Below are 109,704 nucleotides of genomic sequence, written 5' to 3' on the forward strand. Positions count from 1 at the left end.
GGCGCGCCCACCGGCACGCACGTGCACCGCCGGCGGACCGTGGCTGACCTGCGGCCCGGGGTCGTCGTACGACGTGCCGCTGCAGCGCGCACCGAGCCCGACCCCCGGCTCCTCGGAGACGACCGTGACCTCGACCTGGCCGTCGAGGTCGCTGGTGCCGACCGTGGTGGTGACGGTCGCGCGGACCCGGTCGTCGCCCACGCGGCCGAAGTCGGCGATCGACCACCCGGGGCTCATCGGCCACGGCAGGTAGATCGGCATGTCGTCGATGCGGGCGACCAGCTCGGCGAAGGACTCGTAGTCGGCGTGGTCGGGGCGCCACAGCGGGTCGGTGCGCCCGTGCAGGCTGCAGGCGAAGGCCCGGCCCTCACCCGTCACCGGCGAGGTGCACCTGGGGCAGGACGCCGCGAGCGACACGAGCGAAGGCTAGTGGCCCGGCGCCGCGAGGGCCATCACTCCCGGGCCGGAGGCCGAGGTCTAGGCGTTCCAGCGCGACACGGCCGGCGACTCCCGCTCCCACGCGAGCACCGAGACGGTCGCCGTGCCCAGCAGGAAGTGCTGGCCCGACTCCGGCGGCAGCCCCAGCCAGCGGGCCGCGAGCACGCGCGAGGCGTGACCGTGGCTGAAGACGAGGGTGCGGCCGTCGTGCGAGCGGGCGCGCTCGACGACGCGGTCGAGCCGGAGGGCCACCTCCGCGGCGCTCTCGCCCCCGGGGCACGGGTGCGACCAGACCGTCCAGCCGGGCACGGTCTCGCGGATCTCGGGCGTGGTCACGCCCTCGTAGTCGCCGTAGGCCCACTCCGCGAGGTCCTCGGTCGGCTCGGGGTCCTCGAAGCCCGCGAGCTGCGCCGTGCGCCGCGCGCGCAGCCGGGGACTGCTGAGCACGAGGTCGAAGCCCGCGGGATCGAGCCGCTCGGCCAGCGTGCGGGCGACGCGCTCGCCCTCCGCGGTGAGGTCGAGCTCGGTGGTCGAGGTGTGCCGCCCGTCGCGGCTCCACTCGGTCTCGCCGTGCCGCACCACCCAGAGCTCGCTGGTGGGGCCGTCGCCGGAGGAGCTCACGAGTCGGCGCGCCCGGGCCAGTTCTTGTCCGGCTGCGGCACCGGCCGGCCGGGCTGCTCCCCACCGCGCGCCTCGAGGTAGGACTGCTTGGGCACCATCACCTTGCGGCGGAAGATGCACACGACCTTGCCGTCCTGGTTGTAGCCGATGGTCTCGACGTGCACCACGCCCCGGTCGTCCTTGCTCCGGCTCTCCCACTTGTCGAGCACGGTGGTCTCGCCGTAGAGCGTGTCGCCGTGGAAGGTCGGCGCCACGTGGCGCAGCGACTCGATCTCCAGGTTGGCGATGGCCTTGCCGGAGATGTCGGGGACGCTCATGCCGAGCAGGATCGAGTAGACGTAGTTGCCCACCACGACGTTCTTGCCGAACTGCGTGGCCTCCCCCGCGTAGTGCGCGTCGAGGTGCAGCGGGTGGTGGTTCATCGTGAGCAGGCAGAACAGGTGGTCGTCGTACTCCGTCACCGTCTTGCCGGGCCAGTGCCGGTAGGTCGCGCCGACCTCGAACTCCTCGTAGCTGCGTCCGAACTGCATGTCCGCACCCTAGGGGCCGACGGGCTCACGCGGGCAGGCTCGTGGCCTTCCTCACGGGTACGCCGGTCACGACCCCCCGCCACCGGCCTTGCGACGGTGCATCTTCGGCGCGCCGCCCACCACCTCGGAGCCGTGCGCCTTCGAGCGCGAGTCCGCCTGGTCGTCGGGGTGCTTCGCGCCCGCCTTGCGGTCGAGCGCCTCGCGCATCTTCGCCTTCAGGTCGTCGTTGGCGTGCTGGTCGGCCATGGTGGTCCCTCTCGCTCGACGGTGAACCCCTCCACCCTCGCAGGGTGGGGCGCTCAGGGCGAGGGACTTTCGCGCTCCCACACCACCGGGACGCCGTGGGGAGCGGCGACGCCGAGCACCTGCTCGGCGCCGTCGCCGGGCCAGCACCGCAGCGTCACGAGCATCTCCCGAGGAGCGTCGGGGTGGCGCCGGCGCGGCTCCATGGCGACGTGGGCGACCGGGGCCGAGGCGCTCGCCCGCGCGGCGAGGTCGTCGATCCGGGCGGTGACGTCGCGGCGCTCCGCCTCGTCGAGGTACTGCCACACCACGCTGTGCCACACCACCGTGACGGCGCCCTCGCGCGGCTCCACCTCGGCCAGCAGCTCGCGCGCGCTGCTGCGGCGTACGTCGACCGGGTGGCGCTGGGCCAGGTCGAGGGCGTGGCGCAGCCGCTCCAGCCGGTCGGTCTGGTCGGCCCAGACGTACGCCGTGAGGGTCAGCCGGCCCTGCGTCGTGCGCACGTCGACCGGGTGCGGGTCGCAGCCCACCGGGTCGACGAGGCGCAGCCCCGGCCACGGCGCGGGCGTCGGCCCCCGCCAGGCGCCCTCGGGGAGCGGCAGCCGGTCGGCCAGCAGGTTCAGCCCGCCCGACGAGCCGAGCTCGACCAGCCGCACCGGGAGCCGCGCGGCCACGGGCAGGTGGCGCAGCGCCCCGACGAGGGCGGCGGCGCGACCGACCTCGTTGGTCTGCGGCGGCCGGTCGAGCCACTCGGCCACCAGGTCGGGCTCCCGGGCCAGCAGGTCGAGGACCGCGGCGGTGCCGTCGGCGTCGTCCCAGGTGCCACCGACGCTGGGCCAGTACGCCGCCAGCGCCCCCGCCCGGCGCTCCAGCACCAGCCGGTGCACGCTCCCGAGCAGCCGCAGCGCGAGGGCGCTCGGGCCGGGGTCGTGCTCGTGGCCGCGCAGCACCCGCGCCGTCGGGCCGCCGGCCGCGAGGTCGTCGGCCAGGCGCTCGAGCAGCGCGGCGTACAGGGGCGAGCCCAGCTCGCCGCACCCCTGCGCCTGCTCCCGCAGCGCCGCCTCGGCCTCCACGGGTCAGCCCTTGAGGGCGTACTCCTTGAGCAGGCTGCGCCCGATGATCATCTTCTGGATGTCGGCGGTGCCCTCGCCGATCAGCAGGAAGGCGACCTCGCGGTAGAGCCGCTCGATCTCGTACTCCTTGGAGTAGCCGTAGCCGCCGTGGATGCGGAAGGACGCCTCGACGACCTCGTGGGCGTACTCCGCGGCGAGGTACTTCGCCATGCCCGCCTCGACGTCGTTGCGCTCGCCGCGGTCCTTGAGGCGGGCGGCCTTGACCATCATCGCGTGGGCGGTCTCGACCTTGGTCGCCATCTCCGCCAGGCGGAAGAGGATCGCCTGGTGCTGGGCGATCGGCTTGCCGAAGGTCTCGCGCTGCTGGGCGTAGGCGATGCCGAGCTCGAAGGCCCGCAGCCCCACCCCGCAGGCGCGGGCGGCGACGTTGACGCGGCCGACCTCGACGCCGTCCATCATCTGGTAGAAGCCCTGGCCCGGCTCGCCGCCGAGCACCTGGTCGGCGGAGGCCCGGTGGCCCTCGAGCACCATCTCGGTCGTGTCGACGCCCTTGTAGCCCATCTTGTCGATCTTGCCGGGGATGGTCAGGCCGGGCGCCGTCTCGCCGAAGCCCGCCTCCTTCTCCAGCAGGAAGGTCGTCATGTTCTTGTAGACCGAGTCGGCGCCCTCGTCGGTCTTGACCAGGCAGGCGACCAGGGTGGAGGAGCCGCCGTTGGTCAGCCACATCTTCTGCCCGGTGAGGGCGTAGCCGTCACCGTCGCGCACGGCCTTGGTCTTGATCGCCGACACGTCCGACCCCAGCCCGGGCTCGCTCATCGAGAAGGCCCCGCGCACCTCGCCGGTCGCCATGCGCGGGAGGTACTTCTGCTTCTGCTCCTCGGTCCCGTGGCGCATCAGCATGTAGGCGACGATGAAGTGCGTGTTGATGACGCCGGAGACGCTCATCCAGCCGCGGGCGATCTCCTCCACGCACAGCGCGTAGGTCAGCAGCGACTCGCCGAGCCCGCCGTGCTCCTCGGGGATCATCAGCCCGAAGATGCCGAGCTCCTTGAGCCCCTCGACGATCTCGGTGGGGTACTCGTCGGCGTGCTCGAGCTCCGTGGCCACCGGGAGGATCCTGGCGTCGACGAACTGCCGCACCGCCTTGACGATCTCCTCCTGCATGTCGGTGAGACCTTCGGTCTGGCAGAGACGGGCCATGACGTGTCCTCTGGGTTCCTCGGCGGTACGACGGAGTGGGCTGCGATGCAGGGTAGGTGAGAAGCGGCGGCCGTCACATGAGCAATGTCACTCCGCCCGACCCCTGAGTAGGCTCACGCCACGTGAGCACCCACCCCAGCCGCGTCTTCGCCGCCAGGCTCGCCGGGCTCCCGGTGTTCGACCCCGCGGGAGACCAGGTCGGCAAGGTGCGCGACGTCGTCGTGGTGCTGCGTCCGGGCGGCCGGCAGCCCCGGGTCGTGGGGCTGGTCGTCGAGGTCTTCGGCCGCCGCCAGATCTTCGCCCCGATGACGCGGGTGACCGCGGTCGACGCCGGCCAGGTCATCACGACCGGCCTGCTCAACATGCGCCGCTTCGAGAAGCGGGCCAGCGAGACCCTGGTCATGCAGCACCTGCTCGACCGCCGGGTGCGCATCATCAGCAGCGACGTCGTCGGCACGGTCTACGACGTCGCCATGGAGCAGACCCGGACCCGCGACTGGGTGCTCAGCCGCGTCGCGGTCACCGAGCCGGTGCGCGGCTTCCGCCGCCGGGCGCAGACCCACGTCGTGGAGTGGGACGACGTCGACGGGCTGATGGAGCGCCCCGCGCAGCAGGGCGCCGAGCACCTGGCGGCCTCGCTCGCCGACCTCCGGCCCGCCGACGCCGCCAACGTGCTGCACGACCTCGCGCCCGAGCGGCGCCGCGAGGTCGTCGCCGAGCTCGCCGACGAGCGGCTGGCCCGCGTCCTGGAGGAGATGCCCGAGGAGGACCAGGTCGAGGTGCTGGAGAACCTCGACAGCGAGCGCGCCGCCGACGTGCTCGAGGAGATGTCGGCCGACGACGCCGCCGACCTCATCGCCGACCTCCCGCCGGAGACCGCGCAGGAGCTGCTCGAGCTGATGGAGCACGAGGAGGCCGCCTCGGTGCGCCGGCTGATGGTCTACGGCGAGGAGACCGCGGGCGGCATGATGACGCCGGAGCCGGTCATCCTGCCCCCGGACGCCACCGTGGCCGAGGCCCTGGCCCGGGTGCGGGCCGAGCAGCTGACGCCGTCGCTGGCCGCGCTCGTGCACGTGTGCCGGCCTCCCCTGGAGACGCCCACCGGCCGGCTGCTCGGCATCGCCCACATCCAGCGGCTGCTGCGCGAGCCCCCCTCGTCGCTGGTCGCCGGGGCGCTCGACACCTCGATCGACTACCTGCGCCCCGAGGCGACCCTCGAGGACGTCGCGACCTTCCTAGCGACCTACAACCTCGTCGCCGCGCCCGTAGTCGACGACGACGGGCGGCTCCTCGGCACCGTCGCCGTCGACGACCTGCTCGACCACCTGCTGCCCGAGGGCTGGCGCGACGCGAGCGCCGGGGACGTGACCGCATGAGCGAGCGCGCCAAGCCCGACCGCAACCGCAGCGAGCGTGCCGCCGCCGAGCGGCGCGGCCCGCGGCTCGACACCCCGCTGGACCCGCGCCGGGTGCTGCGGCGTCCGCAGGTCGACCAGGACGCCTTCGGCAGCTTCGCGGAGAACTTCGCGCGCTTCATGGGCACCGCGCGCTTCCTGCTCTACATGACCGGCTTCGTGGCCTTCTGGATCCTGTGGAACGTGCTGGCGCCGTCGGCGGTGCGCTTCGACACCTACCCCTTCATCTTCCTGACCCTGATGCTGAGCCTGCAGGCGTCGTACGCCGCCCCGCTGATCCTGCTGGCGCAGAACCGGCAGGAGGTGCGCGACCGCGTCGTCAACGAGCAGGACCGCCAGGCCAACGCCCGCGCGCACGCCGACATGGAGTTCCTGGCCCGCGAGGTGGCCTCGCTGCGCATGGCGGTCGGCGAGGTCGCGACCCGCGACTTCCTGCGCTCCGAGCTGCGCAACCTCGTCGAGGAGCTGGCGCCCGAGGACGACGAGCCCGACGACCACGACGACTCCGGCGACCGGCCCGACCCGCCCGGCCAGCGGCGGGCGCCCGGTCACCGGGCCTGAGTCGCTGTCGGCCGACCCGTACCCTGGGCACCATGGCTTCCCCTGACACCGACCAGATCAGGGCTGCGCTCGCGCGCGTGAACGACCCCGAGATCAAGCGGCCCATCACCGACCTCGGCATGGTCGACGACGTCCGCGTCGACGGCGGCTCGGTCACCGTGCGCGTGCTGCTCACCGTGGCCGGCTGCCCGCTGAAGGACACCATCACCCGCGACGTCACCAAGGAGGTCGGCGCCCTCCCCGGCGTCGCCGACGTGCACGTCGACCTCGGCGTGATGACCCAGGAGCAGCGGGCCGGGCTGCAGGAGCAGCTCCGCGGCGGCCAGGCCCAGCGCGAGATCCCCTTCGCCCAGCCCGGCAGCCTCACCAAGGTGCTCGCCATCGCCTCCGGCAAGGGCGGTGTCGGCAAGAGCTCGGTCACCGTCAACCTCGCCATCGCGATGGCCAAGCAGGGCCTCAAGGTCGGCATCGTCGACGCCGACATCTACGGCCACTCCGTGCCGGCCATGCTCGGCGTCGCCGACACCCGGCCCACCCAGGTCGAGGACCTGATCATGCCGGTGCCCACGCCCAGCGGCGTCTCGGTGATCAGCATCGGCATGCTCAAGCCCCGGCGCGACCAGGTGGTCGCCTGGCGCGGCCCGATGCTCGACCGGGCGCTCGTGCAGATGCTCGCCGACGTCTACTGGGGCGACCTCGACGCGCTGCTCCTCGACCTGCCCCCGGGCACCGGCGACGTCGCCATCTCGCTGGGCCAGCACCTGCCCAACGCCGAGGTCGTCGTCGTCACCACGCCCCAGGACGCCGCCACCGAGGTGGCCGAGCGCGCCGGCACGATGGCCTCGATGATGCACCAGCGGGTCGTCGGCGTCGTGGAGAACATGTCCTACCTGCCCTGCCCCCACTGCACGCCCGAGGGCCGCGAGCACCGGCTCGAGATCTTCGGCTCCGGTGGCGGCGAGCGGGTCGCGGCGACGCTCGGGGCCCGCTTCGGCTACGACGTCCCGCTGCTCGGCCAGATCCCGCTCGACGTGAGCCTCCGCGAGGGCGGCGACGTCGGCAAGCCGATCGTCGACGCCGACCCGACGGCCGTGGGGGCGCAGGTGCTCACCCGCGTCGCGGAGCGGTTGACCTCGCGGGGCCGCGGCCTCGCCGGCATGCAGCTGGGGCTCTCCCCCACCCCGAAGGGCTGACCGGACGTGTTCGGGGTCGGGCTGCCCGAGCTGGCGGTGATCGCGCTGGTCGCGGTCATCGTCTTCGGTCCCGACCGGCTGCCTGAGTTCGCCCGCCAGGCCGGGCGGATGGTGCGCCAGCTGCGCAACCTGGCCACCTCCGCGCAGTCGCAGCTGCGCGACGAGCTGGGTCCCGAGTACGCCGACCTCAAGCTCACTGACCTCGACCCGCGCCAGGCGATCCGCAAGCACATCCTGGAGGCCATGGAGGAGGAGGACGAGGCCGAGGAGCGCCGCCGTCGGCCGAGCATCTCCGGCCCGCCGCCCGTCACGGTGCTCGCCCACGGCGAGATCCCGCCGTACGACCTCGAGGCGACCTGAGCCTCCCCGGCCGGGGCGAGGCGGGCGCTACTCCGTCTCGGCCTTCAGCCCGACGGTGATCTCCTGCTGCTCGCCGTCGCGCTCGACCTCGAGGGTGACCTCCTCGCCGGCCACGCGCGAGCGCACCGCGACCACCACGTCGATCGAGCTGGTCACGGGCTTGTCGTCGACCCGGCGGATGATGTCGCCCACCTCGAGGTCTGACTCGGCGGCGGCCGAGCCGCGGGTGATGCCGTCGACGCGGGCGCCGTCCCTCGTCGCGAGGCCCTGCACGTTGGCGCCGATGACGGGGTACTGCGAGCGCCCGGTACGCAGGATCTGGGTCGTCGTGACCTCGACCTGCTCGACCGGGATCGCGAAGCCCACCCCGATGTTGCCGCCCTGGTCGGGGCTCATGGCACCGCCCAGCGAGGCGATCGCGGAGTTGACGCCCACCACGCGGCCCTGCAGGTCGACCAGCGGGCCCCCGGAGTTGCCCGGGTTGATCGCGGCGTCGGTCTGCACGGCGTTGATGTAGGAGCTGTCCTCCTCGCTCGACCCCGTGGTCACGGGGCGCTCGAGGGCGCTGACGATCCCGGAGGTCACCGTCGAGGAGAGACCGAGCGGCGAGCCGATCGCGACCACCGTCTCGCCCACCCGCATCTGCTGGGAGGAGCCGATGGCGGCCGGGGGCATGCCCTCGGCCCCCTCGGCGCGCAGCACCGCGAGGTCGTAGACCGTGCTCCTGCCCACGACCTCGGCCACGGAGCGGTTGCCGTCCTGGTCGACGACCTGGATCCGTCCGCCCGCCTGGGCCGCATCGGCGATGACGTGGTTGTTGGTCACCACGTGGCCCTCGTCGTCGTAGACGAAGCCGGAGCCCGTGGCGCCCTGGCCGGACTCCGCGATGATCTGCACCGTGCTGGGCAGCAGCTCCTCGGCGACCGCCGCGATGCTGCCGTTGTCGGCCGGCAGCGGGGGCGCCGTACGCCGCTCGACGCTGATCACGCTGCCCACGCCCGAGCCGTCGCCCGCGACGAGCACCCCGCCGAGCAGACCCCCCGTGACGCCGACGACGAGCGCCAGCGCCGCCACGCCCGGCCACACCCACCGCGGGACGCGCCCCGAGCCCGGCTGCGCGCGGGGGTCGGGCGAGGTGACGGCCACGTGCGGCTGTGCCGGCGGGACCCACGGCGGCACCGGTCGCGGCGTCCACGGGTCGTCGGCGGGCGGGGGCGCACTGAAGCCGGGGTGGCCGGGCCGCTGCTGGCCCATGCCGGCCGGCGGCGCGGGAGCGGGGCCGGGGGCGGGATCTGGCGCGCGGTCTGGCGCGGGGTCCGAAGCGGGATCGGGTCCCGAGCCGGGCCCTGCGTCGGGCTCGGAGGCCTGCTGGGGGTGCTCCGGCTCCTCGCTGCTCACCTCACCATCTTGGACCATGCGCCCACACGGCGCGGCTGGTCTCCCCTCCGCTGGACGTGCCGACCCAGCCGGCGTCGGCGCTCCGGCCCTCGGCGGCGCCCGCTCCGGAGCCCGGCTGCACCTCGCCGCGGACCGTCGCCTGGGGGGCCGGCACCGGCAGGTCGGCGACCCGGTCGCCCCCGCTCAGCCCGCCGGTCACCACGACGGCGGCGCCGAGCGCGAGCGAGGCCGTGAGCATCCCGCCGCCCACGACGGCGTACCTGCGGTGGGCGCGTCGCTCGAGCCGGGAGACCTCCTGCCACGCCGCGAGGGCGGCGGGGTCGAGCACGGTCGGGGCAGGCCCCGGAGCCTCGGGGGCGCCGCGGAGGCCGCCGAGCAGCCGCTTGGTGGCGGCCTGCTGCGAGACCGCCTCGCGACAGCCGGGGCAGCCCAGCACGTGGCGCCAGGCGCGCTCGGCCTCGTCAGCGGAGAGCTGTCCGTCGACGAGGGCGGCGGTCCGGTCGCCCAGGTGGCCGCTGAGCGAGAGCATCAACGGACGGCGTGCGGCACCAGCGGCGCGGCCGGCAGCAGGGGCCCTCGCACGCGGGTGCGCCCCGGCTCGGGGGCGCGGTGGGCCAGCGCCTTGCGCAGCTGGGCCCGACCCCGGTGGATGCGGGAGCGCACCGTGCCGAGCTTGAGGTCGAGCACCTCGGCGATCTCCTCGTAGGTCAGCCCCTCGACGTCGCAGAGCACGACGGCGGCGCGGAACTGCGGCGCCAGCGAGGCCAGCGCGGCCTCGACGTCGTCGTCGAAGAGCCGCTCTGCCGAGATGACGTCGGGTGCCGGCACGGGGCTGGGGAGCCGCTGGGCGGCGTCGTCGCCGAGGCTGTCGAAGCGGATCCGCTGCTTGCGGCGGGCCTGGTCGAGGAAGAGGTTGGTGGTGATGCGGTGCAGCCAGCCCTCGAAGGTGATCGGCGTGTAGGTGTGCAGCGAGCGGAAGACCCGCACGAAGACCTCCTGGGTGAGGTCCTCGGCGTCGTGCCGGTTGCCGGTGAGGCGGTAGGCGAGCCGGAAGACGCGCGCGGAGTGCTGCTCCACGATCTCCTCCCAGCTGGGCAGGGCCTGGGGGGAGTCGACGACGGGGTCAGCGTGGGGCGCCATGCGGCCACGCTAGGAGCCCAGCCTGAGACCCGCCTGAGCAAAGCCCCTCAACCGGCACAGAGGTGGCGCGGGCGGTGGCCGCGGCGGCGGTAGGGTGCGCAGGGCACACCCGCACGTCAGGAGATGGACATCGTCACGCCACTGAACCCCGCGAGCTGGACCTACGCAGAGGAGTTCGTCCCCGAGGACGACGTCCTCACCCAGGCACGTGCCCGCGCCGAGGAGGTCGGCGTGGTCGCCATCGGCTCCGGCGGCGGCGCCACCCTCGGCTTCCTGGCGACCCTGCTCGACGCGCGCGCCGTCGTCGAGGTCGGCACCGGCACCGGCGTCTCCGGCCTCTACCTGCTGCGCGGGATGCGCCCCGACGGCGTCCTGACCACCGTCGACACGGAGGCCGAGCACCAGCGGCTGGCCAAGCAGGGCTTCACCGAGGCCGGCATCGCCTCCCAGCGCGTCCGGCTGATCCCGGGGGCCGCGCTCGACGTCCTCCCCCGGCTCACCGACGGCGCCTACGACCTGGTCTTCTGCGACGGCGACAAGCGCGAGTACGTCGACTACCTCACCGCGGCGCTGCGCCTGCTGCGGCCGGGCGGCGTGGTGGCCTTCGACAACGCGCTGTGGCACGACCGCGTCGCCGACCCCTCCCAGCGCGACCCCGAGACCGTGGCCGTGCGCGACCTCGGCAAGGCCGTGCGCGAGCACGACGACCTCATCCCCCTGCTCCTCCCCGTGGGCGACGGCCTGCTCCTCGCGATCAAGCGCTGACCCCGGCAGGGGTCTGGGTCCTCGCGCCCCCTGCTGACCCGTGCCGGATTCCCAGGTTCACCTGGGGTTCCGGCACTTCACACGCGTTGCAGCGTGTGTGAGGAGCGGGTTTCCCAGGTGAACCTGGGAAACCTGTGACCGGCGAGGCGCGGCCCCGACCCGTCAGCGGACGCCGTCGAGGGGGGCGGGGGTGCCGAGCCAGTCGAGCAGCAGCCGGGCGCCGAAGCCGGTGGGCCCCTCGGTCCACTCGTCGGCGTCCTGCGGGGAGTCGCCGACCGAGGCGATGTCGAGGTGGGCCCAGGGCAGGCCGGCGGTGAAGGGCTCGAGGAAGAGCGCCGCGGTGATGGCGGGCGGGCCGCCGGGCGCGTTGTCGGCGTCCGCGATCTTGGAGGCGAGCTTGCCGGCGTACTCGCGGGCGAGCGGCATCCGCCAGACCGGCTCGCCGGAGCGGGACCCGGCCTGCTCCAGCGCCGCGGCGAGCGCGTCGTCGGTGGCGAAGAGGCCGCCGAGGTGCTGGCCCAGCGCGACCTTGATGCCCCCGGTGAGGGTGGCGATGTCGACGAGCACGTCGGGCTCGAGCTCGTCGACGGCGTAGGCGAGGCCGTCGGCGAGCACCAGGCGCCCCTCGGCGTCGGTGTTGGTGACCTCGGTGGTGCGACCGCCGTACTGCCGCAGCACGTCGCCGGGGCGCATCGCGCGACTGCCCACGGCGTTCTCGGCGAGCGGCAGCAGGCCGGTCACGCGCACCGGGCAGCCGATCGCGGGCAGCGCGGCCATCACGGCGGCGACCACGGCGGCGCCGGTCATGTCGCGCTTCATGGTGGCCATCGCCTGGCCCGGCTTGATCGAGAGCCCGCCGGAGTCGAAGGTGATGCCCTTGCCGACGAGGACGACGTGGCGCGGCTTGCGGCTGCCCGCGAGGCGCCGGCCGGGGCGGTAGTCGAGGCGCACCAGTCGCGGCGGCGCCTGCGCGGCCTGGCCGACGCCCACGATGCCGCCGAAGCCGCGGCGCTGCAGCTGCTCCTCGTCGAGCACCGTGGCCTTGAGGCCGGCGGCGGTCGCGGCGTCGACGGCCTGCTCCGCGAGCCACTGCGGGGTCTTGATGTTGGACGGCGTGGTGGCCAGCGTCCGGGCGAGCCACGAGGCGCCCGCGCGCGCCACGGCACGGGCCAGGTCGTCGTCGGAGCCGGCCGAGAGGGCGAGCGTCACGGTGGCGGCGGGACGGTGCTCCGGACCGTCGCGGTGGAGCGAGAAGCCGAAGCCGCCCAGCATCGCGCCCTCGACGAAGGCGGCCAGGCCCTCGGGCCCGGACACCGCGCTGACCGCGCTCGCCACGTGCTCGGCGTCGCGGGTGCGGCGTACGACGGCCGCCCCCGCCCGGCGGAGGTCGTCGGGGGTGGCGGCGCCCGCGCCGACCAGCAGCACCCGCACCAGCGCGTCGTCACGGCGTACGCCGTGCAGCTCGGTCACCTCGCCGGCACGGCCGGTCGCGCCCGCGCTCGCGAGCACGTCGAGCAGGTCGGGGACGCCGCTCAGGTCGTCGGCGAGCTCCGCGGACCCGGGGCCGAGCTCCGGGCCCTCCGCCCCGTCGCCGTCACCGGGCAGCACCGCGAGGGCGACGACGTCCGCCGACGCCACCGCGCTGGGGGGGCGGTCGGAGAGCGTGAAGCCGGGTGGGGTCACAGGACGCGCGCTCGACACCCGGCGACCCTAACCCGGACGCGTCGAAGGCCCCCGGGTGGTCACCCGGGGGCCTTCGCAGACGTCGCTCAGGCGACGACGCCGCCCAGCGCCTCGCGCAGCGCCGAGGCCTCGTCGGCGTTGAGCTCGACCACGAGGCGACCACCGCCCTCGAGGGGGACCCTCATCACAATGCCCCGGCCCTCCTTGGTGACCTCCAGCGGACCGTCGCCCGTCCGCGGCTTCATGGCCGCCATTGCACACCTCTTTCGTCTTGTGTCGTGCGCAGGAGGCACACGGTGTCGCGACCATTATCCCCTATCCGGGGGTGCGGGGAAGCAGTCGGCGGTGGAAGATGACGCTCGTGAGTGCCACAGACGACGGATCCAGCACGGCGAGTGCCGCCTCGGTCTCCTATCGCGTCGACGGCGCACCCGGTGCGCAGGTCGCCACCATCACCCTGGAGCGACCCGAGGCGATGAACGGTCTCGACACCGAGACCAAGGACTCGCTGCTCGCCGCGTGCCGCCGTGCGGCCGCCGCCCCGGACGTGCGGTGCGTGGTGCTGACGGGTCGCGGTCGCGCCTTCTGCGTCGGGCAGGACCTCAAGGAGCACCTCGAGACCCTGACCGCGTCGGGCGCCGAGCAGCTCTTCGACACCGTGCGGGAGCACTACAACCCGATCGTCACCTCGCTGCTGACGATGCCCAAGCCCGTCGTCGCGGCCGTCAACGGCGTCGCCGCCGGGGCGGGAGCGAGCCTGGCGCTCGCCTGCGACCTCCGCGTGCTCAGCGAGGACGCCGGCTTCAACCTCGCCTTCGCCGGCGTCGGCCTCTCCTGCGACACCGGCTCGTCGTGGACGCTGCCGCAGCTGGTCGGGCGCGGCAAGGCGCTCGAGCTGCTCTACTTCCCGCGCACGATCAGCGCGGCCGAGTCGCGCGACCTCGGCCTGGCCACCACGGTGGTCGCGGCCGACGAGCTCGACGACGAGGTCACCCGGCTCGCCCACCGGCTCGCGCAGGGCCCGACCGTGGCGTACGCCGCCATCCGCCGCGCCGTCACCACCTCGGCGTCCAGCGACCTCGCCACAGCCCTGGAGACCGAGGCCGGCCTGATGGACCTCACCGGCGCCACCGACGACCACCGCCGCGCGGTGCAGTCGTTCGTGGCCAAGGAGAAGCCGACCTTCCAGGGTCGCTGAGGTCCCGACCGGCAGGGGTCTCGACAGGCTCGACCGGCAGGGGTCTCGACCGGCACGGACCGGGCTACGGCGCGTCGGAGCCGGGGTCGCGGCCGGCGGCGTCGAGCTGCCGGGCGAGCCGCTCGAGGAGCGCGTCGACCTCGTCGGCGCGGTAGCCGCGCACCGCGGTGTTGAAGCGCACCTCGCGCAGGTCGGGCCCGGTGAGCGGACCCTCGGGGAGCAGCACGTCGCGCTGGTCGTCGTACGCCGGCCCCATGCTGCCGCCGCCCCCGGCGAAGACCACGACCACCGCCCCGACGGCCAGCACGAGCAGCACCGCGAAGACCCAGGACATCAGCGCTCGCCGCCTCGCTGCACGCCCGCCACCATCAGCTCGACGGCCTCGTCGACGTCGTCGGTGACCTGGAGCAGGTCGAGGTCGGAGTCGGAGATCTTGCCGTCGGCGAGCACCGTGGCGCGCAGCCAGTCGAGCAGGCCGCCCCAGTAGTCGGAGCCCAGCAGCACGATCGGGAAGGTGGTCACCTTGCGCGTCTGCACCAGCGTGACCGCCTCGAAGAGCTCGTCGAGGGTGCCCATGCCGCCGGGCAGCACGACGTAGCCCCGGGAGTACTTGACGAACATGGTCTTGCGGGCGAAGAAGTAGCGGAAGTTGATGCCGATGTCGACGTAGGCGTTGAGCCCCTGCTCGAAGGGCAGCTCGATGCCGAGACCCACGGACGTGCCGCCGGCCTCGCAGGCGCCCTTGTTGGCCGCCTCCATGGCGCCGGGGCCGCCGCCGGTGATGACGGCGAAGCCGGCCTCGACCAGCCCTCGCCCGAGCTGCTCGCCGAGCGCGTAGACCGGGTCGTCGGGGCTGGTGCGCGCGGAGCCGAAGACGGAGATCGCGGGCCCGAGCTCGGCGAGGCCGCCGAAGCCCTCGACGAACTCCGCCTGGATCCGCAGCACGCGCCACGGGTCGGTGTGCACCCAGTCGGTCGGGCCGCGCGAGTCGAGCAGGCGCTGGTCGGTGGTGGTGAGGTCGACCTGCGCACCGCGGAGCACCGTGGGGCCGCGGTGCTTGACACGGGAGCGGTCCCTCACGCGAGCCACTCCTTCAGGGTCGCCTCGCAGGTGTGCAGCTGCGCGATCGGCACGTACTCCTCCTGCTTGTGGGCCAGCATCGGGTCTCCGGGGCCGTAGTTGACGGCCGGCACGCCGAGCCCGGTGAAGCGGGCGACGTCGGTCCAGCCGAACTTCGGGCGCACCTGCCCTCCCACCGCCTCGACGAAGGCCGCGGCCGCGGGCACCGCCAGGCCGGGCAGCGCTCCCGGTGCGCTGTCGGTGAGCCGCACGTCGTACGCCGCGAAGAGCTCCTGCACGTGGGCCAGCGCCTCGCCCTCCGAGCGGTCGGGGGCGAAGCGGTAGTTGACGCTCACGACGCACTCGTCGGGGACGACGTTGCCCGCGACGCCGCCGGAGATGCCGACGGCGTTGAGGCCCTCGTGGTACTCCAGCCCGTCGATGACCGGGCGGCGGGGCTCGTAGGCCGCCAGCGTCGCCAGCACGTCGGCGGCGGTGTGGATGGCGTTGGAGCCGCGCCAGGACCGCGCGGAGTGCGCGCGCTCGCCCGTGGTGCGCACGTCGACGCGCAGCGTGCCCTGGCAGCCCGCCTCGACGCCGGCGTCGCTGGGCTCCATCAGGATCGCGAAGTCACCCTCGACGAGGTCGGGCCGCTCGCGGGCGATCATGCCGAGGCCGTTGTGCACGTCCTCGATCTCCTCGGCCTCGTAGAAGACGTAGGTGACGTCGCGCACCGGCTCGGTCACGTCGTGGGTCAGCTTGAGGGCGACGGCGACGCCGCCCTTCATGTCGCAGGCGCCGAGACCGTGGATCCGCTCGCCGTCCTCGCGGGAGGGCAGGTTGCGGTTGAGCGGCACCGTGTCGAGGTGGCCGGCGACCACCACCCGCTCGCCGCGCCCGAGCGTCGTCCGCGCGACCACGGAGTGGCCCAGGCGGGTCACCTCCAGGTGCGGCAGCGCGCGCAGCGCCTCCTCCACGGCGTCGGCCAGCTGCTGCTCGTGACGGCTCACCGACTCGATGTCGACGATCGTGCGGGTGAGGGTCACCACGTCGGCGCTGAGGTCGAGGCCCATGCGCTCATCCTTCCACCCGCCCCCGCGCGGGCGTGCTGCGGCGCCGGTGGGCGGGCCGTGGCTCGCACACGCGCGGGCACAAGTCCGGAAACGCGCCCGGTTCGGGACGGTTCGTCCAGGTGCCCCGCAGACTTGTGCCCGCGCGTCTGCGTACGACGGGGGCTTCAGGGAGCCAGGGAGGCGTGCGGCGCGGCAGGTCGGGCTACTCGGCGGCGAGGATGGTGGCGCCGAGGCCGATCATCATGGTGCCGCCGGCGGTGCCGAGACCGTCGAGGCGGCGCGGGGTGCGGGCGAACCAGTCGCGGGCGCGGCCGGCGACCAGCGCCCAGACGCTGTCGGAGGCGCAGGCCATCACGCCGAAGACGACGCCGAGGAGCGCGACCTGCGCGCCGACGCGGCCGGCGGCGGGGTCGGTGAACTGCGGCAGGAAGGCCACGAAGAAGACCAGCGTCTTCGGGTTGGTCAGGCCGACGGTGAGCCCGGTCAGCACCGAGCGGCGGCCCCGCGCCGGCACCCGGCCGAGCCCCTCGAGCGCGTGCCGCGCGTCGGCGCGGTGACGGATCGCCTGCACCCCCAGCCACACGACGTACGCCGCCCCCGCGACCTTCACGGCCGTGTAGAGCGTCGCGCTGGCCGCGACGAGGGCGCCCAGGCCCACCGCCACGAGGAGCACCTGCCCGACCACGCCGAGCGCGTTGCCGACGACCGAGAGCAGCGCGTCACGGCGTCCGACCGTCAGGGCGCGGCCGATGGTGAAGAGCAGGCTCGGCCCCGGCACCTGGATGAAGAGGATCGAGGCGAGCAGGAAGGCGAGCCACTGGCTGGTCGACGGCACCCGAGCAGTGTGGCACCACCGCTCAGCGCGACGCAGCCGCCAACCGACCCTTGAGCAGCGGCTTCGCGGGGTGCGGCTGGTCGCCGAGGTGGGCGAGGCAGGCCTCGACGACCTCGGTGTCGTACGGCGCCAGCTCGACGTAGCGGGCGACCGCGTCGGGCTGCGGGTCGGCCAGCAGCGCCTCGCGGACGGCGACGGCGACGACGTCGCCCAGCTCGACCAGCGCCGGCGCCTCGGTGCCGGGCAGCAGGTCGCCGCCGTACGCCGCGACGGCGGCGCGCAGCTGGCCCTGCCGCAGCAGCGCGAGCACGACGTCGACGTCGACGCGCACCGGCATCGTGAGCCGGTAGGGCCGCGAGGCGAGCTGGCCCCCCAGGGCGCGGCGGAGGTGGGAGACCTCGGCCTTGAGCGTGGAGAAGGTCACCGCCTGGTCGCCGTAGAGCAGCGAGTGCAGGTGCTCGAGCGAGAGCCCCGCGGGGTGCAGGGCGAGCAGCGCCAGGATCTCGGTCTGCCGACGGTTGAGCAGCAGCCGCTGACCGTCGAGCCGGGCCTCGGCGGTGCCGAGCAGCGCCAGGTCGAGCCCGGGCACGGCCAGGTCGCCCTGCGGGACGCCGATCGGGTGGCGGGTGTCGGGCATCGCGGTCTCGATCAGGCGGGCCACCATGCGGGCGGTGGCCAGGCCGATCGGGTGGGTGCGGTCCCAGGTCGTGGAGAGGTCGACGACGCCGAGCTGCGCGCCGGTGCGCGGGTCGTGCACGGGCGCCGCCCAGCAGACCCAGCCGTGCACGATCGGGGCGTAGTGCTCGGCGCTGAACACCATCGACGGCGCACCGGTGCGGCAGGCCAGGTCGAGGGCGTTGGTGCCGACGCTGACGTCGTCCCAGCGGCCGCCCACGACGAAGTTGACCGCCTCGGCCTTGCGCCGCATCACGCGGCCGCCGTAGGTCCAGAGGATCCGCACCTGCGGGTCGGTCACGGCCACGACGAGGTCGCCGTCGTCGGCGGTGCTGCGCAGGTCGGACTCCACGCGCTCGACCGCCACCTGCAGCGGCGAGGAGGACCAGAAGGCGCGGGTGTCGCCCTCGTCGGCCAGGGGCGCCTCGGTCATGTCGACCTGCACGGCCGGGGCCGAGCGGCGCCACGAGCGCAGGATCTCCGGCCGCACCCGGCCCACGGAGCCGTCGCCCTGCTCGACGAAGGCGGTCCAGGCGCGCACGACCTCGAGGCGGCGGCCGTACAGGTCTTCGACGCTGGTCATGGGATCTCCGGGGTGGGCGGGGTGACGTGCGACACACGGTAGCCGCCGCCCCACGAGCGCGACAGGCGGTGGTCTCGACCGGCTCGCGACCCGGGACGGGAGCCGTCGGTCAGGCCGACATCCGGTTGGCCAGGAAGCGCAGGGTGCGCTGGATCGAGGCCTCCCAGGTGGGGTAGAAGGCGTGACCGTCCTCGTAGAGCTCGAGCGTCGAGTCGACCCCGGCGCGGCGGGCGAGGCGCTGCGTGGTGCGCGCCCACGGCAGCGGGCAGGTGTCGTCGAGGGTGCCGTGCAGCGAGAGCAGCGGCGCCTCGATGCGGTCGAAGTAGGTGCGGGCCGAGAGCCCGGCGTAGAAGTCGGGCGACTCCTGTGGCGTCCCGAACTCCTCGTAGAGCCGCTGCGCCTCGTCGGGGCGGCCCGGCTCGGTGAACTGCCGCAGGTTGTCGACGATGTCGGAGCTGACCGAGGCGTAGATGACGCCCGCGCGGATCATGTCGGGCCGGGCGACCAGGGCGTTGAGGGTGACGCCGCCGCCCATGGAGCGGCCGAGCATGCCGACGCGGTCGGCGTCGACGTAGGGCAGCTGCTTGAGGGTCGCCACGGCGTTCAGCGTGTCGCGGGTGTAGCCGAGCCGGGTCTCCTGGGCCAGGTAGCCGATCGGGTCGGACGCCGCGTGGCCGCGGTAGTCGGTGTGCAGCACGACGTAGCCCTCGCGGGCCAGCCGGTCCTGCTCGCGGGCCAGCCCCTGGCCGGTGACGTAGATCGAGGGCTCGATGTAGCCGTGGTTGAGCACCAGCGCCGGGAAGGGGCCACGGCCGGTGGGCCGCAGCAGCACGCCGGAGACCGTGGTGCCGCCCCCGGGGTAGGTGACCTCCCAGCGCTCGTAGGCGTCGGTGACCGCCTGGCGGCGCAGCCGGGTGATCCGTCCGCCCTCGAACTCCTCGCGCATCAGCGTCGGCAGCGAGGTCGTCTCGCCTGTGGGCAGCGCCGGCTCGGTCGGGGTGGGCGACGGCGTGGGGCTCGGGGAGGGGCTGCCGGACGCCGTGGCGCTGGGCGAGGGGCTCGAGGAGCCCGAGGCCGACGGCTCCTCGTCGGCACCGCTGCAGGCGGCGAGCGCGCCGAGGGCACCCACCAGCGCCGTACGTCGGGTCAGGCGGCCGTCCACCCCGCCATCGTGCCCGAGGACACCTAGGACCGCTGGCCGGAGCGGCGCGGCTCGCCAGCGTAGGTGCCGAAGGACCACTGGTTGCCCTCGGGGTCGCGGAAGCCCACCTCGACCGAGCCGTAGTCGGTCTCGCGCGGTGGGCGCTCGATGGTCGCGCCGGCGGCGCGGGCTCGCTCGTGCACGCCGTGGGGGTCGGCGGTCACGACGTAGCAGCTCATCGTGCCGGGCTCGACGGTGAAGGGCCCCTCGGGCTTGTGGCGGCCGAGCATCACGCCGCCGCCCTCGGGCCAGTCGAGCTGGGCGTGCTCGACGCGCTCACCCTCGCCGTACACGGCGGTCTCCTCGAAGCCGACGGCCACGAGGAAGTCGATCATCGCCCGCGGGTCGCGGGCCTGGAAGGCCGGGAAGATGCTCATGCGGGTGACTCTCCACCACGGCGGTGGCCGCCGTCTTGGACGTTCCGGCGCTCCTCGGCCAGCCACCGGGTCGGCGGGCAGCCGGCCATCCGGGCGAACTCCCGGGTGAGGTGGGCCTGGTCGGCGTAGCCCCGTCGCGCGGCGACGTCGGCCAGCCCGACACCCTCGGCGAGGTCGCCCACCACGGCGCCGAAGCGGGCGAGCCGCACCAGCCGCTTCGGGGAGCAGCCCGTCTCGCGCGCGAGGAGCGTGCGCAGCTGCCGCTGCGAGAGGAGCACGTCGCGGGCGACGTCGTCGACGCGAGCCCCGGGACGGGCCAGCAGCCGCCAGGCGTGGACCAGGTCAGGACGCACCCGCGCCTCACGTGCCCGCCGGGCCAGGACACGCACCACGTCCCGCACCGCGTGGTCGAGGCTCGCGGCCGCCCCCACCCGGTCGTGCAGCTCTCCCGCCAGCCGGCCCACCACGTCGGCGCCGTGCTCGGAGACCGCGCTCAGGTCGGCGGCGCGGCAGCCCAGCAGCGCCGGCACCGCGAGCGGGTGCAGCGCCAGCTGCACGCCCGCCTGCCGACGGGGCTGCTCGACCCGCGCCGCGACGTCGTGCAGGCCGGCCACCAGCACGTCGTGCGCGCTCGCGCGGGAGGCGAGCACGGGTCCGTCGTGGTCGCCGACGGTGCCGTCGACCCGGACCGGCCCGTCGGCCGAGACGATGAACGTGACCCACGGCGACGGCAGCCCTCGGTGCACGCCGGGCTCGAGACCGTCGGAGGCGTAGCCGCACGCGGACGCCACCCCGGGCGGCAGCGGACCGGGGTGCACGACGAAGCGCGTGGTCACGCCCCCATGCTGCCCGCCCCACCGGGCGGGCGACAGGTCTCAGGCCTCGTGGGCGTGGATCCGGCCGTCGGTGGTCGAGAGCCGGTCGCCGGTGCCGCCCCAGCGCCCGGCGATGATCTCCGCGGCGATGGAGACGGCGGTCTCCTCCGGCGTGCGGGCGCCGAGGTCGAGCCCGATCGGGCTGCTGAGCCGGGCGAGCTCGGCCTCGGTCAGGCCGGCCTCGCGCAGCCGGACGAGGCGGTCGTCGTGGGTGCGACGCGACCCCATCGCCCCGACGTAGGCCACCTCGTCGAGCCGCAGCGCCACCTCGAGCACGGGCACGTCGAACTTGGGGTCGTGCGTGAGCACGCACAGCACCGTGCGTCCGTCGACACGGCCGGCCTCGACCTCCTGGGCGAGGTACTTGTGCGGCCAGGACACGACCACCTCGTCGGCGTCGGGGAAGCGCGTGGCGGTGGCGAAGACGGGGCGGGCGTCGCAGACCGTGACGTGGTAGCCGAGGAAGGCCCCGACCGAGGCGACGGCGGCGGCGAAGTCGATGGCCCCGAAGACCAGCATCCGCGGCGCCGGCGCGAAGGCCCAGCAGAAGACCCGCATGCCCTCGCCGCGACGCTCGCCGTCGGGTCCGTAGGTCAGGGTGGCGCTGTGGCCGTTGGCGAGCTGTCCTCGGGCGTCGTCGACCACGGCGTCGGTCGCGCGCTCGCTCATCAGGGTGCCGTCGACGGAGTCGGGCCGCACCAGCAGCCGGCGACCGACCCACCGGGGGTCGGGGTGCTCGATCACGGTCGCCACGGCCACGGGCCGGCCGGCGGCCACGTCGGCGGCCACCTCGCCGAGCTCGGGGAAGGTCTCCCGGTCGACCTTCTCGACGAAGACGTCGAGGATGCCGCCGCAGGTGAGCCCGACGGCGAAGGCGTCGTCGTCGGAGACGCCGTAGCGCTGCAGCACCGGCGTGCCGGTGCCCACGACCTCCTGGCCGAGCTCGTAGACGGCGCCCTCGACGCAGCCGCCGGAGACCGAGCCGACCGCCTCGCCCTGCGGCCCGACCAGCATGCTGGCGCCGGCAGGCCTGGGCGCGGAGCGGAAGGTCGCGACCACGGTGCCGACACCGACGGTCTCGCCGGCCTCCCACCAGCCCAGCAGCTCGCTCATCACCTCACGCACGGGCGATCACCTCCAGCAGCTCCTCGTAGGTCCGCAGCGAGTGCCCCGCCACGAAGTCGTCGCAGTGCGGGAGCGCCGCGGCGATGCCGAGCTGGACCGGTGCGTAGCCCGCCTTCCCGCGGTGCGGGTTGACCCACACCACGCGTCGGGCGAGCCGGCGCAGCCGCTGCATCTGACGGCCGAGCTCGGTCGCGTCGCCCCGCTCCCAGCCGTCGCTGAAGACAACCACGACGGCACCCCTGGCCATTCCCCGGGCGCCCCAGCGGTCCAGGAAGGCGGCGAGGGTCTCCCCCAGCCGGGTGCCGCCGGACCAGTCCGGCACCTGCTCCCCCGCCCGCACCAGCGCCCGCTCGGTGTCGGGGGTGCGCAGCGACTCGGTGACGCGGGTGAGCCGGGTGCCCAGCGTGAAGACCTCCACGCTGCCACGGCCGGTCGAGCCGCTGCCGCCGGCCGCGACGAGGGCGTGCGCCAGCCGGAGCAGCGCGTCGGCGTAGGCCTTCATCGAGCCCGAGACGTCGACCAGCAGCACCAGCCGGCGGTGCGTCGTACGGCGCCGCCGGTGCTGCACCCGGGCGGGCTCGCCCATCTGGCGCAGCGTCAGCCGCAGGGTGCGGTGCACGTCGACCTCGCCGCGGCGCCACGCCTGCCTGCGGGTGGCGCGACGACGGGGCAGGCGGGGGTGCAGCGCCCCGATCATCGCGTCGAGCAGCGCCTTCTCGGAGGCGCTCAGCCCTGCGACGTCGCGTCGGGCGAGCACCTCGACGTCGCTCGCCGCGGCCCGCACCAGGTCCTGGTCGTCGTCGGTGCCTCCTCCCGCGGTGACGCTCTCGTCGAGCGGCAGCGGGGCGCGCACCGGCCGGGCCGGTGCCGGCCTCGGCGGGTGGCGCGGCGTCTCGGGGTGGGCGGTGAACCACGACTCGAAGACCTGGTCGTGACGGGCCAGGTCGTCGGGGCCGCTGCACAGCGTGGCGCGACCGGCACGTCGTACGCCGGCGCGGGTCCCGACGCCCAGCGCGGCCGCCGCCTGCAGGTAGCTCGTGGCACGGTCGGGGGTCACCGTCACCCCGGCCGCGCGCAGGGCCTCGGTGAAGCCGAGCAGCAGCTCGTCGCCGTCGTGCAGGTCGGTCGTCATCGCCTCAGGCCGACATCATCCGGTCGAGGGCGTGGCGCACGCGCTCGGTGTCCTCGCGGTACTTCACCAGCGCGCCGAGGGTGCGCGCGGCGGTCTGCAGGTCGAGCTCGTCGGTGCCGAGCCGGTGCAGCGAGCGCGCCCAGTCGAGCGTCTCGGCGACCCCCGGGGGCTTGAGCAGCGGCTCGCGCCGCAGCTGCTGCACCACCTCGGAGACCTGCCGCGCGAGCCTCTCGGACACCTCGGGGAGCCGGCCGCGCACGATCGCGACCTCGCGCTCGAGGTCCGGGTGGTCGATCCAGTGGTAGAGGCAGCGCCGCTTGAGCGCGTCGTGCAGCTCGCGGGTGCGGTTGGAGGTCAGCACGACCACGGGAGGCTCGGCGGCCGCGACCGTGCCGAGCTCGGGGATGCTGACGGTCCAGCTCGAGAGCACCTCCAGCAGGAACGCCTCGAACTCGTCGTCGGCCCGGTCGACCTCGTCGACGAGCAGCACCGCGGGGCGCCCGGGCGTGGACTCCCGCAGCGCCCGCAGCACGGGCCGGGCCAGCAGGAAGCGCTCGTCGAAGAGCTCCTCCTCCGCCGCCTTCGCGTCGAAGGACTCGCCGCTGGCGGCGGCCGCCTCCAGGGTGCGGAGGTGGAGGATCTGCCGGGCGAAGTCCCAGTCGTAGAGCGCCTGCGAGGCGTCGATGCCCTCGTAGCACTGGAGCCGCACCAACGACACGTCGCCGAGCTCGGCGAGCGCCTCGGCCAGCGCGGTCTTGCCGGTGCCGGGCTCGCCCTCCAGCAGCAGCGGACGGCGCATCGAGCGCGCGAGGTAGACGACGGTGGCGAGGTCGTCGTCGGCGAGGTAGCCGGTGCTGCCGAGGGCAGCCGTCACCGCCTCGGGCGAGGTGAGCTCCATGGGTCGGAGGCTACGAGGGGCTGGTTGCCTCAGCGTTGGTCGACCAGCAGGCGGGCGGAGTCGAGGAAGGGGCGTGCGACCCGGTCGGCGCCGAAGTCGAGCACGTAGAGCCCGGTCGAGACCCGCTCGAGGAAGGCCCAGCACCAGGTCCGGCCGCGGTCGACCCCGCTGCGGCCCGCCACGCGGTCGCACCACCGCTCCACGACCCCACGGCCCTCGTCCAGCACCCGCTCGCCCCGGTCGCGCAGCGCGACGCCGAGGTCGTACGCCGGGTCGCCGCGGAAGCCGTCGGGGTCGACGAGCACGTGGGCGCCCGTGCGCGCGCAGGCCAGCGCGTTGCCGGGGTGCGGATCACCGTGGAGCAGCACGTCGGCGTCGGGACCCGGCGCGGAGAGGCGCTCGGCGTACGCCACGGCCTGCCGTCGCACGGCAGGGTCGCAGGCGTGGTGCCGGTCGTCGAGCCGCACCACGAGGTCGCGCAGCTCGCCAGCGCGGTCGGGACGCGGCGCCGCGAGGTCGGCCGTCCAGGCGCGCCGGAGGGTGTCGACGAGCGTGTCCAGGGTGCGCTCCGGCGTGCCCGGGGCGCGCGCCAGCGAGCTGCCCAGCCGCTCGAGCAGCAGCGCGCCGTGCGCCGGGGCGTGGTCGTGCAGCAGGGCGTAGCCGTGCCCGCCGGCGGCCCGCAGCACGGCCGCCTCGTGCCCGGCGTCCGCGGTCACCTCCCCGGTCGTCCCAGCGGGCAGCACCACCTTGACCACGCGCGGCTCGCCGTCGGCCGTGCGCGCGCCCACGACGTACGACGCGCTGCCTCCGGGCAGCGGCCGCTCCCACGTGAGGTCCCACTGGCCGGCCAGCTCCTCGAGCACCGCCGGCAGCCGGTCGAGCCACGCCGCCCCGGCCTCGCCGAGCGAGGCGACCTTGGCGCGGGCCAGGGGCTGCAGGCGGACGGTGTGCACCCGGCCGATTGTCGGGCACTCCCTCCCCATGCCCACGGAGAAGACCTGCGCGTCGTGCGGACGCCGCATCGAGTGGCGCAAGAAGTGGGAGCGCGACTGGGAGCAGGTGCGCTACTGCTCGCAGGCGTGCCGCCGCCGCGGCGTCACCCCGCAGGACGAGCAGCTCGCCGAGGAGCTGCTGCGGCTGCTGTCGGCGCGCCGCGCGGGGGCCACGGTGTGCCCGTCGGAGGCGGCGCGCGCCGTGGGTGGCGACGACGAGGACGACTGGCGGCCCCTGATGGAGCCGGCGCGCCGCGCCGCCCGACGGCTGGTGGCCGACGGCCGCGCCGAGATCACGCAGGGCGGCAAGGTGGTCGACCCCTCCACGGCGAAGGGCGCCATCCGGGTGCGGCTGGTGCGCTAGTCGGTCGGTGCCACGGGGAGGCTGTCGACGTCGCGGCCGGTCGCGAGGTCGCCGCACTCCACGAGCTCGACGCGCTGGCGCCGCAGGTAGTCGCGCGCCCCCTGGTCGCCAACGGCTGCGGCGGCGACCCCCTCCCAGTGGTCACGGCCCAGCAGCACCGGGTGGCCCGGCTCCCCGTCGTACGCCGCCCGCCGCAGGCTGCCGCGCGACGCACCCTCGCCGACCACCCGTGCGACCACGGGCCGCCCCACGTCGGGCAGGTCGACGAGCGTGACCAGCAGCGCCTCGGCGTCCCCCTCCCCCGCGACGGCCAGGGCCGCCCGCAGCGACGCACCCATGCCCTCGGCCCAGTCGGTCGCGACCACCACCGAGACGTCGTCGCCCACCAGTCCCTCGAGCCGCCGCTGCACCGCCTCGGCCTGGGCTCCCAGCACCACCAGCACCTCGTCGCACGGCTCCAGCGCGGAGAGGCCGCGCGCCAGCCAGTCGGCCACCAGCGCCTTGGGGCGCCCCATCCTGCTCCCGCGGCCCGCCGCGAGCAGCACCCCGATCGTGCTCATCGCCCCATCCTCGCGCCTCGCGTGCAGGATCGCTGCTCCTGACGCGCAGCGATCCTGCACGTCGGCGTCGTCCACAGATCCGCACGCGGCCCTGGCAGCGGCGAGCGCGGGCACCGAGGGTCGTGTCGTGCGCTCACTCCCACCCGTCGTCCTCGCGCTGACCCGGCAGCAGTGCGGCGTCGTGGCGCGCAGGCAGCTCTCGGCGGCGGGCGCGAGCGAGTCGCAGGTGCGCAGCTGGCTGCGACACCGGCTGCTCACGCCGATCCACCCCGGGGTGTACGTCGACCACACCGGCGAGCCGACCTGGATCCAGCGCGCGTGGGCGGCCGTGCTGTACGCCGCACCGGCGGCGCTGCACGGCCCGTCCGCGCTCCGCGCGGCGGACGGGCCTGGTCGCCGCGGCCACGACGACGCCGGCCCGGTGCACGTGGTCGTCGACGCCAGCCGGATGCTCACCGCCCCCGCTGGCGTCCGCATCCACCGCAGCCGCCACCTCGACAGCCGCGCCCAGTGGAACCTCTCACCTCCACGCATCCGCGTGGAGGACGCCGTGCTCGACGTCGCGGCAACAGCCGCGGACGCCCACGGCGCGGTCGCGGTCGTCGCGGCCGCGGTCTCGTCACGGCGTACGACGGCCGACCGTGTGCTGCAGGCCCTCGACGGGCGAGCCCGGGTCCGGCGCCGGGACTTCCTCGTCGAGGTCCTGACCGACGTGGCCGAGGGCGCCTGCTCCGTGCTGGAGCGCTGCTACCTGCGCGACGTGGAGCGCGCCCACGGGCTGCCCGTCGCGGGACGGCAGGTGCGCGGCTCGGCGCGGGGGCCGGTCTACCGGGACGTGCTCTACCCCGCGCAGCGCACGGTGGTCGAGCTCGACGGGCGACTCGACCACACCGACGCGGCCGATCGCGACCGTGACCTCGATCGCGACCTCGTGGCGGCAGCCGAGTCGTCGCTGACGACGGTCCGGCTCGGCTACGGCCAGGTGGTCGGCAGGCCCTGCTGGACAGCCGGGCGGGTCGCCGAGCTGCTCCGAGCACGGGGCTGGGCGGGCACGCTGGGCCGGTGTCCGCGATGCGCCACGACGTGAGCGTGCAGGATCGCTGCTCCTGACGCGCAGCGATCCTGCACGCAAGCCCCTAGAACACCTGTTCGAACAGGCGTACGCTCCCTGCATGAGCGCCGACTTCCAGAGCAGCCTCTTCGGTGCCGACCAGGTCGGGGTCGGTCCGCTCGCCGGCCGGGTGCGTCGTACGCCGCTCGCCCACGGCGCGTGGATCGACGTGCTGCCGGGCTGGGTCGAGGGGGCCGACGAGGTCTTCGCCGAGCTGGTCGGCGCCGTGCCGTGGCGGGCGGAGCGGCGGCAGATGTACGACCAGGTGGTCGACGTGCCGCGGCTGGTGCACACCTACGGCGTCGGCGAGCCGCTGCCGCACCCCGCGCTGGTCCAGGCGCGCGAGCAGCTCAGCGCCCACTACGCCGACGAGCTCGGCGAGCCCTTCGTGACCGCGGGGTGCTGCTACTACCGCGACGGTGACGACTCGGTGGCCTGGCACGGCGACAACCTCGGTCGCGGCCGGACCACCGACACGATGGTCGCCATCGTCTCGCTCGGCTCGCCGCGCCGGCTGTGCCTGCGCCCCCGTGGGGGCCACACCGAGGTGACCCACGCGCTGGGCCATGGCGACCTCGTGGTGATGGGCGGCTCCTGTCAGCGCACCTGGGAGCACGCCGTGCCCAAGACCTCGCGTGCCGTCGGGCCGCGCATCAGCGTGCAGTTCCGACCGCGCAACGTCTTCTGAGTCGTGAGCCCGTGAGGGCCGTGAGGTCGTGAGTCCGAGTTGACGCAGGCGTTGCGGGCGACGTGACGAGCGCGTAACACGGCGCACCGAGGGTGGGGGCACCCGAGTGCAGGGAGTGCCCATGGCGACGATCGAGACCGACCCGCAGACGACGACACCCCGGCGTACCAAGCGCTGGATCGACGACTGGCGACCCGAGGACGAGCAGTTCTGGGCCGAGACCGGCCAGCCGGTCGCGCGGCGCAACCTGGTCTGGTCGATCTTCGCCGAGCACCTCGGCTTCTCGGTGTGGCTCATCTGGAGCGTCAGCTCGGCCTTCCTGCTGGCGCAGGGCTTCGAGTTCTCCCCCCAGCAGCTCTTCTTCCTGGTCGCGCTGCCCAACCTGGTCGGCTCGCTGCTCCGGGTGCCCTACACCTTCGCGGTCGGGCTCTTCGGCGGCCGCAACTGGACGATCGTCAGCGCGGCCCTGCTGATCATCCCGACCGTCGGCTTCGCCCTCGCCGTGGGCAACCCGGCCACGCCGTACTGGGCGTTCTGCCTGATCGCCGCCACCGCCGGCTTCGGCGGCGGCAACTTCGCCAGCTCGATGGCCAACATCAACTTCTTCTACCCCACGGCCAAGAAGGGCGCGGCGCTCGGCCTCAACGCCGCGGGCGGCAACATCGGCGTCTCGCTGATCCAGTTCTTCCTGCCCATCGTGGTCGGCGGCGCGGGCATCTTCGGCCTGGTGAAGGCCAGCGAGGGCGGCATCAACCTGGAGCGGGCCGGCTGGCTCTACGCCGCGCTGGCCGTGGCCGCGACCTTCGCCGCGTGGCGGTGGATGGACAACCTCGGCACCGCCGAGGTCAAGCCCCGGGAGCAGCTCAAGGTGCTGCGCGAGAAGCACACCTGGGTGATGTCGTTCCTCTACATCGGCACCTTCGGGTCGTTCATCGGCTACTCCGCCGCGATGCCGCTGCTGATCCGGCTCAACTTCTGGGTGCCGGAGCCGGCGCCCCTCGGCACGGGCATCTACTTCGCCTACTACGCCTTCCTCGGGGCCCTCGTGGGCTCGGTGACCCGACCGCTGGGCGGCTGGCTGGCCGACCGGGTCGGCGGCGCACGGGTGACGCTGGCGGCCTTCGGCGCGATCATCCTCGCCACCCTGGGCGTGCTGTGGACCCTCGGCCAGCTGACGCCCAACCCCGAGGCCACCCCCGCGATCGCGTCGGACAACCAGGCGTGGTTCCCGCTCTTCCTCGCCTTCTTCCTGCTCGTCTTCGCCGCCACCGGCATCGGCAACGGCTCGACCTACAAGATGATCCCGGCGATCTGGCGCGCCGAGGCGGTCGCCGCGACGCCCGACGGCACCCCCGAGCGCCAGCGGGCGCTCCTGCGAGCGACGCAGCACTCCTCCGCGGCCCTCGGCTTCATCGGCGCCGCGGGCGCGATCGGCGGCTTCCTGATCCCGATCGCCTTCGCCTCGCCGTGGGTCTCGAGCCCGCTCGCCGCGACGAAGGGCGCCTTCATCGTCTTCACCTGCTACTACGTGGCCTGCGCGGTCGTGACGTACGCCGTCTACCTGCGCCACTCGCGTGTCGCCACGTCGCCGGTGCTGGTCTGAGCGTGCACACGCACTGTCCCTACTGCAGCCTCCAGTGCGGCATGACCCTCCAGCGGGAGGGTCGCCGCCTGGAGGTCGCGGCGTGGCCGGAGTTCCCGGTCAACGAGGGCGGCCTGTGCCGCAAGGGCTGGACCGCGACCGGGCTCCGCGGCCACCGGGAGCGGCTCACCACGCCGATGCTGCGTGACCGGACCACCGGCGAGCTGCGCGCCGCGGGCTGGGACGAGGCGCTCGACCTGGTTGCGTCCCGGCTGCAGGAGCTGCAGCAGGAGTCCGGCGCCGACGCGGTCGGCGTCTTCGGCGGCGGCGGCCTGACCAACGAGAAGGCCTACAGCCTCGGCAAGCTCGCCCGCGTCGCGCTGCGCACCAGCCAGGTCGACTACAACGGCCGCTGGTGCATGAGCTCGGCGGCCTCCGCCTCCAACCAGGCCTTCGGCATCGACCGCGGCCTGCCCTTCCCGCTCGCCGACCTGGAGCGGGCCGAGGTGCTGGTGCTCGTCGGCTCCAACCTCGCCGAGACGATGCCGCCCGCCGTGCGGCACCTCGACCGGCTGCGCGAGCGCGGCGGCCGCGTGGTCGTCGTCGACCCGCGACGCACGCCGACCGCCGACCGCGCCGACGTGCTGCTGCAGCCCGTGCCCGGCACCGACCTCGCGCTCGCCCTGGGGGTGCTGCACCTGCTCGACGCCCGCGGGCTCGCCGACGAGGCCTACCTGGCCGCGCGCACCACCGGCTGGGACGACGTACGCCGCGTGGCCGCCGCCTGGTGGCCCGAGCGGGTCGAGCGGGTCACCGGCGTGACGGTCGGGGAGCTGCACGCGCTCGTCGACCTGCTGACCTCGCACGAGCGGGTCGTCGTGCTCACGGCCCGCGGCGCCGAGCAGCACGCCCAGGGCACCGCCACCGTGCTCGGCTGGATCGACGTCGCGCTGGCCCTGGGCCTGCCCGGCCGGCCGCACGCGGGCTACGGCTGCCTCACCGGTCAGGGCAACGGGCAGGGCGGCCGCGAGCACGGCCAGAAGTCGGACCAGCTGCCCGGCTACCGCATGATCGACGACCCCGCCGCCCGGGAGCACGTCGCCCGGGTCTGGGGGGTCGACCCCGACGACCTGCCGGGGCCGGGCCGGTCGGCCTACGAGCTGCTCGACGCGCTGGGCCGGCCCGACGGCCCCCGCGCGCTGCTGGTGCTCGGCTCCAACCCCGTGGTCTCGGCCCCGCGCGCGGCGCACGTCGCCGACCGGCTCCGCTCGCTGGACCTGCTCGTGGTCTGCGACCTGGTGATGTCGGAGACCGCCGCGCTGGCCGACGTGGTGCTGCCGGTGACCCAGTGGGCCGAGGAGACCGGCACCATGACCAACCTCGAGGGTCGCGTGATCCTGCGGCAGCAGGCCGTGGCGCCGCCCGCGGGCGTGCGCTCCGACCTCGAGGTCATCGCCGGGCTCGCTCAGCGGCTCGGCTCGCCGGTGCCCTTCAGCGACGACCCCGAGGAGGTCTTCGCCGAGCTCGGCCGCGCCTCCGCCGGCGGCCGCGCCGACTACGCCGGCATCGACTACGACCGCATCCGCGAGGAGCACGGCGTCTTCTGGCCGTGCCCCTCCCCCGACCACCCGGGCACGCCGCGGCTCTTCGCCGACGCCTTCGCCCACCCCGACGGCCGGGCCCGCCTGGTGGCCGTCGACCACGTCGGCACCGCCGAGCCGACCGACGCGGCGTACCCCGTGCACCTGACCACCGGCCGGGTGCTGGCGCAGTACCAGTCCGGCGCCCAGACCCGCCGCATCGCCGACCTGCCCGACACCGGCGCCTTCGTCGAGCTGCACCCCAGCCTGGCCGACCGGCTCGGTGCCTACGACGGCGAGCCGGTCGCCGTGACCACCCGGCGCGGCCGGCTGGTCGCGCCGGCGCGCGTGGTCGACACCATCCGGCCCGACACCGTCTTCGTGCCCTTCCACTGGGTCGGCGTCAACCAGCTCACCAACGACGCCCTCGACCCCTCGAGCCGGATGCCGGAGTTCAAGGTCTGCGCGGCGCAGGTGGAGGCCGTCGCACGGGCCGCGCGACCGTCGCCCGGCGAGCCCGTGGAGGTGGCCAGGTGAGCGGGACCGTGGTCGTCGGCTCCGGCATGGCGGCCCTCCGGCTCGTCGAGCGGCTGGTGGAGCGCGGCCACCGCGACCTGACGCTGCTCGGCGACGAGCCGCACGCGCCGTACAACCGGATCCTGCTCTCCGCCGTGCTCGAGGGCACCCACCGCCCCGAGGCGCTCGAGCTCCGCCCGGCCGGGTGGTACGCCACGCACGGCGTCGCCCTGCGCACCGGCACCCGCGCCGCGGCGCTCGACCTCGACGCCCGCGAGGTCGAGCTCGTCGACGGCGAGCGGGTGGGCTACCGGACCCTGGTCCTCGCGACCGGCTCGATCCCGACGCTGCCGCCCATCCGCGGGATGGTGCGGATGGACGGCACGCTCCACCCCGCGGTGCACGCCTTCCGCACCCTCGCCGACTGCCGGCGGCTCGACGAGGCCGTCGCCGGGTCGCGCCGCGCGGTCGTCGTCGGGGGCGGGCTGCTCGGCCTGCAGGTCGCGCGGGCGCTCTCGGTGCGCGGGCTCCAGGTCGAGGTGGTCGAGGGCGGCGAGCACCTGCTGCGCAGCCAGGTCGGCCCGGCCGCCGGTCGCATCCTGGCCCGCGACCTGCGCCGCCTCGGCACGAGCACCTACACCGGCGCGCGCGCCGTCCGGCTCGTCACCGAGCACGGAGAGGCCGGCGCCGACGTCGACGGAGACGGCGACGGGGCGGTCGGCCTGCGGCTCGACAACGGCTACACCCTGCCGACCGACCTGGTCGTGCTCACCGCCGGCGGGCGACCCTCGGTCGCGCTGGCGCGCGCCGCCGGGCTCGACGTGCGTCGTGGCGTGGTCGTCGACGCCCAGCTGCGCACCAGCGACGCGTCGGTGCACGCGATCGGCGACTGCGCCGAGCACGACGGCCGGCTCACGGGCTTCGTGGCGCCGGCGTGGGAGCAGGCCGAGCTGCTGGCCTCCCACCTCTCCGGCGACGACGTCACCCACACGGGCTCGCGCACGGTCGCGCGGCTGCGCGCCACCGGCCTCGACGTGGCCGTGCTCGGGGACCCCGAGGGCGCGCGCACCCTGCCGGGCAGCGAGGTCGTCGAGGTGACCAACCCGCTGCAGGGCTCCCACCGGAGCCTGGTCGTGCGCGACCGGGTCGTGGTCGCGGCCGAGCTGGTGGGAGACCTCTCCCGCGTCGGCCTGATCACCCAGCACTACGACCGGGGCACGGTGCTCGGCCCGCACGAGCCGGGCCACCTGCTCCTCGGTCCGCCGCGTCCGCCCGTGCCCGGCGGCACCGTCGCCGACCTGGCCGACGAGGCCGAGGTCTGCACCTGCGCCGGCGTCGCCGCGGGCGCCGTCCGCCGCTGCTCCTCGCTGGAGGAGGTCGTCGAGCGCACGCGGGCCACCACCGGCTGCGGCGGCTGCGCCCCCGACGTCCGCCAGCTCCTCGCCGCCCGCCCGTCCCTGACCGCCTGACCCGCCTGACCCGCCACCTCCAAGGAGCCCCCCGATGCCCCCACGCAAGCGACTCGTCATCGTCGGCCACGGCATGGTCGCCCACCGCTTCGTCCAGTCCGCGATCGACCGCGGGCTGACCCAGACCCACGACATCGTCGTGGTCGGGGAGGAGCGGCGGGCGGCGTACGACCGCGTCGGCCTGACCACCTTCTTCGAGGTCGGCGCCGACGCGCTGTCGCTGCTGCCGACGGGTGAGTACGACGACCCGCGGGTGCGGCTGCTGCTCGGCGCCGAGGTCACCGCGATCGACCGCGACGCCCGCACCGTGACCTTCCCCGAGGGCGAGCTGGACTACGACGAGCTGGTGCTGGCCACCGGCTCGGTGCCGTTCGTGCCGCCGATCCCCGGCCGCGAGCTCGACAATGTCTTCGTCTACCGCACGATCGAGGACCTCGAGGCCATCCGCGAGGCCGCCCGGGCCGGGGCTCGCGTCGGCGCCGTGATCGGCGGCGGGCTGCTCGGGCTCGAGGCCGCCAACGCGCTGGCCCAGCTCGGCCTGGAGACCCACGTCGTGGAGATGGCACCGCGGCTGATGGCGGTGCAGGTCGACGACGTGGGCGGCACCACGCTGACCCGCCACGTCGAGAGGCTGGGGCTGCGCGTGCACACCGGCGCGATGACGCAGGCCGTGCTCAGCGAGGAGGGCCGGGTCACCGGGCTCGCGCTGCAGGACGCCGACGACGTGCCCGCCGACCTCGTGGTCTTCTCCGCGGGCATCCGCCCGCGCGACGCCCTCGCTCGCGCGGCGGGGCTGGAGGTCGCCGAGCGGGGCGGCGTGCTCGTCGACGAGCAGTGCCGCACCAGCGACCCGCACGTGTGGGCGATCGGCGAGTGTGCCGCTCCGGCGGGCGTGATGTACGGCCTGGTCGCCCCCGGCTACACCATGGCCGACGTCGTCGTGGAGACGATCGGCGGCGGCGAGCGCAGCTTCACCGGCGCCGACATGTCGACCAAGCTCAAGCTGATGGGGGTCGACGTCGCGTCCTTCGGCGACGCCTTCGCCACCACCGAGGGCGCGCTCGAGCTGGTCTACAGCGACGCCGTCACGGGGGTCTACAAGAAGCTCGTCATCACCGACGACGGACAGCGCCTGCTCGGCGGCATCCTGGTCGGCGACGCGTCGGCGTACGGCGTGCTGCGGCCGATGGTCGCCTCCGGCGCACCGCTGCCGGAGAACCCCGAGGAGCTGATCCTGCCCGCGAGCCGCGGCGGCAGCTCCGCGGGCGCCAGCAGCCTGCCCGACGAGGCACAGATCTGCTCGTGCAACGACGTCAGCAAGGGCGACATCCTCTCCCACCTCGCCCGTGAGGAGGAGCCCTGCGACTCCGCGGCCTGCGTCACCCGGTGCACCGCCGCGGGCAGCACCTGCGGGTCCTGCAAGCCGGTGGTCAAGCGGCTGGTCGAGGACTACTTCGCCTCGACCGGGCGCGAGGTCGACCGGAGCCTGTGCGAGCACTTCGCGATGACCCGCCAGGAGCTCTACGACGTGGTCGCCGTGCACGGCCACACCGCCTTCGAGCAGGTGCTGCAGGCGCACGGCCGCGGGCGCGGCTGCGACGTCTGCAAGCCGGCGGTCGCCTCGATCCTGGCGAGCCAGCTCAACCACCACGTGCTCGACGAGGCCCACCGCACGCTGCAGGACACCAACGACGCCTACCTGGCCAACATCCAGAAAAACGGCACCTACTCGGTGATGCCGCGCATCGCCGGGGGCGAGGTCACCCCGGAGAAGCTGATCGTGCTCGGGGAGGTGGCGCGCGACTTCGGGCTCTACACCAAGATCACCGGCGGCCAGCGCGTCGACCTGCTCGGCGCCCGCCTGGAGCAGCTGCCCGCGATCTGGCGGCGCCTGGTCGACGCGGGCTTCGAGTCCGGCCACGCCTACGGCAAGTCGCTGCGCACGGTGAAGTCGTGCGTCGGGTCGACCTGGTGCCGCTACGGCGTGCAGGACTCCACCAGCCTCGCGATCATGCTCGAGGAGCGCTACCGCGGGCTGCGCTCCCCGCACAAGATCAAGGCGGGCGTCAGCGGCTGCGCCCGCGAGTGCGCCGAGGCGCGCGGCAAGGACTTCGGCGTCATCGCCACCGAGAAGGGCTGGAACCTCTACGTCGGCGGCAACGGCGGCGCCACCCCCGCGCACGCGCAGCTGCTCGCGCAGGACCTCGACACCGCCACCCTGGTGCGCTACATCGACCGCTACCTCATGTACTACGTGCGCACCGCCGACCGGCTGCAGCGCACCTCGACGTGGGTGGAGAGCCTCGACGGCGGTCTCGACCGGGTGCGCGAGGTGGTGGTCGACGACGCGCTCGGGCTGGGCACCGAGCTCGAGGCGGCGATGGAGCGCCACGTCGACACCTACTTCGACGAGTGGGCCGCCACGCTCGAGGACCCCGACAAGCTGGCGCGCTTCGTCTCCTTCGTCAACGCCCCCGACGTGCCCGACCCCCACGTCAGCTTCGGCTCCACGCGGGGACAGGCCGAGCCGGCGATGCCCGACGGACCGGTCCAGCTCGGGGCGACGATCCCGGTGGGCGGCCCGCGATGACCGACACGACCAGCCCGGCCACCACCGTGGTCTGCGCGGTGGAGCGGATCGTGCGCGAGAGCGGCGTCGCGGCGCTGGTGGAGGGGCGCGCCGTCGCGGTCTTCCGCACCCACGACGACGAGATCTACGCGCTCGACAACTACGACCCCTTCTCGCACGCCTCGGTGCTCTCCCGTGGGATCGTGGGCACGCGCACGGTCGAGGACGTCGAGGTGCCCTTCGTGGCGTCCCCGATGTACAAGCAGGCCTTCGACCTGCGCACCGGACAGTGCCTCGACGACGCGGACGTCCGGGTGGCGTCGTACGCCGTCGACGTGCGCGACGGCGTGATCCACGTCGGAGCACCCCGCGAGCCCCGCTGACCGTGACCACCCTCTCCCCTCCCGAGGAGCCCCCGCTGCCCACCTCGCAGTCCACCTCGCAGCCCGTCCCGCAGCCCGTCCCGCAGCCCGTTCCGCAGCCGCTCGCGGGCTACCGCGTCGGCGTCACCGCCGCGCGCAAGCTCGACGAGCAGGCGACGCTGCTGGAGCGCCGCGGAGCCGAGGTGGTGCGCGCCCCGGCGCTGTCGCTGGACACCCACCAGGTCGACGACGCCCAGCTGCGCGCCGCCACGATGGAGGTGCTGGGGCGTCCGGTCGACCTCTTCCTGGCCACCACCGGCATCGGGATGCGCACGTGGTTCGCCGCCGCCGACGACTGGGGCCTGCTCGAGCGGCTCCGCGAGCACCTGCAGGGCGCCGAGATCCTGGCGCGGGGACCCAAGAGCGTCGGGGCGCTGCGCCGGCACGGGCTGCGCGAGCTGTGGGCGCCGGAGTCGGAGGAGTTCGACGACGTGCTCGACCACCTGCGCGGCCGCGACCTGACCGGCAGGCGGATCGTGGTGCAGGAGCACGGCCAGTCGCTCTCGATGGCCGGCCACGCGCTGCGGCGCCGGGGGGCCGACGTCACCACCGTCAGCGTCTACCGCGTGGTCCCCGCCGAGGACCCCGAGCCGGTCTTCGCCATGATCGACCTGATCGCCGACCGCGCCCTCGACGCCGTCACCTTCACCTCCGCGCCGGCCGTCGCCGCGCTGATGGACGCCGCCGGCTCGGTGGGGCGGCGCGACGAGGTCGTCTCGGCCTTCCAGGCCGACGTCGTCGCCGCCTGCGTCGGCCCGGTCACCTCGGCCGCCTTCGAGATGTGGGGCGTGCCCACCATCGTCCCCGAGCGCTCCCGGCTCGCCGCCATGGTCAAGCAGCTCGAGACCGAGCTGCCGTCACGGCGCGAGGGCCTCACCCTCGAGCTCGCCACCGGCCACCAGCTACTGCTCCACGGCGACGACGTGCTGCTCGACGGCACCGAGGTGAGGCTCTCCCCCGCCCCGACGGCGGTGCTGCAGCTGCTGGTGGCCAACCCCGGCAGCGTGGTGTCGCGACGCGCGCTGCTCGCCGCCCTCCCGAGCGGGACCGCCGGGTCCGAGCACGCCGTCGAGATGGCCGTCGCACGACTGCGCGCGGCCCTCGGCACGCGCTCGGTGCAGACGGTCGTCAAGCGCGGCTACCGCCTGGCCCTCGCGGAGCCGTCGTGAGGCTCGTGACCGTCGCCCACGGCACGCGCAAGCGGACCGCCAACGCGACCGCCGTCGAGGTCACCCGCCGCGCGGCGGAGCGGCTCGGCCTCGAGGCGGTAACGTCGTACGTCGAGCTGTGCGAGCCGCTGCTCGTCGACGTGCTGGCCGACTCCGACGAGCCGAGCATCGTGGTGCCCCTGCTCCTCTCCACCGGCTACCACCTGCGGCAGGACCTGCCGGCTGCGGCGGAGGGCCGTCCGGCGGTCGTGGGCCGCCCGCTGGGCCCCCACGCGCTGCTGGCCGCGGCCCAGGTCGACCGGCTCCTCCTGACCGGCGCGGAGCGCGGGAGCCCGCTGGTCATGGTGGCGGCGGGCTCGAGCGACCCGTTGGCCACCCGCGACCTCGAGCGGGCGGCGTACCTGCTGGGGCGCGCGTGGGGCTCCCCGGTGCGGGTCGCGACGATGTCGGGACTCGGCGAGCGCCTGGAGGCCGTGGTGCGCCCGGGCGACGTGGTGTCGCCCTACCTGCTGGCGGGCGGCCTCTTCGCCGACCGCGCGGCGCGGGCCTCGCGGGAGGCGGGTGCCGTCGCCGTGGCCGAGGTGATCGGAGCGCACGACGCCGTGGTCGACCTGCTGTGCCGCCGCGTCACCGCGCAGCTGCGGGCCGACCTGCCGGGGCTCCAGCACGCCTGACGCACTAGCCTGCTGCACGCACAGGGGTCCGGCGCGTCAGAGGTGGGGTGGCGTGCGCCGTCCTCGTCGCACCCCGGAGCCGCCCATGACCTCCCCTCCCGCACCCGTGACCGACCGGGTCTCGGTGACGCAGGTCCTCGGCCACGCCGGCCCGTCCTTCCTCCTGCTCGACGCCCTCGCGCGGCTGCCCGTCGCGATGTTCCCGCTCGGGGTGCTGCTCCTGGTCGCCGACCGCACCGGCTCCTACGGCGCCGGCGGTCTCGCGGTCGCCGCGCTGAGCCTCGGCGGCGCGGTGGGCGGACCGCTGGTTGGCCAGGCCGCCGACCGCTGGGGCCAGCGGCCCACCGCCCTGGCCACCACCGCCGTGCAGGCGACGGCGCTGCTGCTCGTGCTCGCGCTCGACGCCCCCGCCGCCTCGGTCGCGGTGGTGGCGATGCTCGGCCTGGCCAACCCGCAGGCCGGGGCGATGGCGCGCGCCCGGTGGGCGGCGTACGCGCGCGAGCGGCAGGACCGCCGCGCCTTCGTCTCGGGGGCGATGGCCTTCGAGGGAGCGCTCGACGAGACCTCCTTCGTGCTCGGCCCCGTGCTCGTGGGCACGGTGGCCGCGCTCGTGTCGCCCGCCGCCGCGATGCTGCTGGCCCTCACGGTCGCGGTCGTCGCGCAGACCGGCTTCGCGCTGCACCGCAGCGCCCTGCCCGGCCGCGACCGGCACGTGGCGCGAGCGCCGCGCGCCCCCCTGCCCCGGGCGCACCTGACGGCGCTGCTGGTCGCCACCGGCAGCATCGGGGTCGTCTTCGGCGTCACGCAGACGGGGGTGGCGGCCCGGCTGGCGGACACCGGCCAGGACGAGCTGACCGGCCTGGTCTACGGACTGATGGGCGTCGGCTCGGCCGTGACGGCCCTGCTCACCCCTCGGCTGCCCTCGCGCCTGACCCACGAGGTGCGGGTCGTCGTCTCGGGCGTGCTGCTGCTCGGCGCGGGCGCCCTGGCCACCGTGGCCGGCACACCGGCGCTGCTCGCCGGCGCCAACCTGCTGATCGGGGTCGCGATCGCGCCGGCGCTCGTGAGCACCTACGCCCTGGCCGAGCGGGCCGCTCCCGACGGCTGGGGGACCACGATGATGACGGCGGTCTCGACGGCCAACGTGGTCGGCGTCGCCGCCGGTGCTGCGGTCGCCGGTCAGCTCGTCGACGGTGCCGGGCCGGCCCTCGCCCTGCTCGGCGACGTGGCCGCGGGCGGTGCGCTGCTGCTGGCCGGCGTGGCGCTCCGGCTCACCCGGCCGCGCTGACCGGGCGACCTGCAGGGTCCGCGGCGACGCTCAGCCGGTCGCCTCGAGCTCGACCTTGAGCTTGTCGAGGGTGCGCCGGATGTTGCGTCGCTGGAAGTCGGCGAAGGGGCGCCCCGCGGCGGCCCTGTCGAAGGCGTGCGCCAGCCAGTCGGGCCAGGCCCGGCGGCCGTCGGTCCAGGTCTCCGTCACCCGCGTGCCACCCTCCGCCGGCTCGAAGGCGTACTCCCACCGCGCGACCGGGAAGCGACCCCGCGGGCGCCCCAGGCCCCAGCCGCGCACGTCGAAGCCGAAGCGCTCGCCGGGCACCGAGCGGCGTACGACGCACTCGGTCGACCAGCGGGCACGTCCTCGTCGGCTGGTGCCCACGAAGGTCTCGCCCTCCGCCAGCGGGCGCCCGCCCGCCACGCGGGCGCCGGTGTTCTCCGGGCTCCACCGCGGCATCTGCGTCGGGTCGGCCACCTGCTCCCACGCGGTGAGCGGGTCGACGGCGATGACGACGCTGTCGCTGACGGTGAGCTCGCGGCGGGTCTCAGGAGGCACGCCGCGAGGGTAGCCACAGGCGGGCACCCGAGACGGCACAGGGCCCCGACCCGGCGTACCGGATCGGGGCCCTGCGTGGTGCGTGCTGGTCCTGCAGGAGGGACTCGGTCTCGTGACGCGTCCCGCTCTCCCTTGCTGCGCTGCGGGAGTGCGGCGACGCTCCTCGACCTGCCCGACTGATCGCTCTCCTCGCTCCGCTCGGAGAGCGGTCGGTCAGAAGTCCATGCCGCCCATGCCGCCGGTCGGGTCGCCCGCGGGGGCGGACTTCTCCGGCTTGTCGGCCACGACGGCCTCGGTGGTGAGGAACAGCGCGGCGATCGACGCGGCGTTCTGCAGCGCCGAGCGGGTCACCTTGGCCGGGTCGATGATGCCCGCGGCGACCAGGTCGACGTACTCGCCGGTCGCGGCGTTGAGGCCGTGGCCCGGGGTGAGCCCGGCGACCTTCTCCGCCACGACGCCACCCTCGAGACCGGCGTTGATCGCGATCTGCTTGAGCGGGGCCGAGCTGGCGACGCGGACGATGTTGACGCCGGTCGCCTCGTCGCCCTCGACGTCGAGCTTCTCGAAGGCCTTGGCCGCAGCCTGCAGCAGCGCGACGCCGCCACCGGCGACGATGCCCTCCTCGACGGCCGCCTTGGCGTTGCGCACGGCGTCCTCGATGCGGTGCTTGCGCTCCTTGAGCTCGACCTCGGTGGCCGCGCCGACCTTGATGACGGCGACGCCGCCGGCGAGCTTGGCCAGGCGCTCCTGGAGCTTCTCGCGGTCGTAGTCGGAGTCGGACTTCTCGATCTCGGCGCGGATCTGGTTGACGCGACCGGCGATCTGGTCGGCGTCACCGGCACCCTCGACGACCGTGGTCTCGTCCTTGGTGATGACGACCTTGCGGGCCTGGCCGAGCAGCTCGATGCCGGTGTTCTCCAGCTTCAGGCCGACGTCCTCGGAGATGACCTGGCCACCGGTGAGGATCGCGATGTCCTGCATCATCGCCTTGCGGCGGTCGCCGAAGCCCGGAGCCTTGACGGCGACGGACTTGAAGGTGCCGCGGATCTTGTTGACCACGAGGGTGGAGAGGGCCTCGCCCTCGACGTCCTCGGCGATGATCAGCAGCGGCTTGCCGGACTGCATGACCTTCTCCAGCAGCGGCAGCAGGTCCTTGACCGTGCTGATCTTGCTGTTGGCGATGAGCACGTAGGGGTCGTCGAGGACGGCCTCCATGCGCTCGGGGTCGGTCATGAAGTACTGCGAGATGTAGCCCTTGTCGAAGCGCATGCCCTCGGTGAGCTCGAGGTCGAGCCCGAAGGTGTTGGACTCCTCGACGGTGATGACGCCTTCCTTGCCGACCTTGTCCATCGCCTCGGCGATGGCCTCGCCGACGGAGGTGTCGCCACCGGCGGAGATCGACGCGGTCGCGGCGATCTGCTCCTTGGTCTCGATCTCCTTGGCGGCGCCGAGCAGCTGCTCGGAGACGGCCTCGACGGCCTTCTCGATGCCGCGCTTGATGGCCATCGGGTTGGCGCCGGCGGCGACGTTGCGCAGGCCCTCGCGGACCATCGCCTGGGCCAGCACGGTCGCCGTCGTCGTGCCGTCACCGGCGACGTCGTCGGTCTTCTTGGCGACCTCCTTGACCAGCTCGGCGCCGATCTTCTCGTAGGGGTCCTCGAGCTCGATCTCCTTGGCGATGCTCACGCCGTCGTTGGTGATCGTGGGGGCGCCCCACTTCTTCTCGAGCACGACGTTGCGGCCCTTGGGGCCGAGGGTGACCTTGACCGCGTCGGCGAGGGTGTTCATCCCACGCTCGAGCCCGCGGCGGGCCTCCTCGTTGAAAGCAATCAGCTTCGACATGTCTGGTGGTGGTTCCTCACACTCGGTGACGGACGGCCGGGTCGTCGCCCGCGACGGACGGTCCGGCCCCCGGCCTGGCGAACCCTTCTCGCCAGCAGGGGACGGTCCTCGACGGACTCGGCCTGCGGTCTTGCGGTTGGCACTCTCCACATGAGACTGCCAATCCATTTTTAGCACTCGCCCCTGGCGAGTGCAAACAGTGGTCACGAGGCGCGCACGCCGTCCTGGTCCGCGGGAACGACAGCGGCCAGGAGGTGCGGGAGCAGCGCCTGCGCGGTGCGCTTGTAGCCGAGCGAGGAGGGGTGGAAGCGGTCGACGCTGAAGTGGGCGTCCGGGTCGACGAGGAAGAAGGGCCCGACCGCGGTCGCGAGCGGCACGACGCGCGCCCCGAGGGGCTCGCAGGCCGCCGCTTGGGCGGCCGCGAGCTGGCGCGAGGCCCGGGCACCCAGCGTCCGGAGCGGCTGGGGCACGGGGCGCAGCGCGCCGAGGTCGGGGCACGTGCCCACGACCACCTCGGCCCCCCGCCCGCGCAGCTCCCTCACGCACGCCGCGAGGTGCGCGACCGACTCCGCCACCGGCACCCGGTGGGTGACGTCGTTGCCGCCGACGACCACGACCGCCACGTCCGGGCGGTACGACGCCGGCAGCGACGCGAGCTGCGCGGCCAGGTCCTTGCTCTCGGAGCCGACCACGGCCGCGGTGCGCAGCCGGACCGCGCGCCCCGTGCGCTTGGACAGCCGCCGGGCCAGCCGGGCGCCGAGGGTGTGGCGCGGGCGCTCCGCCCCCAGGCCGGCCGCGATCGAGTCGCCGAGCAGCAGCAGGTCGAGGCGCCGGCCCTGCTTCGCCCTCCAGGTGCGGTCGGCCGTGAGCGCCTGCTCCCCCAGCGGCTTGCCGATGGCTGCTCGGGCGAGCGCCGCCTGCCGCCGGAGCAGGCCGTGGGCGCCGGCCACGAGGCCGGCGACGAAGCCGAGCACGAGCAGGCCCGCCCCGGCGGCACGACGGCGGTCTCGGGTCTCCACGCCGCCATCCCAGCCCCTCCCGACGAACTGCAGGCGACGCGGAGGTGGCCGGTGGCGCTCAGACCAGCGTGACGGGCTCGTGGCGCACCGGGAAGGCCACCGAGGAGGCGATGAAGCAGGCGTCGGCCGCCTCCCCGTGGATCCGGGTCGCGAGCCCGACCTGGGCCGGGTCGGCCACGGTCACCCGCGGACGGAGCACCACCTCGGTGAAGCGCCCGCCGATCCCCTGCTGCTCCATCGTGCCGCTCGCGTCGTCGGCGTACGCCGTCACGACGACGCCGTGGGTGACGGCCACGTGCAGGTAGGAGAGCAGGTGGCACTGCGAGAGCGCGGCGAGCAGCAGCTCCTCGGGGTTCCACCGCCCGGGGTCGCCGCGGAAGGGGCGGTCGGCCGAGCCGAGCAAGTCGGGCTTGCCGGCGCTGCTCAGCGTCACGTCGCGGGCGTAGTCGCGGTAGCCGCTGGTGCCCGTGCCCAGGTCACCCGTCCAGACCGAACGCAGCGCGTAGCGGTGGGTCGCCATCGCGGGCGACTCAGTCGGCGTGCTCGGGCGGGAAGCCGCCCGTGGCCACCGGCCCCCACCGCTCGATGGTGATGCGGATCAGCGACTTGCCCTGCTTGGCCATCGCCTCGCGGTACTCGTCCCAGTCGGGGTGCTCGCCGGCGATGCTGCGGTAGTAGTCGACCAGTGGCTCGACGGCCTCGGGCATGTCGATGACCTCGGCGGTGCCGTCGACCTGCACGTAGGCGTCGTCCCAGTCGTCGCCGTGGAAGAGCACCGTGGCGCGCGGGTCACGGCGCAGGTTGGCGGTCTTGGCGCGACCCGGGTAGGTGGAGATCACCACTCGGCCCTCGTCGTCGATGCCGCCGCTCACCGGGGACACCTGCGGGCGCCCGTCCTGGCGGGTGGTCACCAGGGTGACCTTGTGGCGGGGGCGGACGAACTCGAGCAGCTGCTCGAGCTCGACGTGGTCGGCGGTGGCGATCTTGCGCGGCATGACCCCAGTGTGCCCGGCACCCGGGGGGCCACGCATCCCATGCGAGGCTGGCGGACATGAGCTCACGCAGCGGCCGCCTGGACGTCCACGAGTACGGCGACAGCAGCGCCCCGACGCTGCTGGTGCTGCACGGGCTGACCGACTCGGGGCGCTGCTGGGGCGACCTGGTCGAGCGTCTGGGGCCGAGCTACCGGATCGTCGCCCCCGACGCCCTGGGCCACGGCGGCTCCGAGCGCTTCACCGCCGAGGAGCTCGCCGGCTCCCCCGGCGCGGCGCTCGGCGAGACCACCGAGCTGCTGCTCGAGGAGCTCGCCTCGGACAGCCCGGTGCTGGTGCTCGGGCACTCGATGGGTGGTGCCACGGCGGCCGACCTCGCGGCGCGTCGTCCCGAGCTCGTCGCCGCCGTAGTGCTGGAGGACCCGGCCTGGCGCGACCCGCTGGACCCCGAGGTCGCCCGGGCGCACGCCGCCGAGCGGGTGGCGTGGGTGCGGCAGGCGACGGCCGACCCGGAGCGCGCCCTCGAGGAGATGCGGCGCGACCTCGCCGCGTGGCCCCAGGGCGAGGTCGCCGCCTGCGCGGAGGCCCGGACGCAGGTCGACCTCGACTTCCTTGGCCGCGGTCTGGTCACGCCCCCACGGCCCTGGCGCGAGGTCGCCGCGGCGATCACGCCGCCGACCCTCGTCGTCACCGGCGACGGCGTGGTGCTCGTCGACGACGAGCGCCGCAAGGACCTCGCCGAGCTCGGCAACCCCGCCCTCGAGGTCGAGGTCGTCCGCGGCGCCGGCCACTGCGTGCGCCGCGAGCGCGGCGACGCCTTCCACGCGGTCGTCGACCCGTGGCTGCGCGCGCACGCCGCCTGACGGCGGCTGACGGCGGCAAAGTCACTGGTTCTCCAGTGACTCCGCCACCTCGCCATGGTTGTGCTCGTGGCGAAGCGGCAGACTTCGTGGTTGACCAGTGACTCTGCCGGGGCCGGTCAGCCGCCCGCGACCGCCGGGATGATGCTGATCTGGGTGCCGTCGGGTGTCGGCGTCTGGAGGCCGTCGAGGAAGCGGACGTCGTCGTTGCCGACGTAGACGTTGACGAAGCGACGCAGGCCGCCCTCGTCGTCGAGCACGCGGGCGCGGATGCCGCCGTGGTGGCGCTCGAGGTCGTCGAGCACCTCGGCGAGCGTGGTGCCGTCGGCGCCGACCTCGGACTCACCGGCGGTGTAGGTGCGCAGGATCGTGGGGATCCGGACGGAGACGGCCATCAGAGCACCCCGCTGCCCGTGAACGCGGCGTACGACGGGTCGATGGTCGCCGCGGGCCCGACCCGGTCGGAGATCGCGTCGAGCGTCTTCAGGCCCATGCCGGTGTTGATGATGACGGTCTCGAGCGAGGTGTCGAGCTGGCCGGTCTCGACCAGCTTCTTCAGCACCGCGGTCGTGGTGCCGCCCGCGGTCTCGGTGAAGATGCCCTCGGTGCGGGCGAGCAGCAGGATCCCCTCGCGGACCTCGTCGTCGGAGACGTCCTCGACGGCGCCGCCGGAGGCGCGGCAGATGTCGAGCACGTAGGGACCGTCGGCAGGGTTGCCGATCGCGAGGCTCTTGGCGATCGTGTCGGGCTTGACCGGGCGCACCACGTCGTGGCCCTGCTTGTACGCCGCGGAGACCGGCGAGCAGCCCGTGGCCTGGGCGCCGAAGATCTTGTAGGGCTTGTCCTCCACCAGTCCCAGCTGGACGAGCTCCTTGAAGGCCTTGTCGACCTTGGTCAGCTGCGAGCCCGAGGCGACCGGGATGACCACCTGGTCGGGAAGCCGCCAGCCGAGCTGCTCGGCGATCTCGTAGCCGAGCGTCTTGGAGCCCTCGGCGTAGAAGGGGCGCACGTTGACGTTGACGAAGGCCCAGCCCTCCTCCTCGCCGGCGATCTCCGAGGCCAGCCGGTTGACGTCGTCGTAGTTGCCGTTGACCGCCACCAGCCGGTCGGTGTAGACGGCCGAGTTGACCTGCTTGGGCTTCTCCAGGTCGGCGGGGATGAAGACGACCGTCTTGATGCCGGCGCGGGCGCCGGCGGCGGCCACGGCGTTGGCCAGGTTGCCGGTCGAGGGGCAGGCGAAGACCTGCGCCTTGAGCTCGATCGCGGCGGAGAGGGCGCAGGCGACCACCCGGTCCTTGAAGGAGTTGGTGGGGTTGGTCGAGTCGTCCTTGACCCAGAGCCGGGTCAGGCCCAGCTGCGCGGCGAGGTTGTCGGCCCGCAGCAGCCGGGTGAAGCCAGGCTCGGTGTTGGGGCTCTGCTCGATGTCGTCGGGCACCGGGAGCAGCGCCTTGTAGCGCCAGATGTTGCGGGGCCCGGCGGCGATCTCCTCGCGGGTCACGGCCGGGAAGGCGTAGTGGACCTCCAGCGGCCCGAAGCACTCCGGACACGCGTAGTAGGGGCCGAGGGCGACCTGGTGCCCGCACTCGCGGCAGGCCAGGGCGGTCGCGTTGCCGAAGGCCCCCTCCCGCAGCCCGTGGTCCGGGGCGGTGTCGCCCGGGGTGGGGGCGGACGTGTCGGTGGCAGTGCTCAAGGAGGCCTCCTTCTCATCTTCCCCGGCGCCGGATCTCGGCACGGGACGGACGTAGCACCACTTCCGCGCGGATCCGGATGACCGGAGGCTCGTGCGGCGGTTGCCGGGGCTTCAGCGGGCCGTGTCCCTCTGCCCCTCTCGATGAGCAGGACCAGCGTAGGCAGCGCCTGGACCGGGCCGCACATCGGCGTCCGACAGATGAGATGGCCGTCTCAGGATGTGTCAGGCGCGGGCGGAGGCGATGTCGCTCGCCAGCTCGCGCAGCAGCGCGAGCACCCCGTCGGGACCCGAGACGACCACGTCGGCCAGCTCGGCGAGCGCGCTCTCCTCCTCGGAGTCGGAGCAGACGAGCAGCCCGGGCATGCCGTCGGCCCGCAGCCGCTCCACCTCCCGGAAGGCCTCGATGTCACCCAGGTCGTCACCGCCGAAGACGACGGCCCGGGCGCCGAGCTCCTCGACCAGGCGGCGCACGGCGGCACCCTTGTGCATGCCGTGGGCGCGCACCTCGATGACCGAGCGGCCGGGCTCGACGTCGAGGTCGTGCGACTTCGCCGCGTCGGTGAGCAGGGGCAGCAGCCGCTCGTACGCCGCGTCGGCGTCGTCGAGGCGCCGGGTGTGGACCGCGACGGCCAGCCCCTTCTCCTCGATCCAGGCGTCGCCGGCCTCGGCGCGGTGGAGCAGCCGCGGCAGCGTGCTGGTGAAGGTCGCCAGTCCCCGCGGCGGCGCCGGCGAGATCACGCGCCGGTCGGTGGAGGTCCAGCGCTCGTTGCCGTACTGGCCGAGTACGAAGAGCTCGCGGCCGTGGTCGCCGACGGCGTTGCCGACCTCCTCGAGGCCGCCCAGCGCCAGCGCCTGCCGCGCCGGACGCCCGGTGACGACCGCGACGGCGCCCACCTGCTCGGCGAGGTCGACCAGCACCTCGGGGGCGTCGGGGTGGATGTGGGCCTGCTCGGGGTCCTCGACGATGGGGGCGAGGGTGCCGTCGAAGTCGAGCCCGACCAGCAGGTCGTCGGCGGCGCGCACGCACGCGGCGTACTGCTGCTCGCCCGTGGTGGAGGTGAACTCCATGGGCGGCATCCTGCCAGGGGCGCGCGGGCGCGCCGGCGCGTGGTCAGCCGGGGCAGTCAGCCGGAGTAGTCGTCGGTGAGGATCACCGTCAGGCGGTCGAGCAGCATCGGCTCGACGGCCTTCTTGACCTGGCCGATGCCGAGGTCCTTGGAGAGCGCCTGGGCCTCGCGCTCGAGGCGCGGCGGGTAGTAGACCGCGGTGGCGTCGACGGTGCCGTACCAGTTGTCGCTGCCGACGACGTTCCAGCCGCCGGCCTCGGCCCTGCCGGCGACGCCGCCCGCGAGGCCGGTGACGCCGGTGTTGTTGAAGACCACGACGTAGGTGTCGCCGCGCCGGATTGGCTTGGGCTTCGCGGGCTTCGGGGTCTCGGAGGGGGTCGCGCTGGGGGTCGGCGTGGCGCTCGCCGACGGTTCGGAGGTCACCGGGGTGGCCTCGTCGGCACGGCCCACCTCGTCGGGGTCGTTGGCCACGAAGACGAGCGCGGCCATCGCGACGGCCGAGATCGCGAGCGCGAGGAGGCGGGTGGAGAGCACCACCCCGTGCTCGTCGCGGACGGGGAGGGCGGGGGTGCGGCGGAGGTGCCGGGGAAGGCGCACGGTGACCTGACTCCTAGACGTCGAAGCCCAGCCGGCGGGCCGAGCGCTGCCGCTGGCGGCTGGCGCGCAGCCGGCGCAGCCGGCGGACGAGCAGCGGGTCGTGCGCGAGCGCCTCGGGCCGGTCGATCAGGGCGTTGAGGACCTGGTAGTAGCGGGTCGAGGACATGTCGAAGTGCTCGCGCACCGCCTGCTCCTTGGCCCCGGCGTACTTCCACCACTGGCGCTCGAAGTCGAGCATGGCGGCATCGCGGTCGCTGAGACCCTCGACTGCCTCCGACGGGGAGCTGTGGGCGGGGCTGGCGGACATGCGGGACGCCTCCTCGACTGCTCGGCACGGCCTGCCCCCCTCGACCAGCGGGGCACGACCGCGGCCCAGCATAGGCCACGGAATCACAGCCGTGTGATTCCTCGCGGCGTGGCGAGCCCCGGGGCCGCAGTCCGAGCCGGCTGCCCGACCCGGATGCCTGGGCCCCTGGCTAGATTGACGCGCATGGACGCCGTCGACACCATCGGGTGGGGCGTGCTCGCCCCCGGCCGGATCGCGCACTCCTTCTGCCGGGACCTCGCCCAGGTGCCCGGGGCCCGGCTGGTCGCGTCGGGCTCCCGCTCGCGCGAGCGGGCCGAGGAGTTCGCCGCGCAGCACGGCGGCCGGGCGCATGGCTCCTACGAGGACCTCGTGGCCGACCCCGACGTCGACGTCGTCTACGTCGCCTCGCCCCACGTCTTCCACGAGGAGCACACGATGCTCGCCCTCGAGGCGGGCAAGGCGGTGCTGTGCGAGAAGCCGATGACCCTCGACACCGGCACCACCGAGCGGCTCTTCGCCGAGGCCGAGCGGCGGGGGCTCTTCTGCATGGAGGCGATGTGGACGGCGTGCAACCCGGTCGTGCGCCGCCTGCTGGCCCTGCTGGGCACCGAGACCCACGGCAGCCCGCGCCTGGTGCGCGCCGACCTCGGCTTCCCGGTGCGCCGCGACCCCGCCGACCGGCTGCTCGACCCCGCCCTGGGCGGCGGGGCCCTGGTCGACATGGGCATCTACCCGCTGACCTTCGCCCACCTCGTGCTCGGCGAGCCCGAGCAGCTCCGCGCCGTCGGCACGCTCGCCCCCTCGGGCATCGACCTCGAGGTCGCGATCTCGGGCCGCTACGCCGGCGGCGCCCTCGCCACGCTGAGCAGCACGCTCACGGCCGCGACGCCCCGCACGGCGGCCGTGGCCACCGACCGCGGCCTCTTCACCCTCGAGCGCGACTTCCACCACCCCACCCGGGTGCACTGGCAGCCCGAGGAGGGCCCGGGCTCGTGGCTCGAGGGTGAGCGGCCGGTGATCGGCCAGGGCTACGGCAACGAGGCGCTCGAGGTCCAGGAGTGCCTGCGCGCGGGCCGCATGACCAGCGAGCTGGTCCCACCCACCCAGACGATCTCGGTGATGCGGCAGCTCGACGACGTACGCCGCCAGATCGGCCTGGAGTACGGCGCTTCCTCCGGCTGACCCTGGGTAACCTCAGCGCGTGAGCCCCCGCAAGAAGTCGTCCAGTGCCGCGGCCGACCTCGTCGTGGTGGCCAACCGCCTCCCCGTCGACCGGGTGGTGGAGCCCGACGGGAGCACCAGCTGGCGGTCCTCCCCCGGCGGCCTGGTCTCCGCGCTCGCGCCCGTCATGCGCGCCAACGACGGCGCCTGGATCGGCTGGCCCGGCGACGCCGGCGAGGACCTCGAGCCCTTCTCCCACGACGGGCTCTCGCTGGTGCCGGTGGCGCTGTCGGAGGAGGAGATCGAGGAGTTCTACGAGGGCTTCTCCAACGACACGCTGTGGCCGCTCTACCACGACCTGGTCGCCAAGCCGTCCTTCCACCGGGAGTGGTGGGACGCCTACGTGCGGGTCAACGAGCGCTTCGCCGCCGCGGCCGCCGAGCACGCGGCCGAGGACGCCGTGGTCTGGGTGCAGGACTACCAGCTGCAGCTCGTGCCGGCGATGCTGCGCGAGCTGCGCCCCGACCTGCGCATCGGCTTCTACCTCCACATCCCCTTCCCGCCGGCCGAGCTCTTCTCCCAGCTGCCCTGGCGCCGGCAGGTCCTCGAGGGCCTGCTCGGGGCCGACCTGGTCGGCTTCCAGCTCGCGGGAGCGGCGCAGAACTTCATCCGGCTGGTCCGCCAGCGCGTCGGCCACAAGACGCACCGCGACCTGGTCTACCTCCCCGAGGGCCGGCGGGTGCAGGCACGCGCCTTCCCGATCTCCATCGACACCGCGGGCTTCGAGGAGCTGGCGGCCTCCGAGCCCGTGGTCGCACGCGCGAAGCAGATCCGCCACGACCTCGGCGAGCCGCGCACGGTCTTCCTCGGCATCGACCGGCTCGACTACACCAAGGGCATCTACGCCCGGCTGCGGGCCTTCAGCGAGCTGGTGGCCGAGGGCGAGCTGGGCGACGACGCCGTCTTCGTCCAGGTGGCGACCCCCTCGCGGGAGCGCGTCGACCAGTACCGCCGGCTGCGCGACGACATCGACCGCCTGGTGGGGCGCATCAACGGCGACCTCGGCCGGATCGGCAGCCCGGTGATCCACTACATGCACTCCTCCTTCCCCCGCGAGGAGATGGCAGCGCTCTACCGCGCCGCCGACGTCATGGTCGTGACGCCCTTCCGCGACGGGATGAACCTGGTCGCCAAGGAGTACGTCGCCTGTCGGCTCGACGGCGACGGCGCCCTCGTGCTCTCCGAGTTCGCCGGTGCCGCCAACGAGCTGCGCCAGGCCTTCCTGGTCAACCCCTACGACATCAACGGCATGAAGACGATGATGCTCCAGGCCCACCGGGCCGAGCCCAAGGAGCTCGGGCGGCGGATGCGCGCCATGCGCAAGACCGTCTCGGAGAACGACGTGAGCCACTGGGCCTCGGCCTTCCTCGACGCCCTGACCGAGGGCCGCACCGAGCACTCCAAGACCACCCGGCCCGCCACCCGCTCCTGACAGCGGGCATTCCGCGGGTATCTTCCGTCCATGGATCTGATCCCCAAGCCGGACCAGGTCGCATCGGCCGCGAGCAACGTCGCCCACATGGTGCTCTACGGGGGGCTGGCCGACCTGCGGCCGATGCCCCGGACCCTGATCGACGACGGCTCGCTCCGCGAGGTCTACCACTACCGCCCCCACAAGACCGTCCGCGAGACCGGCGACCCCGTGCTGCTGGTGACCCCGCTGGCCGCACCGTCGTCGTGCTACGACCTGCGGCGCGACTGCTCGCTGGTGGAGCACCTGGTGCAGGAGGGCCGGCCGACGTACCTCGTGGAGTACGGCCGGATCAGCTTCAAGAACCGCAACCTCGGCATCGAGCACTGGGTCGACGAGGTCGTGCCCGAGTCGGTCAAGGCCGTGAGCGAGCACGCCGGCGGCCGGCCGGTGCACCTGGTCGGCTGGAGCCTGGGCGGCATCTTCGCCGCGCTCGTGGCCGCCGACCGCCAGGACCTGCCGATCGCCTCGCTGACGATCCTAGGCTCGCCCTTCGACGTCGGGAAGGTCCCGATGGTCGCCCCGCTGCGCCCGATCCTCCGGCTCACCGACGGCGGGCTCGTGACCCAGCTCTACCGCGCGCTCGGCGGCGCGCCGGCCCCCCTGGTCAAGCGCGCCTTCAAGCTCTCCTCCGGCACCAAGATCGTCACCAAGCCCCTGGCGATCCTGCAGAACCTCGACGACACCGAGTGGCTGGCGCAGATCGAGGCCGTCGACCGCTTCACCGACGACATGCTCGCCTACCCGGGTCGCAGCTTCGGGCAGCTCTACCACCGGCTGCTGAAGAAGAACCAGCTGCTCGGCGGCAGGGTCGAGGTCGGCGACCGCGACATCGACCTGGCCGCCATCCGCCAGCCGGTGCTGGTCTTCGCCGGCAACACCGACGGCATCGCACCGATCGCCGCGGTCCAGGCGGGCCTGGGGCTGCTGAGCGGCGCCAGCGAGGTCCGCTTCGAGATCGTCCCCGGGGGGCACCTCGGCATGCTGACCGGCCGCGCGGCGCGTGGCTCCACCTGGGTGGTGCTCGACGAGTGGCTCGCCCAGTGGTCCGGCGCGGTCTCCCCCCGCACCCCCGCTGCGCGCAAGCGCGCCCGCAAGCCGGTCGCCACGGCCAGGTCGACCGAGCCGCGGCCCGCCGTCGCCCCCGACCGCTCCGCGATCGGGTCCAACCCCGAGCGGCGCTTCGCCTCGGCGTCCTCGCGCAACCTGACGCGCAAGCCGTAGGTCCGTGGTGCCGCGTCGCCGCCTCGACCGGCGGGCGGTCGTCCGCGTGGGCGTGCCCGTGGTGCTGGTCGTGCTCTCCCTGGTGCTGACCAGCCTGGCCACCCCGCAGGACCGCGAGCCGTCGTACGGGCGCTACGTCGCCTTCGGCGACTCCTTCACGGCCGCGCCGTACGTGCCGGTGACCGATCTCGCCTCGGGGTGCCTGCGCTCGGACCGCAACTACGCGCAGCGGGTGGCCGAGGAGCTGCGCATCCCGACGCTGCTCGACCGCTCGTGCACGGGCGCCCAGACCTCCGACCTGCTCGGCAGCCAGCGCACCCGCCTCGGCGTCGACGTGGCGCCGCAGGCCGCCGTGCTGAGCGCCGACACCGACCTCGTGACCGTGGGCCTGGGCTTCAACGACGAGCGCCTCTACGGCCGCATCGCCTCGCGCTGCCGGCAGGTCGCCGACGTCTGCCGCCTGGCCGACGAGCGCACGATGCTGCTCGGGATCGTCGACCGGGTCTCGCTGTCGCTGCGGCTCTCGCTGCTCGACATCCGTCGGCGCGCGCCGCGGGCGCGGGTCCTGCTCGTCGGCTACCCCCGGATGCTGCCGCCCCGAGGCGACTGCATCGAGCTGCCGCGGATGCGGCCGCAGGACCGCGCCACCTTCCGCGAGGTCAACCGCGAGCTCGGGGAGCAGATGCGGCTCGCGGCGCGCCAGTCGCAGGTGGAGTACGTCGACTTCTACCGCTACTCCCGGGGCCACGACATCTGCTCCGACACGCCCTGGGTGCAGGGCCGCACGGGGCAGGGACGTCGCGCGGCCGGCATGCACCCGCTGCCGGCGGGGCAGCGCGCCCTGGCACGGCTCATCAGCGACACGCTCCGCGAGCCGCCCCCCGACCTGCTGGGCTGAGCGGCGCTCAGGCCCGGCGTCGCTCCAGCTCCTCGCGGAGCCGCCGCACCTCCTCGCGCAGCAGCGCGACGTCGGCCACGGTCGCGGGCTCGCCGCGCTCCTCCTCCTCGATCTGCTCGACGCGCTGCACCAGCCAGCTGGCGAAGGAAGCCGTCACCACGCCGAGCACGCCGATGCCGGTCAGCATCAGCATGGCCGCGACCACGCGGCCGGCCACGGTGACCGGGTACATGTCGCCGTAGCCCACCGTCGTCACCGTCTCGATCGACCACCACAGCGCGTCGCCGTAGTTCTGGATCGGGCCGGGGCCGCCGCGCTCGGCGTCGAGCACGGCCAGCGAAGCGGTGAGCACGATCAGCGTCACCGACGCGGCGACGTACAGACCGACGCGGCCGCGCAGCGAGCCCCGACCCACCCGGTCGAGCAGCGTGAGCAGCGAGAGCAGGCGCAGCAGGCGCAGCGGACGGAAGAGCGGCAGCAGCGCCGCCGCGAGGTCGAGCGGGTGGTGGCGCAGGAAGTCGAGCTTGCGCGGCGCCAGCCACCACCGCGTGGCGAACTCGCCCGCGAGGATCGCCCAGGTCACCCACACCACCGTCGAGCAGAGCCGCTGCGTGCTGCGCGACAGCGTGGGGTCGAGGATCGGCCAGGCGTACGCCGCCACGAAGACCAGCGAGACCACCAGCAGCGGCCACTGCGCGCCACGGTCCCAGCGCTCGATCGTCGGCCGCTCCACGCTCCGGAGTCTCGCACCACGAGGGGCGCCTCCCGCGCCACCTCGACGTCATGTCGCCGAGCGGGAGCAGCAGCGCACCGCCCTCCTCACTGCCGACCTCGGTGCGCGCGGCTCCGGGCTCGGCTCCGTCGCCACCGGCACCCGGGGCGGATCGATCAGCATCTGGGGCGGGTCGGCGTACATCTGGGGCGGATCGGCGTGCATCTGAGGCGGATCGGCGTGCATCTGAGGCGGGTCGGCGTGCATCTGGGGCGGGTCGGCGGCCCCTACGCTGAGCGTCGTGAGCACCTTGGACGACCTCGTCGGAAAGCAGCTGGTGGCGGCCGACTGGGCGGAGGCGCTGGCGCCGGTCGAGGAGCAGCTCGAGGCGATGGGCCGCTTCCTGCGCGCGGAGGTGGCGGCCGGCCGGCGCTACCTGCCCGCGGGCGACCACGTGCTGCGGGCCTTCCAGCGGCCGCTGGCCGAGGTCAAGGTGCTCGTCGTGGGGCAGGACCCCTACCCGACCCCCGGCCACCCGGTCGGCCTCAGCTTCTCGGTCGCACCGGGGGTGGCGCCACCGAGGAGCCTGGTCAACATCTACCGCGAGCTCGTCGACGACGTCGGCGTCCCGCAGCCCACGACCGGCGACCTCACCTCGTGGGCCGACGCCGGCGTGATGCTGCTGAACCGCTGCCTCACGGTGCAGCCGGGGGCCTCGGCCTCCCACCGCGGCAAGGGCTGGGAGGTCGTGACCGACCAGGCGATCCGCGCCCTCTCCCAGCGCGCGCAGCAGGGACAGCCGCTCGCCGCGATCCTCTGGGGCAGCGACGCCCGGTCGCTCAAGGGTGCGCTGCGACCCGTGCCGTGGGTCGAGTCGCCCCACCCCAGCCCCCTGTCGGCCCACCGCGGCTTCCTCGGCTCGCGACCCTTCAGCCGCGTCGACCAGCTGCTCGTCGAGCAGGGCGGCACGCCGGTCGACTGGCGTCTACCCTGATCCCGAGGGAATGAAAGTCGCGTCGTAGGAGGTTGGTAGTTGACATGACAACTACTCTGCCGTCGTCGAGCCGGATGCCGGCGCTCTACCTCGGGCACGGCGCCCCGCCCCTGCTCGACGACCCCGTCTGGTCCGGGCAGCTGCGCCGGCTCGCCGCCGACCTCCCCCGCCCGCGGGCGATCCTGATGGTCAGCGCGCACTGGGAGGCCGCGCCGCTGATGCTCAGCGCGTCGGGTCCCGGCACCGAGCTGGTCTACGACTTCGGCGGCTTCGCCGAGAAGTACTACCGGATGCGCTACGACACCCCCGACGCCTCGGCACTCGCCGACCGCGTCGCGGCGCTGCTGCCCGACACCCAGACGGTGCACCGGCACCCCCGGCGCGGTCTCGACCACGGCGCGTGGGTGCCGCTGCGGATCATGTACCCCGAGGCCGACATCCCCGTGCTGCAGATGTCGCTGCCCACCCAGGACCCCGGCGCGCTGCTGGTGCTCGGCAGCCGGCTGCGCGAGCTGCGCGACGAGGGCGTGCTGGTGGTGGGCTCGGGCTTCCTCACCCACGGCCTGCCCTTCCTCACCGACTTCTCGATCGACGCGACCGCCCCCGGTTGGTCGGTCGACTTCGACGCCTGGGCCGCCGACGCGCTGGCGCGCGGCGACGTCGACACGCTCGCGTCCTTCAAGGACGTCGCGCCCGGCATGCCGTACGCCCACCCCACGGTCGAGCACCTGACGCCGCTCTTCGTGGCGCTCGGGGCGGCGTCCGACCCGGAGGCCCCGGGCGAGCAGCTCTTCCCCGGCTACTGGATGGGGCTCTCGAAGCGCTCGCTCGTGCTGGGGTGAGACTGGGGCCATGGAGCTCCTGTCGATCCAGTCCTCGGTCGCCTTCGGCCACGTCGGCAACAGCGCGGCGGTCTTCCCGCTGCAGCGCCTCGGCATCGAGGCGTGGGCGGTCAACACGGTGCACTTCTCCAACCACACCGGGTACGGCGCCTGGCGCGGCCCGCTGCTGAGCGCCGACGACCTCCGCGAGGTGGTGCAGGGCGTGGAGGAGCGCGGCGCGCTCGCCCGGGTGGCGGCGGTGCTCAGCGGCTACCAGGGCGCCGAGGAGGTGGGCCAGGTCGTGCTCGACACCGTCGCGCGGGCCCGCGAGCTCAACCCCGGCGCGGTCTACTGCTGCGACCCGGTCATGGGCGACGTCGGCCGGGGCATGTTCGTGCGCCCGGGCATCCCCGAGTTCATGCGAGACCGGGTGGTGCCGCGCGCCGACGTGATCACGCCCAACCACTTCGAGCTCGACTTCCTGGCCGGGACCACCAGCCGGACGACGGCCGAGGTGCTGGCGGCGGTCGACGAGGTCAGGGAGCGCGGCCCCCGCACGGTGCTGGTGACGAGCGTGCTGACCGACGAGACGCCGTCCGACCACGTCGACCTGGTGGCGGTCGACGACGCCGGCGCGTGGACCACCCGGACGCCGCTGCTGCCCATCTCGCCCAACGGCTGTGGCGACGTCACGGCCGCGGTCTTCCTGGCGCACCTGCTGACGACCGGCTCGACGCCGACGGCGCTGCAGCGGGTGACCGCCACGGCGTACGGCATCCTCGAGGCGACCCTGGCCGCCGGCACCCGCGAGATCCAGCTCGTGGCCGCGCAGGACGTCATCGCCGACCCCCCGGACCGCTTCGAGGCCGTACGGCTGCGCTAGCAGCCAGACCCTCAGACGCACCGAGGGAGGAGGCGCCGCAGCGCCCCCTCCCTCGGGTGTCGGGTCGTGCTAGCCGACCGACCTGACGACGACCTCGCCACCGCCGACGCGCACGCCCTCGGTGGTCCGGACCTGCACCTCGCCCAGCAGAGCGCGCCCGGAGGCCGGTGCCTGGTTGGCCGTCACCGCGCCCGGCACGGTCCAGCTCTCGCCGTTGGGCCGCGGGGCGTCGGCGTCCTGCGTGGCCACCGAGCCGAAGCCCGGGTTGACGAAGACGTCGACGTAGTCGTACGTCGTCGAGCCCGCCGGCACCGAGTAGCCGTCGACCAGCACGATCCAGGTGCCGGCCGCCGGGTTGGCGATCGTCACCGACTCCTCGGAGTCGCCGTCGGCCTGCTGGCCGGCCAGCACGCAGCTGCCGGTCGTGCAGTTGAAGACGGCCAGGTCGAGGTCGGCCGCGGCGTCCGCGGTGTTGCCGATCGTGGCGCGGAGCGAGGTCGCCCCGGCCGTGACCTGCACCGGGATCTGCTGCTGCGCGCCATCGCCGATGGTGCGCTCCCCGCGGTTGGCGCTGCCGAGCGTGCCGCCCACCAGACGTCCGGTGAACTCACCGAACTTGTTGGTGACCTCCCACTCCGCGGCCGTCGGCGCGCCGGCGGTCGCCGAGGCGATCTCCAGCGGGTCCGGCGTGACCTCGGCGCCCAGCACCTCGGCGGAGAGGGTGTACGGCGCGTTGGCGGCGTCGGAGGTGCGTCGTCCCTCGACGACGACCTCCCACACCCCCGGCTGCGGGTCGGCGACGGTGCGGCTCGTCGGGGAGCCCGTCGAGCAGCCCGCGCCGGCGTTGGGGTTGTAGCACTGCGTGGTCGCGTTGTTGTCGACGCCGACGCCGTAGGGGTGGAAGCGCAGGAAGCGGATCTGCCCGGCGCCCTGCGTGGTGCCGCCACCCTCGAGGTCGACCTTGAAGGCCGGGGTGCCCTCGGGCACGTCGTAGAAGTACGACGTGGTCTGGTTGCGACCGATGGAGCCGGAGGCCTCGACGGCGTAGTCGTTGGCCTCGCTGAACTGCTCGGCCGCCACCACGGTGTTGAGGGTCTGGTACTCCACGCCCGGGGTCGTGGCGTCGTCGAGGTTCAGCACCGCGGAGTGCGCCCCCGACGAGTCCGGCGACACGCTGATCGCCACCTGCACCGGCTGCGCGAGCGGGAGGGTCACCGACGCCGGGGCGGCGAAGGTGCCGTCGTTGCCCACCCAGTCGAGGTCGTAGCGCACGTTGCCGCTGCGACCGGAGAAGCGGGTGAAGGTGTAGACGCGCTCGTAGCTGTCGCCGGCGGCGACGCCCTCGCGGTCGTTGATGCCCTCGCCACGACCCGGCTTGCCCAGGAAGTCGGAGAGCGCGGTGTTGACGTCGACCTCGGAGCTGATCTCGACCGTCTTCACGCCCTGCTGGATCTGCGCCCAGGCGGCGGTGGTGTCGATCAGGCCGTTGCCCTGCTCGTAGGCGCCGTAGCGCTCGAAGAAGCGGGCGGTCGAGCCCATCGCCTGGCGCAGCTGCGCCGGGGCGAGCTCGATGCCGCGGTCCTTGGCCGCGCCGACGAGCAGCGCCGCCGCACCCGCGGCCTGCGGGGAGGCCATCGAGGTGCCGTTGAACATGGCGTAGCCGGCGGAGCAGGCGTACGGCAGGCACGCGCCGGTCGGGTTCTGCCACTGCGGCACGGTCGAGACCGCCGAGCCCGGGGCGACCACGGTGGGCTTGAAGCCGCCGTCCTCGCGCGGGCCGCGGCTGGAGAAGCCGTGCAGGTTGTCGGCGTACTCCGAGTCCGAGCCGTAGTTGGCGCGCCAGGTGTCGTCGCTGATCGAGGAGCCGACGCTGACGACCTTGGTGGCCACCGACGGGTCACCCACGGTGTTCATGCCCGGGCCGCTGTTGCCGGCCGAGATGAACATCTGCACGCCGTAGGTGTCGATGATCCGGTTGTAGAGGATCGCGCGGGCGTTGTTGCCGTCGTTGAGCGCCGGCAGGCCGCCGATCGACATGTTGATCACGTCGACGTCGTTCTGGGCCAGCCACGCCATCGACTCGATGAGGGCGTAGTTGGTGCAGCCGTCGACGAAGAGGCAGGCGCGCGCCGACTTGATCTCGGCGCCGGGGGCGGCGCCGCTCATCTTGCCGTCGAACATCTTGTTCGCGGCCGTGATGCCGGCGACGTGCGAGCCGTGGGCGCCGGAGACGATGCCGATGTTGAGCCAGTTGTCGTCCTCGGTCTGCACGACGAAGGGGATCTGCTCGCGGATCGCGGTGTTGGGGTTGTCGAGGCCGAAGTGGCCGACGTCGAAGCGCTCGGCGTAGTCCTTCATGGCGGTCTCGTCGCGGAAGTCGCCGTCCTGGTCGGTGTCGACGAAGACCTCGTTGCTGCGCTGGTCCCAGATCACCGGGAAGAGGCCGGTGCTGCCCGCGGGGTTGCCGTCGCGGTTGACGTCGTTGCCGAGCTCGCCGCCCAGTCGCGGGTCGCGCTCGTCGAGGACGCCGATGTGGTAGGTCCGGTTGCGCGGCGCCCGGTAGGTGGTGCCGTCGTAGACGAAGGTGCGGCCGCTGACGGTCTCGCCGAGCTTGAGCCAGGTCGGGTCGTCGTCGTTGACCGGGTCGGTGAAGGTCTTCCAGTCGGTGATCTTGCGGTCACCGGTGGAGGTGGTCTGCAGCGACGGGTGGTCGAGGTCGACACCGGTGTCGACGATGCCGATGGTGGTGCCGCGACCGTCGAAGCGCTTGCGGTCGGCGGTCAGCTGGGCGGCCTTGGTCTCCCCGATGGGCATGTAGGGGTTGACCTTGGGGGTCCGCTTGCCCGGCGGGGTGTACGGCGTGGGGTTCTGCGTGCCCTCGGGTCGCGGGTCGTCGAGCGGGATGACCTCGCCGAGGTCGACCGCGGCGATGCCGGGCAGCTTGGCGGCCTTGGGCACCTGCGAGGTGGGCACCGAGACGCGGAGGTAGTCGACCTCGCCCTCGCTGGCCTGCACGGTGCCGCCGAGGTCGGCGAGCTCGTCGGCCACGGCCTCGGACTCGCCGTCGTCGGCGGCCACGAGCATGGTGACGCGCTTCTCCTCGTCGGCGCGGGCCTGCGCCAGCAGCGCCCGGTCCTCCTTGTCGAGTCCTGCGGCGGCGCCGGGCGGGGTGGGCGGAGGGGTGCCGGGGGGTGCCGCGGTGGCGGCGGTGGTCGACACGGTGAGGCCGGAGACGGCGAGCGCCGCTCCTGTCAGCCCCACCAGGCCCCGAGAAAGCCTGGGATTCACGTCGTTCCTCTCGTCGACCCTCGCCGTGTTGCGGAGGGCCTCGGTCAGCCCACCCCGAGACCCCCGGTCTCGGGAAGACCAGGTGACCGAATCGTTATCAAGCACGACCTATCCGGCCGAGCCGGGCCGGATCAGGCGGCGTCGGCCTCGGTCGGGAAGAGTCGCCGCACGATGTCGGTCAGCGTCACGACGCCCTCGGGGTTGCCGTCCTCCTCGATCACCGCCAGGTGGTTGCGCGTCTCCCGCATCCGCTGCAGCGCGTCGTTGAGCGAGGTCTCGGCGTCGATCTTGAGGACCGGGCGCATCACCTCGGAGGCGCGACGGCCCTCGGGCTGCACCATCGTGTCGCGCACGTGCACCACCCCGAGGATGCGGCCCTCGTCGCGCACCAGCACCCGCAGGTGGCCCGACGACCGGGTCGCGTCGCGCACGGCCTCCATGTCGTCGTCCTTGTCGACGGCCGTGGCCTGCCCACCCGAGGCGAGGTCGCCGACGGTGAGGTGCTGCAGCTCCAGCGCGCGCGTCAGCTGGGCGGAGCGGTGCTCGTCGAGCACGCCGACGTCGAGGCTGTGCTCCACGAGCTGCTTGAGGTCCTCGGCGCTCTGCCCGGTGTGCGGGCTGTCCTGCGGCTCGACGCCCACCCGGCGCAGGCACCAGTTGGCCGCCTCGTTGAGGCCGATCAGCAGCGGCCGGGTGAGCCACATGAAGCCGCGCATCGGCAGCGCCAGCGCGGTGGCCGCGGCCTCCGGGTGCGCGATCGCCCACGACTTCGGGGCCATCTCGCCGACCACGAGGTGCAGGAAGGTGACCACCAGCAGCGCGAGCACGAAGCTCACCGCGACGACCGCCCAGGACGGCGCGCCCAGGTCGGCGAAGACGGGTCGCAGCGCGTAGTCGAGCGCCGGCTTGGTCACGGCGCCCAGGCCCAGCGCACACGCGGTGATGCCGAGCTGGCAGCCCGCGAGCAGCACGGTGAGCTCGTCGAAGCTGCGCAGCGCCGCACGGGCCGAGCGGCTGTTGCCCGCGGCGTCCTGCAGCCGGTGCCGCTTGACGGCCAGGAGGGCGAACTCGACGGCCACGAAGAGCGCGCTGAGCACGATCAGCGCCACGGTGATGCCGGCGACCGCCCAGGCGTTGGAGGCCAGGCCGGTGCCGTCGGCCGCGGCGAGCGGGATCGGGAGCGGTGTCATCGGTCGTCCCCCTGGAGGTCGGCCACGAGGTCGGTCACCTGATCGGTCACCTGGTCGGCGGAGTCGTCGGTCGGCTGCTCGATCGTCAACCGCACCCGCGACGGCACGTGGCGCTCGACCTCGACCACCTCCAGGTGCAGGTGCTCGGGCACCCGCTCGCCCTCGTCGAGCAGCGTCGAGGGATCCGGGGGCAGCTCGACGTCGACGGTCTCGCCGACCTCGGGCAGACCGCCGTACGCCGCGATCACCAACCCGCCGACCGTCTCGAAGTCACCGGTGGGCAGGTCTCGGCCGATGGTGCGCTCGACCTCGTCGACGTGCACGTCGCCGGAGACGGTCCAGTCACCCTCGCCGGAGACCTCCTCAGGCTCCTCGTGGCGGGGGTCGTGCTCGTCCTCGATCTCGCCGACGAGCTCCTCGGCGAGGTCCTCCGCGGTGAGCACGCCGTCGAAGCCGCCGTACTCGTCGAGCACGATCGCCATCTGGGCGCGCTCGGCCGCCATCGCGCGCAGCGCGTCGGGGAGCGCCATCAGCGTCGCCACCATGACCGTCTCGCGCATCAGCTCGCGCGCGGTGCGGGTGTCGTCCTGGCCGGCCACCAGCACGTCCTGCAGGTGCACCACGCCGACGACCTCGTCGTCGTCGTCGAGCACCGGGTAGCGGGAGTGGCCGGTGCTCATCAGCTGCCACAGCTCGCCCACGGTGGTCTCGGGCTCGACGGTGTCGACGCGCGAGCGCGGCACCATCGCGTGCTCGACGTCCTCCTCGGGGAAGTCGAGCACCCGGTCGAGCAGCACCGAGAGCTCCTCGGGCAGGTCGCCGCTGTCGCGGGAGTCGGCGACGATGTGCTCGAGGTCGCGCGCCGTCGCGGCGTGCTCCACGTCGTGCACCGGCTCCATCTTGAAGGCGCGCAGCAGCGCGTTGGAGGCGGCGTCGAAGATGCGGATCAGCCAGCCGAAGACGCTCAGGTAGATCGTGGTCGACGTGGCGAGCCGCAGCGCGACCGGCTCGGGCCGCGCGATGGCGAGGTTCTTGGGGAAGAGCTCGCCGAAGAGCATCTGCACGAAGGTCGAGAAGACCAGGGCGACCACGGTGCCGATGGCGATGCCGACGCTCGGGTCGACGTCGACGCCGCCGAGCGCCTCCCCGATCGCCTCACCGATGAAGGGCTCGGCGACGTAGCCGACGAGCAGCGCCGTCACGGTGATGCCGAGCTGGGCGCCCGAGAGCATGAACGACGTGCGTCGCGTGACGCTCAGGGCCCGCTCCGCCGCCGCGTCGCCGCGGGCCGCGCGCGCGTTGAGGCGCGAGCGGTCGACGGCCATGTAGCCGAACTCCTGGGCCACGAAGTAGCCGGTGAAGGCGGTGATCACCAGGACGATCGCGATGCCGACGAGCAGGTCGAGCACCCACATCAGCGCACCACCACCGAGCAGGCGTGGCGGTCAGTCAGGACGGTGAATGAGACGGTGGAGCCACGGGAGTGGCTCGGACTGTCGGACTCCATCGGTGGGGCTGTCACTCCTCGGTCGGCGATCTGCTGCCTCCATGATGCCTGAAGCACCGGCGGCGCGCCGCATCGCGCGCCCACGGACCGTGACGGCGAGGCTCCCGACCGCGGCGGCGCCCCGGACCGAGCCGGTGACAGGAGTCGAACCCGCGACATCCTCATTACAAGTGAGGCGCTCTACCAACTGAGCTACACCGGCGCGCGCCCCGCGGAGCGCGGCGCCCATCGTAGAGGCCCACGAGCGGGGCTAGGACCGGGCTGGCCGCACCGACTCCAGCACCGCGATCTTGTCGATGCGGTTCTCGGGGTTGCCGAACTGGTCGGACCAGTAGTTGCCCTCGGCCCGGTCCTCCGGGGTCCGGCAGGTCGACAGGGTGAGCATCGGGCGCCGCGGCTCGACCCCGGGACGGCCGGGCACGGCTGCCGACTGCTCGCGCAGCGAGCGGGGTGAGCGGAAGGAGGTGATCCGGGTGCCGGTGACGCGGTAGACGAAGACCTGCTCCCCGCTGCGCACGCGCACGCGGTCGCCCCGGTCGAGGGCGGGCAGGTCGCCGAGGGGCGCGCCGTGCGAGGTGCGGTGGCCGGTGACCAGGTAGTTGCCGACCACCCCGGGGCCGACCAGGCCGCCGGAGCCGCGCGGCGAGGCCATCACGCCGGTGTCCTGGATCGCCGTGCCGGGGGCGTCGTCGGGGGTGCCGCGGTAGCGCTCGACGGGGACGTCGCGCAGCCCCAGCGCCGGGATCGTCACGAACGACGTGCGCGGCTCGGGTCGTGCGGCTGTCGGCGTCGGCGACGGGGTCGGGCGGGTGCGCTCGGTCACCCAGGGCGGGGGTCGCGACTCGGTGACCAGGCGCTCCTCCCCGGCGTACACCGACCGGGTGGGCTCGGGAGGGGCGGGCGTCGTCGCTGCGTCGGGCTCCAGCGGCGAGCTGCAGGCGGCCAGCAGCGATCCCACCGCCAGGGTGCCGGCGAGCCGACCGGTCCGTGTCGCTCCCACCTCGCCACCGTACGACCCCGGTCCTCGGGAGGCCGGGGCTACGGGAGCGCGGGCTCGTCGGCGGCGGCGTCCTCGGGCTGCGGGGGCTCCGGGGTCTCGGTCGGCTGCTCCAGCTGCTCCTCGGTGGGGTCGTCGAGGTCGAGCTCGACGTAGTCCTGCACCGTGATCCGGCCGCGGGTGTCGACGTCGACGGGCTGCAGCCCCGCGGGACGCCCGTCGCGGAAGGTGAGCATCGTGAACTGCGCGTTGCGCCGCAGCTTGCTGCCCAGCGCGATGGCGTACGCCGCGCCCCCCGTCGTGCCGTTGGTGTAGCTGTAGCCGACCTCGCCGTTGTCCCCCACCACGGCGTCGGGGCCGACCTGGGCGTGCAGGTGACCGGCGACGACGAGGTCGGCGCAGCCCCTCGCCAGTGCCGTGCGACCGAGGTTGGCGTCGTGGACGACGAGCAGGTTGATCCGCTCGCCCTCCTCCTGGCGGGCGCAGGCGTCGTCGGCGATGGCCTCCTCGACCTCGCCGAAGCTCAGGCCGGACTCGTCGCGCCAGGTGCCGAGGCCGCTGGAGCGCGGGTCGTCGACGCCGGTGACCCGCACGCCGTCGACGTCGACCGGCTCACCGTCCAGGTGGGTCCAGCCGCGGTCGGCCAGGTAGCTGCTCACGAAGTCGCCGTGGTCGTGGTTGCCGGCGATGGCCAGACGGTGCTCGTAGCCCTCGAAGGCGGTGTCGAGGGAGTCGAGGCTGAAGGCCTCCCACTCCTGGCCGGTCGAGGTGTCGTCGCCCGCGGTGATCGCCACCGTGGCTCCTGCCGCGTCACCGGCCGCGCGGACGACCTGGTCCATGCCGATGTTGTCGTGGCGGTCGCTCACGAGCACGGCGACGGTCTCGCCCTCCTCCGGCACGCGGAAGTCGCCGGAGACCTCCTCGACGCGGTCGACGAGCTCGTCGTAGAAGACCGTGCTGCGGTCGTAGGTGTCGAGCGCGCTCTGCAGCAGCCGCCGGGTGCCCTGGGTGAACATGCCGCCCTGCACCTGCCAGTCGGCGAGCTCCGACGGCACCTGGAGGTCGGGGTAGGCGTCGGAGAGCGCGATCCAGGTGTCGTCCTGCACCCGTGGGGGGTGGGCGCGCCACGGGAAGGGGATGGCGAGCACGATCAGCGCCACGACCACGACGTACGCCACCCATCCGCGGCGCGTGCGGGGCGGCCGGGTGGCCGCGACCGCCAGCTCGAGCCGCCGTGCCCGCCCCACCAGCAGCCACAGGCCTGGCAGCACGGCACCAGCGAGGGCGCCGTGCACGAGCGAGGTGCGGACGTGCTCGCGCACCACGCCCTCGACCCGGCGCTGCTCGGCGTCCGGGTGGGCCGCGATCGAGGCGTAGCGGTCGGCGAGCTCGCGGGTGCTGTCGGCCGTGGTCTTGCCGAGCCGTACGTCGACCCCCACGGAGGCGCTCGAGGGCAGCCGGAGGTCGGGCAGGTAGGGCCCCATCTCCAGGGTCACCCAGCCGTCGAGGGTCGGGACGACCGAGGCGTCGTGGCCGGCGACGACCGTCTCGGTGTCGCGCTCGGTCAAGGACCAGAGCGCCACCGGGACCGCGACGGCCGCCCAGACCAGGACGAGCAGCACCGCCCCGACGACGCGCCGGCGCAGCCGCCGCTGGGGACGGCGGGGCCCGGGCCCCGCCGCGTCGGAGCGCTCAGGCTCCGGCGGCACGCTTGCGCGCGATCTCGTAGAGCGCCACCCCGGCCGCCACGCCGGCGTTGAGCGACTCCAGCCGCGCCGACATCGGGATCGAGACGAGCTGGTCGCAGGTCTCGGCGACCAGCCGCGAGAGCCCACCGCCCTCGGCCCCCACGACGAGCACGAGCGGACCGGTGGCGAGGTCGAGGTCGGGGAGGTCGACGTCGCCGTCGGCCGCCAGCCCGACCACCATGCAGCCCTCCTCCTGGAAGGCCTTGAGCTGCCGCACCAGGTTGGTCGCCTGCGCGACGGGGAGACGGGCCGCCGCGCCGGCCGAGGTCTTCCACGCCGAGGCCGTCATGCCCGCGGCCCGGCGCTCGGTGATCACCACGCCGTGGGCGCCGAAGCCGGCGGCCGAGCGCACCACGGCGCCCAGGTTGCGAGGGTCGGTGACGGAGTCGAGCGCGACCACGAGCGGGGGCTCCCCGCTGGCGGCCGCGGCCTCGAGCAGGTCGTCGGGATGGGCGTACTCGTAGGCCGGGACCCGCGCCCCGACACCCTGGTGCACGGCCCCGCCGGTGAGCCGGTCGAGTTCGCTGCGCGAGACCTCGAGCAGCGAGGTGCCGGACTCCGCGGTCGAGGCGAAGATCTCCCGCAGGCGGCCGTCGCGCTCGGCACCCTCGGCGACGTAGACCGCCGTGACCGGGACCCCGGCACGGAGCGCCTCGACCACGCTGTTGCGCCCGGCGATCCACTCGGCGTCGCCACCCTTCGCCGGGCGCTTGGGGCGCGGCCCCTGGTGGTCCGAGCGCTTCTTGGCCTTGTGCGCCTGGTGGTAGGGACGGTCCGTCGCCTTGGGCGTCGGACCCTTGCCCTCCAGGCCCTTGCGGCGGCGGCCGCCGGACCCGGCCGTGGGGTTGCCCTTGGAGGAGGAGCGGGTGGCGCCGCGACGCTTGCTGTTGCCGGCCATCAGTCGGTCACGCTCCAGACGGGTCCGTGGGGGGTGTCCTCGACCTCGACGCCCGCCGCCTTGATGCGGTCGCGGATGGCGTCGGCGGTGGCGAAGTCCTTGGCGGCGCGCGCCTGCGCCCGCTGCTCCAGCAGCCCCTGCACGAGGGCGTCGACGACGCTGCGCAGGTCACCGCTCCCGCCCCGGGCCGGAGGGGCCAGACCGAGCACGTCGAGCATCGCGCGCACCTGACCGGCGGCCGGCTCGGCGGGCTCGCCCGCCGCCAGGGCACGGTTGCCCGCGCGCACGACGTCGTGCAGCACGGCGACGGCCGCCGGGGTGCCCAGGTCGTCGTCCATCGCGGCCACGAAGGCCGGCGGCAGCGCGCCCGGCTCGCCAGCGGCGCGCTCCAGGAAGCCCTCGATCCGGCGGTACGCCGCCGCGGCCTCCTCGAGCGCCTCGAAGCTGAACTCCACCGTCGAGCGGTAGTGGCTGGCGACCATGTAGTAGCGGAGCTCGACGCCGCGGACCCGCTCGAGCACCGCCGGCACGAGCAGCGAGTTGCCCAGCGACTTGCTCATCTTCTCGCCCGCGGTGGTGATCCACGCGTTGTGCATCCAGTACGCCGCGAAGTCGCGGCCCGCCGCCCGGCTCTGCGCCTGCTCGTTCTCGTGGTGGGGGAAGCGCAGGTCCACCCCGCCCCCGTGGATGTCGAAGGCGGGCCCGAGGTACTTGCCGGCCATGGCCGAGCACTCGATGTGCCAGCCCGGCCGACCACGACCCCACGGGCTGGGCCAGGAGGCGGTCAGCGGCTCGCCCTGCTTGTGGCCCTTCCAGAGCGCGAAGTCGCGCGGGTCGCGCTTGCCGCGGGGGTCGGCGTCGGGCGCGGCCTCCATGTCGTCGACCGCCTGCCGGGTCAGCTCGCCGTAGGAGGGCCAGGAGCGCACGTCGAAGTAGACGTCGCCGGAGCCGTCGGCCGCGGCGTAGGCGTGACCGCGCTCGACGAGCTCGCCGATCAGCTCGAGCATCTCGGGCACGTGACCGGTGGCCAGCGGCTCGTAGGTGGGTGGCAGCACCCGCAGCGCGGCGTACACCTCGTCGAGGGCGCGCTTGACGTCGTAGGCGAGGTTGTACCAGGGCCGGTCCTGCTCGGCCGCCTTGGCGAGGATCTTGTCGTCGATGTCGGTCACGTTGCGCACGAAGTCGACCTCGAGGCCGCTCGCCAGCAGCCAGCGGCGCAGCACGTCGAAGGACACGGCCGAGCGGACGTGGCCCACGTGGGGCTCGGACTGCACCGTCAGGCCGCAGACGTAGACCGACGCACGCCCCTCCACGCGGGGAGCGAAGTCGCGGACCGCACGGGTCGCGGTGTCGTACAGCCGGAGTGCCACCCGCCAATCCTAGGGACGCGGGCCGCGAGCCGTGCGGCAGCACCCGCGGAGCACCGATCGGGCCAGGCGATTTGTCCATTGTGGTGCGCGTGTGACGGATGAGAACTACTGTGACCGGCATGTCGCGCCGTCTCCTCCCCCTCCGCTGTGCTACGAGCGCCGTCGTGCTCGCCCTGGGCGTCACGCTCCTGAGCAGCGCCACGGAGCCCACCGTCGCCCCCGACGTCGAGCCCGTCGCCGCGACCGCGTCCACCAAGCACACCTTCCGCCAGCTGACCATCAACGCCCAGCTGCGCACCGGCACGAGCGAGGGCGTGCGGATCTCGAGCGGCTCGCTGCGCATCAAGACCCCGGTCGGCACGCGCTCCCACGCCGGCAAGCGCTGGCAGTACGCGCGCTGGACCTCGGCGTGGTCGTCCCCCGGCCACGGCTTCAGCGAGCTGATCCCCTCCTGGCAGGCCGTCACGCCGGCCGGCACCTTCGTGCAGGTGGCCGCACGCGTGCAGTCCTCCGGCGGCACCAGCTCGTGGAAGACGGTGGGCAGCTGGGCGACCAACGACAAGGTCTTCCGCCGCACCTCGGCGGGCACCCAGTCCGACGCGATCGCCAGCGCGGCCACCGACGTGGTGCGCGCCCGGCCCGGCGTCACCCTGCGGCGCTACCAGCTGCGCGTCCTGATGCACCGCGAGGTCGGCCGCACCAGCACCCCCGCGCTGCGGTCGGTGCAGGCGGTGGCGAGCCGGCTCGGTCCGGTGCCCGCGACGAGCAAGCCGCTGTACGGCGCGCGCACGCTGCAGGTCCCGTCGTACTCGCAGATGGTGCACCGCGGCCGCTACCCGCAGTACGGCGGCGGGGGGCAGGCCTGGTGCTCCCCCACCTCGCTCGCCATGATCCTGGGCTACTACGGCCGGCTGCCCTCACGCAGCTCCTACGCCTGGGTCGCCGGCTCCTCCCCCGACCGCGTCGTCCCGCACCTGGCGCGCGCCGTCTACGACTACGGCTACCGGGGGGCCGGCAACTGGGCCTTCAACACGGCGTACGCCGGACGCCTCGCCGGCAACGCCTTCGTGACCCGGTTGGCCTCGCTGCGCGACGCGGAGCGCTTCGTCGCCGCCGGCATCCCCCTGGCCGCCTCGATCTCCTTCGGGTCCGGCCAGCTCGCCGGTGCACCCATCCGCAGCACCGCCGGCCACCTCGTCGTGATCAGCGGCTTCACGCGCAGCGGCGACGTGGTGGTCAACGACCCTGCAGCGCCCGGCAACGCCTCGGTGCGCCGCACCTACGACCGCGGCCAGTTGGAGCGGGCGTGGCTGACGAAGTCGCGTGGCACGGTCTACGTCGTCAACGACGCCGCCCACCCGCTGCCGTCGCACCGGCAGGCGCGCTGAGCGCACCGTCGCTCAGTCGACGTTGAAGCTCACCTCGTGCCACCCGGTGGCACCGTCGGGGATCACGTCGGTGCGGGTGGGGGTCTGGGTGTAGTCGGTGGCGTCGGTGGCCCGGCAGACCACGCGGTGCTCCCCCGGCTCGAGGTCGACCCGGAGCGACCACTGCACCCAGGTGTCGACCGACGGCACCACGCCGAGCACGGCCGGGCGCCAGGGCCCGCCGTCGACCTGCACCTCCACGCCCCGCACCCCCGTGCCCTGGGCCCAGGCGACCCCCGCCACCGTGACCGGTCCCGCGGCGAGGTTGGCGCCGCTGCGCGGCACGTCGATGCGCGACTGGGTCTTGACCGGCCCCCGCTCGCCCCAGCCGCGCTCGGTCCAGTAGGCGCTGAAGTCCTCGAACCGCGAGACCTCCAGGTCGACCAGCCACTTGGTAGCCGAGACGTAGCCGTAGAGCCCCGGCACCACCATGCGGACCGGGAAGCCGTGGTCGACGGGCAGGGGACGCCCGTTCATCGCCACCGCCAGCAGCGCGTCGCGCCCGTCGGTCAGCGCCGTCAGCGGGGTGCCGCAGGTCCAGCCGTCGGCCGAGGTCTGCAGCACGGCGTCGGCCTCGGGATCGACGCCGGCCTCGGCGAGCAGCTCGCGGACGGGCACGCCCGACCACCAGGCGTTGCCGACGAGGTCGCCCCCCACCTCGTTGGAGACGCAGGTCAGCGTCACCCAGGCCTCGGTGAGCTTGCGGTCCAGCAGGTCGGCGTAGCTCAGCGTGAGCTCGCGCTGCACCCGCCCGTGGATCCGCAGCTGCCACTCGACGGGGCGGATCGCGGGCGCCGCGAGGGCGGTGTGGATCAGGTAGAAGTCGCTGTTGGGGGTCCGCCACGGCCCGAGCCCCTCGATCCCCAGGTCGGCGCCACCGGGGGCGTCGCCGCCGCTCACCGGGAGCCGCAGCAGCCGCCGGGCGGACTCCACGCCGCGCCTCGCGCCGCCCGCCACCCTGCCCGCCAGGGTGAGGGCGGCGACGCCCCCGACCACGACGCCGAGCCGGACCAGGAAGCGCCGGCGGCCGCTGCCGTCGGCAGGCGGGTCGTCGAGCACCGGGCCGGTGAGCACCCGCAGCACGACCACCCAGGTCACCAGGCCGACCAGCACCGCCAGGACCGACCCCGCCGCCGGCGACGGGTCGGTCACCACGGCCAGGAAGCCGACGGCGCCCAGCGCGAGGAAGAGCAGGTCGGCGGCCAGGGGCAGCCGGCGCAGCAGGCTCGCGGCGTACGCACAGAGGGCGAGGACGACCAGCACCGTGCCGCCGAGCAGCACCGGCTTGCCGGCGGTGCCCAGCACCCCCAGGGCGGTCTCGACGACCGGGCCGGGCGTCAGGTCGCGCACCCGGGCGGCCACCGCCTCGACCGGGGAGAGGTCGGCGCGCAGCGCCCACGTCGTGGCCTGGCTCAGCGCCACCCCGGCGAGGGCCGCCAGCAGTCCGCAGCAGGCGAGCAGCCAGCGCGGCGCCACGCGGCGTACCTCGCCGACGAGGTCCTCGGGTGCCTGCTGGTCGGTGCTCACCCCCCCATCGTGGCGCACCGGGCCGCAGCTGCGGGCATGATCCTGCCCATGAGCCCCGACCCCGCCACGCCGGCCACGGTGCCCTTCCGCGTCGGCGTCGGCACCGACGTGCACCGCCTCGTCGCGGGCCGCCCGATGCGGATGGCCGGCCTCGAGTGGCCCGAGGAGCAGGTCGGACCGGAGGGTCACTCCGACGGCGACGTGGTGCTGCACGCCATCTGCGACGCGCTCTACTCCGCCGCCGCGCTGGGCGACCTGGGCAGCAACGTCGGCACCGACGACCCCCGCTGGGCCGGCGCCTCGGGCCACGACCTCCTGGCCGAGGCGCTGCGCCGCGTCCGGGCCGCGGGCTGGGAGGTCGGCAACGTCGCCTGCCAGATGATCGGCAACCGCCCCCGGCTCGGCGTACGTCGCGAGGAGGCGCAGCAGGCGGTGGCCGGCCGCCACGGCATCGCGGTCTCGCTGACCGCCACCACGACCGACGGGCTCGGCCTCACCGGCCGCGGCGAGGGGGTGGCGGCGATCGCCACGGCCCTGCTCGTCCGCGGCGGGGCCGGCTGAGGCCCGCGCGACGGGCGCCTGGTGTCACGATGGGGTGATGAGACCGGAGCGAGGCACCCTGCTGATCTCCTCCGCCACGCTCACCGACCCGCACTTCGCCCGCACCCTGGTGCTGGTGCTCGACGCCGACGCCGACGGCGCCCTGGGCGTGGTCCTCAACCGCCCCTCGGAGACCCCCGTCGGCGAGGTGCTCACCCCCTGGCACGACCTGGCCAGCGAGCCCCGGGTGCTCTTCGCCGGCGGTCCCGTGGAGGGTAACGCCGCCGTCGCGGTCGCCCGGCCGCTCGGACCTGACGTGCCGTCGGTGTGGCAGCAGCTCACCCCCGGGCTCGGGCTGGTCGACCTCGACCAGCCGCCGGAGACCTACCTCGGCCGCCTCTCGGCGCTGCGCGTCTACGCCGGGTACGCCGGCTGGGGCGCCGGGCAGCTGGAGGGGGAGATCGACGAGGGCGCCTGGCACCTGGCCCCGGCGACGCCCGACGACCTCTTCAGCAGCCGCCCCGAGGCGCTGTGGCGCCAGGTGCTCCGCCGCCAGCCGGGGCAGGTCGCCATGCTCTCGACGATGCCCGACGACGCGACGCTGAACTGAGCAGGAGAGCCATGCCCACGACCGACGTCCCTCCACGCACGGCCGCGGTGGTGCTGGCCGCCGGCTCCGGCACCAGGGTGGGCGCCGGGCGCAACAAGGTGCTGCTGCCGCTCGACGGGCAGCCGGTGATGGTGCACGCCGTGCGCACGGTGCTGCAGGTCGAGGGCGTCCACCGCATCGTCCTCGTCGTGCGTCCCGACGAGCGCGAGCAGGTGCGCGACGCCGTCGCCCCGCACCTCGGCCCGCACGACCTCTGGGTGGTCGACGGGGGCAGCGAGCGCCACGACTCCGAGTGGCGCGCCCTCCAGGTGCTGGCCGACGAGATCGACGGGGGCGAGCTCGAGGTCGTCGCCGTGCACGACGCGGCCCGGCCGCTGGCACGGCCCGAGCTGTGGCGCACCGTCGTCGACGCGGCCGCCGCCCACGGCGGGGCGCTCCCGGCGCGGCCGACCAGCGGGGTGCTGCGGACCGACGGCACTCCCGTGCCGGGGCTCGCCGCGGTGCAGACGCCCCAGGCCTTCCGCGCCGCGCCGCTGCTCGCCGCCTACCGTGCCGCCGACGCCGAGGGCTTCCGCGGCAGCGACACCGCGGCCTGCCTGGAGCGGTACGGCCCCCCCGACCTCCGGCTGGTGGGGGTGCCCACGGGGCCCGACAACCTCAAGGTCACCTTCGCCGAGGACCTCGCCCTGGCCGAGGCGCTGCTCAGGCGTCGCTGAGGTCGTCCAGCGGGTCCTGGCCGGCGTGGCCGGGGTCCTGGTACGGCGGCTGCACCTCGCTCAGCGCGGCCAGCAGCCCCAGGCCGGCCTCGTCGACGACCCGGCCGCCGAGCGCGGGCGCGAGCAGGTGACGCACGGGCACACGCCGGGTCAGCTGCGCGACCAGCGCCACGAGGTCGGTGGGCGGCTCCGTGAGTCCGGCCACGACGGCCGCCGGCAGCACCACGGGGGAGGTCACCTGCACCAGCCCGGCGCGGTCGACCGTCGGCCCCAGGGCGGGGCCGGCCCCGGGCTCCGCCGACCCGGGGAGCACCTGCTTGACGGTGTCGGTCACCGGGCGGACGCCGACGACCACGGCACCGGTGCGCCGGCACTCCTCGACGGCCTCGGCGACGAAGCCGCTCGGGGTCAGCGGGCAGAGCGGGTCGTGCACCACCAGGTCGCGACCGGAGTCGCGCACGGCCGCGAAGGGCACCGACACGTCGTACAGGGCGACCCCCGCCGTGGTCAGCGCCCAGGAGGCGGCGGCCAGCAGCGACTCCCCGTGCACCAGGGCGAAGGGCAGGTGCCCGCGACCCTCGGTCGGCACCAGGCCCAGCGGCGGCTCGGGCTCGTCGTCCACGGGTCAACCGTGGCAGACGCCGACCCCGGACGCGACGAGCCCCCGGGGAGATGCTCCCCGGGGGCTCGTCGTGCGTGTGTCGGTCGCTCGCGTCAGGAGGCGAGGACCTCGTCGAGGATGGTCTCGGCCTTGTCCTCGTTGGTGTGCTCGGCGAGCGCCAGCTCGGAGACGAGGATCTGGCGCGCCTTGGCCAGCATCCGCTTCTCACCTGCGGACAGACCGCGGTCGCGCTCACGCCGCCAGAGGTCGCGGACGACCTCGGAGACCTTCATGACGTCGCCGGAGTGGAGCTTCTCCAGGTTGGCCTTGTAGCGGCGCGACCAGTTGGTCGGCTCGTCGGGGACGACCGCACGCAGGACCTCGAAGACGCGGTCGAGACCGGCCTTGTCCACGACGTCGCGCACGCCCACCAGGTCGAGGTTGCACGCAGGGACCCGGACCACCAGGTCCTGCTGGGCGACGATCCGGAGTACGAGGTACTGCCGCTCCTCGCCCTTGATCGTGCGCATCTCGATGTCCTCGATGACCGCGGCCCCGTGATTCGGATAGACAACCGTTTCGCCGACAGTGAATGTCATATCGATGTTTTCCCCTTTCGAGGTGACCAGTCTAACACGGGGATGAGGGTCCCCTTCGCCACGTTTACGCAGGTCAGACGGCCTATGGGGGCTTGACAAGTTCGGCATTTCTGTGTCTCTCGCGCGCGCAGATGATGCAGTCCGGCGGCCGCCCGACCGGTGGCCCGAACCGCCGCGATCACCGGGGACGCCTGGGCGAAACGGTCTCGCGGGGCGCGGCGATGGTCGATACTCGCGGGCATGCAGGCACCGGTGGCGAGCGGATCCTCCGACGCGGCGGGAGCGACCGGACGCGCCTCCTCGACGGCGCGCACCCCCGGCCAGCTCCGGTCGCTCGCGCGTGCCGTGCACCCCCGCCAGGCCCTGGCTCTCGCGCTGGTGGTGGCGACCCTGGTCGCCCTGATGGGCCGCCCTCCGCGCGAGTGGCTGGTCAGCGGGGCCGCCGTGCTCGTGTGCCAGCTGCTCCTGGGGCTGGTCGACGACCTCTGCGACGTCGAGGAGGACCGGGTCACCCAGGCGCCGGGCAAGCCCCTCGCCGCGGACCATCTGCCGCGCGGCAACGCGACGTACGCCGCCACCGTGCTGCTGCTCCTGCTGGTGCCGCTCGCCCTGCAGAACGGCCTGGTCGCGGGCGGCCTGCTGCTCACCACCCTGGTGGTGGGCGTGGTGCACGACCGGTGGCTCCACCGCGGGCTGCTCTCGTGGGTGGGGTGGGCGGCGACCTTCGCCCTGCTGACCGCCTTCGTCAGCTACGGCGGCTGGGGCCGGGAGGCCGCCGGGAGCGCCCCCGTGCCGGCCTTCGCGGCGCTCGCCGCGGTGCTCGGCGTGCTCGTGCACGTGGCGGTGGCGCTCCCCGACCTCGTGACCGACCACCGCGGCACCGTGCGGCACCTCCCGCTGCGGATCGCGCTGCGCACCGGAGCCCCGCGGCTCTTCTTCGCCACGGCGGCCGGCCTCGTCGTGGTGGTCGGCGCGATGGTCTACGTGGCCCTCACCCAGGGCATCGCGCGGTGAGCCGATAGGCTCTGCGCCATGTCGAGCCGCCTCTCCCGACGCCCCTCCCGGCGCGCCCGGCGCCTGGCCGCCGCCTCGCTCCTGCTCGCCGCGCCCGGGCTGACCGCCTGCGGCTTCGGCGTGCAGACCGACCAGCCCTACCAGCCGAGCGTCGGCAGCAACGTGCGGGGCGAGACCCTCAGCGTGCTGGGCGCCACCGTGGTGCTGCCCTTCGGCACCGAGGGCACCTTCTCGGCCTCGATCGCCAACAACGACCCGACCACCCCGGCGCAGCTCACCGGCATCACGGGCGAGGACGTCGAGGTGCAGCTGCTCGAGGAGCTCGAGGTGCCGGCCGACGGGCTGCTCAACCTCTCCGAGACCGGCGCCGTCCTGGTCACCTTCAACGACGACTCCCTCTCGGCCGGCGGCTACACCCGGATGACGCTCAGCTTCGACACCGGCGACGAGCTCGAGATCAACGTGCCGATCGTCAACGACGAGGAGGAGTTCGCCGACGTGGTGCCCGCCGAGGCTCCCAGCGAGACTCCGAGCACGACTCCCGAGGCGTCGGAGACCGCCGCCCCCTGACGGCCCTAGGCTGAACCCATGAGCACGCTGATCCTGCTGCGCCACGGCGAGAGCGACTGGAACGCCAAGAACCTCTTCACCGGATGGGTCGACGTGCCCCTGACCGACAAGGGGCGCGACGAGGCCGTCGCCGGAGGGGCGCTGCTGGTCGAGTCGGGCCTGCTCCCCGACGTGCTGCACACCTCGCTGCTGCGCCGGGCCATCACCACCGCCCACCTCGCGCTCGACCAGGCCGACCGCCACTGGATCCCCGTGCGTCGCTCCTGGCGGCTCAACGAGCGGCACTACGGCGCGCTGCAGGGCAAGGACAAGAAGGCGACCCTCGAGGAGTACGGCGAGGAGCAGTTCATGACCTGGCGCCGCTCCTTCGACGTGCCCCCGCCCGCCATCGAGCCCGGCGCGGAGTGGTCGCAGGCCGGCGACCCGCGCTACGCCGACCTCGGCGACGAGCTCCCCGCCACCGAGTGCCTCAAGGACGTCATCGCCCGGATGCTCCCGTACTGGGAGTCCGCGATCATCCCCGACCTCGACGCCGGCCACACCGTCCTCGTCGCCGCCCACGGCAACTCCCTGCGTGCCATCGTCAAGCACCTCGACGGCATCAGCGACGACGACATCGTCGGCCTCAACATCCCCACCGGCCAGCCGCTGGTCTACGAGCTCGACGCCGACCACCGCCCGGTCGAGCGGGGCGGGCGCTACCTCGACCCCGAGGCCGCCGCCGCGGCGGCCGAGGCCGTGGCCAACCAGGGCCGCTGACCCCCCGCTGACCACTGCTGACACACCGCTGACCCTGGCGCGGGTCAGCGCCGCAGCAGCGGCGGGAGCCGAGCGGCGCCCGGTGCCTGGTCGGTGGCCGCGAGCCAGTCGTTGCGGTTGCTCATGTGGCAGCTCTGCAGCGACAGGCAGCCGCAGCCGATGCAGGAGTCCAGGCCGTCGCGCAGCTCCTCGAGGGCGCGGATCCGCTCGTCGAGCCGGGCGCGCCAGCTGCGCGAGATGCGCTGCCAGTCGGCCTTGGTCGGCGGGCGACCGCGGGGCAGTCGCTCCAGCTCGCCGCGCACCTCGTCGAGGGTGAGTCCGACGTTGGACGCCGCGCGGACGAAGGCCAGCCGGCGCAGCACGCTCCGCTCGAACTCCCGGCGTCCGCCCGGGGAGCGCCGGGCGGTGATCAGGCCCTGCGCCTCGTAGTAGCGGATCGCGGACGCCGCATAGCCGCTGCGCCGAGACACCTCACCCACGCTCAGCAGGTCACGCGAGTCCATGGAGCTTCCCCCTTGATCTCAAGTTCACTTCAACTTGAAGACTAGCCACATGACCCCAGAGCAGACACCCCACGCCCTGATCACCGGAGGCTCCTCCGGCCTCGGACTCGCCCTCGGACGCGCCCTCGACGGGCTCGGCTGGACCGTCGTCACCGACGCCCGCGACGCCGACCGGCTCGCCGGAGCGATCGCCGACACCGACGTGCGCGGCATCCCGGGCGACGTCGCCGACGCCAACCACCGGCGCGACCTCGCGGCACACGTCGACGACCTGGGCGGGCTCGACCTCCTCGTGCTCAACGCGAGCACCCTCGGACCGCTGCCGATGCGGCCGCTCCACGACTACGCGCCCGGCGACGTCGGCGAGGTCCTGCACACCAACGCGGGCGCGCACGCGGCGCTGCTCGCCGTCCTGGCCCCCCGGCTCCGACCGGGCGCCGCGGTGGTGGGGATCTCCTCCGACGCCGCGGTGCAGCACTACCCGACCTGGGGCCTGTACGGCGCCAGCAAGGCGGCGCTCGACCACCTGGTGCTCACCTTCGGCGCCGAGGCCGGGCACGCGGCGTACGCCGTCGACCCGGGCGACATGCGCACGCCCATGCACCAGGACGCCTTCCCCGGCGAGGACATCGGCGACCGCCCCCTGCCGGAGTCGGTGGTGCCCCGGCTGCTCGCCCTGCTCGAGCGGCGCCCGCCCAGCGGCCGCTACGTCGCCGCCGACATCGCGCCGGCGGTGCCGGCATGAGCGTGCTGACCGAGCACTCCGGAGTGCGCTTCGAGGCCCCGGCCACGACCTTCGCGCCGAGCCCCGCCGAGGCGCGCGGGCTGGCGCGCGACGAGGTGCGCCTCCTCGTGGCCAGGCCAGGGGGCCTCGCGCACGCGCGCTTCCGCGACCTGCCGGACCACCTCGCGCCGGGCGACCTGGTGGTGGTCAACAACTCCGCGACCGTGGCCGGCGAGACCGACGCGCGGTGGCGCGACCGCTCGGTGGTGCTCCACGCGGCGACCACCCTCGACGACGGCAGCTGGGTGGTCGAGCTGCGCTCGTGGCCCGACGCCGCCAGGGCCGTGCTCGACGCGCTGCCGGGCGAGCAGGTGGTGACGGCAGGCGCCACGCTCACGCTGCGCGCGCCCTACCCGCACCCCGGCTCGTCGCCCACGGGCCGCGGCGACCGGCTCTGGCGGGCCACGGCCGACGGCGACCTGCGCCGTCACCTCGACCGGCGGGGGCGCCCGATCGCCTACGGCTACCTCCAGGGACGCTTCCCCCTCGACGCCTACCAGACGGTCTTCGCGCACGTGCCGGGCAGCGCCGAGATGGCCTCCGCGGGCCGACCCTTCACCGACGCGCTGCTCACGCGGCTGGTCTCCCGCGGCGTGGGGGTCGCACCGGTCACGCTGCACACCGGCGTCTCCTCGCAGGAGGCGGGCGAGGGTCCCCAGCCCGAGTGGTACGACGTGCCGGCCGCGACCGCGCGGCTCGTCGAGCTGACCCGGGCCGCCGGCGGGCGGGTGGTCGCCACGGGCACGACCGTGACGCGGGCGCTGGAGTCGGCGGTGGTCGACGGCCGGGTGGAGCCCGGGTCGGGCTGGACCGAGCGGGTGGTCACCCCCGCGTCACCGCCGGTCGTGGTGGACGGCCTCGTCACGGGCTGGCACGACGCCACGGCGTCGCACCTGCTGCTCGTCGAGGCCGTCGCCGGCACCGCGCTGGCCCAGGCGGCGTACGACGCCGCGGTGGCCGAGCGCTACGACTGGCACGAGTTCGGCGACAGCGCGTTGCTGCTCCCGGCCCGCGGGTGACGCGTCAGGCGTACTGCGGGTGCTCGCCGGTCACGAGGAAGACCACGCGGCGGGCGATGGAGACGGCGTGGTCGGCGATGCGCTCGTAGTAGCGGCCGAGCAGCGCGATGTCGACGGCGGGCTCCACGCCGTACTTCCAGTCCGAGCCGAGCAGCTCGCGGAAGGAGTTGCGGCGCAGCTTGTCCATCTCCTGGTCGATGAACTCCAGCTCCTCGGCGGCGCTGATGTCGTTGGCCGCGATGATGTGCTCCACCTTGGCGACCATCACCTCGGCGACGGCGGCCATCCGCTCGATGGTCGGCACCACGCCCTCGGGCACCGCCACCTCGGGCACCCGTAGGCGGGCGATCTTGGCGACGTGGACGGCGAGGTCGCCCATCCGCTCGAACTCGCTGACCATGCGCAGCGAGGCGACGAGCATCCGCAGGTCGCCGGCCACCGGGTTCTGCAGCGAGAGGACCTCGAAGCTGCGCTCCTCGAGCTTCTCCCGGAGCGCGTCGATGCGGGCGTCGTCGCTGATCACCCGCTCGGCCTTCGCGGCGTCGCCCTCCAGGAGCGCCTCGGTGCCGGCCGCGACCGCGGCGCGGACCAGCTGGGCCATCTGGATGAGGTCGTCGCGGATGGAGTCGAGCTGCTCGGAGAAGGCTTCACGCATGGGACCAACCTAGGCAGACTCGGTGACGAGAGGGAGTCAATTCGTGAACGGGTGGTGAACGCCCCCGGAAAGGCTGCCGAAAGGGGCGTCCGAGCAGGGTGGCGACCACGACACCCTGCGTACGATCCACAGATGTGAGCCCGACACTCCAGGCCCTGCTCCTCGCGCTGCTCGGCGCGGTGCTGGGTGGCGGCACGGTGCTCGCCTTCCGGGTGAGCGAGCGGTCGCGCCGGGTGCCCGAGGTCGCGGAGCCGACGCTCCCGCCCGGGGTCGCCGCCGTGCTCTCGGTGCTGCGGAGCAGCGCGCTGGTGGTCGACGGCAGCGACGCCGTGCTGAAGGCCTCGGCGCCCGCCATCGCGATGGGCCTGGTGCGTGGCCACCACATCGCCGAGCGCGAGCTGGCCGACCTGGTGCGCCAGGTCAGGCGCGACGGGCAGATCCGCGAGACCGAGGTGACCATCCAGAGACCGGGGCTGCCCGCGCGGCACGTCACCGCGCGCGTGGCGCCACTGAGCTCCCAGCTGGTCCTCGCGCTGGTGGAGGACCGCACGCGGGAGCGGCGCGTGGAGTTCATCCGTCGCGACTTCGTGGCCAACGTGAGCCACGAGCTCAAGACGCCCGTGGGCGCCATCAAGCTGCTCGCCGACGCCGTCATCGACGCCTCCGACGACCCGGAGGCGGTGCAGCGCTTCGCCGCCCGGATGCAGAAGGAGAGCGACCGGCTCTCGCGGCTGGTGCAGCAGATCATCGAGCTCTCGCGGCTGCAGGGCGACGACCCGCTCGACGAGCCGGTGGCCGTGCCGCTCGACGAGATCGTGGCCCGCGCGATCGACGAGAGCGCCACCGACGCCCAGGCCCGGCGCATCACGCTGCGCCACACGGGCGACCGCGACCTGGTGCTCCTCGGCAACCGGGAGCAGGTGGCGGTCGCGCTGGGCAACCTGGTCGCCAACGCCGTCGCCTACTCCCCCGAGGGCTCCAACGTCGTCGTCTCGACGAGCGGCACCGAGGCCACCGTCGAGCTGGCGGTCACCGACCAGGGGATCGGCATCCCCTCCCACGAGATCGACCGCATCTTCGAGCGCTTCTACCGCGTCGACCCCGCCCGGCACCGCTCCACCGGAGGCACCGGCCTCGGCCTGTCGATCGTCAAGCACGTCGCCGCCTCCCACGGCGGCAAGGTCGACGTGTGGTCGGTCGAGGGCCAGGGCTCGACCTTCACCCTGACCCTGCCCCGCAAGCCGGGCCCGCTGGTGACCGGTGAGCCCCTGCCCCAGATGCCGGCGACCGCCGGCCCCCCGCGCCGCTCACCGTCCGGCGCCGTACCCGAGGAGACAGCGTGACCCGTGTCCTGGTCGTCGAGGACGAGGAGAGCTACAGCGACGCCCTCGCCTACATGCTCCGCAAGGAGGGCTTCGAGGTCGCCATCGCGGCCACCGGCCCGGAGGCGCTGACCGAGTTCGACCGCGCCGGCGCCGACATCGTGCTGCTGGACCTGATGCTGCCGGGCCTCCCCGGCACCGAGGTGTGCCGGCAGATCCGGCAGACCTCCAACGTCCCCGTCATCATGGTCAGCGCCAAGGACGACGAGGTCGACAAGGTCGTCGGCCTCGAGCTCGGCGCCGACGACTACGTCACCAAGCCCTACTCCCCCCGCGAGCTGGTGGCACGGATCCGCGCGGTCCTGCGCCGCGGCGTCGAGCCCGACCTCGCCCCCACCACGCTCGAGGTCGGCAGCGTGCGGATGGACGTCGAGCGCCACATCGTCACCGTGGCCGGCGCCGAGGTGCGGCTGCCGCTCAAGGAGTTCGAGCTGCTCGAGATGTTCCTGCGCAACCCCGGTCGGGTGCTCACCCGCGGCCAGCTCATCGACCGGGTCTGGGGGTCCGACTACGTCGGCGACACCAAGACCCTCGACGTGCACGTCAAGCGCCTGCGCGCCAAGCTCGAGGACCACCCCGCCGACCCCAAGCTGCTCACCACCGTGCGCGGGCTGGGCTACAAGCTGGACCTCTGAGCCCGCGCGGCCGCGTCCGCGTGCCGGCGGGCTGCCTGGGCACAGGGGTCCCGTGAGCGTGCGTCAGGTCGGGGTCGAGGAAGAGCTGCTGCTGGTCGACCCCGCGACGGGGGTGCTGACCGCGGTCCAGCAGGAGGCCGTCCGGCTGCAGGGGGAGGACGACGCCCCGGTCGAGGCGGAGCTCTACCTCCAGCAGATCGAGACCCAGACGCCGCCGACCGCCTCCATGTCGGAGCTGGCCGGGCTGCTGCGCGAGAGCCGCCGGGCGGTGGTCGCCGCCGCCGAGGCGGCGGGAGCCGCGGCGGTCGCGGTCGCGACCCCGGTGCTCGTGGGCGACCGGCCCGGCGAGGGCGTGTCGATCACCCCGCAGCCGCGCTACCTGCGCATCCGGGAGGAGTACGGCGAGCTGGCGACGTCGGCGCTCGCGTGCGCGATGCACGTGCACGTCGACGTCGAGAGCGACGAGGAGGGCGTCCGGATCATCGACGGCATCTCCCCCTGGCTGCCGCTGCTGCTCGCGACCAGTGCCAACTCGCCCTACCTCGACGGCCGCGACACCGGCCACGCCAGCTGGCGCTCGCAGCTGTGGGCCCGGTGGCCCTCGCAGGGCACCGCCGAGCCCTTCGGCGACACCGCGACCTACGACGAGGTCCGCGGCCGGCTCCAGGAGTGGGGCGCCGCGCTCGACGAGGCGATGGTCTACTTCGACGCCCGTCTCGCCCTCGAGGCGCCCACCGTCGAGGTGCGCGTCAGCGACGTGTGCACCGAGGCCGACGACGCCGTGCTGCTGGCCGCGCTCACGCGCGCGCTGGTCGACACCGCGGCCCGGCAGCCCTCCCAGCCGTGGCGCACCGACCTGCAGCGCGCCGCCACCTGGCGCGCGGCCCGCCACGGGCTCGCCGACCGGCTGGTCGACCCGGCCACGCGCACCCTCGTGCCGGCGCGCGCCGCCCTCGACTCCCTCGTCGCCCACGTGCGGCCCGCACTGGAGGAGGCGGGCGACCTCGACCTGGTGACCGCCTCGCTGGAGGCCGTGCTGGCCCGCGGCACCGGCGCGGCCCGCCAGCGGGCGGCCTTCGAGCGGGAGGGCTCGCTGGAGGCGGTCGTCGCCGACGCCGCCCGCCGCACTGTCGGAGGCGACGCCTAGCCTTCGGGCCATGCCCGAGCGTCGCTGGCTGCCCCTCGCAGCCGTCGCCACGACCCTCGTGCTGTGGGCCTCCGCCTTCGTGGCGGTGCGCCACCTCGGCCACGACTTCTCCCCCGGCGCGCTCTCGCTCGGGCGCCTGCTGGTCGGGTCGGTCGCCCTGGCCCTCGTGGTGCTCCCGCAGGGGCTGCCACGTCCCTCGCGACGGCAGTGGTCGGCGATCGTCGCGATCGGCCTGCTCTGGTACGCCGTCTACAACGTCGCGCTCAACGCCGGCGAGCTCTGGGTCGACGCCGGCACCGCCGCCATGCTGATCCAGGTCGCGCCGGTGCTGATCGCCGTGATGGCGGCGCTCTTCCTCGACGAGCCCTTCACCCGCACCCTGGGCCTCGGGCTGGTGCTGGCCTTCGGCGGCGTGGCGCTGATCGGGCTCTCCACCGGCTCCCGCGAGGGCACCGAGTGGTACGGGGTGGTGCTGGTGCTGGTGAGCGCCGCGGCGTACGCCGTGAGCGTGGTGCTGCAGAAGCCGCTGATGGGCAGCCTGCCCGCCGTGCAGGTGACCTGGCTGGCGTGCACGGTGGGGGCGGTGGCCTGCCTGCCCTTCGCCCCGCAGCTCCTCGACGAGGTGCGGGCCGCCCCGGCGTCCTCGACCTGGTGGGTGGTCTACCTCGGCCTCTTCCCCACCGCCCTGGCCTTCACCACCTACGCCTACGCGCTGCGCCACATGAGCGCCTCCAGCCTGGGCGTCACGACCTACCTGGTGCCGCCGATCACGATCGTGATGGGCCTGCTGCTGCTCGGCGAGGTGCCGCCCTCGCTGGCCTACGTCGGCGGCGTGCTGGCGCTGGTGGGGGTCGCGGTCGCCCGCCGCCGGCCGCGCGAGGCGGCCGCGGTGCCGAGCCGGCGCTCAGCCGTCGGCCGGTGAGCCGAGCTCGTCGAGGGCCAGCGGCGCGCGGAAGGCCTCGAGGTTGCGCACCGACTCGCCGTTGGCGATCCGCCAGCGCCACTCCTTGCGGATCGACTCGGCGAAGCCGAGCTCGAGGATCGTGTTGAAGGACCCGTCGGCGTACTCCAGCACCGAGCCCAGCAGCCGGTCGACCGTGGCCGGCGTGACCGCCTCGAGCGGCAGCCTGCCGTCGAGGTAGATGTCGCCGACGCTGTCGAGGGCGAAGCCGACGGCGAACATCCGCAGGTTGCGCTCGAGCAGCCAGCGGTAGACGCCGACGTGGTTCTCGTCGGGCTGGCGGCACACGAAGGCGTGGATCCCCAGCGCGTGGGTCCCGACGTCGAAGCGGCACGGCGTCGTCAGCTTGCGCTCGCCCGGCAGCTCCACCGCGAGCTGGGTGGGCGAGACGTGCTCCCAGGTCAGCTCCGCCTCGTCGAGCACGGCGACCAGGGTCGCGAGCGCCTGCCGGCGCTCCTCGGAGAGCTCCTCGCTCACGGCTGCACCCCGGTGGGCTCCTGCCGCATCGCCTGCCGGGCGGCGGCGTACACGGTCAGCATCTGCTCGACGTTGCGCTCCCAGCCGAAGCCGCGCGCGTGCTCGAGCGCGCCCGCCCGCAGCCGCTCGCCGAGGCCCGGCTCCAGCAGCACGCGCTCGTACGCCGCGGCGTAGGCCGCGGGGTCGTGCCCCGCCACCAGCAGGCCCGAGCGCTCGTCGCGCACGGCGGTCGTCAGCCCACCCACCGCGGCCGCCACCACCGGGGTGCCGGTCGCCTGGGCCTCCACGGCGACCAGGCCGAAGCTCTCGTTGTAGGACGGGACGCACACCAGCGTCGAGGCGGCGTACCAGTCGACCAGCTCGGTCTGCGCCACCGGCGGGACGAAGCGCACCGAGGCCGTCACGCCGAGCTCGTCGGCGAGCCGGGCGAGCGCGTCGGGCCGCTCCAGACCGGACCCGGAGGGCCCGCCCACGACGGCCACCGTGAGCCGGTCGCGCAGCTCGGGACGCCGCTGCAGCAGCACCGCCACCGCGCGCAGCATCACGTCGGGCGCCTTGAGCGGCTGGATCCTCCCTACGAAGGTGATCACCGGCGCGTCGAGCGGCAGCCCGAGCCGCTGCCGGGCCGCCTCGCGGCCCACGTCGCGGAAGACGTCGAGGTCGACGCCGGGGTGCACCACCTCGACGCGGCCGGGGTCGGCCTCGTAGAGGTCGAGCAGCTGCTTGGCCTCGTCGTCGGTGTTGGCCACGAGCATGTCGGCCGCCGCCACCACCTGCTCCTCGCCGATCAGGCGGGCGGCCGGCTCGGGGGTGTCGCCCGCCGCGAGCGCGGCGTTCTTGACCTTGCCCATGGTGTGCATCGTGTGCACCAGCGGCACGCCCCAGCGGTCGCGGGCGAGCGCGCCCACCTGGCCGCTGAGCCAGTAGTGGCTGTGCACCAGCTCGTAGTGACCGGGCGCGTGGTGCGCCTCGGTGCGCAGCACCTCGCGGGCGAAGACGCACAGCTGGGCCGGCAGCTCGTGCTTGGTGAGGCCCTCGAAGGGTCCCGCCGCCACGTGGTGCACCCGGATGCCGTCCTCGACGTCGACGACGGGCGCGAGGCTGCTGCTGGTGGCCCGGGTGAAGAGGTCGACCTCGATGCCGCGGCGCGCCAGCTGGCGCGACAGGGCGAGCACGTAGACGTTCATGCCGCCCGCGTCCCCCGTGCCCGGCTGGTCGAGCGGCGAGGTGTGCAGGCTGATCATGGCCACGCGGCGCGGGTCGGTCACGGCTCCTCCATCCGTGCGCCCGCCACCGGCAGGGCCCGCAGCCGGACGCACCCTGCCTATCATGGCCCGCGGGTCCCACCGGCCCGACAGGAGGCCGGGCCCACTTCCCCTGGAGGGCACGTGCCACGTCGTACCGCGGTCGTCACCGGAGCCAGCAGCGGCATCGGCGCCGCCACGGCCAGGGCCCTGGCGGGTGACGGCTTCGAGGTCTGGTGCGCCGCGCGTCGCGAGGACCGGGTCACGGCGCTCGCCGAGGAGATCGGCGGCCGGGCCGTGGTGCTCGACGTGACCGACGCCGACTCCGTCGCGGCGCTCGCGAGCGCGGTCGACGCCGTCGACGTGCTGGTCAACAACGCCGGCGGGGCCTTCGACATGGCCACCGTCGAGGAGGCCGACGCCGAGACCTGGGCCCGGATGTACGACGTCAACGTGCTGGGCACGCTGCGCACCACGCAGGCGCTGCTGCCCGCGCTGCGCGCCGGCAACGGCGGCCTGGTGGTCAACATCGGCTCGACCGCGGGCCGCACGGCGTACGAAGGGGGCGCGGGGTACGTCGCCGCGAAGCACGGCGTCGCGGCGCTGACCCGGACGCTGCGCCTCGAGCACGTCGCCGAGCCCCTGCGCTTCACCGAGATCGCCCCCGGCATGGTCGCGACCGAGGAGTTCTCGCTCGTGCGCTTCGGGGGTGACCAGGCCCGGCGCGACCAGGTCTACCAGGGCGTCGCCGAGCCGCTCGTGGCCGACGACATCGCCGAGATCGTCCGCTGGGTCGCCTCGCTGCCCGCGCACGTCGACATCGACGAGGTCGTGGTCCGCCCCCGTGCGCAGGCCGCGCAGCACAAGGTGCACCGCGAGGGCTGAGCCGGCGGCGGCGCCGGCCGGCTACCGGTCGAAGACGGTGCCGCGGAACTTCGGCGGCGGGTCGAAGGGCTTGAGGGCGAAGCAGCTGGCGACGTAGACACCCTCGTCGTTGGGCCACTGGTCGACGGAGCCGGGGAAGGCCTGTGCCTCGACGTCCGGCCGACCGGTGGAGACCGCGCGGTAGAGGACGTCGCAGGCGCGGTCGAGGCGGGCGTACTCACGCTCGCTCAGGGCGACGTAGCGACCGTCGTCGCCCTCGCGCACGGCCCGGCGGGCGTCGATGGCGCCACCGGCGACCGCGGCGTTGAGGATCATCTCGCCGATCTCCTCGGCCTGGTGCGGCCGGCCGCACGGCACGGTCGTGCCCGGGACGTCGAGGCAGACGCGGGCGCGCTGCGGGAGCCGGTCGGTGCGCAGGTCGGCGAACATCACCGTGCCCGGCTCCTCCTGCTCGAAGGTGCACACGAAGCGCCGCTGGCCGCCCTCCCACATCTCCGCGGGGAAGGGGTCCCACGCGAGCGCGTAGCCGCCGTCCTCGGCGAGCGCGGGGCCCAGCTGCACCCGTGGCGCGCCGGCCTTGCGCTCGGCGCGACCCCACGCCGAGTCGGCCAGGCAGCGCTGGTTGACGGCGTCGCGCACCAGGCCGTGCAGCGCCGAGTCCTGGTCGAGCAGGTCGGCGTAGGAGGAGATCCGTCGGTCGAGTGACCGGGGCAGCCCGACCACGGCGTACAGCTCGAGCGCGTGGGGCTCGGCGCAGTCGACCTCCTCGGTGAAGGCCGCGTCGTCGCGCATCGCCTCGGCCCGTGCGTCGCGGCGCTCCGGGTCGTCGCCGGCATGCTCCTCGACGAGCGCGGCGAAGCCCTCCTCGCCCAGCGCCGCGGGCAGCTGCGTGTCGGTCCAGCAGGTGCCCGCGGCGAGCTGCCGCGGGGGCTCGGGAGCCGGCTCCGTGGCCTCCGGGGTCTCCGAGCCGCCGCTGCAGCCGGAGAGGACGAGGGCGAGCAGCAGCGCGGCGAGCAGGAGGGGTCGAGCGGGCACGCCTCCCAATGTCGCACGGGGGGCCAGCCACCGCCCCGACCGGGCGAGGCGGGCCCGGGGCCGGAGCCCGGCTAGGCTGGGGGTGCGCCGCTCGGCGCCGTCCGCGCCGCACCACCGCCTGCGGCGCCCCCTCGATCCAGGAAGCCGACGCATGTCCACGCCCTCCCCCTCCACCCGCTCCGACCTGCGCAACGTCGCGATCGTCGCCCACGTCGACCACGGGAAGACCACGCTGGTCGACAAGATGCTGTGGCAGGGGGGTGCCTTCGGCGAGCACCAGCACGTCGACGAGCGCGCCATGGACTCCGGTGACCTCGAGCGCGAGAAGGGCATCACGATCCTCGCGAAGAACACCGCGATCCGCTACACCGGCACCGCGACCGACGAGCCGATGACGATCAACATCATCGACACGCCCGGCCACGCCGACTTCGGCGGCGAGGTCGAGCGCGGCCTCTCGATGGTCGACGGCATCGTGCTGCTGGTCGACGCCTCGGAGGGCCCGCTGCCGCAGACCCGCTTCGTGCTGCGCAAGGCGCTCAACGCCGACATGCCCGTGGTGCTCGTGGTCAACAAGACCGACCGCAGCGACGCCCGCATCGCCGAGGTCGTCGACGAGACCTACGAGCTCTTCATGGACCTGCTCGACGAGTCCCACAGCCAGGACGCGCTCGACTTCCCCGTCGTCTACGCCAGCGCCAAGGCCGGCCGCGCCTCGCTGGAGATGCCGGAGAACGGCGGGCTGCCCGACTCTCCCGACCTCGAGCCCCTCTTCCGCACGATCCTCGAGACCATCCCGGCGCCGACCTACACCGAGGGCGCCCCGCTGCAGGCCCACGTGACCAACCTCGACGCCAGCCCCTTCCTCGGCCGGATCGCGCTGGTGCGGGTGCACGAGGGCACGCTGCGCAAGAACCAGACGGTCGCCTGGATGCGGCGTGACGGCACGGTCAAGAACGTCAAGATCACCGAGCTGCTGATCACCGAGGCGCTGGAGCGCAAGCCCGGCGAGGAGGCCGGACCCGGCGACATCGTCGCGATCGCCGGCATCCCCGACATCACGATCGGCGAGACGCTGGCCGACGCGGAGCACCCGGTCGCGCTGCCGCTCATCACCGTCGACGAGCCCGCCATCTCGATGACCATCGGCGCCAACAGCTCCCCGCTGGCCGGCCGCGGCCCCACCAAGAACACCAAGGTGACCGCGCGCCTGGTCAAGGACCGGCTCGACGCCGAGCTGGTCGGCAACGTCTCGCTGCGCGTGCTGCCCACCGAGATGCCCGACGCCTGGGAGGTGCAGGGCCGCGGCGAGCTGGCCCTGGCGATCCTCGTCGAGCAGATGCGCCGCGAGGGCTTCGAGCTCACCGTCGGCAAGCCGCAGGTGGTGACCAAGGAGGTCGACGGCAAGGTGCACGAGCCGACCGAGCGGCTCACCATCGACGCCCCCGAGGAGTACCTCGGCGCGATCACCCAGCTGCTCGCGCTGCGCAAGGGCCGCATGGAGCAGATGAGCAACCACGGCACCGGCTGGGTGCGCATGGAGTTCCTGGTGCCGGCGCGCGGCCTGATCGGCTTCCGCACCGAGTTCCTCACCGAGACCCGCGGCACCGGCATCGCCCACCAGGTCTTCGAGGGCTACGAGCCCTGGGCCGGCGAGATCCGCTCGCGCAACAACGGCTCGCTGGTGGCCGACCGCGCCGGCGCCGCGACGGCGTACGCGATGACCAACCTGCAGGAGCGCGGCACCATGTTCCTCGAGCCGACCACCGAGGTCTACGAGGGCATGATCGTGGGCGAGAACTCCCGCGCCGACGACATGGACGTCAACATCACCAAGGAGAAGAAGCAGACCAACATCCGGTCGGCGACCTCCGACAACTTCGAGAAGCTGATCCCGCCGCGCAAGCTCTCGCTCGAGCAGTCGCTGGAGTTCTGCCGCGACGACGAGTGCGTCGAGGTCACCCCCGACGCGGTGCGGATCCGCAAGGTGCACCTCTCGGCGCACGACCGCGCCAAGAGCGCCGCCCGCGCCCGCCGGGGCTGAGTCGACGGGCTGGGTCGACGGGGCTGGGTCGACGGCACTGGGGCGGCGCTCTAGTCGTCGAGCACGATCCGGGCGAGGCGACGCAGGTCGTCGGTGAGGTCGGTCTCGCCGAGGGTCACGTCGCCGTCGTAGTGGAAGGCGTAGACGAAGCGGTCGGGCTGGGGCGGGCTGGCGGCCGCGGCGGTACGGAAGTCGATGCGCTGCACCAGTGAGCGGACCTCGGGCACCCGCGGGTCGTCGGACTCCAGGTCGACCTCGCCCTGACGCACCATGCCGGCGACGCCGCCGCTGCGACGGACGCCGACGGTGGTACCGGCGACCGCGGCGGGCCCGGGCGCGACCGACGTGCCGGGTGTGACGCCGACCTGCTCCCACGCCGCGGTGACCGCGTCGGCCTGGTCGCCCGCAGCGGCGACGGTCGCCGCCGCGAAGCTGCCGAAGTCCTCGCGGGGGCCGGACGCGAGCAGCGCGTCGTACCAGATGCGTCCGGCGCCCTGCCAGGTCTGGCCGCCGACCGCCCGGGCGGCCAGGGCGAAGGCCCGGTTGGGGATGCCGCTGTTGATGTGGACGCCGCCGTTGTCGTCCTGGGTCACCACGAAGTCGTCCATGTGGCCGGGCTGCGGGTCGGTGCCGACCCGGGGGTCGTCGTAGGCCGTGCCGGGCTCCAGCATCGAGCGAAGCGCCCGGCCCTGCACACCCGGCAGGAAGATGCCCGCGCCGACGAGCCAGTCGGCCTGCTCGGCGGTCTGGCCGGCCACGCGCTGCTTGACGCAGGCCCCGACGACGTCGGCCACCGACTCGTTGAGCGCGCCCGGCTGGCCCTCGTAGGCGAGGTCGGCGGTGTGCTGGACCAGCGCGTGCGCGAGCTCGTGGCCGAGCACGTCGATCGGCTTGGTGAAGCGGTCGAAGACCACGCCGTCGCCGTCGCCGAAGACGAGCTGGGTGCCGTCCCAGAAGGCGTTGACGTAGTCGCGGTCGTAGTGCACGGTCGCGACGGCGGTGGCCCCCGCGTCGTCGTAGGAGTCGCGCCCCCAGTCGGCCAGCAGCGCCAGCGTCTCGGTCAGGCCCGCCGCGGCCTCGTCGACGGCTGCGTCGCCGGTCGCGGGGTCACCGGCCCTGCGCGCGAGCGGGCCCGGCAGCTGCGTGCCGTTGCCGGCGTCGTGCACCGACCAGTCGTCCTCCCCCGCGAGCGACGCGCGTGGGGCCGCCTGGCGCCGCTCGCGCAGCTGGGCGTCGAGCGTGCGCGCCCGGCGGACGCACTCGGCGGTGTGGTCGTCGGCCTCGGCGAGCCGGTCGAGCAGGTAGGCGGGGATGAACTGGCGCATGCCCCCAGCCTCGCACCGTCCCCCGACAGGCGCGGGCTCAGCGGGGCGGGATCAGCGTCGCGGCCGGGTGACCGAGGCGACGGCAGGGCGGACGTCGACGAGGTAGACGGCCGTGGCGACGTGCCCCAGGATCGCGAGCAGGCCGATGGCCCCGCTGAAGAGCTGCGCCACGGCGCTCAGGCCGAGGATGAGCAGCCACGCCTGCTTGGTCAGCTTGTCGGCGGCGACGAAGGCGTCGGCGGGACGGACCAGCGCGTCGACGAAGGCCCAGGTCTTGACCAGGATCAGCGCGAAGACCGCGATCTGGGCGACGCCGAGCTGGAGCGCGAAGAGGTCCACGTCTGCAGGCTATCGGGCGGCACCCCGTCCGGGGAGCGCAACAGACCCCCGGACCGGGGTCCGGGGGTCTGTCGGCACCTGCCTCGCGCGAAGGGAGGGGTCACGCGAGGCCGCGCTCCCGCCGCCCGTCGGCGACGGGTGCCTGGAGGGCCCGCTCAGGAGGACGAGGCGGTGCTCTCGGCGCTCTTGGCCGTCTTGGCGGCCGTCTCCTGCACGGACTCGGCGGCGGCCGCGGTCTTCTTGGCCGCGGTCTTCTTCGCCGCGGTGGCCTTCTTGGCCGCCGGCTCCGTGGTCTTGCTGGCGACCTTCTTGGCCGTCGACTTGGTGGTCGGCGCCTTCTTGGCGGCCTTCTTGGCCGACTTGGTGGCCGGCGCCTTCGCGCCCGGGGTCCGCTTGGCCTGCGCGGTCTTGGCGCGCTCGCGGCGCACGACCGTCGAGCTGTTGGGGGCCTCGCGCAGCGTGGTGACGGCCTTGTCGCCGTCCTTGCGGATGGCGGCGACGAGCTTCTCGCCCCGCTCGGCCAGCTCGGCGTAGGTCTTGGTCAGCTCGGCCAGGGCCTCGTCGACCAGCGACTGGACCTTCGCGGGGAGCGCCTTGGCGTCCTTCTGCAGCTCGGCGACGCGCGCCTCGAACTTGGACTGCGCGTCCTTGGCGTCCTTGGTCAGCTCGTCGACGCGGGCGTTGACCAGCGCGACGGCCTGGTTCTGCAGGGCCTTCGGGTCGCGCTCGACCTTGCTGACGCGCGACTGCACGTCGTTGAGCGCCTCGGTGGCGCTCTTCTGGGCCTCGGCGGCGTAGCCGCGGGCCAGCTCGTAGGCGACCTCGGTGACGCCGGCGACGGCGTACAGGGGCTTCAGGGTGGTGGTAGCCATGTCACTCTCCTCGGGTGTGGCTGGTGGTGCTGGTGGGTGTGGTCTCGGACGGGTCCGTCTCGTGGGTGTCGGCAGCGGTGCCGGCGACCCCACGGAACGCCTGGTAGACGTCGAGCAGCGAGTGCTTCTGGCGCTCGGTCAAGGCGGGGTCGCCCAGGATGGCGAGCTCGACCGACCTCACCTCGCCGTGCGGGTGGACGATGCCCGCCTGCACGTAGAGCTGCTCGGCAGAGATGCGCAGCGCCTTGGCCAGCTGCTGCAGCACCTCGGCGGAGGGGCGACGCAGACCCCGCTCGATCTGGCTGAGGTAGGGGTTGGAGACCCCGGCCTGCTCGGCCAGCTGGCGCAAGGACAGCTCGGCAGCCACGCGCTGCTCGCGGAGGTAGTCCCCGAGCGACTCGACGGCGTTGCCGACCTTGCTCCGTGCCATGACCCCATGGTGCTTGCTGCTGCTAGCAGAAACAACCTCAGGGCAGGTGAACGCAGTCACACTCACGCTTGTGACACGAGTGTTTCCTCATGCTTGCAGTGCAAGCACCCCCGCTAGGGAAGGACGGCGCGGACCTCGCCGACCGGCCGCCCGGCGCCCAGCAGCGGCCAGCGCCCGGTCTCGCGCACCGCCTCCGCGTCGACGCCCGGCTCGTCGAGCACGCCGGCCCGCTCGAGCAGCGCCGCCATCAGCACCGGCCGGGCGCGGGCCGCGCCGTCGTCGGTCTTCGTGGCGAAGGCGCGCCCGTCGGGCAGCGCCACGGCGTAGCAGGACTCCGCGCCCGCCTTGCCGATGGCGCCCGGCACCGCACGCAGCAGCCGCAGCTCGTCGCGGGTGGTGCCCGAGACGTACGCTGGGTGCGCGCGGATCGCGGCCGCGACGCGGGCCTCCGGGCCGCTCTCCGCGGTGGCGAGGGTGGCGAAGGCCCGCGCCAGGCCGACCAGGGAGGTGGCGAGCAGCGGCGCCCCGCAGCCGTCGACGGCGACGTGGGCGACGGGCTCGGCGGTGAGGCGGGCGAAGGTCGCGGCGATCGCCTGCTGCAGCGGGTGGTCGACGTCGAGGTAGTCCTCCGTCGACCACCCCCGCGCGACGCAGGTGGCGAGCATCGCCGCGTGCTTGCCCGAGCAGTTCATCTGGATCGGCGAGCGGGCGCCGCCGGCACGCAGCAGCTCCTCGCGCGCCGCGTCGTCCAGCGGCCAGTCGGCGGGGGTCTGCAGCGCTGACTCGTCGAGACCGGCGCCGGCAAGCACGCGGCGTACCCCGTCGAGGTGGAAGGGCTCACCGGAGTGGGAGGCGCTCGCGAGCGCCAGCAGCTCGCCGTCGAGGTCGAGCCCCGCCTCCAGCAGGCCCACGGCCTGGAGCGGCTTGTTGCAGGAGCGGGGCAGCACCGGGCCGGTGACGTCGCCGGCCGACGCGGCGACCGAGCCGTCGGGCGCCAGCTCCACCCACGAGCCGCGGTGGTGACCCTCCACGAAGCCCGAGCGGACGACCTCGGCGACGACGACATGACCGGGAGTGGGAGCAGGCATGCGCGCGACGCTACCGACCCCTCGCTCTGGCACCATGTGCCGGTGCCCGTCCCCCAGCACTGCCCGAGCCCGCGCGAGCTCGACGACCTCGAGGTGCTGCTCAGCGGTGCACTCGCGCCGCGCACGGCCTTCGACGACGAGGTGTCGCTGACGCTGCCCGACGAGCTGGCGGCGCACGTCGCCTCGGGTGGGGAGGTCGAGCTGGTCGACCCCGAGGGGCTGCCGCTCGCGCTGCACTCCGCGGGCTCGCTGGTGCCGCTCGGCGTCCCGGCGTACGGCCCCTTCCGCCGGCTCCACCTGAGCCCCTCGCAGTCGCGGGAGCACCACCCGGGGGCGACCGTGGTCCCGGTCGTCGCCCCGCTCACCGACGCCGGGCTCGACGCCGTCGCCGCGCACGGTGGCCCGGTCGTGCTGCTCGCGCTCACCGGCGCCGGCACCCCGCAGGGCGTCACCGCGGTCGGGCTCGTGCGCGCGACCCTGGCCGCGGCGCGACTGCTGGGCGAGCGGGGCGTGGGCGCCGACGTCGTGGCGGTGCCGCTCCCCGCCCACGGCGACGCCGACCTCGACCACCGGCTCGGCGCCGCCGTCGTGGCGGCGTACGCCCCGGGCGAGGTGCTGGGGCTGCCGGACGACCCCGAGGGCAGCCTCCCTCCGGCCGTGGCCGAGGTGGTCGCGCAGGACCAGCCCGGCGACGACGAGGTGGGCGTGGTCGTCTTCTTCACCGGCCTGTCGGGCAGCGGCAAGTCGACCCTGGCGCGTGCGCTGCACGACCTCGTCCTCGAGGACGACCGCCGCACCGTGACGAGCCTCGACGGCGACGTCGTGCGGCGTCACCTGAGCGCCGGCCTCGGCTTCTCCAAGGCCGACCGCGAGACCAACATCCGCCGGATCGGCTGGGTGGCCGCCGAGATCGCCCGTCACCGCGGCCTCGCGATCTGCTCGCCCATCGCGCCCTTCGACGAGACCCGGCAGCAGGTGCGCGCCATGGTCGAGCAGGCGGGCGGCGAGTTCGTGCTGGTGCACGTCGCCACCCCCCTGGAGGAGTGCGAGCGCCGCGACCGCAAGGGGCTCTACGCCAGGGCACGCCGGGGGGAGATCCCGGAGTTCACCGGCATCTCGAGCCCCTACGAGGTCCCAGACGACGCCGCGGTGGTCGTCGACACCACCGGCCGCACCATCGAGGAGTGCCTCGCCGAGGTGCTCCCCGCCCTGCCCTTCCACCGGTCCGACTCCCGGGCCAGCGACTGATGGGCGACCTGGTCACGACCTCGACCCTCGCCCTGCTCGCCGTGAGCTTCGGCGTCGGCATCGTCGTGGGCCTCACCGGCATGGGCGGCGGCGCGCTGATGACGCCCGCGCTGATCTTCCTCGGGGTCAACCCGGCCGCCGCCGTCGCCAACGACCTGGTGGCCGCCGGGGTCAACAAGTCGGTGGGGGCGGCGGTGCACTGGCGCCACGGCTCGCCCGACCTGCGGCTGGCCGGGCTGCTCATGGTCGGGTCGGTCCCGCTCGCCTTCGCCGGCGGCTTCATCGTGCAGCGGGTCGGCGGCGGCGAGGTCGAGGCCCAGTCGGAGTTCCTCACCACCGCGATCGGCTGCACCCTGCTCTTCACCGCGGCGACGTACGCCCTGCGGATGTACCTGCAGCTGCGCTACGTCAACTCGGGCAACGCCGTCAAGGACGAGACTCCCCGGGTGCGCGCGCTGCCGACGCTGGCCGTCGGGGCGGTCGGCGGGCTGCTCGTCGGCATCACCTCGGTGGGCTCGGGGTCGCTGATCATGGTCGCGCTGCTGCTCATCTACCCGACCCTCTCCGCCGTCCGCCTGGTCGGCACCGACCTCGTGCAGGCCGTGCCGCTGGTCCTCGCCGCGGCCCTGGGCCACGTCCTCACCGAGGGCATCACCTGGTCGGTCCTGCTGCCGTTGATCGTGGGCGGCACCCCCGGCACCTTCCTCGGCGCCCGGATGGCGGCGTACGTCACGCAGTCGGTGATCCGCCGCGGCATCGTCATCGTGCTCAGCCTGACCGGGCTGAAGCTGCTGGGCGTCCCGCCCGAGTGGGTCGGCATCATCGGGGCCGCGATGCTGCTGCTCGGCCCGCTCGCCTGGGGCGTCGTACGTCGTCGCCACGGGATCGCCGCCTTCGACGACGACGCCACCGCCTGGAAGGTGCCACCGAGGGCCCCCTGAGCTCGGCGCCCAACTCGTGCGGCTGGCGAGGTTTGTCCACCCCGCCGCCAGGGCAGACCTGGAGAGGCACGTCGGCGGTCGAGGTCCCCTCGTGGTGGTGCGCGTCGTGGAGGGGCGCACCCGGGACCTGGGCAACGACGTGCCGACGGGAACGTCACCGGGCTGCTGCCGAGGACTAGACCGGCGAGGCCCGCGAAGGCCTCGCGGGAAGACTCAGGCTGGCCGCTCTCATATGGTGAACGCGCCCAGGGGGGCCGGCGTGGCGGAGACGTCGCGGGGCAGAGCGAACACACGGGGGAACGCATGACGACGCAGCTGGTCACCAGCACGACGAGTCAGACGGCACGGGCGCGTGCCGGGCTGCACTACGTCCCCGTCGTCGCCCTCGGCGTCGACCTGCTGCTGGTGACCACCAGCGTGATCCTCGCGATCCTCGGTCGCGAGGCCTTCCCGAGCGCACCGCTCGAGGTGGGCGACCGGCTGAGCGTCTTCGGACCGCTGATGATCCTCGGCTGGGTGGCCGCCATCTGGGCTCTCGGCGGCTACCGCGCCACGGTCTTCGGTGCGGGCACCGACGAGTACAAGCGGATCGTCAACGCCTCCCTGCTCACCTTCAGCGCCGTCGGCATCGCCTCCTACCTCACCCAGTTCCCGCTGCCGCGCGGCTTCTTCCTGCTGGCCGCCCTGCTCGGCGTGCCGCTGCTGGTCCTCGGCCGGCTGATGCTGCGGCGCAGCCTGCAGCGCGCCCGGCGCGCCGGTGCGCTGCAGCACCGGGTTCTGATCGCGGGCACCGCCGGTCACGTCGACGAGATCGCCTCGGTGCTCAACCGCGAGTCCTGGCTCGGCTACCAGGTCGTGGGCGCGGTCACCCCGCGCGAGCCGGGTCGTGCCGCCACGGCCTCCGGGATCCCGCTGCTCGGCTCCTCCGACGCGCTGGCGATGACCGCGGTCGACGTCGACGCCGACGTCGTCTTCCTCGCCGGCGGCGCCTTCGACACCGCCGCCGACCTGCGCCGGCTCTCGTGGGACCTCGAGCACGAGGACATCCAGGTCGTCATCGCGCCCAGCGTCACCGACGTCTCGGCCGAGCGCGTCAGCATCCGCCCGGTCGGCGGCATGCCGCTGATCCACCTGGAGAAGCCGCGGGCCCGCGAGGCCGTGCGGCGCGCCAAGCGCATCTTCGACGTCGTGGGGTCCGGGGCGCTGCTGCTGGCCTTCTCGCCCGTCTTCGCCTTCGCCGCGCTGTCGATCTGGCGCCACGACCGCGGTCCGGTGCTCTTCAAGCAGGCCCGCGTGGGCCGCGACGGCCGCGTCTTCCACGTGCTCAAGTTCCGTACCATGGTGCTCGACGCCGAGGAGCGGCTGGCCCAGCTGAAGGCCGAGAGCGGCTTCGACGGGGTGCTCTTCAAGATGGACCGCGACCCCCGCGTCACGCCGCCCGGCCGGTGGCTGCGTCGCTTCTCCGTCGACGAGCTGCCCCAGCTCATCAACGTCCTGCGCGGCGACATGAGCCTGGTCGGTCCCCGGCCGCCGCTCGACCACGAGGTCGCGCAGTACGACGCCGACATGGTGCAGCGGCTGCGCGTGCGTCCCGGCATGACCGGCCTGTGGCAGGTCTCGGGCCGCTCCGACCTGTCCTGGTCCGAGGCGATCCGGCTCGACCTCTACTACTGCGACAACTGGTCGATGATCCAGGACCTCACCATCCTGTTCCGGACCTTCAGCGCGGTCATCGGATCGCGCGGGGCCTACTGAGCGGTCTCGCGAGCGTGGCCCTCCAGCGACACCGAGGAGCACGCGCCGTGAGCATGCCGTCCTTCGCCGCCGGGGCCTCGCTGGGCCGTCTGCTGCACGTGCCGTCCGACCGGTCCCCGCGACTGCTCGTGACGATGGCTGTGGGCAGCGACCTGCTCGCGATCAGCGCTGCCCTGACGGTGGCCGCCGTGGCGCAGCACCGCCAGGACGTGCCCGCGCTGGGCGCCGCCACCGAGACGCTGCTGCCGCTCCTCCTGGCCGGAGCCTGGCTCGTGACCATCACCGCCCTCGGGGGGTACGCCGTGGTCGGCCACGCCCGGCTGGAGCGCTTGGTGCTGGTCGTCGCGTCCGGCCTGACGGCCCTGGTCGCGTGGGTGGGGTGGCAGGCCTCCGGGGTGTCGGTCACCCTGACGACGTACGTCGTGGCGCTCGGGGGCGGCACCGTGGCGCTGCCTGCCGCCCGGGCCCTACGGCCCGGTCAGCGCCGGCCCAGCGCCCGGTAGGTCCAGCCGGCGGCCCGCCACCTCTCGGCGTCGAGACAGTTGCGGCCGTCCAGCACGCGTCGCTGGCTGACCAGGCTGCCCACGTGCTCGGGGTCCAGGGCGACGTACTGCGGCCACTCGGTGAGCACCAGCTCGGCGTCTCGCAGCGCCGCCTCCACGTCGTCGGCGAAGGACAGGTCGGGCCACTTGCGCTGGGCGTTGGCCACGGCCTGGGGGTCGGTGACCACGACGTCGGCCCCCTGCAGCCCGAGCTGTGCCGCCACGTTGAGCGCCGGGGAGTCACGCACGTCGTCGCTGTCGGGCTTGAAGGCCGCACCGAGGACGGCGATGCGGCGGCCCTGGATCGAGCCGCCGAGCTCTTCCCGGGCGAGGTCGACCATGCGCACCCGGCGCCGCATGTTGATGGCGTCGACCTCGCGCAGGAACGACAGCGTCTGGTCGACGCCGAGCTCCCCGGCCCGGGCCATGAAGGCGCGGATGTCCTTGGGCAGGCAGCCACCGCCGAAGCCGAGGCCCGCGTTGAGGAAGTGACGCCCGATGCGGTCGTCGAGGCCGATCGCGTCAGCCAGGAAGGTGACGTCGCCGCCCGCGGCCTCGCAGAGCTCGGCCATGGCGTTGATGAAGGAGATCTTGGTGGCCAGGAAGGAGTTGGCCGCGACCTTGACCAGCTGGGCGGTGGCGAGGTCCCCCACCAGCCGCGGCGAGCCCTCGCCGATCGCCGCGGCGTACACCTCGTCGAGGACCTCGACCGCACGCTCGCCCGCGGGACCGTCGGTGACGCCGTAGACGATCCGGTCGGGGTGCAGCGTGTCGGCGACCGCCTTGCCCTCGCGCAGGAACTCCGGGTTCCACACGAGGGTGGCCTCGGGCTGGGCCTCGCGCACGCGCGTCAGGAGGCGCTCGGCCGTGCCGACCGGCACGGTCGACTTGCCGACCACCACGTCACCCGGCTTCAGCACCGGCAGCAGCGACTCGACAGCGGCATCCACGTAGGTGAGGTCGGCCGCCATCTCGCCCCGACGCTGGGGCGTCCCCACGCAGACGAAGTGCACTGTGGCCTCGGCCGCCTCCGTCACGTTGGTGGTGAAGTGCAGGCGTCCGCTCTCGCCGGCGGAGGTGAGGATCTCGGGGAGTCCTGGCTCGAAGAACGGCGCTTCGCCCCGGCGGAGCGACGCCACCTGCGCCTCGACCACGTCGACCCCGACGACCTCGTGGCCGAGCTCGGCCATGCACGCGGCGTGCACGGCTCCCAAGTACCCACACCCGATCACCGACAGCTTCACACCCGAACCCTAGGGGCCTCGTCGTGCAGGTTCCGCCCAGGCGCCTAGACCGCGCCTCGGGCGCCGGCACGCTGCCGGGCAGCGCGCCGGTAGCATTCACCGAGCCCGTCACCGAGGGAAGGCACCGGCATCCGATGACCGTCACGCACGCCGACTACCGGCTGAGCCAGCTCGACCAGCTGGAGGCCGAGTCGATCCACATCTTCCGCGAGGTCGCGGCGGAGTTCGAGAAGCCGGTGCTGATGTTCTCCGGCGGCAAGGACTCCATCGTCATGATGCGACTGGCGGAGAAGGCCTTCTACCCCGCCAAGATCCCGTTCCCCGTGCTGCAGGTCGACACCGGCTACGACTTCCCCGAGGTCCTCGAGACCCGGGACAACTGGGTCAACCGGCTCGGCACGCGCCTGATCGTGGCCAGCGTCGAGCAGGCCATCGCCGACGGCGTGGTGGTCGACGACGGCAAGACCAGCCGCAACCGGCTCCAGATCGGCACCCTGCTGCACGCCATCGAGGAGGAGGGCTTCACCGCCGCCTTCGGTGGCGGCCGCCGCGACGAGGAGAAGGCGCGCGCCAAGGAGCGCGTCTACTCCCACCGCGACGACTTCGGCCAGTGGGACCCCAAGAACCAGCGCCCGGAGCTGTGGAGCCTCTACAACGGCCGGATCCACGGCGGCGAGCACATGCGGGTCTTCCCGCTGTCCAACTGGACCGAGCTCGACATCTGGCACTACCTGGCCCAGGAGCAGGTCGAGATCCCCTCGATCTACTACTCCCACCAGCGCCGGGTCTTCCTGCGCGACGGCATGTTGCTCTCCGAGAGCGAGCACAACCCGTGCAAGCCCGGCGAGGAGGTGGTGGAGAAGACCGTCCGCTTCCGCACCGTGGGCGACCTGACCCTCACCGGCTGCGTGGAGTCCGAGGCCGACACCATCGAGAAGATCATCGAGGAGATCGCCGTGGCACGCGTGACCGAGCGCGGCGCGACCCGCGGTGACGACCGGTTCTCGGAGGCCGCCATGGAGGACCGCAAGAAGGAGGGCTACTTCTGATGGCCGCCGACCAGGACAACGAGACCGGCTCCACCCAGCACACCCTCGACGAGCTCGGCGTGGGGTCCATGGACCTGCTGCGCTTCGCCACGGCAGGATCCGTCGACGACGGCAAGTCGACCCTGATCGGGCGGCTGCTGCTCGACTCCAAGGCCATCTTCGAGGACCAGCTGGAGGCCGTGGAGGCCACCAGCCAGTCGAAGGGCTACGACTACACCGACCTGGCGCTGCTGACCGACGGCCTGCGCTCGGAGCGTGAGCAGGGCATCACCATCGACGTGGCCTACCGCTACTTCGCCACGCCCAGCCGCAAGTTCATCATCGCCGACACCCCGGGGCACGTGCAGTACACCCGCAACATGGTCACGGGGGCCTCCACCGCCGACCTCGGGCTCGTCCTCGTCGACGCCCGCCAGGGGCTGACCGAGCAGTCGCGCCGCCACGCGGTGCTGCTCTCCCTGCTGCGCGTCCCGCACATGGTCCTCGCGATCAACAAGATGGACCTCGTCGACTACGACCAGGCGGTCTTCGACCGCATCCACCGCGAGTTCACCTCGTTCGCGACCAAGCTCTCCATCCCCGACCTCGAGGTCATCCCGATCTCGGCGCTGAAGGGCGACAACGTCGTCACCCGCTCCGAGCACATGCCGTGGTACCAGGGCTCCTCCCTGATGCACCACCTCGAGAACGTGCACGTCGCCTCCGACCGCGACCTGATCGACGCCCGGCTGCCAGTGCAGTACGTCGTGCGCCCGAAGTCCGACGAGTTCCACGACTACCGCGGCTACGCCGGTCAGGTGGCGGGCGGCGTCTTCAAGCCGGGTGACGAGGTCATCGTGCTGCCGAGCGGCCTGACCTCGCGGATCGCGGGCATCGACCTCTTCGACCGGGAGGTGGCCGAGGCCTTCCCCCCGATGTCGGTGACGCTGCGCCTCGAGGACGACGTCGACGTCAGCCGGGGCGACATGATCGCCCGGGTCAAGAACGCCCCCAAGCCCAGCCAGGACATCGACGCGATGGTCTGCTGGATGACCAACAAGCCGCTGCAGCCCCGGCAGAAGCTCGCGATCAAGCACACCACCCGCACCGGTCGTGCCCTGGTCAAGGACGTGCAGTACCGCCTCGACGTCAACACGCTGCACCGTGACCAGGACGCCGGCGAGCTCGGGCTCAACGAGATCGGGCGGGTGCAGCTGCGCACCACGGTGCCGCTGCTGTGCGACCCCTACGCCAAGAACCGCACCACCGGCTCCTTCATCCTCATCGACGAGGCGACCGGCGTCACGGTCGGCGCGGGGATGATCACCTGACCCGGCGTCGGCCGGCTCACCCGAGCCGGCCGAAGTCGTCCTCGTAGCGGCAGATGTCGTCCTCTCCGGTGTAGCCCCCGAGCTGGACCTCGACGATGACGAGCTCGACGTCACCGCCGTTGCTCAGCCGGTGACGCGCGCCGCGGGGCACGTCGAGCGACTCGCCGTGCTTGATCACCGTCGTGGCGCCGTCGACCTCGCAGGTGGCCGTGCCCTGCACCACCACCCAGTGCTCCGAGCGGTGCTCGTGGCTCTGCAGGGAGAGCCGGCGACCCGGCAGCACGTGGATCCGCTTGATCTTGAAGCCGTCCTCGACGTCGATGACGTGCCAGGACCCCCAGGGCCGCTCCTCCGACTCCAGTGCCATGCGGTCTCGGGCTCCCCGTGCTCTCGTCAGGTCGTACCGGCCGGTACGTCGGGGTCAAGTGTGACCCACCGGCGGGAGGGCATGCGTCGGGGCCGGGCTCAGCGTGCGCGGAAGTGCAGGCCCACCTCGGGGTCGACGAGGACCTCCTGGGTGGCGGGGAGGCCGTCGACGTCCAGCTGGGCGTCGACGGGCACGTTGCGCTTGAGCAGCCCCAGCGCCACGGGGCCGAGCTCGTGGTGGCGCGCCGACGTGCCGACGACCCCCACCTGCCGGCCGTCGAGGGTGACGACGCCCTCGCGCGCGGGGAGGCGGTTGTCGGAGCCGTCGAGGTGCAGCAGCGTCAGGCGGCGCGGGGGCCGGCCCAGGTTGTGCACCCGGGCGACGGTCTCCTGGCCGCGGTAGCAGCCCTTCTCGAGGTGGACGGCCGTCTCGATCCAGCCGACCTCGTTGGGGATCGTGCGGTGGTCGGTGTCGAGCCCGAGGCGCGGCTCACCACGGGCGATGCGCAGGGCCTCGAAGGCCCACATCCCGCATGCCGGGCCGGCGGCCGCGGCGTACTGCTCGAGCTGGTCGCGCGGCACCAGGTCGTACTTGCCCTCGGTGAGGCTGGTGGGGCGCGCGACGTCGGCGCTGCCGCCGGTCACGGGCCGCCAGCACACGGCCAGCTCGTCGGTGACGTCGGCGACCTCGACGCGCATCATGAAGCGCATCCGCTCGAGGAGGTCGACGAGCGGACCGGCCGCCCCGGGCTCCACGTGGGCCGTGAGCGCCTCACCGTCGTCGACGACGTACGCCGCGTGCTCGACGTGACCCTGCGGCGAGAGCACCAGCGCGATCGAGGGCTCGCCCGGCCGCAGCGACTCCAGGTGCTGGGTGGTCAGCGAGTGCAGCCAGGGCAGCCGGTCGGGACCGCTGACGCGGACCACACCGCGGTGCGAGAGGTCGACGAACCCCTCCCCCCGGGCGAGGCTGCGCTGCTCGGTGTTGAAGGAGCCGTAGTGCGCCGCGACGGCGGCGTCGGTGCCGTCACCGCTGACGGCTCCCGGCAGCCCGAGCAGGGGGCTCGGGGCGGCGCTGGGAGCGGGCTCGGGGGTCGGGTCGCTCATGGACCCATTGTGGCGCGGCGGTGGTCGGGCCGGGGGTGGGGGCGGGTCACGCCTGCGCGGAGCACTCGGCGCAGGTGCCGAAGACGGTCAGGTGACCGTAGTCGGGGTCGAAGCCGCGCTCGGCGACCACGGGGGCCAGCGCCCGCTCGACCTCGCCGCGCCCGACGCTGAAGGAGCGACGGCAGTGGCGGCAGACCAGGTGGGAGTGCTCGTGGCCGCGGGCCGAGTGGTAGGTCGGCGCCCGGTCGCTGAGGTGGGCGTGTCGGATGAGCCCGAGCTCGTCGAGCAGCTCCAGCGTCCGGTAGACCGTGGAGAGGTTGATCGCCTCGGAGCGCGTGCGGACCTCGGCGTAGACCTCGTCGGGAGTGGCGTGGCCGAGGGACTCCACGGCGGCCAGGACCAGCTCGCGCTGCGGCGTCAGCCGGTAGCCCTTGGAGCGCAGCAGCGACTGCCAGCTGGTCTCGACAGGCTCGACCGACGAGGGCGGCTCGACCGACGAGGGCGGCTCGACCGACGAGGGCGGCTCGACCGACGAGGACGGCTCGACCGACGAGGACGGCTCGACCGACGAGGGCGGCTCGGCGGGCACGGGCTACTGACGCTTCAGCTGGGCGTGGGTGTGCGACTGCAGCGGGTGACCCTCGGCGGCCATGTCGAAGGCGTACATCAGGTCGCCGTTGACGTAGCCGTAGAGCCGCTTGCCGCTGGTGTAGTCGCGCGCGGTGGCGGTGCGCACCACGGCGTCGGTGACGATCTCGAAGCGGGGCTGCTCGGGATGCACCTCGCCGTACCAGGTCTCCACGATGCCGGTGTTGTGGGCCAGCACGACCTCGAGGCCGCCGTCCTCCTGCGGCCGCAGGAAGCCGGTCTCCTGGGCCGCCTCGCGCACGTGACCACCCTGGTCGTCGACGATCCAGGAGCGCGCCATGTAGTGCAGGAAGGGCCGGCCGTCCTGCTGGAAGATCAGCTCCTGCCCGAACTGGTAGGGCTCGATGCCGGGGTACTCGCCGCGGCCGTTGCCGGCCCAGGTGCCGAGCAGCCAGGCCAGCCGCGCGCAGCGCGGATGGATGTTGTCAGGGATCTCGAATGGCATAACCACCTGAGTCTAGGCCGGGCCCGCGCTCTCGACCTCGTCCCGGTGGACCAGAATCATCTCGGTGGCGCACGAGGGCGCGGGCGTCGGCGACCGGAGGAAGGACGTGCGATGGGCTGGACGCGAGAGGTGACCACGCTCGGAGCAGCGACAGTGCTCCTGGGGGTGACGCTGGTGGCCTGCGGCGGGGACGAGCCGACGAGCACCCCGCAGGAGGCCTTCGAGCAGATGATCACCCACTACACCGACCGGGACTGCAAGGCGGCGGCCGAGCTGGTCACCGGACCTGGCCAGGAGCAGTTCGCCGTGGGCTGCGAGAAGCGTAAGAACGCCGATCAGGTGGCGACGATGATCCCCCGCGACGCGACCGAGGCGGCGGATCTCGACCCGCTTCCCGACGGCGCCTCCGAGGCCGTCGAGCTGGAGGTCACCTACACCGACGAGCGCGGCGTCGAGGACAGCACGGCGCCGGTCATGGTGCTCGTCGACGGCGACTGGCTCTTCTACGCACCCGGTTCGGAGGACTGAGGCCGGTGCGAGCCGTGCTGCAACGCGTCCTGTCGGCGTCGGTCACCGTCGACGGGCAGGTGGTGGGGGCGATCGGGGAGCCCGGGCTCGTCGTGCTGCTCGGCGTGACCCACGACGACGGCGCCGACCAGGTGGCCTGGATGGTGCGCAAGCTCCGCGACCTGCGGATCCTGCGCGACGAGCTGTCGGTGGCCGACGTCGACGCACCGGTGCTCGTCGTCAGCCAGTTCACGCTGTACGGCGAGGCCCGCAAGGGACGCCGCCCCACCTGGCAGGCCGCCGCCCCGGGCGAGGTGAGCGAGCCGGTGTACGACGCGGTGTGCCAGGGGCTGCGCGACGCCGGGACGCGCGTGGAGACCGGGGTGTTCGGGGCTCAGATGGAGCTCGCCCTGGTCAACGACGGCCCCGTCACGCTGCTGCTGGAGACCTGAGGCGGCGCGGACGACGCCCCGACGCTGGCGGCGAAGACGCGCCCGAGGGCGAAGGCCCCGACCACCAGGAGCAGCACGATGAGCAGGAGCAGCATCGGCACGAACCACCCGGTGTCGCTGAGCCGCTGGCGTGAGGACGCCGGCGACACCGGCGACTCCGCGTCGTCGCGGTGGGTGCCGCTCAGCAGCCGTCCTGGACGCGGGGGCAACCGGTGCGCCCAGGAGTCCGCGTCCTCGCCCGACTCGTCGCCCGACCCCTCCGGCCCGTCGTTGCCGACCCCGGGCGCGCCCGGCCCCGAGCGGTGTCGCGGCGCATCGGTCTGCTCGGCCAGCGCGCGCTCGTAGGCCGCCCGGTAGGCGGCGGCGAACTCCTCGGGGACCTCCGGCGGAGGCGTGCCCGGGGGCGGCGTGCCAGACACGGGACGAATCTAGCGCGACGCAGCAGGGCGGTGTCCACCGTCGGGTGGACACCGCCCTGGGTGCGGCGTGGTGGTGCGCCTAGACGGCGACCTCGACCTCGGCGACCGAGCCCTTGCGGGCGGTCACGGCGGTGTCGACGGGGTCCGCCTTGGGTGCCAGCGTGCGCAGCGTCCAGTCGCCGTTGCCGGCGAAGAAGCGGAAGTGCCCCGTCGCGGAGGTCGGGACCTCGGCGGTGAACTCCCCGGTGCGGTCGAGCAGGCGCACGTAGGCGTTGCCGACCGGCTCCTCGCCGCGGACGACGCGACCCTGGATGATGGCCTCCTTGGCGACGTCGATGCCGTCGAGCGACAGCCCGCCCTCAGTGGCTCCGCACATCTCAGGCCTCGCCCTTCTCCTCGCCCAGCACGACGGGGACGCCAACGAGCGAGCCGTACTCGGTCCAGGAGCCGTCGTAGTTCTTGACGTTGTCCTGGCCCAGCAGCTCCTTGAGCACGAACCAGGTGTGCGAGGAGCGCTCGCCGATGCGGCAGTAGGCGATGGTGTCCTTGCTCCAGTCGACGCCGGCCTCGGTGTAGATCTCCTTCAGCTCCTCGTCGGACTTGAAGGTGCCGTCGTCGTTGGCCGCCTTGCTCCACGGCACGTTGGCCGCGGTCGGGATGTGACCGGCGCGCTGCGCCTGCTCCTGCGGGAGGTGGGCCGGGGCCATCAGCCGACCGGAGTACTCGTCGGGGCTGCGCACGTCGACGAGGTTCTGGGTGCCGATCGCGGCCACGGTCTCGTCTCGGAAGGCACGGATCGAGTGGTCCTGCTCCTGCGCGGTGTAGGAGGTCTTCTCGCGGGTGGGGGTCGCGTCGGTCAGCTCACGGCTGTCGAGCTCCCACTTCTTGCGACCGCCGTCGAGAAGCTTGACGTCCTGGTGGCCGTAGAGCTTGAAGTACCAGTACGCGTAGGCGGCGAACCAGTTGTTGTTGCCGCCGTAGAGGACGACGGTGTGGTCGTTGCCGACACCGCGCTCGGAGAGCAGCGCCTCGAACTGCTCCTTGTTGACGAAGTCGCGGCGGACCTGGTCCTGCAGGTCCGTGGTCCAGTCGAGCTTGATGGCGCCACGGATGTGGCCCTTGTCGTAGCTCGTGGTGTCCTCGTCGACCTCGATCAACACGATGCTGTCGTCGTCGAGGTGCTCCTCGACCCAGTCGGCCGAGACCAGTGCGTTCTCGCGGCTCATGTCTTCACATTCCTTCTCTTGGGTGACAACGGTGGGGTTCAGCCGACCGGCGCAGGGGCGCGGTCGCGGGTGGTCAGGCGCTTGCCGAGCAGGTAGGTCTCGCACCCCAGGCACAGACCGAAGACGGCGTTGAGCAGGGCCGCGACCAGCGCGGCGCCGGTGGCGACCGCGCCGAGCACGGTCAGCCCGGAGAGGTAGCCGACGAGACCGACCAGGGCGAAGGCGAGGCCGACCCCCTGGGCGAAGCGCGGCGGCGCGGGGTCCTCGAGGTGCGTGGGCGCGGCGAGCCGCGGCCTCACGAAGCGGCGGAACAGCCAGGCAGCAGGGGTGCGCTGCACCCCGAGCACCACGCCGGTGGCGAAGAGCGCTGCCTGGAGCGCGAGCAGCGCGACCCCGGCAGCCGCCGGGGCGGTCAGCAGCACCAGGGCCAGCACGACGCTGGTCAGCACTGCGTTGAGCTGGGGACCTCGTGGGTCCAGCTGGTCACGGCTCATCCGTGGGGGCTCCTCGTCCTGGGCGTACGTCAACGGTCGCGACGGGCTCGACCGACGTGCGGGCGTCAGGGACGGCGACGTCGGTCAGGAGAGGCGACACAGCGACGAGCGCACGCGGCAGTGGTCGACTGCGCGTCGCTTGGTCAGCAGTGTCGTGGGCACGGGGTCGAGCGTAGGGCGGACGCCGCTCCAGCCCCCAGTGCGTCTCGACATGTGGTCACTCTGTCCGTATCGCGAGACGACGCTGACGCTCACGCGAGCGCCGCCACGACCTGGTCGGCGCGCGGGACCCCGGCGGCCCTCGCGACCTCGCGTCCGTCGCCGTCGAGCACGAGCGTCGTGGGCGTGCGCATGATGCCGAGGCGACGCACCAGGTCGAGGTGCTGCTCGGCGTCGACGTCGAGGTGCACCACGCCCGGGTGCGCCTCGGTCACCCGTGCCAGCACCTGTCGCGTGGCGCGACACGGGGCGCAGAAGGCGGAGGAGAACTGCAGCAGCGTCCGGTGGTCGCCCAGGCTGTCGGCGTACGCCGTGCCGGCGAGCAGCGACGGGGCCGCCTGAGCCTCGTCGCCGGGCACGGACGCCGCGACGGGCGCCGCGCGGCGTACCCGTCCGTCGGTGAGCACCCGCCAGCCGCCGTACGCCGCCGCGAGCAGGACGGAGGCGAGCAGCACCCAGGCACCGATGGTCATGACGCCCAGAACGCCGGCGCGGGGCGGATCCTTCCCGTCAGCCGCCGGCGAAGGGCGGCAGGAACTCCAGCGTGGCGCCCGGGGGCACAACCACCTGCGTCGCGTCCTCGGTGGTGACGGGCCGGTCGCCGAGCATCACCGAGCAGCACCCGAGGACGTCGGCGAAGCGACGGTCGTGCGCGCTCCGGGCGCGCTGCAACAGCTCGGCGAGCGTGGTCGGCCCGTCGACGTCGAGCACGTCGGTGTCGGATCCTGCGGCCGCGCGTGCCGAGGCCCAGTAGCGCAGCGTGACGTGGGACTCGTGGGACGACGCTGCCGGAGCGGGCGAAGCCATGGGTATCCTTGGGGCTCAGTCGGACGGTCCCATCAGCGTAGATGGCCCACAGTCAGGTCAGACCCCCACGGGAGGTGCCATGGGCACCGTGCTGCTGCTCACGAAGTCGACGCAGCCCTCGGCCGACGTCCTCCCCGGACTCGCGCTGCTGAGCCACCAGGTGCGCGTGCTGCCGGCCGAGGGCATCGCCCTGCTCGAGGCGCCCGACCACGACGTGCTCCTCGTCGACGGGCGCCGCGAGCTCGCGCAGGCACGCGACCTGTGCCGCCTGATCCGCACCACGGGCTCGCAGCAGCCGGTCATCCTCATCGTCACCGAAGGCGGGCTCGCCGTGGTCGCGCACGACTGGGGCGCCGACGACGTCGTGCTCGACTCCGCCGGACCGGCCGAGATCGACGCACGGCTCCGCCTCGGCGTCGCGCGCGTGGCCGCTCGCAGCAGCGGCGAGGACGACGAGGACTCCCACGTGATCCGCTCCGGCGAGGTCACCGTCGACGACGTCACCTACACCGCCAAGCTCGGCCGGCGGGTGCTCGACCTCACCTTCAAGGAGTTCGAGCTGCTGAAGTACCTCGTGCAGCACCCCGGCCGCGTCTTCACCCGCGACCAGCTGCTCCAGGAGGTGTGGGGCTACGACTACTTCGGAGGAACGCGCACCGTCGACGTCCACGTACGCCGCCTGCGCGCCAAGCTCGGCACCGACCACGAGGCCCTCATCGGCACCGTGCGCAACGTCGGCTACCGCTTCGTCGTCCCACCCCGCGAGCAGGCCAAGGAACTCGAGGACGCCAACAACACCTGAGACGCCTGCCACTAGTCTTGTCGGATGGTCGACATCGAGCACGTCGAGGACTTCGACTGGGCCGCCGAGACGGGTCCCGCCGCGGACGTACGCCGCGTCGCGCGCGCCGCGACCGCCCACGAGGGGGTCTCCACCCTCAACGAGCAGGCGGTGCTCCAGCTCAAGCACCGGGGCCTGAGCGGGGCGTCGCTGTGGCTCGCCCGTGAGGACGGCACGACCGTCGGCTTCGCGCTGCGCCACGCCGAGCACCTGCTCGAGCTCGCCGTGCACCCGGACCACCGGCGCCGCGGCGTCGGGCTCGCACTGGCCTCGGCCGCGCTCCCCGAGGGCACGCGCGTCGAGGCGTGGTCACACGCCGACCACCCCGGCGCCGAGCGGCTCGCGCTCCACTTCGGCGTGCCTCGCGAGCGCGAGCTGCGCATCATGCGGCGCCCGCTGCGCGACCTCCCCGAGGTCCCCGAGACCGACGGCGTGGTGATCCGCGGCTTCGAGCCTGGCGACGAGGAGGCCGTGGTCGACGTCAACAGCCACGCCTTCGCCCACCACCCCGAGCAGGGTCACATGACCCTCGCGGACTTCCAGGAGCGGACCCGCGAGGAGTGGTTCGACCCCGCCGGCCTGCTGCTCGCCGTCCCTGCGCTGGGCGTCGACGGTCCTCCGCTGCTGGGCTTCCACTGGACCAAGGAGCACCGCGACGAGGACCCGCCGTACGGCGAGGTCTACGTCGTCGCGGTCAACCCCAAGGCGGCGGGCCGCGGACTGGGTCGCGCCCTGACCCTCGCGGGCCTGCACCACCTCGCGAGCCAGGGACACGACGACGTGCTGCTCTACGTCGACGGTGACAACGAGCCTGCCGTCGCGCTCTACGCGGGCCTGGGCTTCGAGGTCGACCGTGCCGAGGCGCAGTACCGCGGCGTGGTGGACTTCGCGTAGGTCTCGACAGGCTCGACCGGCAGGGGGTCTCGACAGGCTCGACCGGCAGGGGGTCTCGACCGGCTCGACCTGCAAGGTCCCGACCGGGCGGCTACTCCTCGAGCAGGTCGAGCAGGTACTGGCCGTAGCCGCTCTTGACGAGCGGCTCGGCGCGGGCGGCGAGCTCGGCGTCGGTGAGGAAGCCGTTGCGCCAGGCGACCTCCTCCGGGCAGCCGATCTTGGCGTCCTGGCGGTGCTCGATGGTGGCCACGAAGTTGCCGGCGTCGAGCAGGCTGTCGAAGGTGCCGGTGTCGAGCCACGCGGTGCCGCGCGGGAGCACCTCGACCTGCAGCCGTCCCTGCTCGAGGTACTGCCGGTTGATGTCGGTGATCTCCAGCTCGCCGCGCGCCGAGGGCTGCAGCGCCTTGGCCATCGCGACCACGTCGTTGTCGTAGAAGTAGAGGCCGGGCACGGCGTAACGGCTGCGGGGCTTGGCGGGCTTCTCCTCCAGCGAGATCGCCTTGCCGTCGGCGTCGAACTCCACCACGCCGTACGCCGTCGGGTCGGCGACGCGGTAGCCGAAGACGGCGCCGCCGTCGATGTCGGCGAAGCGCTTGAGCCGGGTGCCCAGGCCGGGGCCGTGGAAGATGTTGTCGCCCAGCACCAGGCACACCGAGTCGTCGCCGATGTGCTCCTCGCCGAGCACGAAGGCCTGCGCGAGCCCGTCGGGGCTGGGCTGCACGGTGTGGCTGATGCTCACGCCGAACTGCGAGCCGTCGCCGAGCAGCCGCTCGAAGGCCGGCTGCTCGTGCGGGGTCGTGATCACCAGCACGTCGCGGATGCCGGCGAGCAGCAGCGTCGAGAGGGGGTAGTAGACCATCGGCTTGTCGTAGACCGGGACCAGCTGCTTGCTGGTGCCGAGCGTGATCGGGTGGAGCCGCGACCCGGTGCCACCGGCCAGGATGATGCCTCGCATGGGCCATAAGGTATCGGCCATGCCTCCGCAGCCCGCCCAGTTCCTCGTCACCGGTGGCGCCGGCTTCATCGGCTCCAACTTCGTGCGCCATCTCGTGGAGCACACCGACGCCCACGTGACCGTGCTCGACAAGCTGACCTACGCCGGAGACCGCACCACCCTCGCCGACCTGCCGCCCGGGCGTGTCGAGCTGGTGGAGGGCGACATCGCCGACGCCGCGCTCGTCGACCGGCTGGTCGCCGACCTCGGCGACGACGGCGTCCTGGTGCACTACGCC

The 109,704-nt window shown here is 73.8% G+C and carries 118 protein-coding genes, 1 tRNA gene and 1 riboswitch (2 of these 120 cut by a window edge); of the genes, 51 read left to right on the plus strand and 68 right to left on the minus strand.

Features of this window, described 5'->3' with window-relative positions; genetic code table 11:
* From IG63_RS0112485 to IG63_RS0112510, 6 genes are all read right to left on the minus strand, one after another.
* Window positions 1-417: the 5' portion of a DUF6758 family protein gene (locus IG63_RS0112485; RefSeq protein WP_030484695.1), read on the minus strand. It extends 219 nt beyond the left edge of the window; the window shows 417 of its 636 coding nt (coding positions 1-417); it begins with the start codon at window positions 415-417; its stop codon lies off the left edge, out of view.
* Between the two features lie 60 nt (window positions 418-477).
* The gene (locus IG63_RS0112490; RefSeq protein ID WP_030484696.1) at window positions 478-1,059 is read right to left on the minus strand and encodes a histidine phosphatase family protein; all 582 of its coding nucleotides are present in this window, start codon (window positions 1,057-1,059) and stop codon (window positions 478-480) included.
* Window positions 1,056-1,589: a MaoC family dehydratase gene (locus IG63_RS0112495; protein WP_030484697.1), complete on the minus strand. Its 534-nt coding sequence runs from the start codon at window positions 1,587-1,589 to the stop codon at window positions 1,056-1,058. Before IG63_RS0112495 ends, IG63_RS0112490 begins: the two co-directional genes overlap by 4 nt.
* A gap of 66 nt (window positions 1,590-1,655) precedes the next feature.
* Window positions 1,656-1,835 carry a DUF5302 domain-containing protein gene (locus IG63_RS0112500; RefSeq protein WP_030484698.1) on the minus strand — a complete coding sequence of 60 codons (180 nt, stop codon included), beginning with the start codon at window positions 1,833-1,835 and terminating at the stop codon, window positions 1,656-1,658.
* Window positions 1,836-1,888: 53 nt separating this feature from the next.
* Window positions 1,889-2,905, minus strand: a complete 1,017-nt coding sequence (locus IG63_RS0112505) for a DUF2332 domain-containing protein (protein WP_051706692.1) — start codon at window positions 2,903-2,905, stop codon at window positions 1,889-1,891.
* Window positions 2,906-2,908: 3 nt separating this feature from the next.
* Entirely contained in the window at window positions 2,909-4,105 is a 1,197-nt protein-coding gene (locus tag IG63_RS0112510) for an acyl-CoA dehydrogenase family protein (protein ID WP_030484700.1), read from the minus strand.
* Between the two features lie 122 nt (window positions 4,106-4,227).
* On the opposite strand from IG63_RS0112510, the gene IG63_RS0112515 reads away from it, so the two are divergent.
* Genes IG63_RS0112515 through IG63_RS0112530 form a run of 4 tightly spaced genes read left to right on the plus strand, consistent with a single transcriptional unit; the run spans window position 4,228 to window position 7,633 of the window.
* A complete protein-coding gene (locus IG63_RS0112515) occupies window positions 4,228-5,481 on the plus strand; it encodes a magnesium transporter MgtE N-terminal domain-containing protein (RefSeq protein ID WP_030484701.1) in 1,254 nt (417 codons plus the stop codon).
* A complete protein-coding gene (locus IG63_RS0112520; RefSeq protein ID WP_036195392.1) occupies window positions 5,478-6,080 on the plus strand; it encodes a DUF1003 domain-containing protein in 603 nt (200 codons plus the stop codon). The genes IG63_RS0112515 and IG63_RS0112520 overlap by 4 nt, the downstream gene beginning before the upstream one ends.
* A gap of 32 nt (window positions 6,081-6,112) precedes the next feature.
* Window positions 6,113-7,273: an Mrp/NBP35 family ATP-binding protein gene (locus IG63_RS0112525; RefSeq protein WP_030484703.1), complete on the plus strand. Its 1,161-nt coding sequence runs from the start codon at window positions 6,113-6,115 to the stop codon at window positions 7,271-7,273.
* Between the two features lie 6 nt (window positions 7,274-7,279).
* A complete protein-coding gene (locus tag IG63_RS0112530) occupies window positions 7,280-7,633 on the plus strand; it encodes a sec-independent translocase (RefSeq protein WP_030484704.1) in 354 nt (117 codons plus the stop codon).
* A 27-nt stretch (window positions 7,634-7,660) separates the two neighbouring features.
* On the opposite strand, the gene IG63_RS0112535 is transcribed toward IG63_RS0112530, so the two are convergent.
* Genes IG63_RS0112535 through sigE form a run of 3 tightly spaced genes read right to left on the minus strand, consistent with a single transcriptional unit; the run spans window position 7,661 to window position 10,171 of the window.
* Window positions 7,661-9,031 carry a S1C family serine protease gene (locus IG63_RS0112535; RefSeq protein WP_169741796.1) on the minus strand — a complete coding sequence of 457 codons (1,371 nt, stop codon included), beginning with the start codon at window positions 9,029-9,031 and terminating at the stop codon, window positions 7,661-7,663.
* Window position 9,032: 1 nt separating this feature from the next.
* Entirely contained in the window at window positions 9,033-9,560 is a 528-nt protein-coding gene (locus IG63_RS0112540) for an anti-sigma factor family protein (protein ID WP_030484706.1), read from the minus strand.
* Window positions 9,560-10,171: an RNA polymerase sigma factor SigE gene (gene sigE, locus IG63_RS0112545; protein ID WP_051706696.1), complete on the minus strand. Its 612-nt coding sequence runs from the start codon at window positions 10,169-10,171 to the stop codon at window positions 9,560-9,562. Before sigE ends, IG63_RS0112540 begins: the two co-directional genes overlap by 1 nt.
* A 123-nt stretch (window positions 10,172-10,294) precedes the next feature.
* On the opposite strand from sigE, the gene IG63_RS0112550 reads away from it, so the two are divergent.
* Window positions 10,295-10,936: an O-methyltransferase gene (locus IG63_RS0112550; protein WP_030484708.1), complete on the plus strand. Its 642-nt coding sequence runs from the start codon at window positions 10,295-10,297 to the stop codon at window positions 10,934-10,936.
* 162 nt (window positions 10,937-11,098) lie between these two features.
* On the opposite strand, the gene IG63_RS0112555 is transcribed toward IG63_RS0112550, so the two are convergent.
* Both IG63_RS0112555 and IG63_RS22185 read right to left on the minus strand, forming a co-directional pair.
* The gene (locus tag IG63_RS0112555) at window positions 11,099-12,637 is read right to left on the minus strand and encodes a leucyl aminopeptidase family protein (RefSeq protein WP_051706698.1); all 1,539 of its coding nucleotides are present in this window, start codon (window positions 12,635-12,637) and stop codon (window positions 11,099-11,101) included.
* 68 nt (window positions 12,638-12,705) lie between these two features.
* The gene (locus IG63_RS22185) at window positions 12,706-12,873 is read right to left on the minus strand and encodes a DUF3117 domain-containing protein (RefSeq protein ID WP_084597091.1); all 168 of its coding nucleotides are present in this window, start codon (window positions 12,871-12,873) and stop codon (window positions 12,706-12,708) included.
* 107 nt (window positions 12,874-12,980) lie between these two features.
* Here IG63_RS22185 and IG63_RS0112565 point away from each other — a divergent pair, with 107 nt between their 5' ends.
* Window positions 12,981-13,817 carry an enoyl-CoA hydratase/isomerase family protein gene (locus tag IG63_RS0112565; protein ID WP_245604423.1) on the plus strand — a complete coding sequence of 279 codons (837 nt, stop codon included), beginning with the start codon at window positions 12,981-12,983 and terminating at the stop codon, window positions 13,815-13,817.
* Between the two features lie 64 nt (window positions 13,818-13,881).
* Here IG63_RS0112565 and IG63_RS0112570 read toward each other — a convergent pair whose 3' ends face one another.
* The 12 genes from IG63_RS0112570 to IG63_RS0112625 all read right to left on the minus strand — a co-directional run bounded on the left by IG63_RS0112570 (window position 13,882) and on the right by IG63_RS0112625 (window position 24,603).
* Entirely contained in the window at window positions 13,882-14,151 is a 270-nt protein-coding gene (locus IG63_RS0112570; RefSeq protein ID WP_030484711.1) for a DivIVA domain-containing protein, read from the minus strand.
* On the minus strand, window positions 14,151-14,897 hold the full coding sequence (locus IG63_RS0112575; RefSeq protein WP_030484712.1) for an LOG family protein: 747 nt from the start codon (window positions 14,895-14,897) through the stop codon (window positions 14,151-14,153). Before IG63_RS0112575 ends, IG63_RS0112570 begins: the two co-directional genes overlap by 1 nt.
* The gene (gene dapE, locus IG63_RS0112580; RefSeq protein WP_030484713.1) at window positions 14,894-15,949 is read right to left on the minus strand and encodes a succinyl-diaminopimelate desuccinylase; all 1,056 of its coding nucleotides are present in this window, start codon (window positions 15,947-15,949) and stop codon (window positions 14,894-14,896) included. Before dapE ends, IG63_RS0112575 begins: the two co-directional genes overlap by 4 nt.
* Before the next feature lie 202 nt (window positions 15,950-16,151).
* A complete protein-coding gene (locus tag IG63_RS0112585) occupies window positions 16,152-16,784 on the minus strand; it encodes a LysE family translocator (RefSeq protein ID WP_030484714.1) in 633 nt (210 codons plus the stop codon).
* Window positions 16,785-16,806: 22 nt separating this feature from the next.
* On the minus strand, window positions 16,807-18,042 hold the full coding sequence (locus IG63_RS0112590) for a sigma-54-dependent transcriptional regulator family protein (RefSeq protein WP_030484715.1): 1,236 nt from the start codon (window positions 18,040-18,042) through the stop codon (window positions 16,807-16,809).
* Between the two features lie 109 nt (window positions 18,043-18,151).
* On the minus strand, window positions 18,152-19,204 hold the full coding sequence (locus IG63_RS0112595; RefSeq protein WP_211249314.1) for an alpha/beta hydrolase family protein: 1,053 nt from the start codon (window positions 19,202-19,204) through the stop codon (window positions 18,152-18,154).
* Between the two features lie 23 nt (window positions 19,205-19,227).
* On the minus strand, window positions 19,228-19,620 hold the full coding sequence (locus IG63_RS0112600; RefSeq protein WP_030484717.1) for a VOC family protein: 393 nt from the start codon (window positions 19,618-19,620) through the stop codon (window positions 19,228-19,230).
* Window positions 19,617-20,456 carry a helix-turn-helix domain-containing protein gene (locus IG63_RS0112605; RefSeq protein WP_051706700.1) on the minus strand — a complete coding sequence of 280 codons (840 nt, stop codon included), beginning with the start codon at window positions 20,454-20,456 and terminating at the stop codon, window positions 19,617-19,619. The genes IG63_RS0112600 and IG63_RS0112605 overlap by 4 nt, the downstream gene beginning before the upstream one ends.
* Before the next feature lie 39 nt (window positions 20,457-20,495).
* Entirely contained in the window at window positions 20,496-21,620 is a 1,125-nt protein-coding gene (locus IG63_RS0112610) for an XdhC family protein (protein ID WP_030484719.1), read from the minus strand.
* Window positions 21,613-22,752 carry a vWA domain-containing protein gene (locus IG63_RS0112615; protein WP_030484720.1) on the minus strand — a complete coding sequence of 380 codons (1,140 nt, stop codon included), beginning with the start codon at window positions 22,750-22,752 and terminating at the stop codon, window positions 21,613-21,615. The genes IG63_RS0112610 and IG63_RS0112615 overlap by 8 nt, the downstream gene beginning before the upstream one ends.
* A 4-nt stretch (window positions 22,753-22,756) precedes the next feature.
* Entirely contained in the window at window positions 22,757-23,650 is an 894-nt protein-coding gene (locus tag IG63_RS0112620; protein WP_030484721.1) for an AAA family ATPase, read from the minus strand.
* 29 nt (window positions 23,651-23,679) lie between these two features.
* Window positions 23,680-24,603, minus strand: coding sequence for an aminoglycoside phosphotransferase family protein (locus tag IG63_RS0112625; RefSeq protein ID WP_051706703.1), 924 nt, complete (start codon window positions 24,601-24,603; stop codon window positions 23,680-23,682).
* A 28-nt stretch (window positions 24,604-24,631) separates the two neighbouring features.
* Here IG63_RS0112625 and IG63_RS0112630 point away from each other — a divergent pair, with 28 nt between their 5' ends.
* Window positions 24,632-25,006, plus strand: coding sequence for a DUF2256 and DUF3253 domain-containing protein (locus tag IG63_RS0112630; protein WP_030484723.1), 375 nt, complete (start codon window positions 24,632-24,634; stop codon window positions 25,004-25,006).
* On the opposite strand, the gene IG63_RS0112635 is transcribed toward IG63_RS0112630, so the two are convergent.
* Window positions 25,003-25,566, minus strand: coding sequence for a nucleotidyltransferase family protein (locus IG63_RS0112635; protein WP_030484724.1), 564 nt, complete (start codon window positions 25,564-25,566; stop codon window positions 25,003-25,005). The two genes, IG63_RS0112630 and IG63_RS0112635, sit on opposite strands and share 4 nt — an antisense overlap.
* A gap of 127 nt (window positions 25,567-25,693) precedes the next feature.
* On the opposite strand from IG63_RS0112635, the gene IG63_RS0112640 reads away from it, so the two are divergent.
* From IG63_RS0112640 to IG63_RS0112685, 10 genes are all read left to right on the plus strand, one after another.
* Entirely contained in the window at window positions 25,694-26,653 is a 960-nt protein-coding gene (locus IG63_RS0112640) for a hypothetical protein (RefSeq protein ID WP_211249315.1), read from the plus strand.
* A gap of 85 nt (window positions 26,654-26,738) precedes the next feature.
* Window positions 26,739-27,365 carry an alpha-ketoglutarate-dependent dioxygenase AlkB gene (locus tag IG63_RS0112645; RefSeq protein ID WP_030484725.1) on the plus strand — a complete coding sequence of 209 codons (627 nt, stop codon included), beginning with the start codon at window positions 26,739-26,741 and terminating at the stop codon, window positions 27,363-27,365.
* Between the two features lie 121 nt (window positions 27,366-27,486).
* Window positions 27,487-28,968: an MFS transporter gene (locus tag IG63_RS0112650; RefSeq protein WP_051706705.1), complete on the plus strand. Its 1,482-nt coding sequence runs from the start codon at window positions 27,487-27,489 to the stop codon at window positions 28,966-28,968.
* A 2-nt stretch (window positions 28,969-28,970) separates the two neighbouring features.
* Window positions 28,971-31,064 carry a molybdopterin oxidoreductase family protein gene (locus IG63_RS0112655; protein ID WP_281174291.1) on the plus strand — a complete coding sequence of 698 codons (2,094 nt, stop codon included), beginning with the start codon at window positions 28,971-28,973 and terminating at the stop codon, window positions 31,062-31,064.
* Window positions 31,061-32,512 (plus strand): FAD-dependent oxidoreductase, encoded by a 1,452-nt coding sequence (locus tag IG63_RS0112660; protein WP_036195478.1) that lies wholly within the window; start codon window positions 31,061-31,063, stop codon window positions 32,510-32,512. Before IG63_RS0112655 ends, IG63_RS0112660 begins: the two co-directional genes overlap by 4 nt.
* Window positions 32,513-32,546: 34 nt before the next feature.
* Complete coding sequence (nirB, locus tag IG63_RS0112665) at window positions 32,547-35,102, plus strand: nitrite reductase large subunit NirB (RefSeq protein WP_030484729.1); 2,556 nt, start codon at window positions 32,547-32,549, stop codon at window positions 35,100-35,102.
* Complete coding sequence (gene nirD, locus IG63_RS0112670) at window positions 35,099-35,464, plus strand: nitrite reductase small subunit NirD (RefSeq protein ID WP_030484730.1); 366 nt, start codon at window positions 35,099-35,101, stop codon at window positions 35,462-35,464. Before nirB ends, nirD begins: the two co-directional genes overlap by 4 nt.
* Before the next feature lie 2 nt (window positions 35,465-35,466).
* Entirely contained in the window at window positions 35,467-36,672 is a 1,206-nt protein-coding gene (locus IG63_RS0112675; protein ID WP_245604424.1) for a uroporphyrinogen-III synthase, read from the plus strand.
* Window positions 36,669-37,346, plus strand: coding sequence for a sirohydrochlorin chelatase (locus tag IG63_RS0112680; protein WP_084597095.1), 678 nt, complete (start codon window positions 36,669-36,671; stop codon window positions 37,344-37,346). Before IG63_RS0112675 ends, IG63_RS0112680 begins: the two co-directional genes overlap by 4 nt.
* A gap of 85 nt (window positions 37,347-37,431) precedes the next feature.
* Window positions 37,432-38,634, plus strand: a complete 1,203-nt coding sequence (locus tag IG63_RS0112685; RefSeq protein ID WP_157210156.1) for an MFS transporter — start codon at window positions 37,432-37,434, stop codon at window positions 38,632-38,634.
* Window positions 38,635-38,664: 30 nt separating this feature from the next.
* Here IG63_RS0112685 and IG63_RS0112690 read toward each other — a convergent pair whose 3' ends face one another.
* The 5 genes from IG63_RS0112690 to IG63_RS0112710 form a co-directional block, all read right to left on the minus strand.
* The gene (locus IG63_RS0112690) at window positions 38,665-39,174 is read right to left on the minus strand and encodes an SRPBCC family protein (RefSeq protein WP_030484734.1); all 510 of its coding nucleotides are present in this window, start codon (window positions 39,172-39,174) and stop codon (window positions 38,665-38,667) included.
* A 213-nt stretch (window positions 39,175-39,387) separates the two neighbouring features.
* Window positions 39,388-41,016 carry a chaperonin GroEL gene (gene groL / locus IG63_RS0112695; RefSeq protein ID WP_030484735.1) on the minus strand — a complete coding sequence of 543 codons (1,629 nt, stop codon included), beginning with the start codon at window positions 41,014-41,016 and terminating at the stop codon, window positions 39,388-39,390.
* Between the two features lie 203 nt (window positions 41,017-41,219).
* A complete protein-coding gene (locus IG63_RS0112700; protein ID WP_030484736.1) occupies window positions 41,220-42,035 on the minus strand; it encodes an SGNH/GDSL hydrolase family protein in 816 nt (271 codons plus the stop codon).
* 58 nt (window positions 42,036-42,093) lie between these two features.
* On the minus strand, window positions 42,094-42,555 hold the full coding sequence (locus tag IG63_RS0112705) for an OsmC family protein (protein WP_030484737.1): 462 nt from the start codon (window positions 42,553-42,555) through the stop codon (window positions 42,094-42,096).
* 10 nt (window positions 42,556-42,565) lie between these two features.
* The gene (locus IG63_RS0112710; protein ID WP_030484738.1) at window positions 42,566-43,030 is read right to left on the minus strand and encodes a PPOX class F420-dependent oxidoreductase; all 465 of its coding nucleotides are present in this window, start codon (window positions 43,028-43,030) and stop codon (window positions 42,566-42,568) included.
* 56 nt (window positions 43,031-43,086) lie between these two features.
* On the opposite strand from IG63_RS0112710, the gene IG63_RS0112715 reads away from it, so the two are divergent.
* Window positions 43,087-43,890 carry an alpha/beta fold hydrolase gene (locus IG63_RS0112715; protein ID WP_030484739.1) on the plus strand — a complete coding sequence of 268 codons (804 nt, stop codon included), beginning with the start codon at window positions 43,087-43,089 and terminating at the stop codon, window positions 43,888-43,890.
* 116 nt (window positions 43,891-44,006) lie between these two features.
* On the opposite strand, the gene IG63_RS0112720 is transcribed toward IG63_RS0112715, so the two are convergent.
* The 5 genes from IG63_RS0112720 to napA all read right to left on the minus strand — a co-directional run bounded on the left by IG63_RS0112720 (window position 44,007) and on the right by napA (window position 47,548).
* Window positions 44,007-44,282, minus strand: coding sequence for a MoaD/ThiS family protein (locus IG63_RS0112720; protein ID WP_030484740.1), 276 nt, complete (start codon window positions 44,280-44,282; stop codon window positions 44,007-44,009).
* Window positions 44,282-45,577, minus strand: coding sequence for a threonine synthase (thrC, locus tag IG63_RS0112725; RefSeq protein WP_084597097.1), 1,296 nt, complete (start codon window positions 45,575-45,577; stop codon window positions 44,282-44,284). The genes IG63_RS0112720 and thrC overlap by 1 nt, the downstream gene beginning before the upstream one ends.
* A 10-nt stretch (window positions 45,578-45,587) precedes the next feature.
* Window positions 45,588-45,725: riboswitch (SAM riboswitch) on the minus strand.
* Window positions 45,726-45,799: 74 nt separating this feature from the next.
* Window positions 45,800-46,645, minus strand: coding sequence for a trehalose-phosphatase (gene otsB / locus IG63_RS0112730; protein WP_036195397.1), 846 nt, complete (start codon window positions 46,643-46,645; stop codon window positions 45,800-45,802).
* Between the two features lie 56 nt (window positions 46,646-46,701).
* The gene (locus IG63_RS20735; protein WP_051706711.1) at window positions 46,702-47,241 is read right to left on the minus strand and encodes a LytR C-terminal domain-containing protein; all 540 of its coding nucleotides are present in this window, start codon (window positions 47,239-47,241) and stop codon (window positions 46,702-46,704) included.
* 13 nt (window positions 47,242-47,254) lie between these two features.
* Window positions 47,255-47,548 carry a nucleoid-associated protein NapA gene (napA, locus tag IG63_RS0112740; RefSeq protein WP_030484744.1) on the minus strand — a complete coding sequence of 98 codons (294 nt, stop codon included), beginning with the start codon at window positions 47,546-47,548 and terminating at the stop codon, window positions 47,255-47,257.
* Between the two features lie 183 nt (window positions 47,549-47,731).
* Between napA and IG63_RS0112750 the strand changes: the two genes are divergently transcribed.
* Genes IG63_RS0112750 through IG63_RS0112765 form a run of 4 tightly spaced genes read left to right on the plus strand, consistent with a single transcriptional unit; the run spans window position 47,732 to window position 52,362 of the window.
* Window positions 47,732-48,730, plus strand: coding sequence for a Gfo/Idh/MocA family protein (locus IG63_RS0112750; protein WP_030484745.1), 999 nt, complete (start codon window positions 47,732-47,734; stop codon window positions 48,728-48,730).
* Between the two features lie 19 nt (window positions 48,731-48,749).
* Complete coding sequence (locus IG63_RS0112755) at window positions 48,750-50,201, plus strand: alpha,alpha-trehalose-phosphate synthase (UDP-forming) (RefSeq protein WP_051706713.1); 1,452 nt, start codon at window positions 48,750-48,752, stop codon at window positions 50,199-50,201.
* Window positions 50,202-50,231: 30 nt separating this feature from the next.
* Window positions 50,232-51,464 (plus strand): alpha/beta fold hydrolase, encoded by a 1,233-nt coding sequence (locus tag IG63_RS0112760; RefSeq protein WP_157210157.1) that lies wholly within the window; start codon window positions 50,232-50,234, stop codon window positions 51,462-51,464.
* A gap of 7 nt (window positions 51,465-51,471) precedes the next feature.
* Entirely contained in the window at window positions 51,472-52,362 is an 891-nt protein-coding gene (locus IG63_RS0112765) for an SGNH/GDSL hydrolase family protein (protein ID WP_030484748.1), read from the plus strand.
* 7 nt (window positions 52,363-52,369) lie between these two features.
* Here IG63_RS0112765 and IG63_RS0112770 read toward each other — a convergent pair whose 3' ends face one another.
* Window positions 52,370-53,095: a potassium channel family protein gene (locus IG63_RS0112770; protein WP_030484749.1), complete on the minus strand. Its 726-nt coding sequence runs from the start codon at window positions 53,093-53,095 to the stop codon at window positions 52,370-52,372.
* 280 nt (window positions 53,096-53,375) lie between these two features.
* On the opposite strand from IG63_RS0112770, the gene IG63_RS0112780 reads away from it, so the two are divergent.
* From IG63_RS0112780 to pdxY, 3 genes are read left to right on the plus strand one after another with little or no spacing between them, the layout of a single operon-like run.
* Window positions 53,376-54,068 (plus strand): uracil-DNA glycosylase, encoded by a 693-nt coding sequence (locus tag IG63_RS0112780; RefSeq protein ID WP_036195399.1) that lies wholly within the window; start codon window positions 53,376-53,378, stop codon window positions 54,066-54,068.
* A gap of 44 nt (window positions 54,069-54,112) precedes the next feature.
* Window positions 54,113-54,910, plus strand: a complete 798-nt coding sequence (locus IG63_RS0112785) for a dioxygenase family protein (RefSeq protein WP_036195402.1) — start codon at window positions 54,113-54,115, stop codon at window positions 54,908-54,910.
* Window positions 54,911-54,920: 10 nt separating this feature from the next.
* Window positions 54,921-55,772, plus strand: coding sequence for a pyridoxal kinase PdxY (gene pdxY, locus IG63_RS0112790; protein ID WP_030484753.1), 852 nt, complete (start codon window positions 54,921-54,923; stop codon window positions 55,770-55,772).
* A gap of 69 nt (window positions 55,773-55,841) precedes the next feature.
* On the opposite strand, the gene IG63_RS0112795 is transcribed toward pdxY, so the two are convergent.
* The 8 genes from IG63_RS0112795 to cysS all read right to left on the minus strand — a co-directional run bounded on the left by IG63_RS0112795 (window position 55,842) and on the right by cysS (window position 66,770).
* On the minus strand, window positions 55,842-59,033 hold the full coding sequence (locus IG63_RS0112795; protein ID WP_211249316.1) for a S8 family serine peptidase: 3,192 nt from the start codon (window positions 59,031-59,033) through the stop codon (window positions 55,842-55,844).
* A 158-nt stretch (window positions 59,034-59,191) separates the two neighbouring features.
* Window positions 59,192-60,250, minus strand: a complete 1,059-nt coding sequence (locus tag IG63_RS0112800) for a hemolysin family protein (RefSeq protein ID WP_051706717.1) — start codon at window positions 60,248-60,250, stop codon at window positions 59,192-59,194.
* Window positions 60,247-61,665: a hemolysin family protein gene (locus IG63_RS0112805; RefSeq protein WP_245604425.1), complete on the minus strand. Its 1,419-nt coding sequence runs from the start codon at window positions 61,663-61,665 to the stop codon at window positions 60,247-60,249. The genes IG63_RS0112800 and IG63_RS0112805 overlap by 4 nt, the downstream gene beginning before the upstream one ends.
* A gap of 221 nt (window positions 61,666-61,886) precedes the next feature.
* A tRNA-Thr gene (locus IG63_RS0112810) sits at window positions 61,887-61,959 on the minus strand.
* A 48-nt stretch (window positions 61,960-62,007) separates the two neighbouring features.
* Window positions 62,008-62,757, minus strand: coding sequence for a class E sortase (locus IG63_RS20740; RefSeq protein ID WP_036195404.1), 750 nt, complete (start codon window positions 62,755-62,757; stop codon window positions 62,008-62,010).
* Between the two features lie 38 nt (window positions 62,758-62,795).
* On the minus strand, window positions 62,796-64,463 hold the full coding sequence (locus IG63_RS0112820; protein ID WP_211249317.1) for a metallophosphoesterase family protein: 1,668 nt from the start codon (window positions 64,461-64,463) through the stop codon (window positions 62,796-62,798).
* The gene (rlmB, locus tag IG63_RS0112825; RefSeq protein ID WP_030484759.1) at window positions 64,447-65,400 is read right to left on the minus strand and encodes a 23S rRNA (guanosine(2251)-2'-O)-methyltransferase RlmB; all 954 of its coding nucleotides are present in this window, start codon (window positions 65,398-65,400) and stop codon (window positions 64,447-64,449) included. The genes IG63_RS0112820 and rlmB overlap by 17 nt, the downstream gene beginning before the upstream one ends.
* Window positions 65,400-66,770, minus strand: a complete 1,371-nt coding sequence (cysS, locus tag IG63_RS0112830; protein WP_030484760.1) for a cysteine--tRNA ligase — start codon at window positions 66,768-66,770, stop codon at window positions 65,400-65,402. The genes rlmB and cysS overlap by 1 nt, the downstream gene beginning before the upstream one ends.
* A gap of 119 nt (window positions 66,771-66,889) precedes the next feature.
* On the opposite strand from cysS, the gene IG63_RS0112835 reads away from it, so the two are divergent.
* Window positions 66,890-68,158, plus strand: a complete 1,269-nt coding sequence (locus IG63_RS0112835; protein ID WP_157210158.1) for a C39 family peptidase — start codon at window positions 66,890-66,892, stop codon at window positions 68,156-68,158.
* 12 nt (window positions 68,159-68,170) lie between these two features.
* Here IG63_RS0112835 and IG63_RS0112840 read toward each other — a convergent pair whose 3' ends face one another.
* Window positions 68,171-69,724 carry a molybdopterin-dependent oxidoreductase gene (locus IG63_RS0112840; protein ID WP_245604426.1) on the minus strand — a complete coding sequence of 518 codons (1,554 nt, stop codon included), beginning with the start codon at window positions 69,722-69,724 and terminating at the stop codon, window positions 68,171-68,173.
* Between the two features lie 78 nt (window positions 69,725-69,802).
* On the opposite strand from IG63_RS0112840, the gene ispF reads away from it, so the two are divergent.
* From ispF to IG63_RS0112855, 3 genes are read left to right on the plus strand one after another with little or no spacing between them, the layout of a single operon-like run.
* Window positions 69,803-70,285, plus strand: a complete 483-nt coding sequence (gene ispF, locus IG63_RS0112845; protein WP_036195503.1) for a 2-C-methyl-D-erythritol 2,4-cyclodiphosphate synthase — start codon at window positions 69,803-69,805, stop codon at window positions 70,283-70,285.
* 37 nt (window positions 70,286-70,322) lie between these two features.
* The gene (locus tag IG63_RS0112850) at window positions 70,323-70,874 is read left to right on the plus strand and encodes a YqgE/AlgH family protein (RefSeq protein ID WP_030484764.1); all 552 of its coding nucleotides are present in this window, start codon (window positions 70,323-70,325) and stop codon (window positions 70,872-70,874) included.
* Between the two features lie 11 nt (window positions 70,875-70,885).
* A complete protein-coding gene (locus IG63_RS0112855) occupies window positions 70,886-71,590 on the plus strand; it encodes an IspD/TarI family cytidylyltransferase (protein ID WP_051706722.1) in 705 nt (234 codons plus the stop codon).
* Here IG63_RS0112855 and IG63_RS21570 read toward each other — a convergent pair.
* Window positions 71,577-72,212 carry a glycosyltransferase family protein gene (locus IG63_RS21570; protein WP_245604427.1) on the minus strand — a complete coding sequence of 212 codons (636 nt, stop codon included), beginning with the start codon at window positions 72,210-72,212 and terminating at the stop codon, window positions 71,577-71,579. The two genes, IG63_RS0112855 and IG63_RS21570, sit on opposite strands and share 14 nt — an antisense overlap.
* Before the next feature lie 92 nt (window positions 72,213-72,304).
* The gene (locus IG63_RS0112865) at window positions 72,305-72,790 is read right to left on the minus strand and encodes a CarD family transcriptional regulator (RefSeq protein WP_030484767.1); all 486 of its coding nucleotides are present in this window, start codon (window positions 72,788-72,790) and stop codon (window positions 72,305-72,307) included.
* 240 nt (window positions 72,791-73,030) lie between these two features.
* On the opposite strand from IG63_RS0112865, the gene IG63_RS0112870 reads away from it, so the two are divergent.
* Genes IG63_RS0112870 through IG63_RS0112880 form a run of 3 tightly spaced genes read left to right on the plus strand, consistent with a single transcriptional unit; the run spans window position 73,031 to window position 75,133 of the window.
* Window positions 73,031-73,804, plus strand: a complete 774-nt coding sequence (locus IG63_RS0112870) for a UbiA family prenyltransferase (RefSeq protein WP_051706725.1) — start codon at window positions 73,031-73,033, stop codon at window positions 73,802-73,804.
* Window positions 73,805-73,822: 18 nt separating this feature from the next.
* Window positions 73,823-74,374, plus strand: a complete 552-nt coding sequence (locus tag IG63_RS0112875; protein WP_030484769.1) for a hypothetical protein — start codon at window positions 73,823-73,825, stop codon at window positions 74,372-74,374.
* Between the two features lie 18 nt (window positions 74,375-74,392).
* Window positions 74,393-75,133, plus strand: a complete 741-nt coding sequence (locus tag IG63_RS0112880) for a phosphoglyceromutase (RefSeq protein WP_030484770.1) — start codon at window positions 74,393-74,395, stop codon at window positions 75,131-75,133.
* A gap of 44 nt (window positions 75,134-75,177) precedes the next feature.
* Here the strand turns inward: IG63_RS0112880 and soxR are convergent, their stop codons facing one another.
* The gene (soxR, locus tag IG63_RS0112885) at window positions 75,178-75,636 is read right to left on the minus strand and encodes a redox-sensitive transcriptional activator SoxR (protein ID WP_030484771.1); all 459 of its coding nucleotides are present in this window, start codon (window positions 75,634-75,636) and stop codon (window positions 75,178-75,180) included.
* A gap of 49 nt (window positions 75,637-75,685) precedes the next feature.
* On the opposite strand from soxR, the gene IG63_RS0112890 reads away from it, so the two are divergent.
* Window positions 75,686-76,381 (plus strand): SDR family NAD(P)-dependent oxidoreductase, encoded by a 696-nt coding sequence (locus tag IG63_RS0112890; RefSeq protein ID WP_030484772.1) that lies wholly within the window; start codon window positions 75,686-75,688, stop codon window positions 76,379-76,381.
* Window positions 76,378-77,439, plus strand: a complete 1,062-nt coding sequence (locus IG63_RS0112895; protein WP_030484773.1) for an S-adenosylmethionine:tRNA ribosyltransferase-isomerase — start codon at window positions 76,378-76,380, stop codon at window positions 77,437-77,439. Before IG63_RS0112890 ends, IG63_RS0112895 begins: the two co-directional genes overlap by 4 nt.
* Window positions 77,440-77,443: 4 nt before the next feature.
* Here IG63_RS0112895 and phoU read toward each other — a convergent pair whose 3' ends face one another.
* The gene (phoU, locus tag IG63_RS0112900; RefSeq protein WP_030484774.1) at window positions 77,444-78,094 is read right to left on the minus strand and encodes a phosphate signaling complex protein PhoU; all 651 of its coding nucleotides are present in this window, start codon (window positions 78,092-78,094) and stop codon (window positions 77,444-77,446) included.
* Window positions 78,095-78,228: 134 nt separating this feature from the next.
* Between phoU and IG63_RS0112905 the strand changes: the two genes are divergently transcribed.
* The 4 genes from IG63_RS0112905 to IG63_RS0112920 are packed head-to-tail and all read left to right on the plus strand — an operon-like array spanning window position 78,229 to window position 82,180.
* Window positions 78,229-79,437 carry a sensor histidine kinase gene (locus IG63_RS0112905; protein ID WP_036195407.1) on the plus strand — a complete coding sequence of 403 codons (1,209 nt, stop codon included), beginning with the start codon at window positions 78,229-78,231 and terminating at the stop codon, window positions 79,435-79,437.
* The gene (locus IG63_RS0112910; RefSeq protein WP_030484776.1) at window positions 79,434-80,111 is read left to right on the plus strand and encodes a response regulator transcription factor; all 678 of its coding nucleotides are present in this window, start codon (window positions 79,434-79,436) and stop codon (window positions 80,109-80,111) included. Before IG63_RS0112905 ends, IG63_RS0112910 begins: the two co-directional genes overlap by 4 nt.
* A 52-nt stretch (window positions 80,112-80,163) precedes the next feature.
* The gene (locus tag IG63_RS21575) at window positions 80,164-81,258 is read left to right on the plus strand and encodes a carboxylate-amine ligase (RefSeq protein ID WP_030484777.1); all 1,095 of its coding nucleotides are present in this window, start codon (window positions 80,164-80,166) and stop codon (window positions 81,256-81,258) included.
* A 10-nt stretch (window positions 81,259-81,268) separates the two neighbouring features.
* Window positions 81,269-82,180, plus strand: a complete 912-nt coding sequence (locus IG63_RS0112920; protein ID WP_036195512.1) for a DMT family transporter — start codon at window positions 81,269-81,271, stop codon at window positions 82,178-82,180.
* On the opposite strand, the gene IG63_RS0112925 is transcribed toward IG63_RS0112920, so the two are convergent.
* Window positions 82,163-82,696: a type III secretion system chaperone family protein gene (locus IG63_RS0112925; RefSeq protein ID WP_084597104.1), complete on the minus strand. Its 534-nt coding sequence runs from the start codon at window positions 82,694-82,696 to the stop codon at window positions 82,163-82,165. The genes IG63_RS0112920 and IG63_RS0112925 overlap by 18 nt on opposite strands.
* On the minus strand, window positions 82,693-83,964 hold the full coding sequence (mshA, locus tag IG63_RS0112930) for a D-inositol-3-phosphate glycosyltransferase (protein WP_030484780.1): 1,272 nt from the start codon (window positions 83,962-83,964) through the stop codon (window positions 82,693-82,695). The genes IG63_RS0112925 and mshA overlap by 4 nt, the downstream gene beginning before the upstream one ends.
* 120 nt (window positions 83,965-84,084) lie before the next feature.
* On the opposite strand from mshA, the gene IG63_RS0112935 reads away from it, so the two are divergent.
* Window positions 84,085-84,825 (plus strand): SDR family NAD(P)-dependent oxidoreductase, encoded by a 741-nt coding sequence (locus tag IG63_RS0112935; RefSeq protein WP_030484781.1) that lies wholly within the window; start codon window positions 84,085-84,087, stop codon window positions 84,823-84,825.
* A gap of 21 nt (window positions 84,826-84,846) precedes the next feature.
* Here IG63_RS0112935 and IG63_RS0112940 read toward each other — a convergent pair whose 3' ends face one another.
* Complete coding sequence (locus IG63_RS0112940; protein WP_030484782.1) at window positions 84,847-85,860, minus strand: hypothetical protein; 1,014 nt, start codon at window positions 85,858-85,860, stop codon at window positions 84,847-84,849.
* 151 nt (window positions 85,861-86,011) lie between these two features.
* Between IG63_RS0112940 and typA the strand changes: the two genes are divergently transcribed.
* Window positions 86,012-87,904: a translational GTPase TypA gene (typA, locus tag IG63_RS0112945; RefSeq protein WP_030484783.1), complete on the plus strand. Its 1,893-nt coding sequence runs from the start codon at window positions 86,012-86,014 to the stop codon at window positions 87,902-87,904.
* Between the two features lie 50 nt (window positions 87,905-87,954).
* Here typA and IG63_RS0112950 read toward each other — a convergent pair whose 3' ends face one another.
* The 5 genes from IG63_RS0112950 to IG63_RS0112970 all read right to left on the minus strand — a co-directional run bounded on the left by IG63_RS0112950 (window position 87,955) and on the right by IG63_RS0112970 (window position 91,958).
* Complete coding sequence (locus IG63_RS0112950; protein ID WP_030484784.1) at window positions 87,955-89,229, minus strand: protealysin inhibitor emfourin; 1,275 nt, start codon at window positions 89,227-89,229, stop codon at window positions 87,955-87,957.
* Between the two features lie 51 nt (window positions 89,230-89,280).
* Window positions 89,281-89,568 carry a DUF2516 family protein gene (locus IG63_RS0112955; protein WP_084597109.1) on the minus strand — a complete coding sequence of 96 codons (288 nt, stop codon included), beginning with the start codon at window positions 89,566-89,568 and terminating at the stop codon, window positions 89,281-89,283.
* A gap of 155 nt (window positions 89,569-89,723) precedes the next feature.
* Window positions 89,724-90,440, minus strand: a complete 717-nt coding sequence (locus IG63_RS22700) for a hypothetical protein (RefSeq protein WP_051706727.1) — start codon at window positions 90,438-90,440, stop codon at window positions 89,724-89,726.
* Window position 90,441: 1 nt separating this feature from the next.
* A complete protein-coding gene (locus tag IG63_RS0112965) occupies window positions 90,442-90,870 on the minus strand; it encodes a helix-turn-helix domain-containing protein (protein WP_030484787.1) in 429 nt (142 codons plus the stop codon).
* A gap of 113 nt (window positions 90,871-90,983) precedes the next feature.
* Window positions 90,984-91,958, minus strand: coding sequence for an asparaginase (locus IG63_RS0112970; protein ID WP_030484788.1), 975 nt, complete (start codon window positions 91,956-91,958; stop codon window positions 90,984-90,986).
* Window positions 91,959-92,000: 42 nt separating this feature from the next.
* On the opposite strand from IG63_RS0112970, the gene cysC reads away from it, so the two are divergent.
* From cysC to IG63_RS0112990, 4 genes are all read left to right on the plus strand, one after another.
* Complete coding sequence (gene cysC / locus IG63_RS0112975; protein ID WP_245604428.1) at window positions 92,001-93,206, plus strand: adenylyl-sulfate kinase; 1,206 nt, start codon at window positions 92,001-92,003, stop codon at window positions 93,204-93,206.
* Window positions 93,206-94,147 carry a sulfite exporter TauE/SafE family protein gene (locus tag IG63_RS0112980; protein WP_030484790.1) on the plus strand — a complete coding sequence of 314 codons (942 nt, stop codon included), beginning with the start codon at window positions 93,206-93,208 and terminating at the stop codon, window positions 94,145-94,147. The genes cysC and IG63_RS0112980 overlap by 1 nt, the downstream gene beginning before the upstream one ends.
* Window positions 94,148-94,450: 303 nt before the next feature.
* Window positions 94,451-95,902, plus strand: a complete 1,452-nt coding sequence (locus IG63_RS0112985) for a sugar transferase (protein WP_084597121.1) — start codon at window positions 94,451-94,453, stop codon at window positions 95,900-95,902.
* A gap of 47 nt (window positions 95,903-95,949) precedes the next feature.
* A complete protein-coding gene (locus IG63_RS0112990) occupies window positions 95,950-96,405 on the plus strand; it encodes a hypothetical protein (protein WP_030484792.1) in 456 nt (151 codons plus the stop codon).
* Here the strand turns inward: IG63_RS0112990 and IG63_RS0112995 are convergent.
* Window positions 96,381-97,688 (minus strand): UDP-glucose dehydrogenase family protein, encoded by a 1,308-nt coding sequence (locus tag IG63_RS0112995; protein WP_030484793.1) that lies wholly within the window; start codon window positions 97,686-97,688, stop codon window positions 96,381-96,383. The two genes, IG63_RS0112990 and IG63_RS0112995, sit on opposite strands and share 25 nt — an antisense overlap.
* 134 nt (window positions 97,689-97,822) lie before the next feature.
* Here IG63_RS0112995 and cysD point away from each other — a divergent pair, with 134 nt between their 5' ends.
* Entirely contained in the window at window positions 97,823-98,737 is a 915-nt protein-coding gene (cysD, locus tag IG63_RS0113000) for a sulfate adenylyltransferase subunit CysD (RefSeq protein WP_030484794.1), read from the plus strand.
* 68 nt (window positions 98,738-98,805) lie between these two features.
* Window positions 98,806-100,047 carry a sulfate adenylyltransferase subunit 1 gene (locus IG63_RS0113005; protein ID WP_030484795.1) on the plus strand — a complete coding sequence of 414 codons (1,242 nt, stop codon included), beginning with the start codon at window positions 98,806-98,808 and terminating at the stop codon, window positions 100,045-100,047.
* A 16-nt stretch (window positions 100,048-100,063) separates the two neighbouring features.
* On the opposite strand, the gene IG63_RS0113010 is transcribed toward IG63_RS0113005, so the two are convergent.
* From IG63_RS0113010 to IG63_RS0113025, 4 genes are all read right to left on the minus strand, one after another.
* On the minus strand, window positions 100,064-100,414 hold the full coding sequence (locus IG63_RS0113010; RefSeq protein WP_030484796.1) for a phosphomannose isomerase type II C-terminal cupin domain: 351 nt from the start codon (window positions 100,412-100,414) through the stop codon (window positions 100,064-100,066).
* Window positions 100,415-100,512: 98 nt separating this feature from the next.
* Window positions 100,513-101,520, minus strand: coding sequence for a CAF17-like 4Fe-4S cluster assembly/insertion protein YgfZ (gene ygfZ / locus IG63_RS0113015; RefSeq protein ID WP_051706731.1), 1,008 nt, complete (start codon window positions 101,518-101,520; stop codon window positions 100,513-100,515).
* Between the two features lie 46 nt (window positions 101,521-101,566).
* Window positions 101,567-102,109, minus strand: a complete 543-nt coding sequence (locus IG63_RS0113020; RefSeq protein ID WP_245604430.1) for a Fur family transcriptional regulator — start codon at window positions 102,107-102,109, stop codon at window positions 101,567-101,569.
* Window positions 102,110-102,112: 3 nt separating this feature from the next.
* Window positions 102,113-102,613: a heme-binding beta-barrel domain-containing protein gene (locus IG63_RS0113025; RefSeq protein WP_030484799.1), complete on the minus strand. Its 501-nt coding sequence runs from the start codon at window positions 102,611-102,613 to the stop codon at window positions 102,113-102,115.
* A gap of 111 nt (window positions 102,614-102,724) precedes the next feature.
* On the opposite strand from IG63_RS0113025, the gene IG63_RS0113030 reads away from it, so the two are divergent.
* Together IG63_RS0113030 and dtd are read left to right on the plus strand one after the other, a co-directional pair.
* Complete coding sequence (locus IG63_RS0113030) at window positions 102,725-103,141, plus strand: hypothetical protein (RefSeq protein WP_157210160.1); 417 nt, start codon at window positions 102,725-102,727, stop codon at window positions 103,139-103,141.
* A 5-nt stretch (window positions 103,142-103,146) separates the two neighbouring features.
* Complete coding sequence (gene dtd, locus IG63_RS0113035; protein ID WP_030484801.1) at window positions 103,147-103,572, plus strand: D-aminoacyl-tRNA deacylase; 426 nt, start codon at window positions 103,147-103,149, stop codon at window positions 103,570-103,572.
* Here the strand turns inward: dtd and IG63_RS0113040 are convergent.
* From IG63_RS0113040 to IG63_RS0113065, 6 genes are all read right to left on the minus strand, one after another.
* Entirely contained in the window at window positions 103,515-103,991 is a 477-nt protein-coding gene (locus IG63_RS0113040) for a hypothetical protein (protein WP_030484802.1), read from the minus strand. The genes dtd and IG63_RS0113040 overlap by 58 nt on opposite strands.
* A 79-nt stretch (window positions 103,992-104,070) precedes the next feature.
* On the minus strand, window positions 104,071-104,367 hold the full coding sequence (locus IG63_RS0113045) for a DUF1416 domain-containing protein (RefSeq protein WP_030484803.1): 297 nt from the start codon (window positions 104,365-104,367) through the stop codon (window positions 104,071-104,073).
* 1 nt (window position 104,368) lies between these two features.
* On the minus strand, window positions 104,369-105,217 hold the full coding sequence (locus IG63_RS0113050; RefSeq protein ID WP_030484804.1) for a sulfurtransferase: 849 nt from the start codon (window positions 105,215-105,217) through the stop codon (window positions 104,369-104,371).
* A 38-nt stretch (window positions 105,218-105,255) separates the two neighbouring features.
* Window positions 105,256-105,711: a DUF4395 domain-containing protein gene (locus IG63_RS0113055; protein ID WP_030484805.1), complete on the minus strand. Its 456-nt coding sequence runs from the start codon at window positions 105,709-105,711 to the stop codon at window positions 105,256-105,258.
* A gap of 251 nt (window positions 105,712-105,962) precedes the next feature.
* Complete coding sequence (locus tag IG63_RS0113060) at window positions 105,963-106,403, minus strand: thioredoxin family protein (RefSeq protein ID WP_030484806.1); 441 nt, start codon at window positions 106,401-106,403, stop codon at window positions 105,963-105,965.
* Between the two features lie 37 nt (window positions 106,404-106,440).
* Window positions 106,441-106,737: a MoaD/ThiS family protein gene (locus tag IG63_RS0113065; protein ID WP_051706732.1), complete on the minus strand. Its 297-nt coding sequence runs from the start codon at window positions 106,735-106,737 to the stop codon at window positions 106,441-106,443.
* Window positions 106,738-106,816: 79 nt separating this feature from the next.
* On the opposite strand from IG63_RS0113065, the gene IG63_RS0113070 reads away from it, so the two are divergent.
* Window positions 106,817-107,539, plus strand: coding sequence for a response regulator transcription factor (locus IG63_RS0113070; protein ID WP_036195410.1), 723 nt, complete (start codon window positions 106,817-106,819; stop codon window positions 107,537-107,539).
* A 24-nt stretch (window positions 107,540-107,563) separates the two neighbouring features.
* Entirely contained in the window at window positions 107,564-108,472 is a 909-nt protein-coding gene (gene mshD, locus IG63_RS0113075; RefSeq protein WP_084597124.1) for a mycothiol synthase, read from the plus strand.
* 91 nt (window positions 108,473-108,563) lie between these two features.
* Here mshD and rfbA read toward each other — a convergent pair whose 3' ends face one another.
* The gene (gene rfbA, locus IG63_RS0113080; RefSeq protein WP_030484810.1) at window positions 108,564-109,427 is read right to left on the minus strand and encodes a glucose-1-phosphate thymidylyltransferase RfbA; all 864 of its coding nucleotides are present in this window, start codon (window positions 109,425-109,427) and stop codon (window positions 108,564-108,566) included.
* A gap of 19 nt (window positions 109,428-109,446) precedes the next feature.
* On the opposite strand from rfbA, the gene rfbB reads away from it, so the two are divergent.
* Window positions 109,447-109,704, plus strand: the 5' end (the start) of a protein-coding gene (rfbB, locus tag IG63_RS0113085) for a dTDP-glucose 4,6-dehydratase (RefSeq protein WP_030484811.1). The gene runs 762 nt beyond the window's last position; only the first 258 of its 1,020 coding nucleotides appear in the window; the start codon lies at window positions 109,447-109,449; its stop codon lies off the right edge, out of view.

The sequence above is a fragment of the Nocardioides aequoreus genome (genome assembly GCF_000720335.1).
Taxonomy (GTDB): Bacteria; Actinomycetota; Actinomycetes; order Propionibacteriales; family Nocardioidaceae; genus Marmoricola; species Marmoricola aequoreus.

What these genes read in the sequence shown, in the direction of transcription:
- IG63_RS0112495 (WP_030484697.1), bottom strand. Translation starts at nt 1,589, where the DNA reads ATGCAGTTCGGACGCAGCTACGAGGAGTTCGAGGTCGGCGCGACCTAC.
- IG63_RS0112500 (WP_030484698.1), bottom strand. Translation starts at nt 1,835, where the DNA reads ATGGCCGACCAGCACGCCAACGACGACCTGAAGGCGAAGATGCGCGAG.
- IG63_RS0112510 (WP_030484700.1), bottom strand. Translation starts at nt 4,105, where the DNA reads ATGGCCCGTCTCTGCCAGACCGAAGGTCTCACCGACATGCAGGAGGAG.
- IG63_RS0112520 (WP_036195392.1), top strand. Translation starts at nt 5,478, where the DNA reads ATGAGCGAGCGCGCCAAGCCCGACCGCAACCGCAGCGAGCGTGCCGCC.
- IG63_RS0112525 (WP_030484703.1), top strand. Translation starts at nt 6,113, where the DNA reads ATGGCTTCCCCTGACACCGACCAGATCAGGGCTGCGCTCGCGCGCGTG.
- IG63_RS0112540 (WP_030484706.1), bottom strand. Translation starts at nt 9,560, where the DNA reads ATGCTCTCGCTCAGCGGCCACCTGGGCGACCGGACCGCCGCCCTCGTC.
- sigE (WP_051706696.1), bottom strand. Translation starts at nt 10,171, where the DNA reads ATGGCGCCCCACGCTGACCCCGTCGTCGACTCCCCCCAGGCCCTGCCC.
- IG63_RS0112550 (WP_030484708.1), top strand. Translation starts at nt 10,295, where the DNA reads ATGGACATCGTCACGCCACTGAACCCCGCGAGCTGGACCTACGCAGAG.
- IG63_RS22185 (WP_084597091.1), bottom strand. Translation starts at nt 12,873, where the DNA reads ATGGCGGCCATGAAGCCGCGGACGGGCGACGGTCCGCTGGAGGTCACC.
- IG63_RS0112570 (WP_030484711.1), bottom strand. Translation starts at nt 14,151, where the DNA reads ATGTCCTGGGTCTTCGCGGTGCTGCTCGTGCTGGCCGTCGGGGCGGTG.
- dapE (WP_030484713.1), bottom strand. Translation starts at nt 15,949, where the DNA reads ATGGGCCTCGACCTCAGCGCCGACGTGGTGACCCTCACCCGCACGATC.
- IG63_RS0112590 (WP_030484715.1), bottom strand. Translation starts at nt 18,042, where the DNA reads ATGACCAGCGTCGAAGACCTGTACGGCCGCCGCCTCGAGGTCGTGCGC.
- IG63_RS0112600 (WP_030484717.1), bottom strand. Translation starts at nt 19,620, where the DNA reads ATGAGCATCTTCCCGGCCTTCCAGGCCCGCGACCCGCGGGCGATGATC.
- IG63_RS0112615 (WP_030484720.1), bottom strand. Translation starts at nt 22,752, where the DNA reads ATGACGACCGACCTGCACGACGGCGACGAGCTGCTGCTCGGCTTCACC.
- IG63_RS0112620 (WP_030484721.1), bottom strand. Translation starts at nt 23,650, where the DNA reads ATGGAGCTCACCTCGCCCGAGGCGGTGACGGCTGCCCTCGGCAGCACC.
- IG63_RS0112630 (WP_030484723.1), top strand. Translation starts at nt 24,632, where the DNA reads ATGCCCACGGAGAAGACCTGCGCGTCGTGCGGACGCCGCATCGAGTGG.
- IG63_RS0112635 (WP_030484724.1), bottom strand. Translation starts at nt 25,566, where the DNA reads ATGAGCACGATCGGGGTGCTGCTCGCGGCGGGCCGCGGGAGCAGGATG.
- IG63_RS0112645 (WP_030484725.1), top strand. Translation starts at nt 26,739, where the DNA reads ATGAGCGCCGACTTCCAGAGCAGCCTCTTCGGTGCCGACCAGGTCGGG.
- IG63_RS0112650 (WP_051706705.1), top strand. Translation starts at nt 27,487, where the DNA reads ATGGCGACGATCGAGACCGACCCGCAGACGACGACACCCCGGCGTACC.
- nirB (WP_030484729.1), top strand. Translation starts at nt 32,547, where the DNA reads ATGCCCCCACGCAAGCGACTCGTCATCGTCGGCCACGGCATGGTCGCC.
- nirD (WP_030484730.1), top strand. Translation starts at nt 35,099, where the DNA reads ATGACCGACACGACCAGCCCGGCCACCACCGTGGTCTGCGCGGTGGAG.
- IG63_RS0112685 (WP_157210156.1), top strand. Translation starts at nt 37,432, where the DNA reads ATGACCTCCCCTCCCGCACCCGTGACCGACCGGGTCTCGGTGACGCAG.
- groL (WP_030484735.1), bottom strand. Translation starts at nt 41,016, where the DNA reads ATGTCGAAGCTGATTGCTTTCAACGAGGAGGCCCGCCGCGGGCTCGAG.
- IG63_RS0112705 (WP_030484737.1), bottom strand. Translation starts at nt 42,555, where the DNA reads ATGGCGACCCACCGCTACGCGCTGCGTTCGGTCTGGACGGGTGACCTG.
- IG63_RS0112710 (WP_030484738.1), bottom strand. Translation starts at nt 43,030, where the DNA reads ATGCCGCGCAAGATCGCCACCGCCGACCACGTCGAGCTCGAGCAGCTG.
- IG63_RS0112715 (WP_030484739.1), top strand. Translation starts at nt 43,087, where the DNA reads ATGAGCTCACGCAGCGGCCGCCTGGACGTCCACGAGTACGGCGACAGC.
- IG63_RS0112720 (WP_030484740.1), bottom strand. Translation starts at nt 44,282, where the DNA reads ATGGCCGTCTCCGTCCGGATCCCCACGATCCTGCGCACCTACACCGCC.
- otsB (WP_036195397.1), bottom strand. Translation starts at nt 46,645, where the DNA reads ATGGAGTTCACCTCCACCACGGGCGAGCAGCAGTACGCCGCGTGCGTG.
- napA (WP_030484744.1), bottom strand. Translation starts at nt 47,548, where the DNA reads ATGTCCGCCAGCCCCGCCCACAGCTCCCCGTCGGAGGCAGTCGAGGGT.
- IG63_RS0112750 (WP_030484745.1), top strand. Translation starts at nt 47,732, where the DNA reads ATGGACGCCGTCGACACCATCGGGTGGGGCGTGCTCGCCCCCGGCCGG.
- IG63_RS0112760 (WP_157210157.1), top strand. Translation starts at nt 50,232, where the DNA reads ATGGATCTGATCCCCAAGCCGGACCAGGTCGCATCGGCCGCGAGCAAC.
- IG63_RS0112785 (WP_036195402.1), top strand. Translation starts at nt 54,113, where the DNA reads ATGACAACTACTCTGCCGTCGTCGAGCCGGATGCCGGCGCTCTACCTC.
- pdxY (WP_030484753.1), top strand. Translation starts at nt 54,921, where the DNA reads ATGGAGCTCCTGTCGATCCAGTCCTCGGTCGCCTTCGGCCACGTCGGC.
- IG63_RS0112800 (WP_051706717.1), bottom strand. Translation starts at nt 60,250, where the DNA reads ATGACACCGCTCCCGATCCCGCTCGCCGCGGCCGACGGCACCGGCCTG.
- IG63_RS0112805 (WP_245604425.1), bottom strand. Translation starts at nt 61,665, where the DNA reads ATGTGGGTGCTCGACCTGCTCGTCGGCATCGCGATCGTCCTGGTGATC.
- rlmB (WP_030484759.1), bottom strand. Translation starts at nt 65,400, where the DNA reads ATGGCCGGCAACAGCAAGCGTCGCGGCGCCACCCGCTCCTCCTCCAAG.
- IG63_RS0112835 (WP_157210158.1), top strand. Translation starts at nt 66,890, where the DNA reads ATGTCGCGCCGTCTCCTCCCCCTCCGCTGTGCTACGAGCGCCGTCGTG.
- IG63_RS0112850 (WP_030484764.1), top strand. Translation starts at nt 70,323, where the DNA reads ATGAGACCGGAGCGAGGCACCCTGCTGATCTCCTCCGCCACGCTCACC.
- IG63_RS0112855 (WP_051706722.1), top strand. Translation starts at nt 70,886, where the DNA reads ATGCCCACGACCGACGTCCCTCCACGCACGGCCGCGGTGGTGCTGGCC.
- IG63_RS0112865 (WP_030484767.1), bottom strand. Translation starts at nt 72,790, where the DNA reads ATGACATTCACTGTCGGCGAAACGGTTGTCTATCCGAATCACGGGGCC.
- IG63_RS0112870 (WP_051706725.1), top strand. Translation starts at nt 73,031, where the DNA reads ATGCAGGCACCGGTGGCGAGCGGATCCTCCGACGCGGCGGGAGCGACC.
- IG63_RS0112875 (WP_030484769.1), top strand. Translation starts at nt 73,823, where the DNA reads ATGTCGAGCCGCCTCTCCCGACGCCCCTCCCGGCGCGCCCGGCGCCTG.
- IG63_RS0112880 (WP_030484770.1), top strand. Translation starts at nt 74,393, where the DNA reads ATGAGCACGCTGATCCTGCTGCGCCACGGCGAGAGCGACTGGAACGCC.
- soxR (WP_030484771.1), bottom strand. Translation starts at nt 75,636, where the DNA reads ATGGACTCGCGTGACCTGCTGAGCGTGGGTGAGGTGTCTCGGCGCAGC.
- IG63_RS0112890 (WP_030484772.1), top strand. Translation starts at nt 75,686, where the DNA reads ATGACCCCAGAGCAGACACCCCACGCCCTGATCACCGGAGGCTCCTCC.
- IG63_RS0112895 (WP_030484773.1), top strand. Translation starts at nt 76,378, where the DNA reads ATGAGCGTGCTGACCGAGCACTCCGGAGTGCGCTTCGAGGCCCCGGCC.
- phoU (WP_030484774.1), bottom strand. Translation starts at nt 78,094, where the DNA reads ATGCGTGAAGCCTTCTCCGAGCAGCTCGACTCCATCCGCGACGACCTC.
- IG63_RS0112920 (WP_036195512.1), top strand. Translation starts at nt 81,269, where the DNA reads ATGCCCGAGCGTCGCTGGCTGCCCCTCGCAGCCGTCGCCACGACCCTC.
- typA (WP_030484783.1), top strand. Translation starts at nt 86,012, where the DNA reads ATGTCCACGCCCTCCCCCTCCACCCGCTCCGACCTGCGCAACGTCGCG.
- IG63_RS0112950 (WP_030484784.1), bottom strand. Translation starts at nt 89,229, where the DNA reads ATGCGCCAGTTCATCCCCGCCTACCTGCTCGACCGGCTCGCCGAGGCC.
- IG63_RS22700 (WP_051706727.1), bottom strand. Translation starts at nt 90,440, where the DNA reads ATGGCTACCACCACCCTGAAGCCCCTGTACGCCGTCGCCGGCGTCACC.
- IG63_RS0112965 (WP_030484787.1), bottom strand. Translation starts at nt 90,870, where the DNA reads ATGGCACGGAGCAAGGTCGGCAACGCCGTCGAGTCGCTCGGGGACTAC.
- IG63_RS0112970 (WP_030484788.1), bottom strand. Translation starts at nt 91,958, where the DNA reads ATGCCTGCTCCCACTCCCGGTCATGTCGTCGTCGCCGAGGTCGTCCGC.
- IG63_RS0112980 (WP_030484790.1), top strand. Translation starts at nt 93,206, where the DNA reads ATGGGCGACCTGGTCACGACCTCGACCCTCGCCCTGCTCGCCGTGAGC.
- IG63_RS0112985 (WP_084597121.1), top strand. Translation starts at nt 94,451, where the DNA reads ATGACGACGCAGCTGGTCACCAGCACGACGAGTCAGACGGCACGGGCG.
- cysD (WP_030484794.1), top strand. Translation starts at nt 97,823, where the DNA reads ATGACCGTCACGCACGCCGACTACCGGCTGAGCCAGCTCGACCAGCTG.
- IG63_RS0113005 (WP_030484795.1), top strand. Translation starts at nt 98,806, where the DNA reads ATGGACCTGCTGCGCTTCGCCACGGCAGGATCCGTCGACGACGGCAAG.
- IG63_RS0113010 (WP_030484796.1), bottom strand. Translation starts at nt 100,414, where the DNA reads ATGGCACTGGAGTCGGAGGAGCGGCCCTGGGGGTCCTGGCACGTCATC.
- ygfZ (WP_051706731.1), bottom strand. Translation starts at nt 101,520, where the DNA reads ATGAGCGACCCGACCCCCGAGCCCGCTCCCAGCGCCGCCCCGAGCCCC.
- IG63_RS0113025 (WP_030484799.1), bottom strand. Translation starts at nt 102,613, where the DNA reads ATGCCATTCGAGATCCCTGACAACATCCATCCGCGCTGCGCGCGGCTG.
- IG63_RS0113030 (WP_157210160.1), top strand. Translation starts at nt 102,725, where the DNA reads ATGGGCTGGACGCGAGAGGTGACCACGCTCGGAGCAGCGACAGTGCTC.
- IG63_RS0113045 (WP_030484803.1), bottom strand. Translation starts at nt 104,367, where the DNA reads ATGTGCGGAGCCACTGAGGGCGGGCTGTCGCTCGACGGCATCGACGTC.
- IG63_RS0113050 (WP_030484804.1), bottom strand. Translation starts at nt 105,217, where the DNA reads ATGAGCCGCGAGAACGCACTGGTCTCGGCCGACTGGGTCGAGGAGCAC.
- IG63_RS0113055 (WP_030484805.1), bottom strand. Translation starts at nt 105,711, where the DNA reads ATGAGCCGTGACCAGCTGGACCCACGAGGTCCCCAGCTCAACGCAGTG.
- IG63_RS0113060 (WP_030484806.1), bottom strand. Translation starts at nt 106,403, where the DNA reads ATGACCATCGGTGCCTGGGTGCTGCTCGCCTCCGTCCTGCTCGCGGCG.
- IG63_RS0113065 (WP_051706732.1), bottom strand. Translation starts at nt 106,737, where the DNA reads ATGGCTTCGCCCGCTCCGGCAGCGTCGTCCCACGAGTCCCACGTCACG.
- IG63_RS0113070 (WP_036195410.1), top strand. Translation starts at nt 106,817, where the DNA reads ATGGGCACCGTGCTGCTGCTCACGAAGTCGACGCAGCCCTCGGCCGAC.
- mshD (WP_084597124.1), top strand. Translation starts at nt 107,564, where the DNA reads ATGGTCGACATCGAGCACGTCGAGGACTTCGACTGGGCCGCCGAGACG.
- rfbA (WP_030484810.1), bottom strand. Translation starts at nt 109,427, where the DNA reads ATGCGAGGCATCATCCTGGCCGGTGGCACCGGGTCGCGGCTCCACCCG.